The following is a 115343-nucleotide window of genomic DNA, read 5'->3' as shown; positions in this document are numbered from 1 at the left end:
ACATCGCCGTCATCCTGTACCGGCGCCGTGCACGGCCAGCAGCCGATCGATGCATATCCCATATCGCTCAAGGGATGGCGCGGCAAATCGAAGCGCTGGAAATAGGCGTTCACTTTTTCCGCATCCCAGCTGGCCAGCGGATTGACCCGGATGCGTCCATTGATCCGTTCCACCACCGGCAGGGCGAGCCGTTCGCCGCCATGAAAGCGCTTGCGGCCGGTGATCAGTGCGTCGTACTCGCCGATCACCTTGTCCAGCGGACGCACCTTGCGCAGGGCGCAGCAGGCATCGGGGTCACGCTGCCAGAGCCGGTCATCGCCATCCTCGGCGGCGGCCTCGCCGGCATCCGGGCGCAGCATGCGGATATTGGTCAGGCCGAGCGTTTCGGTCAGGGCCCTTTGATATTGTTCGGTCTGGGCAAATAGGCGGCCGGTATCCAGGAAGATGACCGGCGTATCCGGTGCGATGCGGGCGATCATGTGCAGCCCAACAGCGGCTTCCGCACCGAAGGAGGACAGGACGGCAATCCGGCCGGCCCATTCATTGCGGATCGCATCGCGCAGGATGTCGGCCGCATCGGCGCCGCGATACCGTGCATTGAGCGCGGCGAGATCGTCGCCCGGCCGGGCCTGCCGATGCCGGAAGATCGGCGTCACCTTGTCCTGGGCGGGCTGGTAGGCATGCGAGAACCGGGCACGGGCCTTGGCCCAGTCCGCCGCCAGGTCGGTCCGTTCCGGGGCGACGTCGTCGAAACCCACCCGATGCAGATACCGGGCCTGGTCCGGGATCAGATCGCCGACGGCGCGCAGCCGGCCGGTGAAGCCGGCGCGTTCGCGCAATTGCGTTGCCAGCGTGAAACCGCGCCCGTCCTTGAAACTGGAAAAGCGGATATCGACCTGAACGGCATCGCGAACCTGTTCGGCTGCGTCGCGCCAGTCGGACTCGCCGGGGATTTCGACGACATGTCCGCCGCCGGCCTCGATCTGGTTCTGCGCGGTCTCGCGGGCCAGGGGTTTTCGTTCAAGCTGCAACATAGATCGACTCCTTGAACGCCTCGTCCCCCACACGCCGCAGCGTGTCGATGAAACGCTCGTTCTCGTCCCTGATTTCCAGGTAGGTTCTGAGCAGCCGCACAATGGCCGCGGGCACGTCGTCGCCCGCCAGACCCTTGCCGACGATATTGCCGATGGCCGCATCCGTGCCGAAGGCTCCGCCCAGCGTGATCTGGTAGAATTCCTCGCCGCGCTTGTCGACGCCCAGGACACCGATATGGGCGACGTGGTGATGGCCGCAGGCATTGATGCAACCATCTATCTTGATGGTCACATCGCCGACATCGCCAGCCAGGCCCTCCGCCTCGATCAGGCTCGAGATCGCCTGGGCGATCGGGATCGAACGGGCGTTGGCCAGGCTGCAATAGTCCAGCCCCGGACACGCAACGATATCGGTTGCCAGGCCTGCATTCGCGGTGGCCAGGCCGGCCGCGGCCAGGGCGTCGAACACCGCTTCCAGATCGGCGTTGCGCACGTGTGGCAGGACCAGATTCTGGTCCGGCGTGGCGCGGACTTCGTCGAACCCGTAGCGCTCGGCGATGCCGGCCACGGCATCGAGCTGGTCGGCGGTGATATCGCCCGGCGCACCGCCGACAGGTTTCAGCGAGATCACCACGGAGGACAGGCCAGCCACCTTGTGGTCGCGCCGGTTGCGGCGCAGCCATTGGGCGAAATCGGCCCGGCCCGTGGCCGGAATGGCCGTGGCCTCGGCAATCGGCGGGGCATCGAAGAAGGCGCGGATACGGGCGATCTCGGCGGCGGGCAGTTTCAGTTCGCCCTCGCGGATATGTGCCCACTCCTCTTCGGTCTGGCGGCCGAATTCTCCGGCCCCCAGTGCCTCGACCAGGATCTTGATCCGGGCCTTGTAGAGATTGTCGCGCCGGCCGTGCTGATTGTAGACGCGCAGGATCGCGGTCAGATAGGAGAGGAGGTCTTCCGGCGCCAGAAAGTCGCGGATCTTCCGCCCCAGGCGCGGCGTGCGGCCCTGGCCGCCCCCGACCCAGACCTCGAAGCCGGTCTCGCCCGCCGCGTTCCTGACGATCTGCAGGCCGATATCATGCACGCGGATGCCCGCACGGTCTTCCCCGGCACCGTTGACGGCGATCTTGAACTTGCGCGGCAGGAAGGTGAACTCCGGGTGGAAGGTCGACCATTGCCGGATGATTTCCGCCCAGGGGCGCCCGTCCTCGATCTCGTCGGCCGCGGCACCGGCGAAGGGGTCGGCCGTGACATTGCGGATGCAATTCCCCGAGGTCTGTATGGCATGCATCTCGACCTTGGCGAGATCTTCGAGAATATCGGGAATGTCGACCAGTTTCGGCCAGTTGTACTGAATGTTCGTACGCGTCGTGAAATGGCCGTAGCCCTTGTCATAGGTCCGCGCGATATGGCCAAGCGTACGGACCTGGGGACCGTTCAGCGTGCCATAGGGAATGGCCACACGCAGCATGTAGGCGTGCAGCTGCAGATAGACGCCATTCATCAGGCGCAGCGGCTTGAACTGGTCTTCCGTCAGGCGCCCGTCGAGCCGGCGCTCCACCTGGTCGCGAAACTCGTCGATCCGTTCACGGACAAGGCTGTGATCGTATGTGTCGTACTTGTACATTACGCAGCCCGATGGGTGGAACCGGTCGTCGGACCGGTCAGACGAATGGTCTCGCGGCGCCATTTCTGGCCGCCGGGGCGGTCGTCCTCGACCTCGATCAGATAGGGGCCGACCGCAACGCCGAATTCGCCCTCCGCTTCGGCCAGGCGGGCATCGGCCTCCTCGCTGTCCAGGCGTTCGGCCTCGGCCAGGTCGGTGGACCACTGGCCTTCGACGGTGCGGTAGATCACACGGCCGTCGGTCAGGCGGTTGGCGGTGATCGCTTTCATGCGAATTGCTCCAGTGTTTTCGGGGCCGCCTGCGAGGCGGCGGCCGCGGCGGTTTCGCCCACGATCATGATGGTGGGACCGGCAATGCCTTCGCGCTCGACGAGGGCGGCAAGCCCGCCCAGCGTGCCGAAAACGCGGCGTTCGGTATCCAGTGTGCCGTTCTCGATCAGCGCTACAGGCGTCGACGGTGACCGGCCGGCCTCGGTCATCTTGCGCTGGATCTCCGGTGCGGCACCCACGCCCATGTAGAAGACGGTGGTCGAATTGGGTGCGGACAGGGCGCGATAATCGGCATCGGGCCCGCCCTGTTTCACAACGCCGGACGCAAAGGTGACCGACTGGGCATGGTCGCGATGGGTCAACGGAATGCCGGCAGACGCCGCGCAGGCCACCGCAGCGGTGATGCCGGGCGTGACCTCGACGGCAAGGCCGGCAGCGCGCACCACATCCATCTCCTCGCCGCCCCGGCCGAAAACAAAGGGATCTCCGCCCTTGATGCGAACAACGCGCTGGCCCTTGCGGGCTTCGCGGACGAGAATCTCGCCGATGGTATCCTGGGGCACCGGATGATGGCCCTTTGTCTTGCCGACATCGATCCGCAACGCATCGCGGCGGGACAGATTCAGCACACCCTCGGAAACCAGGCGGTCATGGACGATGACATCGGCCTCGCGCAGAAGGCGCGCCGCCTTGAGGGTCAGAAGGTCGGGGTCGCCGGGGCCGGCCCCGACGAGATGGACGATACCGGCCGCTTCGCCACGCTCGCCATTGAGTTCGCGCAACATTTCGCGGCGGGCGCCGGACTTGTCGCCGGCGAGGGCGAGATCGCGGGCCTTGCCCCGCAGGGCGCGTTCCCAGAAGGCGCGGCGGTCGCCGAACCGTCCCAGCACCGCTTTGACAGTGCCGCGCAGCTCGCGCGCCAGATCGGCGAGAAGGCCGATGCGCGCAGGAAGAAGCTGTTCGATGGCCGCCCGGATATCGACAGAGAGGACCGGCGCCGCACCGCCGGAGGCAATCGACACGACAATGCCGTCACGATCGACGATCGCCGGGGTCTGGAAATCCGAAGACGCCGGGCTGTCGACGATATTGACCGGTATGCCCAGGCGGCGCGCCATGCGCGCCAGGGCTTCCGCCGGAACACCGTCCGAGCCGGCTATGAAAAGCAGGGCCGCGCCACGAAGGTCCCGCCGTGTCGGCATACGGCGTTCAATCTTCGCATACTGGGCAATATCCGAAGGGACAGGACCGTCTGTCTTGCCGGTGAACCACAGCAACCGGGCTGGGGAAGTCGCAAAGAGGCGCGCCTTCGGCTCGGCCATCGGGCCTGACCCGACAACGATCACCGTACGTCCATCTAGGGGAATGGAGGCGGGAAAGACACGCATCATTACTCATCCGATCCTGCGCCCTCGTGGCGCGACACGTGCAATATTTCTATTCGATACAGCGAGTTCAAACGACGATTATTGGCTTTTGAAATTAGAAAAACTAAACTCACGCCATGGCCCGTTCCTCCCGCCTTCCCCCGCTCAACGCCCTGCGCGCCTTCGAGGCTGCCGCGCGGCTGGAAAGCTTCGCACGCGCCGCCGACGAGCTTGCAGTGACGCCGGGGGCGATTTCCCAGCAGATCCGCTCCCTGGAAGACCATGTCGGCACGCCGCTTTTCGTACGCGAGGGGCGCGGGCTGACCCTGACCGGAGCGGGGCGCGCGGCCGCGAATGTCACCTCGGAGGCCTTCGAGACGCTGGAGCGGGCGGTGTCGCTGATGCGTCAGCCGGTGCAGCGCCGGGCGCTCACAGTATCGGTGGCCCCGTCCTTCGCCGGTAAATGGCTGGCGCCGCGCCTGCACCGGTTTCAGGACGACCATCCCGGCGTGGAAGTCTGGATCGCAGCCACGTCGGAACGTGTCGATCTGGGCGCCGGCGCCGCCGATCTGGCGATCCGCTATGGCCCCGGCGGCGACATGACGCTGAACGAGGAACGCCTCCTGCCGGAGGAGGTCCTGCCGGTCTGTTCCCCCGACCTTCTGCGCGATGGCGTACCGTTGACCACACCGCGGGATCTGGCCGGACACACACTGCTGCACGACGCTTCGCCGGAAAGCGAAGTCGACGGGGCTGATTGGTCGGCCTGGCTGAAGGCGCGCAATATCCGCGGCGTGGCCGTGGCCGGCGGGGTGAGGTTCAACCAGTCCGCCCTGGTGATCGATGCCGCCGTGGCCGGGCGCGGCGTAGCCCTGGCCAAGCGGGCACTGGCCCAGAACGACCTGGCCTCCGGCCGCCTGGTCGCGCTGTTCGCCGATGGCACCTCGCCGGTGCGCTCGGCCTATCACATCGTGACAGCGCGCAACCGGCCACTCTCGCCGGATGCGGAAGGGTTCATCGCCTGGCTTCGCGCCGAAGCCCGGATGCACGAGCATTCGGTGGACGAACTTTAGAAACCGGTCCCCTTCTGGCCACCCGGCCGGGACGCGCATCCGCAAACCCGCCCGATTTCTGTGGCTTGCCGCAACAAGCTTGCGCTAGACTGGCGTTGCTGCCGGGGAGGGCCGCATGCGCCGATTGATCCTGACGGGTGTTCTGGGCGTCCTGCTGATTGCCGGCGTTGTATTCTGGCCGCGGGCCGATGACTGGCTGGCCATGAACACCTATGACGGCGAGACCTATCGCGTCCTGTTCGTGCGCCCCGGACGGGGCGAGGCGCCGGAGACGCGCGGTTGCGACGCCGTCTGGGCCTATGGCGCCCAGGGACACCGCGTCTACGCCGTCGTGCTCGGCGAAGACGGGGCTTACCGGCCCACGATCTGCGATCCCGTTGCCGAGGAACAGTCGGCCCCGATGAACGTGGCGGTCTATGATTCCTACGCCGGTTTTCACGCCGACGGGCGCATCGTCACCGCATCGCGGTTCGGCGACACGATCGACCTTGTGATCCTCGATCCCGACGGTTCGCCGGACCGCCTGACCGACGACACGTTCCGCAACAGCGATCCCGACTGGTCGCCGGACGGCCGCACCATCCTGTTCCGGTCGAACCGGAGCGGATCGTCGGACCTGTGGACGCTGGACCTGGAGACCGGCGGAATGACCCGGCTCACCGACGATCCGGACAATGACAGTCATCGCGGCTATGGCGGCGAAGGCCCGGGCCGGTTTTCGCCCAACGGGCGCATGATCGTCTGGAACTGCACGGGCGGCGAGGACCGGTCGAACGTGTGCGTCATGAATGCGAACGGCTCCAATCCGCGCCGGCTCACCCCCGGCACCCGCAGAGATGAGGGCCTTTATCCCGCCTGGCACCCGTCGGGCACGCGGATCGTTTTCGGAATGAGCGACGGCGAGACCTATACGCTCTACGAAATCGGCGTGGACGGGTCGGCGCCGGTGCGAATCCCCGACCAAGGCGAAACGAGCAATCTCGGCGGCGTCTGGGTCCGTGGATAGCCCACGCCATGCGACTCACTCTCAACCGCAAACATTCTCGTTCACATCCGGTCGCTTAAGGGGGAATTCGCTTGACCCGCGCTCGGTTCAGCATGCGAGAATAATACCAATAAGAGTGCGGCCCGCAGATGGCCGAACGCGCAACAAGGTACGGGCCGGAAGGCCCGGGGTGAGGAGCATGAAGCCGACCGATACGCGCGATCCCGACTATTTTCACAAGGTCGTGGATTGCCAATGGGCGTGTCCGGCACACACGCCGGTGCCTGAGTATATCCGTCTGATAGCCCAGGGAAAATTCACCGAAGCCTATCTCGTCAACCGGCGGTCCAACGTGTTTCCCGGCATTCTCGGCCGGGTCTGCGACCGCCCGTGCGAGCCGGCCTGCCGGCGCGGCCGCGTCGAGGAGGAGCCGTTGGCGATCTGCCGGCTGAAACGCGTCGCCGCGGATCACCGCGACGAGGTGAAACATCTCCTGCCGCAAAAGCCCGAGCGCACGAATGGCAAGAAGGTCGCCCTGATCGGGGCAGGTCCGGCTTCGCTGACCGTGGCGAACGATCTCGCGCCACTGGGCTATGAATGTACCATTTTCGAGGCGCACCACCGGCCCGGCGGGCTGATGATCTCGAACATCCCCGCCTTCCGCCTGCCGGAAGAAGTGCTGGACGAGGAGATCGACTACATTCTCGACATGGGCGTCGAGCTGAAGCTGAACCATCGCGTGGAAAGCCTGCGCGCCCTGATGGATCACGGCTATGACGCGGTCTTCGTGGGCTCCGGTGCGCCCAAGGGCAAGGACCTGCACATCGAGGGCCGCGAGGAGGCAGCGGACAATATCCATATCGGCATCGACTGGCTGGAAAGCGTCGCCTTCGAACACACCGACAAGATCGGCAAGCGTGTGCTGATCATCGGCGTGGGCAATACGGCGATGGATTGCTGCCGCACCTCGCTGCGCCTGGGCGCCGGGGACGTGAAGGTGATGGCGCGCAAGCCGCGGCAATTCTTCAAGGCCTCCCCGTGGGAGCTGGAGGATGCCGAGGACGAGAATGTCGAGATTGTCGTCAATCATTCCCCCAAACGCTTCGTTGTCGAGAACGGCAGGCTGACGGGCATGGAATTCGAGCTTATGGAATACGATCTCGACGACCGGGGCCGGATCACGGAAACACGGACCGTCGGGACGAAGATCATCCCCTGTGACGACGTCATCCTGGCCATCGGCCAGGAAAACGCCTTTCCCTGGATCGAGCGCGATATCGGCATCGAGTTCGACAAATGGGGCGTTCCGGTGGTCGACGAGACCACGCACGCCTCGACCCTGCCCGGCGTGTTTTTCGGCGGCGACAGCGCTTTCGGTCCGAAGAACATCATCTGGGCGGTCGAACACGGCCACCAGGCGGCAATCTCTATCCACAAACACTGCCAGGGCGAGACTATCGAGGAACGCATGCCGCGCGGGCTGAATCTACAATCGGCCAAGATGGGCGTGAATGAGTGGATGTATTCCCACGCGTATGAAGGGGCACACCGCCGCGACATGCCGCTGGTGGAGCTCAAGGAACGCCTGTCCAATCGCAAGATGGAAGTGGAGCTGGGCTTCGATGCCGAACGCATCGCCACCGAGGTGCAGCGCTGTCTCAATTGCGATGTCCAGACCGTGTTCGATGCTCCCCTGTGCAAGGAATGCGATGCCTGTCTGGACATCTGTCCCGTCGACTGCCTGGCCATCGTGCCCGACGGCGACGAGGACGCGTTGCGCCAGAGCCTCCGGGTTCCCGCGAACAATACCGAACAGGCGCTTTACGTCTCCGCGCCGCTCAAGGATACCGGCCGCGTGATGGTCAAGGACGAGAATCTCTGCCTGCATTGCGGGCTGTGCGCCGAACGCTGCCCCACCGCCGCGTGGGACATGCAGGATGCGGACATCTTCATTCCGCATGTCGAGAATGAAGCCGGAAAGGTGGCGGCGGAATGAAGGATATCGTCGACGCGACGAGCGAAGTCCGTGTGAACGACTTCGTTATCAAGATCGCCAATGTGAACGGCACCGGCTCGGCCTCGGCCAACGGCCTCCTGATGAAAGCGATCTTCCGCATGGGCGTGCCCGTGGTGGGCAAGAACCTGTTCCCGTCCAACATCCAGGGTCTGCCGACCTGGTACGAGATCCGCATCACCAAGGACAGCTATTTCGCCCGCTCCGGCACGGCGGAACTCGTCGTGGCGATGAATGCGGAAACCTACAAGCAGGACCTCGCCGAGGTCTCGCCGGGCGGTTTCCTGCTGTACGACAGCACCTGGCCGCGCCCCGACCTGCACGGCCGTACCGATATCACCGCCATCGGCGTACCTCTGGCGCGGATGTGCAACGAGCATTTCGACAATGCCCGCACCCGGGTGCTGATGAAGAACATGGCCTATGTCGGCGCGGTGGCCGGACTGACCGGGATCGATGTCGAAGTCATCCGCGCCATGGTCACCGAGATGTTCGGCACCAAGGCGCACCTGATCGACGCCAACATGAAGGCGATCGAGCTGGGCCTGCACTATGTCCGCGAAAACTATCCCGACCCGCTGCCGCTCAAGGTCGAGGCCATGGACGCCACGGCCGGCCATATCATGATCGACGGCAATACGGCGGCGGCGCTGGGCTGTCTCTACGCCGGGGCCACTTTCGGCGCCTGGTATCCGATCACGCCCTCGACCTCGCTGATGGACGCATTCAAGTCGTTCTGCGAGAAATACCGGGTCGACAAGGATACGGGCGAAAAGCGCTTCTGCATCGTCCAGGGTGAGGACGAGCTGGCCTCGATCGGCATGGCCATCGGCGCCGGCTGGAACGGGGCGCGGGCCTTCACGCCGACATCGGGGCCGGGCATTTCCCTGATGAGTGAATTCATCGGCTTTGCCTATTATGGCGAAGTGCCGGTAGTGATTTTCGACGTACAGCGCGCAGGCCCGTCTACCGGGCTGCCCACGCGCACCCAGCAGTGCGACCTCACCCTGGCGGCCTATGCCAGTCATGGCGACACCAAGCATATCCTCGTCTTTCCCGCCAATCCGAAGGAATGCTTCGAGATGGCCGTGCAGAGTTTCGATCTGGCCGAACGTTTCCAGACGCCGGTCTTCTTCATGACCGATCTGGATATCGGCATGAATGACTGGATGGTGCCCGAATTTGGCTGGGACGACAGTTATGCGCCGGATCGCGGCAAAGTCCTGTCGAAGGACGATCTCGAGAAGATCGGGAAATTCTACCGCTACGAGGACCGCGACGGCGATGCGATCCCCTATCGCACCCTGCCGGGCGTGCATCCCAAGGGCGCCTATTTCACCCGCGGTTCCGGTCACAACTGGAAGGGCGGCTATACCGAGGACTCGGCCGAGTACAAGGAAGTGCTCGACCGGCTGACCCGCAAGTGGAAAAGCGCCGCCAAAGCCCTACCGGCACCGGTTGTCATGCGTTGCGATCAGCCCGCGCGGCGGGCCATTGTCTCGGTGGGCGGCTGCGACGGCGCGGTGCGCGAGGCGATGGACCGGCTCGCCGAGGATGGCATCCATCTCAACTATATGCGGGTGCGCGGCTTCCCGTTCAGCGAAGAGGTCGACGCCTTCATCGCCGAACATGACGAAGTTTTCGTCGTCGAACAGAATCGCGACGCCCAATTGCGCACACTGCTGGTCAACGAGACTTCGGCCGACAAGACCAGGCTGATCCCCGTGCTCGATTACGCCGGCATGTCCGCCAATCCGAAATTCGTGATCGAGGGCGTCAAGGCGCGTCTCGAAGCCCTGGGAGACGCCGCATGACCTCCATGCCGAAACCCTTCATCGACAAGCACCTGCCCAGAAACAAGCTGGGCCTGTCGGTACGCAACTACGAAGGCGTGATGTCGACCCTGTGCGCGGGCTGCGGCCACGACTCGGTCACGGCGGCGCTGGTGCAGGCCTTCTGGGAGCTGGATCTGGCGCCGGAGAGTGCGGCCAAGGTGTCGGGCATCGGCTGTTCGTCCAAGACCACGGCCTATTTCATGGGCCAGTCGCACGGCATCAATTGCGTGCACGGCCGCATGCCCTCGGTCGCCACCGGCGCCAATGCCGTCAACGGCCAGCTCCACTATATCGGGATTTCCGGCGACGGCGACTCGCTGTCCATCGGCTTCGGCCAGTTTGCCCACGCCATCCGCCGCAATCTCAACATGCTCTACATCATCGAGAATAACGGCGTTTACGGCCTGACGAAGGGTCAGTTCTCGGCCTCGGCGGATTATGGATCGAAGTCGAAAAAGGGCGTGCCCAACGAACAGACGCCGATCGACCCCTGCATCCAGGCGCTCACCCTGGGCGCGGGTTTCGTGGCGCGCGCCTTCTCCGGCGACAAGTCGCAACTCGTACCGCTGATCAAGGCCGGGCTGATGCACAAGGGCTTTGCCCTGATCGACGTGATCTCGCCCTGCGTGACCTTCAACGACCATGCCGGCTCTACCAAGAGCTATGCCCATACCTACAAGTATTATCACCCGCTGGTGCACACGGATTTCGTCGCCCATGCCGATGAGATCACCGGCGAATATGCCGAGGATGGCGAAATGCGCGTCACGCTGCACGATGGCGGCGAGCTGCGCCTGCGCAAGACGGATGACAATTATGATCCGCGCGACAGGGCCCAGGCGATCGAAACGTTGATGACGGGCGAGAGCAATGGCGAGATCCGTACGGGCCTGCTGTATCTCAACGAGGACCTGCCGGACATGCATGCGGCCAACAAATTGCCCGAAACTCCGCTCAACGCCCTGCCCTTCGATGCGCTCTGTCCCGGCACTGGCGCACTTGCCAGCCTGCAGAAACGCTATCGATAGGCCGGTACGCTAGCGCGCCATCGCCGCGATCAGCCGGTCCAGGAAAACGCAGCACCGGTCCAGCTGGCCGATGGCGACGAATTCGTCGGGCTGGTGGGCCTGGTTGATCGAACCGGGGCCGCACACAACGACCGACAGTCCCGCCTGCTGGAACTGGCCGGCCTCCGTGCCATAGCTGACCACGCGGGTGGAATTGTCGCCCGTCAATTGCCGCGCCAGGCGCTCGGCGGCACCATCCTCTTCCGGAGCGAAGGCAGGAACGTCGGAGCGGACCTCGATCTCGATCGAGGCCTCCGGCGCACTTTCGCGCATCTTCGCCTCGATGACGGCAGCCCGTTCGCGCAAGCCCGCCTCGATCGCCCGGACATCGTCCCAGGGGCAGGGCCGCATCAGCGAGGCGAATTCCGCCTCCAGCGCGAGAATGTTCAGTGCGGTTCCGCCCTGCATCTGGCCGATGGTCAGCGTGCCATGAGGCGGGTTGAACGGGCTGTCGGCGGGGGCCGCAGCCACCATCGTGGCCGCTTCGTCGACGAGATACTGCATCAGTGGCACGGCATGGGTCACGGCGCAGGCGCCATCCCTGACCAGCGAGGAATGCGCTTCCCGGCCACGCAGTTTCACGGTCAGGGAGAACAGGCCCTTGTGGGCGGTGACGACGGTCATGCCGGTCGGCTCGCCGACGATCACAATGGCCGGTTTCACCGGACCCGCCATGATCGTGTCGATCATCGCGGGCGCGCCCAGACAGCCCACTTCCTCGTCATAGGAAAGCGCAATATGGACCGGCTTTTTCAGTTCGGTGGCGGCGATCTGCGGAGCCAGCGCCAGGATACAGGCGGAAAAGCCTTTCATGTCGCAAGTGCCGCGTCCGTAAAGACGGCCATCCTTCTCGGTCAGCGACCAGGGATCGGTGGACCAGGGCTGGCCGTCGACGGGCACCACATCGGTATGCCCCGACAGCACCACACCCCCGTCCACGGCCGGTCCGAAACGCGCATGCAGATTGGCTTTCGTGCCGTCGGCATTGGGGATGCGTTCGCATACCGCGCCAAGTTCCATCAGCCGGTGCTCGACGAAGTCGATCAGCGGCAGGTTGGAGTTTCGCGACGTGGTGTCGAAGGCGACGAGATCGCGCAGGGCATCGATGGCGGCGCCGAGCCGGGGAGACGTCGAGGACATGATTCAATTCCGATTTATATTGTGTCCAAGGTGTTAGCCGGTTTCTTACGGCAAACACAATCATGAGTCCGCGCGCCCGCGGGGTTGCGGCAGATTGCTCCGGTTCCAACGGGGCAAACGGGCTCATGATCCAGCGTTTTCTGCGATACCTCCCAGCGTTCGGCCGGGCCCGGAACGGCAATGTGGCGATGATCTTCGCCCTCTTGCTGGTGCCGGTCACCGTATTGTCCGGCGGCGCCGTCGACCTGAACCAGGCGATGAATGCCCGCACCCGCCTGTCGCGCGCGCTCGACGCGGCGGCCCTGGCTGTGGGCGTGCATACATCGATCGGTCAGGAAGACGCCGAAGAGATGGCGCTGGACTTTGTCATGGCCAATTATCCCCGGCGCGAGATCGGCACAATCCAGAACCTCACGGTCGATCTCGATGACGTCAACGACCGCGTCACGGTGCGCGCGGAAGCCCGTATCGAGACCAGGTTTCTCGGTTTGATCGGCATCGACAACCTGACCGTTCACTGGGAAAGCGAGGTTCAGCGGGCACGGCGCGGCCTGGAACTGGCCATGGTGCTGGACAATACCGGCTCGATGTCGGGGTCGAAGATATCCAGCCTGCGCTCGGCCGGACTTCTGCTGACCGATATCCTGTTCGAGGGTGCCGATCCGGACCGGCTGCGGATCGGCCTGGTGCCCTTCTCCTCGACAGTCAATGTGGGCGACCGGTACGAACGGGCCTGGTGGCTCGACCCGGATGGCCTGTCACCCGTGCACAGCGAGAATTTCGATCCCCCGGCCAATCGCTGGGACATTTACGGCACGATCCGCAATCGCGACTGGCTGGGCTGTGTCGAGGCTCGCCCCATCCCGCACGATATCGAGGATACGCTGCCCGATCCGAACCATCCCGAAACGCTCTTCGTGCCCTATTTCGCGCCGGATGAATCCGATCGCGGCTATTATGCCAACGACTATCTCGACGACGGGATGGGCGGCTATGACGAACGTGCGCGCATGCGCAATACGCCGAAATACACCAATGCATGGATATCCGGGGCCGGTCCGGGCTGGGGCTGCAGCGCCCGGCCGATCACGCCGCTGACCAACAACCGCGCTACGATCGACGAGGCGATCGGGGACATGATCGCGAGCGGCACGACCAATATTCCGATCGGTATCGGCTGGGGCGTGCGTGTGCTCTCCCCGCAGGAGCCTTTCGCCGGCGGCACGGCCTTCGGGGACGAGGAGACCATCAAGGCGATGGTGGTGCTTACCGACGGCGAGAATGTGATGCGGGGCCGCGGCAACGAGAATTATTCCGACTATTCCGGATATGCCTATTCACGGGACGGCCGCCTGGGTGTGGTCTCGTCCAGCTCGCACACCCTGGCCAACGAACTCGACGCACGCACCGCCGCCGCCTGCGAATACGCGAAAGGCCTGGGCATCCGCGTCTACACCATCACCTTCCAGGTTTCCTCGACCTCGACGCGCGACATGATGCGCGACTGCGCCAGCAATCCCTATCTCTACTTCGACTCCCCCTCCGAAGAGGCCTTGCGCAGCGCCTTCGAGATGATTGCGGGCGATCTCACCAATCTGCGCCTCTCGCGCTAGCGCCGGCGGATGCCCGGCAACGAATTCAGCTTCGCCTGTAACCTTTCCGCCCCTCTCACCGAACTGGTCCGGTAGGGCTGCCGCCGCAAAGAACGGCCGCGCCAGGAAACCGGCGGTGGAGCATGCAGGGCACGAAGATCGTTGGTGAAGACCGGCAAGGCGGCCGTGATGCATGGAACCGCTATTGGAAAACGGGGGCGGCCGAGGCGCCCGATCAGGCCCTCCGGAACCGGTCCATCATTGGACAGCTGGAACGTCACTGGGACGGTATCCTGGCACACCATTCCGCATCCGGCATGCCAGGCCCGATGCTCGAACTTGCTTGCGGGACCGGTTCTGTCATCCGCCTTGCCCGTCGCCGGCTGGCCGCCGGCACGGACAGCGGACCAGACGTGTTCGGGGTCGACTTTTCGGATGCGGCCGCCCGGCATACCGGCTGCGGACTTGTCGGAGATGTGGCAAGACTCCCGTTCGCGTCCGGCCGTTTCGCCCTGGTGGTGAGTCAATTCGGATTGGAGTATGCGGGCCGCTCAGCGTTTTGCGAAGCGGCCCGGGTCCTTGCCGGCAGCGGCAGCTTTCACGCCGTGATACATCGCCGCAACAGCGGAATCTGGCAGGAGAACCGGTCCAGCCTCGACCTGCTTGACACCGTGGCGGACACCCAGCTTCTGCAAAAGTGCGAACGCGTGCTGGAAACCGGATACCAGCTGGACCGGGGGGCTGCGGCGCAAGCCGGTTTCGACACGCACTATATGACATTTCGGGCAGCGGCGGACGTAGCCGACCAGGCACGCAGGCGCGCCCCGCCCTCCCCGGCAAAGGCCTATCTGGACATGCTTGTGCCGGACCTTTCGGACTTTGTGCAGCGGCGGCAGCGCTTCGATCCCCGCCAGCTTCGCGACTGGCTTGCAGCGCAGGCCCGGACCCTCGACGTCTACGCCTTTCGGATGCGCTCGATGCTCGACGCTGCGATGGCGGAGGACGACATCAAACTGGCGGTCGGCGATCTTGCCGCGGGACGTCATGCAGTGTGCGAGATTGGATCCTTGTCCCTGTCCGGTCAGGACCGGCAGGATGCCTGGACCGTACTTGTCCGTCCTGCCTGAACACGGATCCCGGCCCCGCCACCCTGAAGCATGGCATTAACCGTTTGAATACCTTGCACCATAACGCCGCCTTAATTCCGAACCGCTAGCATTTTAGGGATTTTGACGGGATCCCGCTCATGGCCATGTCACGGCTGTTTCAAACCCTGGCCCGCTTCCTCGGCAACCGCCGGGGCAATGTGGCCATGATTTTCGCCCTGTCCCTGCTTCCGGTCACGCTGTTGTCCGGCGGGGCTGTGGATCTGAGCCAGGCGATGAATGCACGCTCGCGCCTGGCCCAGGCACTTGATGCAGCCGCGCTGGCTGTCGGCGTGAACACCAGCCTGTCGAACGACGACGCCCTGGACATCGCCAATGATTTCATTGCCGCCAATTATCCCGGCCGGGAGCTGGGGACGGTCACCAATGTCACGGTCTCGATCGACGACGAGAGCGACACGGTCACGGTGCGCGGCGAGGCGCGCGTGCGCACGACCATGCTGGGCCTCGCCGGCATCGACTACATCACCGTACACTGGGAAAGCGAAGTGCAGCGCGCGCGTCAGCGGCTGGAACTCGTCATGGTGCTCGACAATACCGGATCCATGGGCGGATCGAAGATTCGCTCGCTGCGCAGCAGCGCCGAACTTCTCACCGAAATCCTGTTCGAGGCCGCCGACGAGACCGGCGATGTCCGGATCGGCCTCGTCCCCTTTGCGGCCACGGTGAATGTCGGCACGCAGCACGAGCGCGTCTGGTGGCTCGATCCCGACGCACTGTCCCCGCAGCACGCCGAGTGGGCGGGCGGAACCGTCGAGGTCGAGACCTGCACGGGCCGGGGCCGCGGCCGCGGCCGGGGTGGCCGCCGCTGCGAGACCGAGGAAATCCGGGTCAATCACTGGGACTTGTTCGACCAGGTCCGCAATGCGGCCTGGCAGGGCTGCGTGGAAGCACGCCTTCCGCCTTACGATATCGACGACACCCCGCCGTCGGTCGGCAATCCGGCCACGCTGTTCGTACCCTATTTCTCGCCCGACGAACCCGATATCGGCGGATATTCAAACGACTACCTGTCCGACGGTATCGGCGGCGGCGTGACCGAGCGGCTGCGCAACCTTCTCAAGTATGACGGCGCCTGGACCTCCGAATACCGGACCAACCGGTCCTGCACGACCACGCCCGTCACCCCGCTCACCACGAACCGGCGCCAGATCGAGAACGCCATCTCCGACATGGACGCCAGCGGTACGACGAATATTCCCAACGGGATCGGCTGGGGCGTGCGCGTGATCTCCCCGGGCGAACCCTTCACCGAGGGCGTGTCCTATGCCGATGACGAGGTGATCAAGGCCATGGTCATCCTCACCGACGGCGACAATGTCATGTCCGGGCGGAACACCGACCTGATGTCCGACTACGAGGCGTATGGCTATGCCGTGGACGGCCGGCTGGGCGTGCGCTCGTCCAGCAGGCGCGTCCTGTCCCGGGCCCTCGACGACCGCACCGAAGCGGCCTGCGACTATGCCAAGTCTCTGGGCATCCGGGTCTACACGATCACCTTCCAGGTCTCCTCGTCCTCGACGCGCGACCTGATGCGAAACTGCGCCTCGCACTCCAGCCTCTATTTCGACTCCCCCTCGGACGAGGCCCTGGAAGACGCGTTCGAAATGATCGCCGGCGACCTGACCGGTCTGCGCCTGTCACGCTAGGGTCCGCCATCCCCGTCTCCCCGGAAGAGACGGGGATTGGCCGCCGGAGAATGCGCGTTACCCGTCGCCGTCGCTGTCTTCGTCCTCATGGCCGGGCAGGTCGATCAGCTCCAGCTGGAAGACCAGGGCCTGGTTGGGGCCGATCGGGCCGGTGCCGCGTTCGCCATATCCCAGGGCCGGCGGGATGTACAGCTCCCAGGTTTCGCCCACGCGCATCAGCGGCAATGCCTCGACCCAGCCGCGGATAAGGCGGTCGGACGGGAAGGTCGCCGGTTCGCCGCGGGCATAGGACGAATCGAACTCGTCGCCGTGCGGGAACAGGCCGCGATAATGCACCGTGACCAGATCGCCGCGCTCGGGCGAGGGACCGTCCTCGACGGCATCGCGAATGCGGAAAACGAGACCGTTTTCCAGTTCGAACACGCAGCGTCCGGTGCGCACGGTTTCCAGATAGGCTTCGGCCGCAGCGGCATTCGCCTCGGCATCGCCCGCCTCTTCCGGCGCATCGGCGAGCGGGATTTCGGCACTCTCGGGCGTGTCGCAGGCCCGCGCCCGCGCCAGGGCCTCCTCGTCATTCGCCGGCGGCGGCGCCGAACAGGCGGACAGTGCCAGCACGCTTGCCGCGGTGGCCAGGATCGAACGTTGCATGAAACTCTCCTTGGACATCATTCGCCGCTCTGCGGCAGGATCGTGACGCGCCAGCTGCGCCCGGGCTGGAGATAGGTTTCCGCCAGGGCGACAAGCTCGTCGCGGGTGATGCTCTCATAATCCTCGCTCAAGGCGCGGATCCGGTCGAGACGCTCGGGATGGGTAACGGACTGGGACAGCCAGCCGAGCCAGGCACCGTTGTTCTCGAAGGCATTCTCGATCTGCTCGAGAAGCGGACGCCGGGCCCGCAACAGCTCGTCTTCCGAGATCGCGCCGGCGGCCAGGTCCGCCGCGAGCTCGTCGATCGCGGCATAGGTGGCATCGACATCGTCCACGCGCACATCGGCCCCGACATAGAGATAGCCATAACCCGGATAGACGTCCGACGCCGTATCGTTGTTGAAGGCGGAATAGGTGAACCCCTCTGCTTCGCGCAGGCGTTCGGTGAGCTTCAGATCGAACACGGCGCGCAGCAATGCCAGGGCCCGCGTGCGGCGCCGGTCGCTGTCGTCGAAAGTCGGCCAGTAGACATTCGCCATCGCCTGGTCGTCCGGACCGTTGTGGCGCAGCACGACAGGCTCGTCCACCGGGTCGGGAAAGCGCACGGTGCGGGCCTCGTCATAGTCCGGCCAGTCGGCCGCGCGCTCCGGCAGCGCCCCCAGCGTGGGCGCCAGCGCGGCGACAAGTTCGTCCTCGGTGACATCCCCGACCACGGTCACCTCGACCGGCGCACGCTCCAGCGCCGGCGTCAGGAAGGTGCGGATCGCATCCATGTCGACGGCCGCCACATGTTCCGGGGCGGGCAGACCGTAGCGCGGATCGCCCGAGCGGATCATCCGCGACACCTCGGCCTGCAACACGCCGGAAGGCGAGGCATGAAGATTGCGGCGGATTTCCGGGATCACCGCGCGGAATTGTTCCAGCCCTTCCTGGCGCCAGCCGGGGTCGGTGAGATAGGCGGCGAGAAGATCGAACTGGGTGCGCAGGTCCGACGGGGTCGTGGAGGCCTGGAAGGAGAAGCTGTCATCGCCCACACTGAAGCCGTAACCTACGTTGCGTCCGGCCAGAACGCGGTTCATTTCGTCCTCGCTGTGCGCGCCGAGCCCCGCAGAGGTGAAGACCGAACCCGCCACGATATCGACCCCGTCCAGGGCCCGCGGCTCGAGTTCCCCGCGGCCGAAATCGACGCGGACACGAATCGAACGGTCCTCGAAATCGGTCCGCTTGAAGGTTACATCGACGCCGTTTGCAAAGTGCAGGCGCACCAGGCCGAGATCGCCGATTTCCTCGCGTGCGGAGACGGCGCCGGCCGGACCGAAATCGCCGTAGGCGAAGTCGGTTGCACCACCGGCAGCAGGCGGCTCGACCGGCTGGGACGCGCTGGTCTCCCAGACGTCGCGGATGGTCGATTCCGCATCTTCCAGCGGGATCGGCGAGGCCAGGAAGAGCAAGGGCTCCACCCCCTCCCATTGGGCCCGGAAGGCCGCGTTCACGCCCTCGACCGTGACGTCGCCGACCGTTTCCTCGAACCGCTGCAGCATCGAGGCGGGTGAGGTCAGCACCTGGTCCTGGCGCCAGTTCTGCCAGATCTGGTCGGCCAGGCTGGAACTGCTGCGCGTGCCGGCCTGGTCTGCCGCATCGCGCAGGCCAGTGCGCATATTGGCAATCTGTTCGGCGAGCTCGGCCTCGGTAAATCCGTGTTCCAGGGCCCGCCGCAATTCCTGTTCGACCGCGCCGATCGCGTCCTGCCACCGGTCGGGCCGGGCCACGGCGAGCACGGTGGCCCGGTCGGCAACGCCGAAATCGGAGGTATGATTGGCCGACGCCTGGATCAGCGGCGAGGTGCCCGAACTGGTCAGGGTCGCAAAGCGGCGCGACAGGATGCGGTCGCCCAGACTGGCGAGATTGTTCTCGAAACGGGTCTGCGCCGTATCCAGCACGTCCCGGTGCGGACGTACGGCGTCGACCGTGAAGATGGTGTAGATTTCCGGGTCATGGAAATAGCCGACCGAGAGCGGCCGGTCGGGACTCACCGTGCCGACCTCCGGATCGCCGCGCGGGTCCTCTATCCCGGTCCAGCCGGAAAACCGGTCGCGGATCTTTGCCTCGATCACGTCCGGATCGATATCGCCCGCCACCACGATCAGGCCGCGGTCGGGCACATAGTAGTTCTCGTAGTAATCCACGAAGCGCTCGCGCCCTGCCGTCTCGATCACCTCGACGGTACCGATGGCATCCCGGTCGGCGACATTGGTGTGCGGCAGGCGGAATCGCCAGAGCGCATCGTTCCAGCGCCGGATCGGCGTATTGCGGAAACGTTCCTCGGACAGGATGACGCCGCGTTCGCGATCGATCGCCTCGTCATCCATCAGAAGTTCACTGGCCGTCTGCCGCATCAGGAAAAGCGCGGTATCCACCGTCTCCTCGTCAACCTCGGGGATATCCAGCTGATAGCCGACGGTTTCATAGCCCGTGAAGGCGTTGGTATCGGGGCCGAATTGCAGGCCGTGCCGCTCCAGTAGCGGCACCATTTCGCCCTCGGGAACCTCGGTCGATCCGTTGAACGCCATGTGTTCGATAAAATGAGCCAGACCGCGCTGATCGTCCGCCTCGGCCAGCGATCCGGCGTTGAATACCATGCGCACCGACGCAACGTTGGGCGGCGTCTGGTTGACCCGGATGGCATAGCGCAGACCGTTGTCCAGTTCGCCGTAGCGAATGTCCGGATCAGCTGGCAGATCGGACACTTCATGCACAAATGCGTAGTCGGCCGGAGCCGGCGCTTCCGGCGCCGGCTGGCAGGCGACAAGACCTGCCAGGCAGACCCCGGTCAGAACCCGTTTGAACATGTCGGTTACGCGCACTGAGGGCATCGGCCTCTCCCCTTCGGTCTCCCGGCCGAACCTAGCGGGGCACAGCCGCAAGTCGAGTGAAATAGCGCAAGGACCTGCAGATCACTGCGCGGCTTCGTCAACGGGATCGTGTTCGGCCACCCAATGGCCCGGCGCCACCTCGATCAGTTGCGGGCGGTACTGTTCGGCGTCGGGATCGTCGATCAGTTTCGACTTCATGAAGCGCAGCTGGGCACGCGTATCCATCGGAGAGGGCAGTTCCCCATCCAGCTTGATGCGGACCTTGGCCTTCTCCACCGCCGGATCGGGCACGGGCACCGCCGAAATCAGCGCCCGGGTATAGGGATGGCGCGCATCCTCATAGATCTGGTCGCGGTCGGCCATCTCCACAACACGGCCGAGATAGAGGACCATCACCCGGTGCGAGATCTCGCGCACGACCGAGAGATCGTGCGAGATGAAGATCATCGAGAGGTCGAGTTCCTGCTGGAGCTTGATCAGAAGCTCCACGATCTGGGCCTGGATGGACACGTCAAGGGCCGAGACGGCTTCGTCGCAGATCACCAGTTTGGGATTGAGGATCATCGCGCGGGCAATGCCGACACGCTGGTTCTGCCCGCCGGACAATTCGTGCGGATAGCGGTTGATCATGTTCGGATCGAGCCCGACCCGTTTCATCATCTCGCGAACCGCCTCGGTCCGCGCCTTCTTCTTCATCGACTTGCGGAAAGTCAGCATCGGCTCCTCGATCGAGGCGCCGATCGTCATGCGCGGATTGAGCGAGGCCAGCGGATCCTGGAAGACGATCTGCAGGTCCTCGCGCGCCTTGCGCAGATCATTCGCCTTGAGACCCAGAAGGTCCCGGCCAATCCAGGACACTGTGCCGTCCGTCGCCGGCACCAGACGCAGGACCGCGCGCGCCAGGGTCGACTTGCCGCAGCCGGATTCACCCACCACGCCCAGCGTTTCGCCCGGGCGCAGGTCGAAGCTGACCCCGTCCACGGCACGCAGGGTCTTGTATTGCGGCTGAAAACCACCGGAGACGCGGATCGGGAACTGGACTTTCACATCCTCCACGGCCAACAGCGGTTCGGCCGTTTCGGCGTCGGGGACCGGTTTCAGTGGCGTATGGCCAGGCCGGTCAGGGCGATCGAGACGCGGCATGGCATCCAGCAGCATGCGGGTATACTTGTCCCTGGGCGCCGAGAAGATCTCCTCGATCGGCCCGCCCTCGACATAGACACCATCCTTCATCACCTGGGCGCGATCGGCCATCCGGGCGACAACGCCCATGTCATGGGTGATCAGCGCCAGCGCCGCACCGGTTTCCCTTTTCAGCTCGTCCATGATGTCCAGCACTTCGGCCTGGACGGTCACGTCGAGCGCGGTCGTCGGCTCGTCGCAGATCAGGAGATCGGGCTCGCACAGCATGGACATTGCGATCATCACGCGCTGGCGCATGCCGCCGGAAAGCTCGTGGGGATACTGTTTCAGACGCCGCGCCGCCTCCGGGATGCGGACCCGGTCCAGCCATTCCACGGCACGCCGTTCGGCAGCCTGCCCCTTGAGTCCCATATGGATTTCCAGGACTTCCTGCATCTGCCCGCCGATGCGCATGTGCGGCGTCAGCGAGGTCAGCGGATCCTGGAATATCATCGTCATCTTGCGGCCGCGCACGCTGTTGAGCTTTTTCGGCGGCAGGCCGAGAATTTCCTGGCCGCGATAGCGGATCGAACCGTCGGCGCGGCCGTTCGATGCCAGAAGGCCCATGGCTGCGAGAAAGGTCTGACTCTTGCCGGACCCCGATTCGCCGACGACGGCCAGGCATTCGCCGGCCCGGATTTCCAGGGATACGCCCTTGACCGCATTGACGGTTCCGTCAGGTGTACCGAAACTCACCGTCAGGTCCGAGACCTGCAATATCGGTGCGGAATCATCCTGAACGCCAGCGGTCTTCTTCAAATCACTACTCCTCCAGCAAGAGCGGGGATGGCGAGCATATCGACGGATTTCGCCTTGACCAGCCTCGACATCATTCACGGTCGAGACAATCCCTCGAAGACCCTTGCGCCGGATGCCCGGGCGTGCGCGCCTGCCTGCGGAAACCGGCGGGATGTAATGGACAGGCGAGAAAACTTTCCCTTTCGGCTGCGCTTGTTGCAAGATGACGCCAGTACGGATTGGGACCGCACACGCATGGAATTGCATACCCGCCGGACAGTTTTCCGGGTCACCGCATGACGGGGCGTTCGAAAGAAGTCCTGCGTGCGCTCTACCAGAGCGCACCAATGGCGGTCATCGTGCTCGATCCCGAGCTTCGCGTCCGCTCGTTCAACCCGGCGGCAACCCGTCTCTTTGGGCAGAACGCCGCCGGGCTCGCCGGCCGGAGCGGACAGAGCCTGTTCGCCAATGCGCGCGATTTCGACGCGTTGTCCGGCTCCCGCTTCGGCCTTCGCCCCGATCGCCCGGAAACACAGTTCGTCGGCCGCTACCGCACCCTGGGCGGCCGCATCTTCGACGGCGAGACCGTTGCGGTTTTTGTGGATGACCCGACCGGCGCCGCCGCGGACATCATGCTGGTCGTCCGCGACGTATCCGGCGAATTGTCGCTGAAAGCCAAGCTGGAAGCGAGCGACATCCAGCTGCGCGCAGCCCTCGCCTCGGCCAATGAGGGGGCGTTCTCGCTCAACCTGGTCACCGGACTCGGTTCGACCCGCGGCTTCATCAACGACTTTCTCGGCATCGCCTCGACCGATGCCACGATCAGCCTCGAGCGCTGGCTCGACACGGTCGATCCGAACATGCGCGACAAGGTTGCCGCGGCCATTGACGCCCTGCGGGACCGGCCGACCGCCTCGCTCGACGTGACCTACAGGGCGCGCCGGGCCGACGGCGAATGGCGCTGGCTTCACATGCGTGGCCGCGTCACCGAGTTCACGCGCGAAGGGCCGCCTCTCCGCATCTCGGGCGTCGTCGCCGACATCTCGGAACGTCAGGCGCTGGAGGACAAGCTCGCAGACCGCGAACGCCAGCTGGCCAATGCCATCGAGGCGGGTTCGTGCGGTGTCTGGGAATTGCGGCCCGACACAATGCGCGTCACGCCGATCGGGCCGATTCGCGCCATGCTGGGCCTGCCCGACGAGCCTGAGGAGATCGACGGCCAGGTCTTGCTCGACCGGACCCATCCCGACCAGCGCGACGAGGTCGCCCGGCAGATCGAGGCGGTTGCCGCCGGCCAGACCGACACGATGGACACCGAGTACCGGCTTCTGGATGCACGCACCGACAGCTGGATCTGGCTGCGATCCCGCGGCCGGCTGATGCCGTCGGAGGATGGCCGGATGATCGCCGCAGGCATCATCACCGACATCTCCGAGCGCAAGCAGCTGGAGCAGCAGGTCGCCATCAGCCAGGACCTTCTGCAGGAAGCGTATGAATCCGCAAACACGGGCGCCTGGAGTTTCGACCTGGTGCGCAACCGCGTACGCCTCTCCGGTTTCGTGGTCCGGCTTCTGGGCCTTGGCGGGAACGAGGCCGATCTGTCCTTCGATGCCTGGCTGGACCGCGCGCCGCCCGGTGATACCGACCGCGTCCACCAGGTTCTAGATGCCGTCAAGTCGGCTACCCGGGACACCGACCCTGCAGTGATCAACGGCCTGTTCGGCGATTTCCCGATGATCGCGAAGGACGGCAGCGAGGTCTGGCTTCGAACCCAGGGCCGCGTTGTGGACTGGACCCCCGACGGGCATCCCGCACGCCTGACGGGCATGATCAGCGACATCACCGAAGAACACCGCCTGGAGACGGCCTTGCGCCGTAGCGAATCCCGCCTTCGCGATGCCCTGAAGGCAGCGAACGAGGGTGCGTGGCGGCTGGACCTGCACAGCCAGGTCGCCGAAATCACAGCGGTCATCGCGGAAATGATGGGCTTGCCCTCACGCGATGCGCGGATCAGCTATAATGACTGGCTCGAACGGGTTCATCCGGACGATCTTCACATCTGCACCGCTTGCTATGAGACGCTGGTTTCCGGCGAGAGCGACCATGTCGACTATGTCGTGCGGTACAGGTCGGAATTGCAGGACTGGATTCACATCCACAACCGGGGCCGGATCAGCCAGCGGGACGATCAGGGCCGGCCGGTCATCGCGACCGGCTTCATCACCGACATCTCCGAGCGCGTACGCACGGAGGCGGCACTGCAGGCGCGCGACCAGCAGCTCTCGGAAGCCGTCGAAGCGGCCTCGATCGGAACATGGCGGCGCAGCTACAAGGACGACACGGTCACCTTCCGGGGTTCCCTGGTGCCGGAACTCTTCGCTGCCGGCACCGAGATCACCCTGCCGATGAGCGACTGGTACGCGCGTGTCCATCCCGACGACCGGGACAATCTGAAAGGCATCGCGTCGCGCGCCATTGCCGGCGAACTAAAGACGGCGGACTACGAGTACCGGCTGAAGAACCACAAGGGCGAATGGGTCTGGTACCGCAATATCGGATCGGTCGTCGAATGTGACCGGGACGGCCGGCCGGTCGTGTCCAGCGGTGTGATCTGGAACATCGATTCCGCACGCCGTGCCGACCGGGAACATGACGAGAAGCGGGAACGTTTCGAACGCATCTACCGCGCCACGCCCGCCATGATGCATACCATCGATCCGGACGGCTACATTGTCGAAGTCTCGGACTACTGGCTAACCTATCTCGGCTATGAGCGGGACGAGGTCGTGGGCCGGAAATCGATCGATTTCCTCGATGCTGAATCCCGCAGGCGCGCCGTCGAGATATCCCTGCCCTACCTGTTCAAATACGGCACCAATACCAATGTGCCCTACCGGTTCCTGCGCAAGGACGGGAGCGGGATCGATGTTCTCCTGTCCTCCTTTCTGGAGCGCGACAGGGACGGCCGGCCCCTGCGCAGCTATGCCGTGATGACCGATGTGACCCAGTTGCGCGAGGCGAACGAGATGCTCGAACGCTCCAACCGGGAGCTCGATCGCTTCGCCACCGTCGCTTCGCACGACCTGCAGGAGCCGCTGCGCAAGATCGCGGCCTTCGCCGGCCTTTTGCAACGGCGCTATACCGACACCTTCGACGAGGACGGGACCCGGCATCTGGAATTCCTGGTCGACGCGGCGCATCGCATGCAGAGGCTGATCGACGATCTCCTGGCCTATTCCCGGCTCGCCAGCCAGCCCATCGACCGCAAGCCGGTCGATGTGTCCGAGGCCCTGGGACAGGCCGTCGAACAACTGGAAACCGCCATCGCAGAAAGCGGCGCGATCATACGCCCGGGAACACTCCCGACCGTCGAGGCCGACAGGACGCTCCTGATCCAGATTCTGCAGAACCTGGTCAGCAACGCCGTCAAATACCGCGCCGAAGACAAGGCTCCGGAGATCGGCATCGCCGCCGAACGCCGCGACGGCCTGTGGGTCTTCGCGGTCAGCGACAACGGGATCGGACTGGACGAGAAATTCTCCGAAAAGATTTTCGCACCTTTCCAGCGGCTTCATTCACGCGAAGCCTACAGGGGAACCGGGATCGGACTGGCGATCGTGCGGCAGGCCGTCGAACGTCATGGCGGGGCCGTCTGGGTGGAAAGCCAGCCGGGCGAGGGCGCGACCTTCTTCTTTTCGCTGCCTGCCGCCGGCCGCGAGACGGAAATTCCGCCGGACGTGAGCGAACACGCCGCCAAATAGCCGGGCTATTCGAACCGCAGCGCCTCGATCGGATCCAGGCGGGAGGCACGGTGGGCCGGATAGAGGCCGAAGAATATCCCGACCAGGCCCGACGCCCCGATGGCGATGGCAACGATCACCGGATCGATAACGATTTCCAGCTGGCCGACCTCGGCATAGACAAGCGTTCCCGCCACGCCGGCCACCAGGCCGGCCAGACCGCCGACCAGGCACAGAACGATGCTTTCGATCAGGAACTGGTTGCGGATGTCGCGCCGGCGCGCACCGACGGCCAGGCGCAGGCCGATCTCGCGCGTACGCTCGGTCACCGAGACCAGCATGATGTTCATGATGCCGATTCCGCCAACCAGCAGGACAATGCCGGCCCCCACGGCCAGCAGCAGGCCCAGCTGGCTTTCGGTCTCGTTGCGGGCGCGTATGAATTCGGCCAGCGAACCGACGACGAAATCATCCTCGGCGCCGGGCGGAATATCGCGGCGGATGCGCAGCAAATTCTCGATGTCCGCGATGACGCGGCCGGTGGATTCGCCCGGTGCGATATCGGCATAGACGGTCTGCACCGCGTCGCGCTGGGTGACGCTGATACCGGCCCCGAAACGCTGCCGGATCGTATTCAGCGGTGCGAAGATCACATCATCCTGGTCCTGGCCCCAGGACGTCTCGCCCTTGCGTTCCAGCGTGCCGATCACTTCGAACGGATGTCCGGCAATGCGGATTGCCTGCCCCAGCGGATCGGCGCCATCGAACAATTCCTCGACAATCGACTGGCCCACCAGGGCATAGCGCCGGCCGGACTGTTCCTCGGCTCCGGAAAACGCACGCCCGTCTGCAACCGTCCAGCCGCGCGCGGCGAAATAGTCCGGATTGACACCCTGGATGCGGGTCGACCAGTTGACGCCGCCGAACACCACGGTCGACATCGTGGACACCTCGCCCGACACGCCGGCCAGGCCCGCGATCTCGTTGCGGATAGCCCCGACATCGCCGTCGGTCAGCGGATCGGCCGTGCCCGCCCCGCCGCGGCGGCCGCCGAACATGGACGAACCCGGACGGATGATCAGCAGGTTGGCCCCGAAACTGGCGATCTGTTCCTCGACGGCCTGCTTGGTGCCCTCGCTGATCGACACCAGGACGATGACCGAGGCAACGCCGATGATCACGCCCAGCATGGCCAGCGCGCTGCGCAGGGCGTTGACGCGCAGGGCCACCAGGGCCACGCGCAGCGAGGCGAGACTGTTCATGGCCTGTCCTCCACGATCCGGCCGTCCCGGAAGACCAGCTGACGCCGCGCATGATCGGCGACCTCCTGCTCGTGCGTGACCAGGATGATCGTGATCCCTTCCCGGTTGAGCCGGTCGAAGATCGCCATGATGTCTTCGGAGGTCTGGCTGTCCAGTGCCCCGGTCGGCTCGTCGGCGAGCAGGATTTTCGGATCGTTGACCAGGGCGCGGGCGATGGCGACGCGCTGCTGCTGGCCGCCGGACAGCTGGGACGGGTGATGACCGGTGCGGTCGGCCAGGCCGACCTGTTCCAGCCGCGCCAGCGCCCGCCGACGGCGTTCGGCAGGGACGATACCGGAATAGAGCAGCGGCAGGGCCGCATTCTCCACCGCCGGGGTGCGGGCCAGGAGGTTGAACTGCTGGAAGACGAAACCGATGGTGCGGTTGCGGAACTCGGCCAGCCGGTCGGGGTCGAGGGCGGACAGGTTCTCGCCCGCCACGCGCAGCGAGCCTTCGCTCGGCCGGTCGAGCGCACCGAGAAGATTCATGAAAGTCGACTTGCCGGACCCCGACGCGCCGGTCACGGCGATGTACTCGCCTGCCCCGATATCCGCACTGACCCCGTCCAGCGCGCGCACGACCTGGTCGCCCATCACATAGGTCCTCACCAGATCGCGGCATTCGATCATGACGCTCATTCGCGCACCTCGCGCGCACGGGTCACGACAGCGTCACCGGCCGCCAGATCGCCGCCCGCGACTTCGGTCGTCTGGCTGTCTGAAATGCCCAGGCGCACGCGGCGCTCGGCCAGCCGGCCATCGGTCTCCTCGACCCAGATGGTCGCCATGCGGGTCTCGCGCATTTCGCGCTGCAGCTCACGGTAGCGCACCCGTTGTTCGGCATCGAGCACGGTTTCCATTTCGCGCGCGATCTCGGCCTGCAGTGCGGCCCGGTCGATATCGCCGCCGGACTGGCTGGCGGCTCGCGCGCGGCCCATGACCGACATAAAGATGCCGCGCACCTGTTCCTGCTGGCGCTCGGTCAGGTCCAGTTCCGCGGCCATGCGGGCCATGGGACCGCCCGCCCCGCCGCCCTGGCCACCACCCGGACCGCGCCGCGCACCGTCATCGGCCGCATCGAGAGGGCGTGTGCGCCCGTCGAGCGCCGGCGACGGGCGAAAACGAAGGGCACCATTAGGCACGGTGAGCACACCGGTGCGCTCGCCGGTGACGATATCCATGTTGGCTGTCATGCCCGGCAGCAGGCGCTGACCCGGATTGGCGGCCGAAACCACCACGGTATAGGTCACCACATTATTCAGGGTTTCCGGTGCGAGGCGGATCTGCTCCACGACGCCGGTGAGTTCCGTGTCGGGATGGGCATCGACTGTGAAACGCACGGTCTGGCCGCGCGCGATCTGGCCGATATCGGCCTCGTCGACCTGGGCGTCGATCTGCACCTGGCCGAGGTCCTGGGCAATGGTGAACAGGACCGGTGCCGACAGGCTGGCGGCCACGGTCTGGCCGACATCCACCGCGCGGTCGACCACGACGCCGCTGATCGGCGCGCGGATCGTGGTGCGCTCCAGATCGATGCGCGCGCCCTCCAGCGTCGCCTCGCGCTGGGCCAGAACGGCCTGCGCATTGGTGATCTGGGCCCGCGCCACGGCGACATCGGCCTCGGCGGCCTCGAGCGCCGTCTGGGCCGTGTCCAGGGCGGACTGGGCCACCGTGCCGCGTTCGCGCAGCGCCGCCATGCGTTCGTGTTCGCGCCGGGCCTCGCGCAATGCCGCCTGGGCGCGAACCAGCGAGGCGCGCTGGAGTTCGAGGCTGGCGGCCGCCGTCGCCCGCGACGCCTCGGCCTCGCGCACCCGTGTTTCATAGGTCTGGGGGTCGAGGCGTGCGATCACCTGGCCGGCCTCGACGATATCATTGTAGTCGGCGAGCAATTCGGCGATCTGGCCGGACAGCTGGGAGCCGACCTCCACGGTCACCAATGCCCGTACCGCGCCGGACGCCGCGACGATGCGGCGCACATCGCCGATCGCCGCGGCATCGGTCTCGATAACGACCTCGCCGGCGGCAGCGTTGCCGCGGCCCAGGAGCCACCATCCCGCTGCGCCCACAGCCACAACCGCGAGCACAACGACCCACCAACGCTTCAGTTCATGCATGCCAAACCCCTTCAGCGGACCCTTCGCGATCCCTGGTTTCAGGGAATTCAACGTTCGGGCGCACCGTTTCCGTCGCGTCTGCGATGTAGCGCGCTGACCGGGGAAAGGCTATGACGGTCCGCGTTCTGGAACATGAGGTGTGGCGCGTGGACGAGATCGAAGCCCTTCTGGCCGTACCCGGCATGGGACTGGCTTTCAAGGCGGCTCCGGTCCTTGGCGTTGCGATCTGGCTCTTCGTCACGGTCAGCCTGTTCCGCGGCGGCTTCCGCGACCTGACGGAACGCATGACCCGTCCGCAATGGGCAGGACCTGAACGCGCCCGCGCCGCCGCCATGATACCCCTGCGGGCATTGATGCTGGCCGCCGTGGCCGGATTTGCTGCCGTGGTCAGCGTGTTGGGCCTGATGTTCAACGCCGCCGTGATCCTGAACGTCGTTGCGGCCGTGCGCGGCCTCTGACGGTCTCCGGAATGTACATTACAGGGAATTTACTTAACCCGTTGCCACCGGGCATTGCACCCTGCAACCCTGTTATGAAACCGGGAGGGAGGACGGGCTCATGCCTCGTATGCTCGCGGCCGCCACGCTGGCGCTGCTTACCTGGGGAAGTCTTGCACAGGCGCAGGTCCCCGATATCGATATCGCCTACGAGCGCTTTCAGCTCGACAATGGACTGACGGTTGTCGTCCACGAAGACCGCAAGGCACCCATTGTCGCGGTCTCCATCTGGTACGGGGTCGGTTCGGCCAGCGAGCCGGAGGGCCGTACCGGTTTTGCCCACCTGTTCGAACACCTGATGTTCAACGGGTCGGAAAACTACAACGACGACTATTTCGGCCCGTTCGAACAGGTCGGCGCAACCGGCATGAACGGCACCACCTGGTTCGACCGCACGAATTATTTCCAGACCGTGCCGACCCCGGCCCTGGAAATGGCGCTGTGGATGGAATCCGACCGCATGACCCACCTTCTGGGCGCGGTCGACCAGGAACGCCTCGACGAACAGCGCGGCGTGGTCCAGAACGAAAAGCGCCAGGGCGACAACCGGCCCTACGGTCTGGTGGAGTATTCGCAGCTGCGGGCACTCTTCCCGGAAGGCCATCCCTACGCCCACTCCACGATCGGCTCGATGGAAGACCTGGACGCTGCCTCGCTGGAGGACGTGCGCGAATGGTTCAGCCAGTATTACGGCGCCTCCAATGCGGTCCTCGTCCTGGCCGGCGATATCGATGCCGAGGAGGCGCGGCCGCTTGTCGAGCGCTATTTCGGCGATGCCCCGGTCGGTCCGCCCATTTCCCGCATGGATCAGTGGATCCCCGAACGCGAGCGCGACACCACCGAAACCATGTATGACGACGTGCCCCAGGCGCGCATCTACCGCACCTGGGTCGTGCCCGGCCGCATCACCGAGGAACGGGCCCGGCTGGATCTCTTCGCCACCGTCCTGGGCGGCGGCCGCACGTCGCGCCTTTATCGCGACTTCGTCTTCGAGCGCCAGGTGGCAACCCGCGCCGTGGCCTATGTCGAGGAGCATCAGCTGGCCAGCCAGTTCCATATCGAGGTTACGCTGAATCCGGGCGAAGACCCGGCTGAAGCCTCCGCCCGCATCGACGAAATCGTTGCGGAACTGCTCGAAGAGGGCCCGACCGAAGAGGAGCTGGAGGCTGCCCGCACACGGACGAACGCCGCCATGGTGCGCGGTCTGGAGCAGATCGGCGGGTTCGGCGGCAAGGCCGTCACCCTGGCCGAGGGCGAGCTCTATGCCGGCGATCCGGGCTTCTGGCGCACCTATCTGGAACGCATCAACTACGCCGAGGCAGACGAAATCCGGGCCACGGCCAATGAGTGGCTGACCACGGGTTCGCACGAGATCACGGTTCTGCCCTTCGGCGACTACCGGTCGGTGGAAACCGATGCCGACCGCTCCGCCCTGCCCGTCGTCGATACGACGCCGGAGCTGGAATGGCCGGCCGTGGAAACCGCAGAACTCTCCAACGGCGTCGACATCGTCTTCGTGCGCCGCGATGCGGTTCCGGTGGTCGAGATGCAGATGGTGTTCGATGCGGGCTACGCCGCCGACGCCGCGCAAGGCGGGCAGGTCGGCCTCAACTCCTTCACCATGAACATGCTGGATGAAGGTGCGGGCCGCATGGACGCCCTGGAAATTGCCGCCGAGGCCGAAAGCCTGGGCGCCAATCTTTCCGCCGGTGCCAATCTGGACCTGTCCACGGTGACGCTCTCGGCCCTGAGCGGCAATCTTCAGGACTCGCTGAACCTGATGGCCACCGTCATCACCGATCCGACCTTTACGGACGAAGATATCGAGCGCGTGCGCGAGCAGACGCTCAACGGCATCCAGCAGGAAATGGCCAATCCGATCGCCATTGCCCTGCGCCTTCTGCCACCGGAAATGTATGGCGAGGGCCATGCCTATTCGGTGCCCTTTACAGGGTCGGGCACGCCGGACAATGTCGCCGGCTTTACCCGCGAGGATCTGGTGGCCCATCACCGCACCTGGCTGCGGCCGGACAATGCCACCCTGTTCATCGTCGGCGACACGACGCTGGACGAGATCACCCCGATGCTGGAACGCGCCTTCCGCGGCTGGCGTGCTCCGCGCGACCCCTTGCCGGAGAAGAATATGGGCGAGGCGGAAAATTCCGGCAGCGCTCGGGTGATCATCGTGGATCGTCCGAACTCGCCGCAATCGCTCATCCTGGCCGGCCTGATCGGTCCGGAAGGCACGGTCGACAATCCGGAAGTCTATTCTGCGATGAATGACGCCATCGGCGGATCCTTTACCGCCCGGGTGAACATGAATCTGCGGGAGGACAAGGGCTGGTCCTACGGCGCCCAGACGCTGCTCTGGGGTGCCCGTGGCCAGCGGCCCTGGATCGTCTATGCGCCGGTGCAGACCGACCGCACAGCGGATTCGTTGTCGGAACTGCTGCGTGAATTCAACGAATTCACCTCCACCAATCCGGCCACCGAGGCCGAGCTGGAGCGCTCGATCAACAACTCGACCCGCTCCCTGCCCGGCCAGTTCGAAACCGCTTCGGCCGTGCGCGGCTCGCTGGTTTCGAGCTTCAACTACGGCCGCGACTGGAACTATCCGGCCACGCTCACCGAGCGCTACCGCAACCTCGAACTCGGCCCTATCCGTGCCGCCGCCGAGGAAGTGGTGAATCCGGAAAACCTGGTCTGGCTCATCGTCGGCGATGCCGCGGAAATCGAGGAGTCCGTCCGCGCACTCGACATGGGCGAGATCGAGATCCGCCGCATGGGGCAGTAAGCCCCCGCAGCGATCCGAACGCCGGAAAGGCCGGGCGCCGGAGAAACCTCCGGCGCCCGTTTTTTTGGTGCCATGCGTGCCGTCGGCGCGGCAGGGCGGCGGCCCCGGCAGAGGCCCTAGAAGCCGCTGCGGGTGTGCGAGACCCCGCCATCGACGGTCAGTGTCGAGCCCGCAACATAATCCCCGGCCTTCGATGCCAGGAAGATGGCGGCACCCGCCATGTCCGAGGGTTCGCCAATGCGCTGGGCGGGAATGCCCGGGGCGATGGCGTCGCCATGGTCGCGGGCTACCTTGTTCATTTTCGAGGCGAAAGCCCCCGGCGCGATGGCGGACACCATGATGTGTTCCTTGGCCAGCTCGACGCCCATGCGCCTGGTCAGATGGATCAGGCCCGACTTGGAGGCGGCGTAGGAATAGGTCTCCATCATGTTGACCGACAGGCCGTCGATCGACGCGATATTGATGATCTTGGCGGGCCGTTCGGCCGAGGCGGCCGCCTTGAGGGCGCCATGCAGGGCCTGGGCCAGGAAGAAGGGCGTCTTGACATTGAGGTCCATGACCTTGTCCCAGCCGCTTTCGGGAAACTCGTCGAAGGGCGCTCCCCAGGCAGCGCCGGCATTGTTGACCAGGATGTCCAGCGTGTCCTCGTGCTCGAGATACTTCGCGGCCAGCGCCCTGGCCCCGTCCGCGCCCGACGCGTCGCCGGGCAGGGCGATACACGGGCCCAGCTTAGACAATCGCTCCGCCGTTGCCAGGCAGTCCGGCGCCTTGCGCGCGGTGATGTAGACCTTCGCACCGGCACGCACATACCCTTCGGCGATCATCTCGCCGATCCCGCGCGACCCGCCGGTGACCAGGGCCGTGCGGCCTTCAAGGGAAAACAGAGTATCGAGCATGGGGACCTCCCGCCTTGGATTATTGTGTTGCGGGAAGGGTTAGCCGGGTCAGCGCGCAGTGTCGAGGGGGCGGTATGGAATGTTCTGCGCCTCGGCCTACCGCGTGGCATCAGCCCGCCGCGCGCGAGGCCTTCTTGCGCTCGTGTTCCTTCAGCCAGACCTTGCGGATGCGGATCGACTGGGGGGTCACCTCGACGAGTTCGTCGTCATTGATGAATTCCAGGGCGTATTCCAGGGTCAGCTTGACCGGCGGGGTGAGCACGATGTTCTCGTCCGTGCCCGAGGCGCGCATATTGGTCAGCTTCTTGCCCTTGGTGGGGTTGGCGATCATGTCCTCCTCGCGGGCATTCACGCCGATGATCATGCCCTCATAGACATCCACGCCGTGGCCGATGAAGAGCTTGCCGCGTTCCTGCAGGTTGAACAGGGCGAAGCCCAGCGCCTTGCCGTCGATCATCGAGACGATGGCGCCATTGTGCCGCTGGCCCAGCTCGCCTTCCGAACGCGGGGCATAGTGGTCGAAGGTGTGGAACATCAGGCCCGAACCGGAGGTCAGGGTGAGGAATTCAGAGCGGAAGCCGATCAGCCCGCGCGTCGGGATGACATAGTCCAGACGCACCCGGCCATGCCCGTCGGGCACCATGTTCTTCATATCGGCCTTGCGCTGGCCGAGCTTCTCCATCACCCCGCCCTGGTGTTCCTCTTCCACGTCTACCGTCAGGGTTTCGTAGGGTTCGCACACCACGCCGTCGATTTCCCGGGTGACCACGCGCGGACGGCCCACGGCCAGTTCGAAGCCTTCCCGGCGCATGGTCTCGATCAGGATGGACAGGTGCAGCTCGCCACGGCCAGACACGGTGAACTTGTCGGCATCGTCCTGCTGGACGACCTTGAGCGCGACATTGTGGATCAGCTCGCGGTCGAGCCGGTCCTTGATATTGCGCGAGGTCACGAACTTGCCCTCGCGGCCGGCGAACGGGCTGTCATTGACCTGGAAGGTCATCGACAGGGTCGGCTCGTCGACGCTGAGCAGCGGCAGCGCCTCGACATGCTCCGGATCGCACACCGTGTCGGAGATTTTCAGATCCTCGATCCCGCTGAAAGTCACGATGTCGCCGGCCTGGGCGGCATCGCGCTCGACCTTGTCGAGACCATGGAACCCGAAGATCTGCAGCACCTTGCCCTTCGGCTTGCGCCCGTCGGCCTTGGCAACGACGACCGGCTGGTTGCGCCGGAGCCGGCCGCGGGCGATGCGGCCGATGCCGATCACGCCGGTGAAGGAGGAATAGTCCAGCGCCGAGACCTGCAGCTGCAGCGGGCCGTCCGGATCCACCTCCGGCTTCGGCGTATGCCGGGTGATCATCTCGAACAGCGGCGTCATGTCGGTGCCGGGCTCGCCGGCCTCGTTGGAGGCCCAGCCCTGCAGGGCAGAGGCATAGACCACCGGAAAGTCGAGCTGGTCCTCATCGGCGCCGAGCCGGTCGAACAGGTCGAAGGTCTGATCCACCACCCAGTCGGGACGGGCGGAGGGGCGGTCGGCCTTGTTGACCACCACGATCGGCTTGAGGCCGCGTGCCAGGGCCTTCTTGGTCACGAAGGAGGTCTGCGGCATGGGCCCGTCCACCGCATCGACCAGCAACAGGACACCGTCGACCATGGAGAGCACACGCTCCACTTCGCCGCCGAAATCGGCGTGGCCGGGCGTGTCGACGATATTGATCGACCAGTCGCCCCACGTGACCGCCGTGTTCTTGGCCAGGATCGTGATACCGCGCTCTTTTTCGAGATCGTTCGAGTCCATCATGCGTTCGGACACATTGGCCCGTTCGCCCAGCGTGCCGGACTGCTGGAGAAGCTGGTCGACCAGCGTGGTCTTGCCGTGATCGACGTGCGCCACGATGGCGATGTTGCGCAGCTTGTCGAGGGACGCGCTCATGGATATCCAATTCCTGTGGTGAAAGGGCGCGCCCTCATACGCTGCCTGCGGCAGCATGACCAGCGCTTATTCCGTCCGTGCCATCCTAGTCGGAGAATGGCGAACCGGTGGCGAAACGGATCGTCCTGTGGCGATCCGGTCCCCTTGACGGAGATCGGCGAATACGGATCAGCCGGCGCACCGGACGCCAGCGCCGGATCAGGCCGCGCAGGCCGGCAAACAGCATCGAACACACGAAGACGATCGCGAACAGGACGGCGGCCCAGTGCTGGGACGCCGCCTCGATATCGTCCAGGGGTATCACCGACACGAAATACCAGTCCGGCCCGTCGATCCGGCTGAAGGCGATCAGATGCCCGGCATCGGGACCGCGCACGATGCCGCGCGGGCGCGGATCGTCGCGCAGCAGCGCCATGATATCCATCGGGTCGATGGCCAGCCGGTCGGCGACGAGGCCGGTCTGTCCGCGCGCGATCACGCTGCCTTCGCGATCGAACATCATGTTCACACCACCCGCCGGCGGCGCTTCCAGCGCCCGGACCAGATGCTCGGTCATCATGATCGAGGTGCCGAAGGCGCCCAGCAATTCGTCGCCCTCCCACATGGGCATGCGGCACGCCGTGGCCGAGCGCTCTCCGCCATCGCTGTAGACGAAGCGGGACAGCCGGGTGCATTGCATTTCGCCCAGCGGATTGGTTTGCCGCGAAAACAGGCGCGGATCCTCGTCGGCTTCGAGATCGAAGTCGGCGGGTGCCTCGAAACGATAGAACTCCAGCCGGTCCTCGCGCCCGGGCGCGAACAGCAGGGCGCGTCGGTCCGGGGTGAAATAGTACAGGCTGGAGAAGGTGCCCAGATGGGCCTCGCCGACCGACCGCACCGCATGGAACGCCGCCAGGTAGCGACGTTTCTCTTCCTGCGTCATGCGTTCGCCTTCGGCAAGAAAGGCGCCGATGCCGAAGACATAGTCACCGCCGGGCAGCTCGAGCCCGTCGAACAGGTCCGGCGCGCTGCGCCGCGTGCCATCGCCGAAGGGCGGAAAGAGATCGTCGAACCGGGCGTTCACATCGTCTTCGCCGATGTGGGCCAGCCGCCGGCGGAAGGCCTGTTCGGCCGCTTCGACGAACACACGGGCCTCGTCGAACAGGAATTGTTCGCGTTCCGCCCGCACCCGGATATAGGACTGCAGCGTCTCGGCCCGCGCCGTGCCCAGGGCAGTGTTCAGAATATGATAGGCCGCTATCGCGCTGACGCCGGCCAAAGCCGCCGTCACCACGATATGCAACGCAATGACAATCCAGTTTCGCGTCGTCACCCGGCGCCCTCCTGGCGGTATCTATACACAATGGAGCGGCCGGAACCGGTGATAATTGATGAGCCGCCGCTAGTCCGCCCGGTCCCCCTCAGGCATGGCTCTGGCAAGGCGTTTCACCAGGGCACAAAACTCCGCCTGCTGATCAGGATCGAGGATCGCATTCGCCGATCTCGGCACCGCTTCGACAGCCCCCCGCAAGGACCGGTACAATGCTTCGCCCTTCCCGGTCAGGAAGAGGTGGCTGACACGCCCGTCGGCCTGGGACGCGCGCCGCACCAGGAAACCGCCGGTCAGCAGCGCCTTGGTCGCCCGCGAAACGATGCCCTTGTCCATCGGCGTCATCGCGACCACATCTGCAGCCGTGCGGCCAGGCCGCTCCGCGATCGCGGCCAGAACACGCCATTGCGACAGGTTGAGCCCGGCCTCGCGCTTGACGATCGTCGCGGTTCGACGGGCGATGAGGTCGGCCAGCACCGTGACCTGATAGGGCCAGTACTCGTCCAGCCTGATCGCATCCGGAGATGCGGGTGTGGGGGTCGGATCGGGTTCGTTCATGACGCCAGTTTAGTTGCAATCACAACTTGACGCAATAGCAACCAAACTGATAGGGAAGAGATCAAAATCGGCGCCGTGCGCGCAGCCCCTGCGGGACGCGCGGCGCCTCCACAATCCAGGAGACGTGACATGGCAGACCTGTTCGAAAACCCGATCGGCCTTTGCGGCTTTGAGTTCGTCGAATTCACGGCGCCCGAGCGCGGCATTATCGAGCCCGTGTTCAAGACGATGGGCTTCACCCACATCGCCAATCACCGCTCCAAGGATATCGAGCTGTGGCGCCAGGGCGATATCAACTTCCTGATCAATTACGAACCGGGCACGCCGGCCGCTTTCTTCGCCGCCGAACACGGCCCGTCGGCTTCGGGCATGGGTTTCCGGGTCAGGAACGCCAAGCGCGCCTACGCGCTGGCCCTGGAAAAGGGGGCCCAGCCGGTGGAGACGGAGACGCGCGTTTCCGAGCTGCGCCTGCCGGCCATCAAGGGTATCGGCGGCGCGACCGTCTATCTCATCGACCGGTTCGGGGACGGCCAATCGATCTACGACATCGATTTCGAGTATATCGAGGGTGTCGAACGACACCCCGAGGGCTGCGGTTTCAACGTGATCGATCACCTCACCCACAATGTCTACAAGGGCCGGATGGACTATTGGGCCAAGTATTACGAGGACCTCTTCAACTTCCGCGAGATCCGCTATTTCGACATCAAGGGCGAATATACCGGCCTGCTCTCGCGCGCCATGACAGCCCCGGACGGCCTGATCCGCATCCCGCTGAACGAGGAAAAATCGGACGGTGTCGGCCAGATCGAAGAGTATCTGCGCGAGTACAAGGGCGAAGGCATCCAGCACATCGCGTTTTCCTGCGACAACCTCATCGAATGCTGGGACCGGCTGAAAGAATGCGGCGTCAAGTTCATGACCCCGCCGCCGGAGACCTATTACGAGATGCTGGACGAGCGCCTGCCGGGCCATGGCGAACCGGCCGAGGAGCTGAAGAAGCGCGGCATCCTGCTCGACGGGACGACCGAAGGCGGCCAGCCGCGGCTGCTGCTGCAGATCTTCGGGGAAAAGGCCATCGGCCCGATCTTCTTCGAATTCATCCAGCGCAAGGAAGACGAGGGTTTCGGCGAGGGCAATTTCAAGGCCCTGTTCGAGAGTATCGAGCGCGACCAGATCAATCGCGGCGTGCTGAAAACCAAGGAATCGGAAAACGCGTAGGGCTTAGCGGCGCCAACCACCCCACATCCTCCCCCTTCAGGGGGGAGGGGGACCGCACGGAACGTGCGGTGGAGGGGGTGGGGGCGAGGTGTCTCCCGGACAAGCACCGGGCAACACCCTTTCCGACCCGAAGCTTCGCTTCGGCCCACCTTCTCCATCAAGGGGAAGGATGACAGTTCCCGGGACACGTACCCAAGGTACATGTCCCTCATGAGGAGGCAGACATGACCGTCAATCTCAAGCGCATCCACCACGTCGCCTATCGCTGCAGGGACGCGAAGGAGACCGTGGAGTTCTACCAGCGCGTCATGAATATGGATTTCAAACTGGCCATCGCCGAAAACGAAGTCCCCTCGACCAAGGCGCCGGACCCCTACCTGCACGTCTTCCTGGATGCGGGCATGGGCAATGTCCTGGCCTTTTTCGAACTGCCCAACTCGCCGGAAATGGGGCGCGACGGCAATACGCCGGAATGGGTCCAGCACATTGCCTTCGAGGTCGAGGACATGGATGCACTGCTGGCGGCCAAGGCGCATATCGAGGGCGAGGGCATCGAGGTGCTCGGCCCCGTGAACCACGGCATCTTCAAGTCGATCTATTTCTTCGACCCGAACGGCCACCGCCTCGAACTGGCGGCCAATACCGGCACCGAGGAACAGATGGCCGAACTCAAGCGTGTCGCCCGTCCGATGATCGAGGAATGGAGCCGGACCAAGCGCGCGCCCAAGCACGCGGCCTGGCTGCACGAACAGGACTGACCCTCCCCGGCCGGCGTTCTCATCAGCCCGGTCTCGGCCGCCATCCTGCGCAATCCGGGCATCCTGCCGAAGCGCGCCTGAAGGCCACGGACGGCGCCGGGACAGTCCGGCGCCGGTCCAGGCGCTACCCCGCAGTCTCGGCCGCGAGATCTTCCAGCACGCCGTCCAGCCGGTCGTAGCTGGCGCCGGCGCCCTCCCGCATCGGGCTTGCGGCGACGATGTTGCGGGCCTCTTCGCTTTCATAGGTGATGGTCGCCTCGAATGTGGTGACGCCATCGGCCTCGCTCAGCCGTGTCGTGACTACGGCCGTGCCGGGATACCAGCTCTGGTCGAAGATCTCCGAATGCACGATCCGGTCGGGCCGGTCGATATCGAGATAGGTTCCCCCCATCCCCATTTCGTCGCCGCGCCCGGCATGTTGCCAGACATAGCGATAGGCGCCGCCCACCCTGAGATCGATCTCGCACGTCTTCAGCACCCAGCCCTCGGGACCGAGCAGCCAGCGCTTGACCAGATGCGGCTCGGTCAGGGCGCGGAAAACCAGTTCCTTGCCGGCATTGAAGCGTCTTGTCATGACGAGATCGCGCTTGCCGCGCGTCTCGATGCCGAGTGTGTGGTGATACATGTCCTGTCTCCCTGCGAAACGATCGCCGGCCCGGTCGCGCGGCCGGCGTGGCGGCTCAGTGATCGTATGGACCGGGCTCATGGCCGGCCTTCATGTCCTCGAGCAAATTGTCCAGCGCGGCGAAACGCGCATCCCAGAGCTTGCGGAAATCTTCCAGCCAATGCGTGGCACCGGCCAGTGCCTGCGGCTCGATCCGGCACGGCCGGCTGGTGCCGATACGGGACCGGGAGATGAGGCCGGCCCGTTCGAGTACCTTGAGATGCCGCGATACGGCCGGCTGGCTCATGGCAAAGGGCCTGGCGAGCTCCATCACGGTCGCCTCGCCCTGTGCGAGGCGTGCCAGTATGGCGCGGCGGGTCGGATCGGCCAGTGCGGTGAAAGTCATATCGAGACGGTCGAGGTCAGCCATCTATCACCATTTCGTTATATAATTTATACGTTATATATCGAAACAGCGAGCATCCGTCAACGCGACAGGTCTGCGATCTATCGAAGGCAGTGCCAGCGCACGTCCGGCCGGCTGATCCCGGCGCGCTGTTTGCAACAGGCGTCCCAAGGGACCCTTGCTGTTGCATTTCGGGTCTGTCGGTAGAAGTCTGCGGGGATGACGGAAATGTCGGCACACGAACAGCTGACCGAAGACGAAGACCGCACCATGCGCATCCTGTGGGACCGGGGCGGCGCTTCGGTCGGCGAACTGGCGGTCGCCACCCGGCGCGCACCGGGCGAGACCCTGGCCATGCTGCGCCGCCTGCGCCGCAAGGGCGCCGTCGACCGGTACCAGAGCGGGCGCGATATCGTCTACCGCCCGCGCCTCAACCGCGAGACCGCCCGCACCCATGCGCTGGGCCGGCTCCTGGCAGACGAGACCGCGGCTGCCGAATCCGGTCTTGGCGTGGTTGTCCTGCGCGAAAGCGATGTCGACCCCGAGGACTGGGCCGACCTGCAGGCGGAAATCGCCTCGCGCTCGAACCGCTAGTTCGCCTCGAGAAATTCCCGCACATCGCCGATCGTTCGCCGGGGCGCTTCCTCGTGGGGAATGTGGCCGAGATCGTCATGCACGATCAGCGTGGACTCCGGAATGTCCGCATCGAAGCGGCGGCCGTGTTCCGGCGGGATCATGCGGTCGCGCCCGCCCCAGAGGATGAGGGTGGGCGCCTGGACACGGGCCAGGTCGGCCTCGGGATCGGGCAGGGTGAACACTTCCAGTCTCTGCACCATGGCTTCGCCGACACCGTCGCGCCGCATCATCGTGTGCACACGCCCGGGCAGGCCCGGATCCATGCGCGAGGGATCGCCGAAGAGGGCCGACGTGGCGGCCCCGATCATGGCCTGGGGCGCCTGGGTGAGATAGAAGTTCACCGCCATCGGCACGGCCACCGGATCCTCGGTGACGCCATTGATCGAGTATCCGCCGGGCGCCACGAGCACGAGCGCCCTGACGCGGTCCGGATGGCCGGCCGCATAGCGCCACGCGACCAGGCCGCCCAGGGAATTGCCGACAAGGCTGGCCCGGCGGATGTCCAGGGCATCCAGCACGCCGCCCAGGAAAGTCACGGTTTCATCGACGGAATAGCGCCGTTGCGGATCGGGACCGGTCAACCCGTGTCCGGGCAGATCCAGGCGCACGACACGGTAGCCGGACGACAGGTCGGCCGCCCAGTCATCCCAGCTTTCCAGCGAGTGGGAAAAGCCGTGGATCATGACGACGGCCGGCGCATTGCGCGGACCTTCCATGCGGACGCGCGCATTCACGCCATCGACCTCGACGATGCGGTCGCTGTCCGCCCAGTAGGGCGAATCCACCGCCGCAGCAGGGACGTCCTGAACACCGCGTCCGAGCAGGAACCAGGCGGCAAGGGCTATGACGACAAGCGCGATCGCGGTCAGAAGCAGTATGCGGGTCATGTCCATTCCATCCATCCGGTCAAAGGAAGGGCCGGCACCGTGAGCAGTGCCGGCCCAGTCTATACAGCCAAGCGCGAACCGGGGAGGTGCCGGTTCGCCCCGAGCCCGGCCTCAGTAGCGGAAAGCCGCCGTCGCGGTGACCGTGCGCGGATTGCCGTAGAAGGCCGTGAGCGTGCCCTCCAGACCCAGTTCCGGCGCGAAGGTCGTGTTGTTCACGAAGTCATAGCCGGCGACGATATACTCCTCGTCGGTCAGGTTGCGGCCATGCACGCCGAACTGCCAGCGCCCGTCGGAACTGTCCCAGACGACGGAGGCGTTCCACAGGGTATAGGCCTCCTGGTCGAGCGCCGGGAACGGGTTCTCGAACTGGGTCGAGTCGCCGCGATGGCTGATCGTGTTGAGGATGGTCAGATCGCCGCTCGCCACCGGTGCGATATAGGCCAGCGTGGCGCTGGCGGTGGTGTCCGGCGTGTTCTGGATCTCCACCTGGTCGGAAATGTCGACACCGAAGGCGTTGATGAACTCGTCATAGCCGCCGTCGAGCAGGCCCAGGGTCCAGCCCAGATTCAGGACATCGCCCTGGGCGAAAATGTCGCCGCCCAGATCGGCATGGCCTTCATATTCCAGACCGCGGATCGTCGCGGCACCGGCATTGGTCGTCACGCCTGTGAAGGTGTCGTTGACGCCGTCTCCATCCGTATCGACGCCCACCGAGCCCGGGACCTGGATATCCGAGTAGTCCATGTGGAACAGGGCAAGGCTGTGACGATAGCGGCCGGTCTCGTACTTCCAGCCAATCTCGAAGCTGTCGACCTCTTCCGGATCGAAGGCCATGAAGTCGAAGATCTCGTCGGACTCGACCGTGCCGTTTCCGTCGAAGTCCGGCGCGGCCGTGGTCTGGGCCCGCGGATCGAAGGACCCGCCTTTGAAACCCTGGCTGTAGGTGAAATAGAAATTGTTGGCCGCATTGGGCTGCCAGGCCAGCGACAGGGTCGGGCTGAAATCATCCCAGGAATTCGTGCCCAGGAAATCCGATGTCGTCGCGATGGCAACACCCGAACCGCCGAAGAACTCCGAGAAGCCGCCGATATAGGTGCGGCGCAGGACGCGCGACGTCCGCTCGTCCTCGGTATAGCGGCCGCCGAGCGTCAGGCTGAGAACGTCGTTGAGCTCGTAGGTGAAGTTGGCAAAGACCGACCACGTCTCGGTGTCGACATTGCCGAAGGTCTGGGCGTTGAGCCCCGGCAGGCTGATTGCGGCACCCAGATTCTCCAGCAACACGTCGAAGACGGTATGGGCGGTGGCGTCGAGATAGTAGGCGCCCATGATGCCGCTCAGGCGGTCGCCTTCATAGAGCAGCTGGAATTCCTCGGAGAATTGTTCGTTCTCGTAGATCGCCGGCACGTCGAGATCGCCGCTGGGCAGGCTGTCGAAATCGATCGGCGTGGTCGACTCGTCCTCGCGCTGGGCCAGGATGTTGCGGGCCGTCCAGTTTTCGTTGATCTGCCATTCGGCGGTCAGCGACATGCCCTCGGCTTCCACACTCTGTTCGACCACGTCCAGACCGGCGCGCGTATCGAACACATTGTCCAGAACCGGTGCGCCGGACAGGGCGCCCGGGATCAGCCGGTGGCCCTGGCGCGGATTGGAATCGTCTTCCGTGCGGTCGTAGCTGAAGCGGAAGAACCAGTCGGCATTCGGCTCCCACTCGGCGGAGAAGCGGCCGGCCAGGACATCCTTGTTGTAGTTGTCCATGCCCGCCAGCAGGTTCTCGCCGAACCCGTCACGGGTCAGATTGGCGATCGCCCCGCCGATGCGGAACGTATCGGTCAGCGGCACGCTGCCCGAAACGATCTGGTCGAACTGATTATAGCTGCCGACATTGATCCGGGCGTTCAGCGTGGGCTGGTCGGCGTCCAGACGCCGGGTCACGTATTTGACCGCGCCACCGATCGTGTTGCGCCCGTAAAGCGTTCCCTGCGGGCCGCGGAGGACTTCGATCCGTTCGACATCGAAAATGTCGACCACCGCGGACTGCGGGCGGTTCAGGTAGACGTCGTCGACATAGATGCCGACGCCGGCTTCGAACCCGGCAACCGGATCCTGCTGGCCGACACCCCGGATGAAGGCGGTCAGCGTGGAATTGGTGCCGCGCGAGACTTCCAGGGTCACGTTCGGGGTGGTTTCCGCAACCGCCGTGATATCCACCGCACCGGCACGCAGAAGATCTTCGCCGGACAGGGCCGTCACCGACAACGGCACGTCCTGCAGCGTTTCCTCGCGGCGGCGGGCCGTGACGGTGATCACGTCCCGGGTTTCACCGGCGCTTTCCTCGTCCTGGGCCGTCGCCGGCGCCGATATCAGCGCCGTTGCGGCCACCGTGCTCAGCAACAGCGCGGTCTTGGTCATTGTCCTGGTCATGATGAGATACTCCCCTCGATGTTTTGTTGGTGGATTGCGCCTGCCTGGACACGGCGGGCGAATGTCTGGACCGCATGGGCGAACTCTTCGGGCTGCTCCAGATGCGGGGCATGCCCTGAACGGGCGAAGGTTTCGATGTCTGCCTGCGGCAAGGTGTCTGCGAGGTACCGGCTTGTCTCCGGCCCGTAGGCCTCGCTGCGCGCACCATGGGCGACGAGGACCGGCAGGGTGATGCCGGACAGGGCTGCGCGCATGTCCTGGGCGGCCATGGACCCCCAGATCTCCGCCATCGCATCCCCGTTGCGCCGGCTGAGTTCGGCGGTGGCTTCGGCCACCATGTCGGCGGCGTCGCGGCGCCGGTCCCGCGCAAACATGCGTGGCGCAAACGTGGCTGCGTATCCGGACCAGTCAGCGCGCATCAGGTCTATCGCCCGCGCGCTGTCCTTCGCCTTCATTCCGCTGGACATGCCCAGCGACCAGTCGGCGTCGTTGAGAATGCGCGGCGTCATGTCCTCGACGACCAGGCCGGCGATGCGGTCCGGGCCGTGCCGGTCGATCATCGACCAGGCGACCATGGCTCCCATGGACCAGCCCACAAGCACGATCCTTGACAGATCGAGCGTTTCGATCAGGTCGGCCAGATCGTCGGCCAGTGTCTCGATGGAGAGAGGCAGCTGCCCGGCCGGCGTCGTTCCATGGGCGCGCAAATCCGGCGCCATGAAACGGAACCCGTCGCTGAGACGTCCGCTCAGACCGTCGAAGAAGATGCGGCTGGCCGCCCAGCCGTGCACGGCCAGGACCACCGGTCCGGTACCGGCATCGCCGTAGGACATGGGCGTACCGTCGCGCAGGATGACCTGCCCTTCGCGTTCCGGCCGACCGGCTGCCCGATCCGAATGGATGTCCAGCACCGCTTCACTCCCCGACAATGCCGAACTCCGGCATGTTCTGTGTCATATTGATTTGTAGCCAATTATGTGAAAACTGAATCATATGTCAATTTTGGAAACGACAACGGCGTCCAAGAAGCCGAAAACCGCACGCGGGGAACGCACTCGAAACAAGTTGCTGGATGCGGCGGAGGGAGCGTTCGGGGAGAACGGCTTTCATGCCACCTCGATCGGCGATATCACCCGCCGGGCCTCGGTCGCCCTGGGAACCTTCTACGTCTATTTCGACTCGAAAGACGAGATTTTCCGGGCCCTTGTCGCCCATATGGGCGAAATGACACGTGGCTGGATCACGAAACGAGTGAAGGGGGCAACCGACCGGCTTCATGCCGAGCATCTCGGCCTGGTCGCCTATATCGAATTCGCCCGTGCCCACCCCAATCTCTACCGCATCATCGAGGAGTCGCAATTCGTGGCGCCTGATGCATATAAGGCACACTATGACAGTTTCGCCGCGCGCTATGAGCGCAATCTCGAAGAGGCGGCGCAACGCGGCGAGATCGATCCGGGAGACGAAGCCGTTCGCGCCTGGGCGCTGATCGGGATGAGCGTGTTTCTCGGCCTGCGCTACGGCATCTGGGACAGCGCGCTCAGTGCCGAAGACGTCGCCCGCACCGCGGGCGACCTGATCCGGCGGGGGTTGCAGCCATGACAGGGAGCGCCACGAAGGCGGAGATCGAGACGGTGCGTTCGGACGGCATCGTCCGGATTACGCTCGATCGTCCGCATCGTGGCAATGCTCTGACACCGGACCTGCTCGATGCGCTCATCGGCCGTCTCGACGGTGCGCGCGACGCCCGGGCCGTCGTCCTGACCGGCGCCGGCCGGGCCTTTTCCAGTGGCGGCGATGTCGGCGAATTTCATATCCGCGCGGACCGGCGCGACGCGCTCCTGGCCTATGCCGACCGCCTCGTCTCGACCCTCAACCGGGTCATCCTGCACATACGGGCGATGCCCTGCCCGGTCATCGCAGCCGTCAACGGCCCGGTCACCGGCGGCTCTTTCGGCCTGGTGCTCGCCGCCGATATCGCGGTGATGGCTGAAAGCGCCTTCATCCAGCCCTACTACGCACAAATGGGCTTTGCCCCGGATGGCGGCTGGACGGCGCTCCTGCCCGAACGCATCGGCCGGGCCCGCACCGCACGCTGGCTGGCGCTGGACGAACGTATCGGCGCCCGGCAGGCCCTCGAGATGGGTCTGGCCGATGTTGCCGTTCCGGACGCGGCGCTGGACGATACCGTCGCCAGGCTGCTGGACCGGATGGAACCGCTGGACAACAGCGTCGCGGCAACGACACGGCAATTGCTCGACACCCAGATCGCCGGTCCCGATCTGGCGGCACGGCTGGAGAATGAAAAACGGGCCTTTCTGGACCGGATTGCCCGCGAGGAGACAAGGGGGCGCATGAACGCCTTCCTCGCAACGGCCGGATAATCATGCCCCAAAAAAGGGGAGGACAGGCATGGACATACTGACCGACATCACGGCACGCCGCGCCGCACTGGCGCCGGCTGCACCGGCCTTCCACACCGTCGAGACCGGCGAGACGCTGAGCTATGCCGACCTCGACCGCCGCAGTGCCTGCGCTGCCGGCCTGCTGGCCGCGGACGGGGTCGGCCATGGCGACCGGGTGGCGATCCTGTGCCGCAACCGGGTGGAGTTCTTCGAGCTCCTTTTCGCGTGCGCCAAGCTGGGCGCCATCCTGGTCCCACTCAACTGGCGCATGCCGGCCAGCGAACTGGGCAGTCTGATCGCCGACTGCGAACCGAAGCTCATCGCCGCCGGGCGCGAGGACCACGAGACGGCCTATGCCGCCGTGGCCGGATACCGGATTCCCGTCCTCGACCTGGAAGCCGACTATCCCCGCCGCCGCGACGCCGCAGACCCCCATGCCGGACGCCAGGCCTGGCCCGGCGAAGAGCCGTGGTATCTGATCTACACGTCCGGCACGACCGGCCGGCCCAAAGGGGTGATCCAGACTTTCCGCATGGCCCTGGTCAATGCGATCAATATCGGCCAGGCGATCGGACTGCGCGGGACCGATGCCACGCTGAACTTCCTGCCGCTCTTCCATACCGCCGGCATCAATCTGCACACATTGCCGGTGCTGATCGCCGGCGGGCTGGTCAACATCCTGCCCGGTTTCGATGCCGGCCGCACCCTGACCCTGATCGATCAAGGCCGGCTGGACGTCATGCTCGGCGTGCCTGCGGTCTATCGCGAACTGACCCTGCACCCCGATTTCGAGACCACCGATCTTACCAGGCTGCGCCACTGGTCTTGCGGCGGGGCGCCGCTGCCGGACGTTCTGGTGGAAACCTTCGCCCGCCGCGGCGTCATCGTGTGCAACGGGTTCGGCATGACGGAAACCGGTCCAACTGCCTTTCTGGTCGACGAAGCGAACGCCCTGCGCAAGATCGGTTCGGTGGGCAAGGCCCAGCTCCTGGTCGAAGCGCGCATCGCCGGTCCCGGCGACATACCCCTGCCGCCTGGCGAAACCGGCGAAATCCAGTTCTTCGGCCCCGGCCTCACACCCGGCTACTGGCAACGCCCAGCCGAAACCGGGGCGTTGTTCACGGCCGATGGCTGGCTCAGAAGCGGCGATCTGGGCCGGTTCGACGAAGAGGGATATTGCTTCGTCGCCGGCCGGATCAAGGAGATGTATATCTCCGGCGGCGAAAACGTCTATCCGGCCGAAGTCGAGAATGTACTGGCCCAGCACCCCGCGATCCAGGACGCCGCGGTGGCCGGCGTGCCCGACGAGAAATGGGGCGAGGTCGGCTGTGCCCACATCATCCTTCGCGACGGCCAGGAGGCCTCTGCGGAAACGCTGGCCGACTGGTGCCGCGAACGTCTCGCCGGCTACAAGGTGCCGCGCCATTTCCGCTTTGCCCAGGACTTCCCGCGCACCGCTGCGGGCAAGGTACAAAAACATCTTCTGCCGGTCCCGGAGACGCAAACATGAGCCGCCGGGTCGCCCGTGAGCGCACCTTTTCCCAGGCCGATTTCGACGCCTTTGCCGCCCTCTCCGGCGACAACAATCCGATCCATGTCGATCCGGACTTCTCCGCCCATACCCGTTTCGGCCGTACGGTGGCGCACGGGGCACTCCTGTGCTCGGTGTTACGCGGCCTGGTAGAGGAACTGGTCCCCGGCGGCCGTCAGGTCCGGCAATCGACCATGTATCCCGCGCCCTCCCCCGCCGGCGAGCCCCTGCTGTTCGAGGCGGAGACGATCGGGGAAACGCCGGAGCGCGTGCAGATCCGGCTTCTGGTGACGCGCCAAGGCGATGGCGAGGTGACCTGCCGGGGCGAAACGGAGGTCGTGCCATGCCGCTGAGCGAAGGACAGTTCGTGGAGGCCCACCGCCGCTTCAGCCGCGAGGACGTCGCCGCCCTGCAGACGCTGTCCGGCGCGCCCGACAGCGGCGAGGCGGTACCCGAGGCGCTGATCAACGGGATGTTTTCCTGCCTTTTGGGGGTCGACCTGCCCGGACGCGGCACCAACTATCTCAAGCAGGAGACCGAATTTCTCGCTCCGGCCCCGCTCGGCGACATGCTGACGGCACGGGTCGAGATCACGCGGCTGAGGCCGGAGAAACACCTGGTCGACCTGGCCACGACCTGCAGCGCCGCCGACGGCCGTATCGTCGCCCGGGGGCGGGCTCTGGTCCTGGCCAGGGATGTCGCCGGGGCCTTTGGCTGAGGCCACAACTTCCGCTCGACATTGCGCTTTTTTAATCCGCGTGGAAACTCTCGTGGAATGACAACCCCTGTCCGGCCCGCGCCAAGCAAGGCCGCCGATACCGATATCGTCATCGTAGGCGGCGGCCATAACGGCCTGGTCTGCGCCGCCTATCTGGCAAAGGCCGGCCTCGGCGTCACCGTGCTGGAACGGCGCGGCGTGCTGGGCGGGGCTGCGGTGACCGAGGAATTTCATCCCGGTTTCCGCAATTCCGTGGCCGCCTACACGGTCTCCCTGCTCAATCCGAAAGTCATCGACGATCTGGACCTGCACCGCCACGGGCTGAAGATCGTCGAACGCCGCATCGGCAATTTCCTGCCGCTTGAGGACGGTTACCTCCTCGCGGGTCCGGATCTTACCCGGGCCGAAGTGGCAAAATTCTCCCGGCGCGATGCCGAGCGCCTGGGCGAGTATGAAACCCGGCTGGAAACCATCGCCGATACGCTGCGCAGGCTTGTACTGGAAACCCCGCCCAATCTGCGTGAGGGCAGCTGGGCGGGCGCCCTGCCCGAACTGATCAAGACGGCCAGCCTGGGCGGTCGGCTGGGCAATCTCTCCATGACCGCCAAGCGCGACCTGCTGGACCTGTTCTCCAAATCCGCCGGCGACTGGCTGGACGGCTGGTTCGAGAGCGACCCGGTCAAGGCGCTGTTCGGTTTCGACAGCATCGTCGGCAATTTCGCCAGCCCCTACACGCCGGGCAGCGCCTATGTCCTGCTGCACCACCTGTTTGGCGAGGTGAATGGCAAGAAGGGCGTCTGGGGTCACGCCGTCGGCGGGATGGGAGCGATCACCCAGGCCATGGCCGCCGCGTGCCGCGAACGCGGTGTGGATTTGCGCACCCATGCGCCCGTGCGCGAAGTGATCGCGGAGCGGGGGCGGGCCTGCGGTGTGGTCCTGGAAAGCGGCGAGACAGTCCGGGCACGCGCCGTGGTCTCCAATCTCAACCCCAGGCTCCTGTTCGAACACATGGTCGATCCCGGCCTGCTGCCCGCCGACTTCCGCGAGCGTATCGCGCATTATCGGTGCGCATCGGGAACGTTCCGGATGAATCTGGCGCTGGCCGAATTGCCGCGCTTCACCTGCCTGCCCGAACCCGGCGATCATCTTACCGCCGGTATCGTGATGGCGCCCAGCCTTGCCTATATGGACCGTGCCTATCTGGACGCCCGCCGGGACGGCTGGTCGCGCGAACCCATTATCGAAATGCTGATCCCGTCGACGCTGGACGACACCCTCGCCCCGCCGGGCCGGCATGTCGCCAGCCTGTTCTGCCAGCATGTCGCGCCAGTGCTGCCGGACGGCCGGGACTGGGACGACTACCGCGACACGGTTGCCGACCTGATGATCGGGGCGGTCGACAGGTGGGCGCCGGGGTTCAAGGCCTCGGTGATGGGCCGGCAGGCTCTCTCACCGAAGGACCTGGAGCGCACATTCGGCCTTGTCGGCGGCGACATCTTCCACGGCGCGCTGAGCCTGGATCAGCTCTTCTCGGCCCGCCCGGTGCTGGGCCATGCCGATCACCGCAGCCCGCTGCAGCGGCTTTATCAATGTGGCGCCGGCACCCATCCCGGCGGTGGCGTAACCGGCGCGCCGGGGCACAATGCCGCCCGGGAAATTCTCAGGGATTTCGGCCGGCGTATGGCCCGCTGATCTAGTCCGGCAGATTGTCCAGGAAGAAGCGGATCGTGTTCTCGCCCATCACCTGGCGAACCTCCGCCTCACCCATCCCCGCCGCCAGCAGGCGGTCGGTCAGAACCGCGTATTCCGAGGCATCGAATGTTGTGGTGATCGTGCCGTCATAGTCCGACCCCAGGGCGACGTGGTCGATACCGACCAGATCGACCGCGGCCAGGATTGCTTCCGCCACGCCGGAGGGGCTGTCGTCGCAGGTGACATCCTCCCAGAACCCGATCCCGATCAGCCCGCCCCCGGCGGCGATCGCCTGCATCAGCTCGTCGGAGATGTTCCGGGTGACCGGGCAGTGACCGTGTATGCCGGTATGCGAGACCACCAGCGGACGGTCCGTCATGGCGAGGACGTCGCGCACGACCTGCGGCGAGGAATGCGCCACATCGAGGATCATGCCGCGCGCCAGCATCGCCTCGACCGCCTCGCGCCCGAACGGCGTCAGCCCGTCGCCGGAGAGACCGTGCAGGGAACCGCCGAGCGCATTGTCGAAAAAGTGCTGCAGCCCGATCAGCCGGTAGCCGGCCTCCCACAGTGCCTCGATATTGGCCAGCTCGCCCTCGAGCGGATGCGCCCCTTCGGTGGCCAGAAGCCCGGCCAGTACGGAAGGGTCGCGCTCGCGGGCAGCCAGGGCCGCTTCCAGATCGGCCCGGCTTCGCACCACACGGAAGGCATCGTCCCGCCCGGCCAGCCGGTTCAGGCGCTCGGCATGATAAAGCGCGCGATTGCGGATCGAGCCCCAGGTGCCGACCGGCCAGCGCTGGGCAATCGCGAGCGGCGTAATGTTGTCGCTATTGGCCGCGTTGGCCTCGTAATTCATCGAACTTGGCGTCTTGGTCACACTCGCGAAGACCTGCAGGGCGACCCCGCCCTCGCGCAGACGCGGCAGGTCGGTATGCCCGCGATCGTTCCAACGTGCGGGATCGCGCATCCACAAGAGCATGTCGGAATGCAGGTCCGCGACACGCAGATCGGCATGCAGGCTTGCCGCTTCCGGCGCTATCTCGTAGGCCGCATGCTCGCGCACCACATTGCGGCCGGCGTCGACCCGGACCGGAATGACGTAGAAAAAGGCGATAGCGGCAACTGCCAGAATGACGGCCAGAATGCCCAGAATGATACGCATGACGACACGCCCCGCTTGGATCCCCGTTCAGCCATAGCCCGAACCGGCCACACGACAAAGGGCTGCCCGCGCATGGCCGGCAGCCCTCCTCTACGTCCGGTCCGGTCAGTCGCTGTAGAGTTCGGAAATCGACAGCGAGGCCTGGGCATTCTCGCCCTGGCTGTAGGACCCGATCCAGATATCGTAAGTCCCGCCGGCAGGATTGTGGAAGGTCAGGGCCGGATTGAGCCCGGAATTCCCGCCATCGTCATTGCAGTGCCAGTTCCCGTTCGGGTCGTTGACCAGGATCGTGGTATCCGAGCGCGACGACGCCGACAGGATCAGCGGCAGAGATCCCGGCGTGAAGTGAAGCTCGAAGTCCGGCGCGGACGATACCCAGCCGGCACAGCCGTTGCGGGCCTCGGACGCCCGGTGCGTGCCGCCGGACACGACATCGACCCGATACGGATCCGGCGTAAACCCGCCGCTAAGGCTGACACTGCCGAAATTGGCGGGTAGCGACCAATCGATGCCGCCATAGGATGAGCCGCTGCCCGAGGACGAGCCTCCGGCCAGTCCGAGCTCCGAGATCGACAGGGTCGCGTCGGCATACTCACCTTCCGAGTAGGAGCCGACCCAGATGTCATAGCGGCCCGAAGCGGGGTTGTTGAAGGTGAGGGACGGGTTCAGCCCGTCGCCGCTGTCATCGTCGCAATACCAGTTGCCATAGGGGTCGTTGACCACCAGCGTGGTGTCCGAGTTGGACACGGCGCCGATAGTCAGATCGAATGTGCTTCCGGCCTGGTAGTGCACGGAGTAGTCGGGTGAATTCGCGATCCAGCCGCGACATGAACTCGACACATTGCGCGCGGAACGCGCTCCGCCTGAGGTCAGGCGGACATTGTAGGGATCCGGCGTGAAGCCGGAGCTCAGATTGACGCTGCCATAGGTCGGTGACGCGGAATAATCCTGCGATATGGCGGCCGGGACGGCCACGAGTGCAACTGACGCGACTGCTACAAGAAAGGTTCTCATTTCGGGTCCCCTCCGGAGCCTACCTGTTCGGACCGGGACACCCCCTGCGTTCCGTCGCATCCGGACAAGTGCAGGCAGGATAGACCACAACCGCACTGAACCCCAGTTGAACGCAAAATATTTCTATTCTTCGCCGGGGTCGGCACTATACCGCTTTCATCCCGGCCAAACGCACCCGGCATGAGATGAAAGACGGTATTCTGCTCCAGCCTGACTTCTGCCGAAGGCCTAGCCAACGGCATCGCACAGTGCCAACGGAGGTTTCACGTCACAACGGCGTTGCGCGCCTCCGGGCCGATCAGAATGATGGCCTCGACCATGTTTCCTGCGCCGAGATACGTGACAGACGAAAAGGAAAGGGTGCGGGCCAGCGTTATTCCGCGGCCGCGATAGCCCCGTGCCGGCGGCCCTTCCGCTTCAAGCGCCTTGTAGTCGAACCCGGCACCATCGTCCTGGATGGTCAGGGCAATCATGCGCTCGCCCCGACGGAAGGACACGATGACCCGGCGGTCAGTGTATTGCGGGTCCGCGAGGCGGCGCTCCACCTCTTCGCGCCACATTCCCCGCAAAAGCAGATCCTGCTTCAGTGCGGCGTCGATCTCCAGATTTCCGTGTTCGACCGCATTGATCAGCAATTCCTGCAGTCCGACCGCCACCATGTCGGAATTGGGACAGGCCAGAGCGAGCATCGTCGAAAGATTGCGGGCCTCGTCCAGGGTGCGCAGCACGAATTGCCCGTTGATGATGGTGCCAACCGCCGATTGCCGGCCGGCTACATCGCTGCGCAGGGCCGCAATCTGGTCACGGAACTCCTGCGCAGCATCCACAACGGATTTCAACGTGTGAAAATCGGCGTCCGCCGGCAGCACGAAATCTGCCGTCACGCCCGCATCGGGGCTTTCCGTCAGGAAAATCGACTGGAACGAGTCGGCCTCGCGCAGGCGCGCCGCCTTCAGCGCACCGCGATGCGCATCGTCGGCGACAACAATCCCTATCGAAACGCCGTCCGGCAGGCCGGGCCCCGTCAGCAAGCGGTCACCGGCCTCGCGGCCCAGATACTCCTCCAGGGCACGTGCCTGCGGCATGTCGGTAATCATGATCCAGATGCAGTCCCGCGCAATCGTCATGGCGCATTCACTTCGACCAGCATCCAGGTAAGGTCATCGCGAAGCTGGCAGTCACTGGTCCCGAAAAGCGCATTGAGCAAGGCGTCCGAAAAAGGCAGCGCCCGGTCGGTTACCGCAAGCTCGACCCTTTCGGCCAGTTCCGCAGTATCGAAGGTACGGTCAGGATCGTCGAAATTCTCATAGAGCGCATCGCTGTAGACGAATAGGCGATCTCCAGATCCTATTTCCGCACGGCGCACGGGGTATCTGGCGCTCTGGGAACACCCGAGAATGAGTCCGCCACCATCCAGTGCCTCCCAGCCGCCGCCATCGCGCAGCAGGATCGGCGGCGGAGACCCCGCTGCTGCATAGTCAAGCCGGCCCTGCCGCGGTTCGACCACGCCGTAAAACGCCGTCGCAAAATGCTCGACAGGCAGAATCTGAAAAAGGCTGAGATTGAGCGCTTCGAGCCAGCCAGCGGGATCGGCCCGCAAGGTCATCATCCCCCCGGCAAGCATATGCACGCGAAAGGCATTGATCGCCGCCGAGACACCGTGTCCGGAAAGGTCGATCATGAATATCCCGAACCGGTGTTCGTCCACCGGAAAAACCTGCCAGAGATCGCCGCCCAGCACATTCGAAGTTTTGTGATAGGTCTGCATTGTCGCGCCGCGGGGAATGACGATCGCGCCAACGTCGTCATCGGCCATCAGCAGGGATTGCTGCATCGCCCGGGCAGCAAGCAGCTCTTCCTCCATGCGCCGCCGATAGCGCTGCAGACTGTCCATCAGGCGGCGCCGTTCTAGGTGCAGACGCACGCGCGAAACCAGTTCTCCGGCATTGACCGGTTTGGAGACGATGTCGGAAGCCCCCGCGTCGAAGGCCATTACCCTGTATTCCGCCTCCTGCACGCCTGTCTGGATAAGGATCGGAATATCCAGACGAAGTTCCTCGCGCACCTTGCGGCAAACCTCAAACCCGTCCATTCGCGGCATGACGATATCGAGGATCACCATGTCCGGTGGATCGGCGTACAAACGGTCGATTGCCTCGATTCCGTCGGCCGCATAGTCCAGTCGCAAAAAGCCTGCGGCCGACAGCACGGATCCGATCAGCGTGCGTGAAGACTGCAGATCGTCGACAATAAGAATGCGGGACCGTTCATCGGCACCGGCGGTTTTCGTTTCCGCCCCGGAACAAGGTATTCCGTGACCGCTCATTCTGCCCTCAGTCGATCGGGATCAGCTGTTCAAGCTTGGACATCTCCACCACTTTGGCGACATGACCGCTCATCCCGCGCAGACGCAGATTCTTGCCCTGCTTGCCAGCACGGTCATTGGCAAGAAGCAGCATGCCGATCCCCGCGCTGTCGATCATGGTCAGGGCAGCCAGGTCAACCACCACCGTGTCCACATCACTGTCGGCAATAACAGTGACCACACTTCGGAACTTTTCATGGTCGTCAAAGGTCAGAATACCGGACAGGGTCACAATCAGCCGGCCGGTATCGATCTCGGTCCCGTATTCCATTTCCCGTCCTTTCGCGGTCTGCCACAGCTAGGCGGCATTCAGACACCGGATCGCGGTCTCCAATTCCGTCTCCAGAGCGTGCGATGACTCCGTATCGCCCTGTTCGACCTGTGCGGCCAATGCGCTCAGCCGAACCAGACCGATATTGGAGGCCGCCCCCTTCAATGCGTGCGCCGCGGCTTTGGCCGTTACCATGTCGCCCTTCCCCAGCGCGTCTTCACAAGCATTCGCCAAGCCGGTCAGATCGGACACGAACTGGACTTTCATGTCATCGAATACGGCCTGACCGACCGCATTCACGAGTGTTGCAATGACCTGCATATCAAGTTCGGGCTTGTCCCGCCAATCGGGCATCCGGATGCTCTCCAACAGTCCTTCACAACGCCCCGGCCGCGGGGGCATTTCATTGAATTCACAGAACATTGCGGCCAAGCATCGGCCGCGTTCGCCGCGACACTAGTCGGAGGCGACCAGCCCCGGCAAGCCGCCTGGACGGCGGTCAGGCAGGTGCGGCCGAAGAATCACGAATGACGATTTCGGAGTGAATTTCGCGGCGTTCATTGACATGCCCGGCCTCGCCGGAACGTTCCAGATCTAGGCATTCGGCCAGAAGCTCGACCGCTTCGGATGCCATGGCGGAAATCGGTTGCCGGACCGTCGTGAGTTGGGGCCAGATTGCAGTCGCGGTTTGGGTATCGTCGAACCCGACCACTGTAAGGTCGTCAGGAATGTTCAGGCTGTAACGGTGGGCCAGGGCAATGACCGCAACGGCCATGTCATCATTGGATGCAAAAACTGCCGTCGGACGCTGTTTCAGCGTCAACAGCCGTTCTGCGGCGTCCAGCCCCGACCGGTAGGTGAAGGCCCCCGGCACGACCAGTTCGGAATCGATCTTCTGCCCGGCAGCAGCCATCGCCTCGCTGAAACCCTCGAACCGCTCCCGGCTGGCGCCATGCCCCTCCGGCCCCTGAATGAAACCGATACGGCGATGACCAAGTCCGAGCAAATAGTCGGCCATTCGCCGCGACGCCTCCCGATCATCGGTCACCACGCGCGGCGATCGGTCGAGCTGGGTATCCGGGGAGATGCGCACATGCGGCAGTTTTGCTGCTTCGACCGCGTCGAGCACGGCGGTATTGTCGCACACCGGCGGTGGAATGATCACACCATCGAAATTCGACGTCCGCAGCATGTCTGCAATCGAGCTTTCCCAGTCCTGATCGGCCGAGCCGCAGCTCTCCACAATGAGGTGGTAACCCGCCTTGCGGCACCGGTTCAGCGCACCGATCAAGAGCTCGGAAATATATCCTGCGCTGGGATTGTCGTAGAGCAGGCCAATGAAATAGGTGTTCGCGCGCGCCAGGTTCCGGGCCGAGAGGTTGGGCCGGTAGTTTAGGTCTCGAATTGCCGCCTGTACCCGTTCGCGCGTTTCAGGCCGGACATTGGGTTCGGCATTGAGAACGCGGGACACGGTCATCGCCGATACTCCGGCGTGCTGCGCAACATCCTTGATGGTTGCGCCGGATTGCTTGTTGGCCCTCGTTTTCACGCTCATCGTTTACGGCTATCCGACTGTTGGCGATCTTGTTCACGCGATGGTAGCGCAAACGCAGCATAGACGCATGCCGGTTCGGCACAATGTTGCCGTCAGTTGCCGGATACCGGACTAGAGTCCCGTAAAAATCTGGAATGCCCGAAGCAGGGGATTCTCGAAACGCAACTTGCCTTCGGTCAGCGCCAGGCAGATGCACTCGCCCCCGTCATCGATGCGGATATCGTGTTCCACACCGGGGTGTGCCTCTTCCAGGTCCCCGGGCCCGTATTGCTGGTCGCCGTCCCAGAAACTGCCCTTCAGGACAAGGGTCAGTTCGCGGCCGCGGTGGCCGTGATGGGGAATCGACATGCCCGGCCGGGCCCGCAACAGCCACAAACGCTCGCCCTTCGGACCGCGCCATAGAATGGCCTTGCTCATGCCCGGACCGAGAAAACTCCACTTCACGCGGGTACCGGTCCGGCCCAGCCAGTCCTGCAGCGCTTGTGGCAGGGGCAAGTCGGGGCTGACGTCATTCGCGGGAGCGGGCACGGACCCGGCCATCTCCTGCGCGTCTTGCCGGAAGATCTCGTCGGCATCGAACGCCAGTGGGGCCGGGTTGCTTTCGCCAAGCAAGGCGCCGCCTACGCGTTCGAGAACGGACACGCGATCGCGAGCCTCGTCGGACAGTTCCACATGGGAGGCCAGGATGACGCCATGCGCATCGCTTTCGAGCGCCCCGGCCGCATAATCCAGGTACCAGCTATCGTCGAGTGCGTGACCGCGTTCGGTCATTTCAGTTCTCCAAGCGTCTGTCTCAGCTTGTTCATCGCCAGCCGGACGCGGGATTTTACGGTGCCGAGCGGCAGATCGAGCCGCGCGGCGATTTCACTGTGCGAAAGCCCTTCCACAAAGGCCAGGTCCAGCACGATGCGCTGATCCTCGGGCAATTCGGCGAGGGCGTATGTGACTGTCCCCGCATCCTGCGACCGGGACACGAGTTCGTCGGCGATCGGTGCTGCATCCGGCTGCATGACCGGATCGGCCCCGTCGAGCTTTTGCGCCCTCACAGTCTTGCGATAATGGTCGATGTGCAGGTTCCGGGCGATGGTGTAGATCCACGTCGCGGCGGAGGCCTTGGACCTGTCGTAGCTGGACGCCCTCCGCCAAACCGTCAGCATCACATCCTGAGTCAGATCATCCGCCTGGGCCGGCGTGACCCGGCGATTGACCAGAAAGGACCGCACGCGCGGTGCAAAATGGTCGAACAGGGCGCGGAACGCATCGCGGTCCCGGCCCCGGCCGACACGATCCAGGAGCAGCGCAAGGCGAGCCGTTTCCGACGGCGGTCGTAGGCGGTCGCTTTGCTGCGTCATGCGCACCTTTCCTGTCGCCGTCGCATCGCGACGGCCTCGTGCGGGCTGGATGTGAGCGGCAGCGTACATGTTCCCTCGTACGAATGAAGGGAAAAGGTGGATCACGCCCCGCTGCAGTGATCTGCCGTCCCGTTCGCCGCGTAACTCCCTCACACGATCAAGCCGTCCGATCGGCCAAAGCGAAGAGATTGCGATGCCTCTCATTCCCGTACAGAAGATTGCCGTGATTGGCTCCGGCATTGCCGGTCTGACAGCCGCCTGGCGATTGTCCGCGATTCACGACGTTACACTATATGAGGCCGATCGCCGGCTCGGCGGCCATGCCCACACTGTGCGGGCCAAGGTTGGTGAAACACCGTTTGATGTCGATACGGGATTCATCGTCTTCAATCCCGAAAACTATCCCAATTTCAACTCTATGCTAGCGTTGCTCGGCGTTGAAACCGCCCTCAGCGACATGTCGTTTGCTGCCTCTCTGGATGGCGGTCGTTTCGAATATGCGTCCAATCCGGACGGACTGTTTGCGCAAAAGAGGAACCTGCTTCGTCCACGCATGTGGCGCATGCTGCGTGATATCCTCCGCCTCTGCGACCATGCCCGCCGCCGCGACCACAGGGCCGAGACCCGGTCCCTGGACGATTTCCTGCGCTCAGAGGGCTATTCCTCCGCCTTCCGCGAGGACCATATCCTGCCGATGTGCGCAGCGATCTGGTCTTCGCCTGTCGACCAGATGCGGCACTATCCCGTGCAGGCCTTTTTCGAATTCTTCTCCAACCACGGGCTCCTGAAACTGGCGGGCCGGCCGGAATGGCGCACGATCGCCGGCGGCAGCCGGCACTATGTCGACCGGCTAGCGTCCGCAATCCGCGGGGATATCCGCCTCGGCGCGCCGGTCCGTTCGATCGTCCGGACGGATCGGGGCGTCACGCTCGCGACCGACAGCGACCGCCGCCCGTTCGACCATGTCGTAATGGCCTGCCACAGCGATCAAGCCCTGGCCTTGCTGGACGATCCCGACCCCCTGGAATCCAGGCTTCTCGGCTCAATCCGGTATCGTGAAAATACCGCCGTCCTGCACACCGACACCCGGCTGATGCCCCGCAGGCGCAGTGCGTGGGCCAGCTGGAACTATCTGGAGAGCGCACGGCAGCCGGACTCGACGTCGAGGGTCAGCCTGACCTACTGGATGAACGCGCTCCAGCCGCTGCCGGCGAGACAGCCGGTCCTCGTTACGCTCAACCCGGAAATCGAGCCCGACCCCAGCCAGATTCTGCATACCGATCGCTATTCGCATCCGGTCTTCGACACTGCGGCCGTTGGCGCACAGGCCGGTTTCGGCGCGCTTCAGGGCCACCGGCGGACCTGGTACTGCGGTGCCTGGCTGGGCTCGGGCTTTCACGAAGACGGCGTGCAGTCGGGCCTGGCTGTCGCCGAAGCGCTCGGTGCGCCCGTGCGTCCCTGGGGCCTGAACGGTGCCACCGGGCGCATTCCCTGGCACGCCGGATCGGCCCCGTCATCACTCACGGTGGCTGCCGAATGAAACCCTTGCCGCCCTCCCTCTATATCGGCGACGTCGGACACATGCGGCACCGGCCAAGACGGCATAGCCTGCGCTATCGCATGATCACCGTGCTTGCAGACATCGACGGTCCGCATCGCCGTGCTGGGGGCACCTGGCCATTTGTCTTCGACCGCTTCGGCCTCATCGGTCAGCGTGCGGCCGACCATGGCGACCGGTCCGGATCACTGCGGAGCTGGGTTGAGACCGTGCTGGAACGCCACGGCATCGCCTTGCGGCCCGGGCGCATACAGCTGCTCGCCGCCCCCCGCGTGCTCGGCTTTGTCTTCAACCCCGTCTCGGTCTATTTCTGTCATGATGGCGAGGACCGCCTTGGCGCAGTGATGTTCGAAGTCTCGAACTTCCATGGCGGCCGTCATACCTACGCCTTCCCGGTTTCCCCCAACGCCGGGACACCGCTGCGCTTTTCCTGTCCCAAGGCCTTCTTCGTCTCGCCTTTCAACCCGGTCGAGGGCGAATACACGTTCCGGCTGGACCGGGGCGCTGACAATCTTCGCCTGGGCATTCGCCTGCACAGACAGGGTGACTGTGTGATGGGCGCCGTCCACACGGCAAAGCGCAGGGATTTGACCGGGGCCAACGTTCTGCACGCGCAAATCACCCAACCGTTCAACACAGTCACGATTGTTGGTGGTATTCTCTTGGAAGCGCTTCGTTTGCGTTCAAAAGGCCTGCGCGTGTTTGCGCCGCGCAAGGGGACAATCGACACGCTGCCGGGGAGGCTTTGATGGACTATTCGACGGGTTCGGCAATACCGATGGGGGGCCGGGCAAACAGGCTTCAGCGCTTTGCAGTTCGACGGTTGCACGCCGCTCTGTCCGACCTGACGAAGAGCCGCTTGCGGATCGAACTACCTGGCGGATACCGCTTCGAATGCGGGCCCCGCGACGCCGAATTCGTGGCCGACTGGACCATCCGAAAATGGAATGCGCTCGTGCGCATTGCCAGTTCCGGCGTTCTGGGCTTTGCCGAAGGCTTCATCAATGCCGAATGGGATACGTCGGACTTGCGCGGCCTGCTGCGCGCGCTGGCCACAGAACTCGACGACCTGAACGCCGCCCGGGCGCGAAGGGGTCCCAGCCGGCTACTGGCACGCCTGCAACACTGGATGAACGCCAACACCAGGCGCGGCAGCCGGCGCAATATCGCGTTCCACTACGATCTGGGTAACGCGTTCTACGAAACGTGGCTGGATTCCTCGATGACCTATTCGTCGGCCCTCTTCGAAAAGGTCGGGGAGGCGCTGGCCGAGGCCCAGGACCGCAAGTATCGACGCATCTGTGACACGTTGAACCTGAAGCCGGGAGACCGGGTGCTGGAGATCGGCTGCGGCTGGGGTGGCTTTGCCGAAGTGGCGGCCCGGGACTATGGCTGCCATGTCACCGGTTTGACCCTGTCCCGGGAACAGCATGACTATGCCCGGACACGGCTCGAACGCGCTGGCCTTGCAGGCAAGGCCGAAATCCGGATGCAGGACTATCGCGACGTCAGTGAAACATTCGATGCCATCGCCTCGATCGAGATGTTCGAAGCTGTGGGTGAGGCTAACTGGCCAACCTATTTCGACAGGGTCTCAGGCTGCCTGAACCCAGGAGGCCGGGCCGCCCTTCAGATTATCACCATTCGCGAGGACCAGTTCGAACACTATCGGCGCTCGGTCGATTTTATTCAGAAATACGTCTTCCCCGGCGGTGTGCTGCCGCCACCCTCGCGGATACAGAGCGAAGCCGTGAGCGCTGGCCTGCAGCCTGCGGGCACCTACATGTTCGGACCTAGCTACGCCCGCACCCTGGCCTGCTGGCACGAGGCCTATCGTCAAGCTTGGCCACGGATCAGGGACCTGGGATTCGACGAACGGTTCGACCGCATTTGGCGGTACTACCTGTCCTATTGCGAGGCGGGATTTGCCGAGGGGCGCATCGATGTTGGCCAGTTCGTCTTTCAGAAGCCGGCTTGAAGTGCGCATGCATTGATAAAATAATACCGGCCAACTGCGAATTTCACGACATTTTCGCGACAAACGGCAACCTTGCTGACGCGGCCTTTACCAAACCCGCCCAGCATCATGACCCATGTGAAGCCTGCGAACCGGTGGCGCAATGGGTCGAACGCTCGACAGACAATTGGGACGCTATATCAACGTGGCAGCGCTGGTCAGCCTGATCGCGTCCGTCCTGATGATCTACTTCTTCGTAGGTGCACTCAACCGCAATGCCGCCCGGACGGACCGGCAATTGCTGCAGGCGGGTATAGAGACCGCCATTCACCACAACGAGACCTGGGTTGCCGACTATGGCTGGTGGTCCTATGCGCTCGAGATGCTTCAGACCGGTGAGGTCGACCTGCTGAGCGAAAGCATGGCGTCGTCCTTCTCCGACCACCTCGGCTTTGATTTCGTGGTGATGTCGCGCGCCGGCGACAGCCGGGCGTATTCTTGGCATCGCGATACAGGTCAGACACCGGTCCCCGCCTTGCTCACGCCCGGACAGGTCACCGCCATGCGCGAAGATCTGGCCGACGCCTATGCATCCGGCGCGTTCATTGGCAGCCATATGCTGACCGTAAACGGCCACCCTTATATCGCCTCGATGACCGTTGTCGGCGAATACGAGGACCGCAGCGCCACAGACCCGATGACGGGACCCGTTCTGATCATCGGTACTCGCGTCGACGAGGCCTTCATCCGTGAGCTGGAAACGCGCTTCCTGGTCGACAATATAGCGCTGGTGCCCGCCGGAAGCCCGTCGGACCGGACAATGCCCATTTCCGATCAAAGCGGGCACAACACAGTTGCACTCACCTGGACGCCTTCGCGTCCAGGCATCGAGACCCTGCGTTTCGCGCTTATTCCCCTTATCGCCTACATTCTCGCCTTCTTTGTCGCGGCCCAGATAATTGTCTACAAGGCCCGAGCACTCGCGCGCCGGGCCGAGCGAAATGAGCAACGCGCCATCAAGGCGGCAGCCACGGACAGTCTCAGCGGCCTGCCCAACCGGCTTGGCTTCACGCGCTTCATCGAAAGCGAGGCCGCGGCCGACGCCGCCGCAAAGGGTGCTGCCGCCGTCATCTACATCGATCTCAACGGCTTCAAGGCCGTCAATGACAAGGCCGGCCACCGGGCCGGCGATCGCATCATCCGGACCGTGGCGCAGAAATTCCAGGCCGCGCTGCCCGATGGTGTGCATGTCGCGCGTGTCGGTGGCGACGAATTTGCCTGTGCCCTGACGGGCCCCGCCCATGCCAGCCAGGCACTGCCGATCGCCCGTGCCCTGTCCAGAAGTCTCGACGGCACCTTCGAAATCGACGACCGGCAGTTCGAAATCGGCGCCGCCATCGGTGTCGCCTGGTCACGGCCGGATGCCGTAAAAAGTTTCGCCCAGCTCGTACACGATGCCGATCTGGCGATGTACCGCGCCAAGTCGGACCAACTCGATCAACCTCTCTGCTTCGACGCCAGCCTCGGGCTTGAGCACGCGGAACGGCGCGCGCTGGAGGCCGACATCGAAGCCGGGCTCGACCGGCGCGAATTCCGCGTTGTCTATCAGCCGATCGCCCGCGCCCGCGACGGCGCCATCGCATCAGTCGAGGCCCTCCTGCGCTGGGAACATCCCACTCGCGGATCCGTCCCACCCGACGTTTTCATCGCCGTGGCCGAGCGTTCGAAGCTGATCCGCCGGCTCGGCGACTTCGTGGTCGATTGCGTGTGCAACGATATCGGCCCGCAAGCGGCGCACACCGTTTCCATCAACCTGTCTCCGACCCAGCTGAACGACCCCGATTTGTGCGCGCGCTACCTGCACAAGTTCGGCGAGGCGGGCATGACCTCCGAACAGGTGGAGCTGGAACTCACCGAAGCAGTGCTGGTCGACGATTTCGAGCGCGCCAAACAGCGGCTGCTCGAATTCCACGCGGCCGGCTTCAAGGTGAATCTGGACGATTTTGGCACCGGGTTCGCCTCGATGGGCTATCTTCACATGCTGCCCTTTTCCAAGATCAAGGTAGACCGGAGTTTCGTCGCCTCGATCGGCAAGGGCGACGGACCCAACAAGATGCTGCAGGCTCTCGCCCTGCTCGGCGACGCGCTCAGCCTCGACATGGTGGCGGAAGGTGTCGAAACGGAGAGCCAGGCAGCCATGCTGCGCCTGCTTGGCTTCGACTACCTGCAGGGATGGCATTTCGGCGCGCCGATGACGGCCAGGGCTTTGCAGGAACGCATGGCTGCATGACGCAGGCGTGAAGTGCGCCGGTGTGTCGAGACTTGAACAGAAAGCCCGGCTGCGGGCAGTCTGACCACCATGAAAGGCATCGCGACAGTCATCTGCGCATGGGCTCTGGCCGTAGCGGCCTTGGCCCCAGCCGCACAGGCCGAGGAAGCGCTGGTCGCGGTGGCGTCCAATTTCGCCGAACCGGCCAACGCCCTGTCGGAGGCCTTCACTCATACAACCGGACACAGCGTGCTGATTTCCTCCGGGTCGACGGGCCGCCTCTACGCCCAGGTCGTTCAGGGAGCGCCGTTCGATGTGTTCATGGCTGCCGACGCAGTGCGGCCAGCGCGGCTCGAGGCCGAAGGCCTCGCCATACCCGGCAGCACCCGCACCTACGCGACCGGCCGACTTGCTCTCTGGGTGCATGCGGCTGGGGTGGAACCACCCTTGCGGCGTCTCACCACAGGGCATTACCGGCGTCTGGCCCTGGCTAATCCCGATCTTGCCCCCTACGGCGCCGCCGCCGTGCAGGTCTTGAACCGGCTCGACCTTGCCGACGAGGCAGCGGATCGGCAGGTGTTCGGTGAGAACATCGCCCAGACCTTCAGTTTTGTTGCAACAGGCAATGCCGATCTCGGTTTCGTGGCCCTCGCCCAGGTCAACAGGCCAGGCCGGGCTACCGCGGGCCAGTACGACGTCATCCCGGCACACTGGCACGCCCCCATCCGCCAGGATGCTGTCCTGCTGCTGCATGGCGCCGACAATCCGGCGGCGCTGGCCTGGCTCGAATTTCTCACGAGTCCAGCCGCCCACGACATCCTGGCCGCTTATGGCTACGAGCCCGGCGCATGACGGAAACGCTTCCGGCGATCGGCCTGACTGTCCGCCTGGCCTTTGTCACCACGATCATGCTGTTCGCACTGGGCACACCTTTAGCCTGGTGGCTGGCTACGACCCGCAACCGGGTAAAGCCCTTCATCGAGGCGGTTACGGCCCTTCCATTGGTGCTGCCGCCTACAGTGATCGGATTCTACCTTCTGGTTCTGCTCAATCCGCAATCACCCGTCGGCGCCTTTTGGGTGCAGATAACGGGCGACACGCTGGCCTTTTCGTTTTCCGGGCTTGTGGTGGCCTCGCTGATCTATTCCCTGCCGTTCATGGTCCAACCCCTCCAGACCGCTTTCGAACGGGTGGGCCGCGACCATATGGAGGCCGCGGCGAGCCTTGGGGCCGGCCGGCTGGACATGTTTGTCAGCATCGTCCTGCCCTTGTCGGTTCGCGGCTTCGTCACAGCGGGCGTTCTCACCTTTATCCATACCGTGGGCGAATTCGGCGTCGTGCTGATGGTGGGCGGCAATATTCCCGGGCGAACCCGCACGCTCTCGATCGCGCTTTTCGACCATGTCGAGACCTTGCACTATGACGAAGCCCATGTTCTGGCGGCCGGTCTGGTCGGCGTTTCCTTCGCGGTGCTTGCCGTGGTCTTCCTGATTAATCGCCGGTATCCCGTCCATGCCGGATAAGACACTGGATATCGATCTGCGCGTCTGTCGTGGCGGATTCTGTTTGACGGGCCTTGCCATCATCCCGCTGTCGGGCATTACGGGCGTATTCGGGCCCAGCGGTGCCGGCAAGACGACCTTGATCCGGGTCCTTGCAGGCCTTGAGACAGGGACGCTCGCCTCCATTCGTTTCGATACCGAAACATGGCAGAACGAACATCGACAAACTCCTGCCCACAAACGCAGAATCGGCGTTTCCTTCCAGGACTCGCGCCTGTTCCCCCATCTCAGCGTTGCCGGCAATCTAGACTATGCCCAACGCCGCGCGGCCGCGGGCATCGCCGGGCCGCCGCGTGAAGTCATCATCGGCTTGCTGGAGCTCGCGCCGCTGCTGGAGCGGGACACACGCGGACTGTCAGGCGGCGAGCGGCAGCGCGTGGCCCTCGGCCGCGCACTGCTGTCGAACCCCCGCCTCCTCCTGCTTGACGAACCCCTCTCCGCTGTCGACGCGCGCCGGCGCGCGGCACTACTTCCCGCATTGCGCGCTCTTCTGGCGTCGTACGCCGTGCCGGCACTACATGTCAGTCACTCTGTGGACGAGATTGTTTGCTTCGCCGATCGCGTTCTCGGCATAGACGCCGGCCGCATCGGCTCTCTGCAGCCCGTACGCGACTGGGTCACAACACTCTCCGGAACGGGCGTCGAACCCGGCGCCGTACTCAGCGGCACGATCGCAGCACGGGATGATCGCCTGCAACTCACCCGGATAGCGCTGGCAGGCCATACCATCGCCCTGCCGGGACTGGACAGCGCGGCGATCGGCACCGTGATCCGCCTGCACGTCCTTGCCCGGGATGTATCGCTCGCAACAGATACGACGGACGGCCTGTCAATCCGCAATCGGCTGCCGGCGATGCTCGTGGACATCCGCGATCAAAGCGGGACGCCCTATTGCGATATTGCCCTGGACATCGACGGGCAGCGCCTTGTCGCCCGCATCACACGCGAGGCTGCGGAAGAACTGGCGCTGGCGCCCGGCCAGCGCGTCTTCGCCCTTATCAAGAGCGCGTCACTTGATCGGGATCCCGAATAGCCTGCCCACCATCGGATATCCGCTGCACCGTCAAGGCGAGGGCAATTCCGCCTGATCCCGTCCCGCCGCAGCCAGTCGGGCATTGCGCCGATCAAGGCTGGCGTGAAGCCGCGCGTGCCGGATCGGGGTGAGCGGGTACGACCATATCAGCGGCGCAGCCAGGCCATAGAGCGCAATCGGCCCCAGACAGTAGACCAGGCGCAGCGACAGTACGCCCGCTTCGGTGGATCCTTCGATGCCCGCCGACGCATGGTAGCCCAGAAGACCGACAATATTGAGCGCCAAGCCGGTGAAGATCGCCACGGCCAGTTTCTCCGCCAGACCCAGCACGGCGAAGTAGGTGCCCGCACGCCGCCCGCCTGAACGGGCGCTGTCGATATCGACGACATCCGCCAACATCGCCAACGGCAGGAATTGCAGGCCGCCGAAGGCAAAGCCCTTGAGCAGAAACAGGCAGAAGAAGGCGAGATAGTCGCCCCGGCCCAGGAGAAGGTTGCAGGCGCTGACCAGGCTGACGAAGCCCAGCGTCACCATGAAGGCGCGATGCTTGCCCATGCGCCGGCCCAGCCACAGCCAGAACGGGATCGCGGCGATGCCGGAGATAAAATAGAGGAAATAGGCTGCGCCGATCGTTGGAATCCCGATGATGTCACGGATGAAAAAGAGTGAGACGGCGTTGCGCAGGCTCTCGCCGGCAATGACCATGAAGGCAATGATCAGGATCCGGCGCATCGGACCGTTGCGCCAAAGATGTCTGAACCCCTCGATCATCGGTACGCGTTCGCGAAGGGCGGGCGGCGGCTCGGCCACCGTCGTCAGGATAATCCCCGTCAGAAGCGGCACGAGAACGACAATGGTGATGGCCAGGCCCATCATGACCGGACCGGTCAGCGCAGCGCGATTGGACGGCACGCGATCCATGATCCCGCCGGTAAAGGCGCCGGTGATGTCACGCCACATCGACGAGAAGATCTGTCCCACCGCGCCGCCATCGGCAAGAATTTCAACGATCATCGGCACCGCTGCCGCGAGCAACAGGCCGCCGAGATAATAGAATTCCCGCGCCGCCGTGACCTGGGACCTGGTGTGATAGTCCGCCGACAGTTCCGCACCCCAGGCCCGGAAGGGGATCTGGATCATGGTGGCACTGGCAAAAAAGAGCGTCAGCCAGACCAGGAAATACACCAGGCCAGCGCTCTCCGGCGGCACAAAGAGAAACCAGGTCGACAACATCAGCAACGGTGCGCCGAGGAGGATGTAGGGTTTGCGCCGGCCGATTGACGTGCGCCCGCGATCGGAAATCTCACCCATCAGCGGGTCGGTGATCACATCGGTGAAGCGCGCGATCATGATGATCAGGCCGATCACCGAAAGTGACAGGCCCAGATGACCGGCATAATGAGCCGGCAGCCAGATCGCCAGGGGATAGCCGTAAACCGCGAGCGGGAGGGCCAAGGACCCGTGCAGGAAGATGGTCGAGCGTTTCAGGCGCGGCGCCCCGGGGGCCGCGTTCGCGTTGGTGTCCAAGTCTGTCCTCCCAGATCGCCTAGCGCCGGTTCAGTCTTGTTTTGGGCGCCTTTCCAAATTTGAGTATGGAGAGAACGGGCTGTCAAATTAAACAGGCACGTGCCTTGTCGCGTGATAGGCGGGCGCGCCGACCCATGGACAGCAATTTAAGAGCTTCAGGTACGCATGGCGGCGGCGGCACGGGCATTCGCCTCGACGGTCTCCCATTGGCCGCCCTCGATCATCGCCTGGCTGGCGATCCAGGAGCCCCCCACGCAGACGACATTCGGCAGGGCAAGATAGTCCGGCGCTCGTTCGCGGGAGATCGAGCCTGTCGGGCAGAAGCGGATATCCGGCAACGGCCCCTGCAGGGATTTGAGGTAGGGCAGACCGCCCGCCTGTTCTGCCGGGAAGAATTTCAGCACTTCGAACCCGGCTTCCGCGGCCGTCATGGCTTCACCGGCGGTAGCCACGCCGGGCAGGACCGGAACCCCGGACGCCAGAAGCGCGGGAAGGAGTTTCGGCGTCAGGCCGGGAGACACCAGAAAGTCAGCACCGGCCGCAATGCTGGCCTCTGCCTGGTCCGGAGTACGGATCGTGCCCATGCCGACGATCATGCCCGGCTCGGCCGCCTTCATCGCCTTCATGACGTCCAGTGCCGCCTCGGTACGCCAGGTCATCTCGATGACCGACAATCCTCCCGCCTTGAGCGCACGGGCGAGCGGGGCCGCCTGGCCGATATCGCCGACCGTGAGCACGGGGATCACGCCAGCGGCGTCGAGGAGAGCTGTCATGGAAACACCCATGTTACTGATATCCCTGTTCTGCCAGAGCTGCCGCACCGCGCAGGGCGGCGCTGTCGCAGCGGATGAGGCGCACTGGCGTGTCGGCGGCATACTGGTTCATTGGCACGCGGTTGACGAAATGCCCCATGAAGCCGCTTGCCTCCAACAGCTCGCGAATGTGCGGCAGAATCCCGCCGCCCAGATAAATACCCCCGCGCGCGCCCGTCAGCACGGCGACATCGCCGGCATATCCGCCCAGCGCTGTGCAGAAGAATTCGACGACGCGCGCACTGAGCGAGTCCGGATCAGTCTTGGCTTCCTCGGTGATGGCTTCCGGGCGGTGTCCGGGCCAGGCCTCACCCTCGATCTGGCACAAGGCGCGATGGATATTGACCAGGCCCCGGCCCGACAGCACGCGTTCCCAAGACACGAAGTCGTATTCTCGCGACAATATGCCCGCGACTTCCATTTCCAGCTCGGTGCGCGGCGCGAAGGCGGCATGCCCGCCTTCGGTAGCAACCACCCGCAGGCTCTCGCCATCAGGAATCAGGAGGCCGAGGCCCAACCCGGTCCCCGGCCCCAGCACCGCGCGCGGAGCGTTGAGGATCGGCCGCCCTTCATTGATCTCGACAATCTCTGCGTCCGGCGTCAGCGGTGCGCCGCGCGCCTGCGCCGCAAAATCATTGACCGCAATCAGGCCCGCAATCCCCAGATCCCGGCCCAGCTCGGCCGGATCGAAGCGCCAGGTCGCATTGGTAAGCTGGACCTCGCCCGGGCGGATGGGAGAGGCTACCGCGAAACAGGCGCGCGTCGGATGCTCGCCGCGACAGGTCTCCAGATAAGCCATCACGGCATCACGCAGATGCTCGAAGTCCTCATTCTTGAGCCGGCGGATGTGGTCGAGATCGAATCCGGTTTGCACCGTACCGCGCGCGATGGCGAAGCGCGCATTGGTGCCGCCGATATCAGCGACCAGATAGCTGGGCTCGTTGGTCATACTTCCCCTGCCCCGGATCTTCAGGTCCAGTTGTCCGCCCGCCATCGGGGAGCCGACAGCGCCTTATAGGACGAATGTTACCCCTAACATACCCCGGAAATCCAGTGCTTCACCGCAGCCCGTCCGAGCAAGGCTGTTACCGGCCCGGCGCCGGACCGGTGGAATCGCGATAGATGACCGAATAGTCTAGAAACTCGCCGGGCGCAGGTTCTGGTGCCGGCGCTTTGCGGGTGGCAGCGTCGATAATCTGGCGCGCCGCGCTGCTACCCAATTCCAGCAAGGGCTGGCGAACCGTGGTCAGCGCCGGCCACATTTTCTCGGCGATCTCGGAATCGTCAAATCCGACAATCGACACGTCGCGCGGAATTTCCAGCCCCATCCGGTGGGCCGCCATCAGCACGCCGGCCGCCATGTCGTCATTGGCTGCGAAGATGGCGGTCGGCCGATCCTCGCGTCCAAGCAGCGCATGCCCGGCCGCAAGTCCGGCTTCGAAATTGAAATCCCCGGGCAGGACGAGACTGTCATCAAGGGCGATGCCTGCCGCAGAAAGCGCGTCGCAATAGCCGGCGAAGCGCTCGTGCGTCGCGTTCTGGTCTTCCTTGCCGCGCACGAAGGCGACGTGCTTGTGGCCCAGCGATATGAGATGTTCGGTCAGTTCGCGGGCTGCCTTGCGCTCGTCGATCTTCACGATGATCTGGGCGGCGGGGATGTTATTCGGCCCGACCCGGGCCACCGGGACCTCGAACTCGTTTAAAAGGTCGAACAGACGTTCGTCATTCGACAATGGCGGCACCAGGACCAGTCCGTCCGGCTTGGTCGTGGCGATCAAATGGCTGAAACGTTCGCGCAGGTCTCCAAGCGGCAGGTCGCGCAGATCGTCCATCAGCGACATGACAAGCTGATAGCCCTCCTCCTGGCAGGTTTGCATGGCGCCGAACTGGATAGCGTTGACATAGTTCGAGCGGTGCGAGTGCGAAACCATATGAATGGTATAGCTACGCCGCGAGCGCAGGCGGCGGGCCGGGGTTGAGGGCACATAGCCGACCTCCCGTGCAGCCGCCCGAACCTGTTCGCGCAGGGCAGGCTTGACGTGCGGTTCGTTGTTGAGAACACGCGACACCGTCTTGATCGAAACTCCGGCCCTATTGGCCACATCGATCATCTTTGCCATGCATTCGCTCCTTTCGCCGCACGTTTTCCGCGCCCGGCGCCGTATCAGTCGTCCCCGATCCGGCCAACGATTTCGGCGTGAACCCGCCGATTCAACGGCAATCTTAGAATGACCAGGCTCGACAGCGCCAGCAGCACTGTTGGTCCCAGAAAGATGTGCAGGCGCAGACTGTCGATGGTCGATTGCGCCTGGATGTCCTGGGTGACGTCATAGCCGACGAGCGACAGCATCGTTCCGACGAACAGTCCCATCAGCCCGCTGGAGAGTTTCTGGGTCAAGAGCACCGAACCGAACACCGCGCTTTCGTTGCGATCGCCCGTCTGCCACTGGCCGTACTCCACCGTATCCGGTACCAGCGCCCAGACCAGCACGCCGAAGGCGCCGAAGGCCGAACCATAGACCACCACCTGAAGCGGAATACCCGACACCACCCGCGCGCCCCAGATCGCCAGATCCAGTCCCGCCAGGCCTGCGATGATGCAGGCCGCGATCCAGCCCGTCTTCTTCCCGAAACGCCGGATCACCATTGTCCACAGCGGAATCGAGACCAGCGTCGCCACTGCATAGGCCGTCATGACGGCTTCCTTGGCGGCAAATACCGGCGCGTGGACTTCGACAAAAAAGGTCAGAGGAATCAGAAAGCTCGCGACCGCACTCGACTGCAGGAAAATGAGGGCCAGCAGCAGGCCCAGCGCCCCGTTGGCGCGCACCGCACGCCAGAAATCCGCCATCCCATGGCCCTTGCCGGCACCCAGCCGGCCCAACGGGGGGTTTTCGCGCGTACCCAGGAAACACAGCAGAAGGGCCAGCGTCGCAGTCACAGCACCGATCGCGGCGGCAGCCTGAAAGCCGGGGCCGGAGATGTCCTCGCCGTCACCGAAGCTTCGCACCAGAGGGAACCAGAGCACGGACACGATGAGCAGACCGGTAAAGGCAAAGAACATCCGAACACCGGAATAGGTGGTCCGTTCAACGCTGGAATAGGTCAATCGCGCAGCGAGCGCAGAATAGGGCACTGCCACGATCGTGTAGACGGTACGAAACAGAATGTGCGTCGCCGTCAATGCCGCGACCAGGGCAATACCCTCGAACGGGGGGATCCAGAACAGGAGAACAAAGGACACGCCCAGCGCCGGACCGGCGAACAGGATATGCGGCCGGTAGGTACCGAAGCGGGAGCGTGTGCGTTCGGCCAGACTGGCCACAATCACATCGGAGACGGCGTCCCAGGCCATGCCGACGAAATAGATCGCCCCGGCCACCTGCGGTGTCAGGCCAACAACTTCGGCATACCAGAACAGCAGCACAAGCGAGAGCGCATTCCAGTAGATGTTGAGGCCGAAATCGCCGACTCCATAGCCGAGATAGGCGGCAACCGTCTTGAGCCTGACCATGTCCCATCCCGTGTTGGGCGTCCGGGCCATGACGTCAGACAAGAAGGCTCAGGACCAGACTTCCGGCAAAGCCTGCCAGGCTGACAATCGTGGCCGCAACGCTCCAGGTGCGCAGCGTGTCCCCCTCGGACAGGCCGAAAATGCGATTGACCAACCAGAAGCCCGAGTCGTTGACATGTGACAAGCCGGTCGCCCCGGCGGCTACTGCGATCACGACGAGAGCAAGGTCTGCTGCACCGAGGCCAGCCGCCCCGGCCAGCGGCGCCGTCAGCCCGGCCGCTGTGATCATCGCCACGGTGGCACTGCCTTGCGCGACGCGTACCAGCAGCGCAATGACGTATCCCGCGACAAGCGGCGTCATGCCCAATCCCAACGCGGCGTCGGCCAACTGTGCTCCGGCTCCCGTATCGACCAGAACCTGTTTGAAGGCCCCGCCCGCGCCCGTGACCAGAATCACAGCCCCGGCCGGCTCCAACGCTCGGCCCAGTGCATCGCCGAGGCGCGACTTTTGCTCCGGACTCTGCGCCGGCAACAGCCACAGCGTTGCCCCGCAGGCAATAAGCAAGGCGGCGAAGGGATGCCCGACGAGTTCGAAACCGGCCCTCACCGGCCCTGCCGCCAGCACGGAACGGGCCATGGTACCGGCCAGTATCAGCACAAGCGGCAACAGTATCAGACCCGCCGTCAGCCCCGCTCCTGCACGCACCTCGCCTGCTGCCGGCCTGTCGTCTGCCGGCAACGGGTCGGCAGGGACACCCACAGGCAAGGCGCCTCGCTTGTCGAGCCACGCCGTGTAGACCGGTCCGGCCAGGGCCACGGCAAATACGCCCACAGCCATCCCGCAACCGATCACCCATCCCAGATCGGCTCCCAGAATTTCCGCCACGGCGATCGGCCCCGGCGTGGGCGGAATGAAGGCATGGGCCGTAGCGAGCCCCGCCAGCAATGGCAGTCCGAAAGCCAGGGCCGGACGTTTCGCCCGCTCGGCCATTGCAAACACCAGCGGCGCCAGGATGATCAGGGCGACATCGAAGAAGACCGGGATCGAGGCGAGAAGTCCCAGCGCACTCATAGTCCAGCGTCCGCGTCCGATGCCCACACCCGGTAACAGTTGGGCCGCAAGGCTCTGCACGCCGCCCGATGCCTCGATAATGGCACCGAACAAGGCTCCCAGCCCGATCACCACGGCGATAAAACCCAGCGTTCCGCCTATGCCGGCAATGACGGTGTCGAAAGCCTCACCCGGCGCCATTCCCGCCGCCAGTGCTGCCAAGGTCGCAACCAGGATGAGTGCCGCAAACGCATTCATCCGAAAGCGCAGGATCAGAACAAGAAGCCCCGCCACTGCGGCGATCGTGGCGATGACAGCGCGATACTCTCCGATCAGTTCCATTGCACGCCCCGTACACGCGTCGGCAAGCGCAGCAGACGGTCATGGGCAGTGATGAAGAGATCGGATCCGTCGCCGCCGAAGGCACAGTTCGCTGTGGCGCGACCGGTGAGAATCCGTCCCAGACACTGGCCCTCCGGTGAGAGCACCAGAACTCCGCCCGGCCCCGTAGCAAAGACATGGCCGTCGGCCGATACCGCCATCCCGTCGGGCAGGCCCGGCTGCCCCTCCCCCGCAAACCGGCTGGCATCGAACCAGACCCCGGCATCGCGAACCCCGCCCGCTCCGTCGAGCTCAAAGCGCCGGATCTGCTGCGCGGCGGAGTCGGACTGTGCGACGTAGAGACTGTGTTCGTCCGGAGATAATGCGATCCCGTTTGGGAAGGTCATGTCCGCTGCGAGGCGCATCACGCCGCCATCAGGCGCGATCCGGTAGACCCCGTTCGCGTCCTGGCGTTTTAATGGCGATGCATCGAGGCCTTCCAGCCCGTAGGGCGGATCGGTGAAATAGATGGTTCCATCCCGTGCCTGAACGAGATCGTTGGGCGAGTTGAAGGGCTCACCGGCAAAGCGGTCCGCCACGACGGTTCGCCGGCCGGACGCCACGTCCAGCCGCTCAATGGCGCGGCGGCCGTGATTACACACCAGGAGATGTCCGTTTCCCGCGTACCAGAGCCCGTTCGCACCCGGTTCGCGAAACCCGCCCGCCTGCTCCCTTGGAATCCCGGACGGATCGAGGAAGACGCCAACCCCGTCATCCGGCGCCCAGCGATAGGCAGTGTTGCCCGGCACGTCCGTGAAGTAGAGACACATGCGGTCACGGTCCCAGGCCGGCCCTTCCGACCAGCCATACCCCTCTCCCAGCACCTCGGCCTGCACGGCCGGATCGATCAGCGCGTCGAGCGCCGGGTCCAGGCGCTCCACGACGCCCGGCCCTCTGGTTGCTGGCTGGTTGCATCCTGCCGTGGCGACGGCCGCGCCGCATGCCAGCAGGAAGTCGCGCCGCCGCATCATTCGCTGCTCCCCGGCGTCGCGATAGCCGCCGCCGGCACGGATGTCTGCGCCGTACCGCCGATCTCGAGCGAGGCTGAGGCCCGCAGATCGTCGGAGGCCGCACCGGCATGGAAGTCCAGTCGGCCGGCTTCGACATCCCATATCCCCGGGGCGCGGAAGATTGCGGCCTGGGCGGGGCGGAATTCGAACCTGACGGTGCGGGTTTCGCCCGGCTCGAGCGTGATCCGCTCGAAGCCGCGCAATTCCAGGCGCGGCCGCGCGATGGATGCCACCGGATCGCGCATATAGAGCTGCACCACCTCATCGGCCGCACGGCCCGACGTGTTGGTAACCGGAACCGACAGGATCACGGTTTCATCGGGACCGGCGCTCGCAGCGGACACGCTCAGTTCGCCATATTCGAAGCGCGCATAGCTTAGCCCATGCCCGAAAGCGTACAGCGGCGTGATGGGCTGGTCGATATACCGGTTGGTATCGCGATCAAGATCGGGATGCGCCGGGCGTCCGGCCGGATTTTCAGAATAGGTGAAGGGCACGGCACCGGTCGTACGCGGGAAGGACACCGGCAGACGGCCGGCTGGAGAAACCGCGCCGAAAACCACGTCTGCTACGGCATTGCCCGCTTCGACCCCCAGCATCCAGGTATTCAGGATCGCATCCGCCCGGTCGGCAAGATCGGGGATCGCCAGCGGGCGTCCGGTGACCAGCAATACTGTGACCGGCGTGCCGGTTTCCAGCACGGCCCGGGCCAGGGCCCGCTGGCTTTGCGGCAGGCGCAAGTCAGACCGGCTGCGCGCCTCACCCGAAAGAGAGTAGGGCTCGCCGATAACCAGCAGGACATGATCGCTGCGCGCAGCAAGCTCGACAGCGTCCGCAATCCCGGAGCGATCCTCGTTGCCAGGCGCGGCCCCGGCCGAGTACTCGACCTGAACGCCCGCCGGGGCATTCTCGCGCAACCCGTCCAGGATGGTAACAACATCCTCGGCCTGCCCCCGTGCACGCCAGGAGCCCAGCTGGGTCATCGCATCCTCGGCAAGGGCACCGATCACGGCGATGCGTCCGGCCCCTTCGTTTAACGGCAGGGCTTCGTTCTCGTTGCGCAGGAGCACCATGGACCGGGCTGCAATGCGGCGCGCCTCAGCCCGGCTATCCGGTGTCAGAAGGGCGGAAGCCTCTCGTCCGGCATCGTGATAGGCATAAGGGGCGTCGAACAGGCCCAGCCGCTCCTTGGCGGTCAGAATACGCGCAACGGCAAGATCGAGATCGGCCAACAGCGAAGGATCGGAGGCAATCGCCTCGGCCAATTCGCGCCCGAACACCCCGCTGGTCATGTCCATGTCGACACCGGCACGCAGCGCCAGCGCACCAGCTTCCGCGCGGGTGCTCGCAATGCCGTGATTGATCAGTTCCGCGATCGCGTTCCAGTCGCTCAGCATCAGGCCGTCAAATTCCCAGACCCCGCGCAGAACCCCGTCGATAAGGTGCTCGTTCGCTGTGGACGGGACGCCGGCGATATCGTTGAAGGCGGTCATCATCGAGCCAGCTCCTGCCCGGGTCGCGGCGTGGAAGGGCGGCAGATAGATTTCATGCAGACTGCGCTCGGAAATGTCGGCCGTGCCGTAATCGCGCCCGCCCAGGGGAACGCCATAGGCGCCGAAATGCTTCGCCGTCGCCAGTAACGTGTTGCGGGCGGCGAGATTCTCGCCCTGATAGCCGCGCACCTGCGCCTCGGCCATACGGGCACCGAGATAGGGATCGGCCCCGGCGCCCTCCACAATCCGGCCCCACCGCGGATCGCGGGCAATGTCGATCATCGGAGCGAAGGTCCAGTGCAGGCCCGACGCCGTTGCCTCTTCTGCGGAAATGCGCGCCGCTACGGTCCAGTCATTCGGATCCCAAGATGCCGCCATGCCGATCGGCACGGGGAAAAGCGTGCGATAGCCATGGACCACATCCATCGCAAAGAGGAGCGGTATTCCCAGACGGCTCTCCTCGACAGCGACGCGTTGCAGTTCTTCCAGGGGTTCCGCGCCGGCCACATGCAGGTAGGACCCCACTTCGCCGCGCCGGACGCGATCGAGCTCGTCCGGTGTGAGCCGGGAATTAAGCGACATCGACCGACCGCCCGCTGCCTGCGTCAGCTGCCCCAGCTTCTCCTCCAGTGTCATCTGAGACACCAGACCACGCACTCGCTGGGAATGCGCCTCCAACCCCTCCTGGGCCGAAGCCACGGCCGTCATCCCGGCGCACAGCATCGCGGCCAGAATCTTCTTGATCGATCTCTTCACGCGGCACCTCTCCCGTTATCCCGCCCCTCGACAATGAAAGAACGCAGCCAGTCGACCCGGTGGCCCTGGCTGCGCATCAGTTCTCCCAAGCCGCCAGGAGGGACAGGCGGCCTTGTTCCATCAAACCATCGGCACCCATTTTGAAGCGATCGCCGAAGGCCTGATCTGACACACCGAAGACAGGCATAAATACAAAGAGATAGCCGCTATGCGAGCCGTGTGCTCGCGGACCAGTAATCCCCTTCCGCCCTCCCCAGGCGGTTGCTTCCTGTCATTGTTGACAGCGTTGTCAGTACCTGACACCTTCGTCGGCATACAAGGGGTCTGTCAAGACGGCAGGGACGGTTCATCCGACACATTGCGTCGTGACACCGGGTCAAAAGCCGGCAAGATCCAAATCATAGCGATCCGGGAGGAAGTGTGTCGCTCGTCTGTTCCATCCACTGCCGCGCCGGTACCGCGGCGCTGCTCACTGCACTTGCCACAACCGGTATCTCGGCCGAGACCTGTGAGCCTGCCGCTGCGACCGTTGACGGCGCCCCGGCCATCCGCATGAGCCATCTCGGCTTTGAACCGGATGCGTCCAAAACGGCGATCCTGCGTACCGGACACAGCGAACCTGTCATGTGGTCCGTAGTCGCGCCGGACGGAAGCACCGTCCTGCACGGAGAGAGCCTGGTCTTCGGAGCTGACGACAGCTCGGGAGACCATGTCCACCGAATCGATTTCGGTGCGCTGGACACCGCCGGGCAGGGCTATGTGCTGGAGGCCTGCGGCACGACGGGCCGGCCCTTCGAGGTCGTGGACAATCCCTACGCACAGCTCAGCGTCGATACACTGACCTATTTCTATCTCAACCGGCTGGGTACGCCGATCGAAGCAGAGCATGCGCCCGGCCCGCAATGGGCGCGGGCCGCCGGGTTCGAGAATTCCGAGCTGACCTGTTTTCACGGCGAGGACCGGCTTGGCAATCACTGGCCGGGCTGCGGTTATACGCGGGACGTTACAGGCGGCTGGGCGGATGCGGGCGATTATGGCCAGTATGTCGTCAATGGCGGGATTTCGGTGTGGACACTGCAGAATTTCGTCGAACGCCTGGATCGTCTCGGCGGTCCGGATGCCCTGGGCTGGGGCGATGGCCGCGCTCCGCTGCCGGAGAACGGCAACGGCATTACCGACATTCTCGACGAGGCGCGCTGGCACCTGGAATGGATGCTGGCCATGCAAGTGCCTGAAGGCGCCGAAGTGGCTGTTGCGAAAGGCCGCCAGAGCGACGAGGCGGCATTGGACATCACGGTGATCGACGGATCTGGATTGGCGCATCACAAGATGCACGAACGCGCGTGGCTGCCGCTTCCCATCCTGCCCTCGGACGCCGACGAACAGCGCTTCCTGCAGCCGCCTTCCACCGCTGCGACGTTGAACCTGACCGCCGCGGCTGCACAGTGCGCGCGGGTCTGGCGCAGCCGGGACGACGACTTTGCCGCACGCTGCCTGGACGCAGCCGAACGAGCCTATGACGCCGCTCACCGCCATCCCGACATCTTCGCCTACAATAATTTCGACGGTGGCGGGAGTTATGGTGATAACGACCTTGCTGACGAGTTCGACTGGGCAGCGGCCGAGCTTTTCCTGACCACGGGCGAGGAGCGCTATCTGGACGATCTGGCCCGTGATGCCGATCAACCGGAAGAGGCTCCCGCATTCACCGCCGAACACGCCGACATCGCCTGGCCCTCCGTGGGACTTTTGCCGGCGCTGAGTATTGCGACACTCGGTCCCGATACCGTCCCGTCCGGGCTCGGGATAGCAGCCCGGAACACGGTCCTGGCAGCAGCCGACAAGTATCTCTCCGACCGCGAGCGCGAGGGCTATGCCTTTCCCTTTGAGAGATCGCAATACGTCTGGGGCTCGAACGGCAATCTGGCCAATCGCGGCATCGTCCTTGCGACTGCCTACGATCTGACCGGCGATGCACGCTACCGCAACGCCGTTGTCGACGCGATGGACTACCTGCTCGGCCGCAATGCGCTGGATCAGTCCTATATTGCCGGCTATGGCGAGCGGTCCATGCGCTATCCGCACCATCGTTTCTGGGGCGCCGGCGCCGATCCGGAGTATCCGGAAGCTCCGCCGGGGGCCGTTTCCGGAGGTGCCAATGCCTCCAACATGGCTGATCCCGTCGCCCGGGAAATGCGCGGCACATGCGAACCGCAAGCCTGCTGGGCCGACGATTACCGCGCCTACGCACTCAACGAAGTCGCCATCAACTGGAACGCGCCCGTGTTTTGGATCGCTGCATTTCTCGACACCACCGCAACCGGTCAGGCATCGGCCAGCGATTGAGCCAGGAGCCAGGCCCTTTCATGACTGCACGACACCAATGCAAGAAAGACGAAAAGACAACGTCGTCTTTATTCGGCGACACTGCGAATTCTAAGGGGAAATCCATGCCGCGCACACTGAAATCCATACTCTCGTCTGCTGCAGCACCAGCCTGCGTATTGAGCCTCATGGCCGCCTGCAGCGAGCCGCCTGCGACGGCCCGGGACGATACGACCGCCAACAGCACATCGCCCACGGACACTCCGGTCATCGATCCGGCCAATTGGCCACGCTTCGATCCACTGCCGCTCGACCCCGAGGTCGAAGCCCGGGTCGAGACAATCCTGGCGACCATGACCCTGGAGCAGAAGGTAGGCCAGGTGATCCAGGCCGATAGCGGCTCGGTCACGCCGGAAGACGTGCGCGACTATCATCTCGGCTCGGTCCTGTCGGGCGGCAATTCAGCGCCGGGCCCTCTTCCCTATGCCGATACACAAACCTGGCTCGAGGCCGCCGATGCCTACTACCAGGCCTCCCTGGAACAGGAGGGGGTGGAGGTCTCGATCCCGATTATATGGGGCATCGATGCCGTGCACGGCCATGCCAATCTGATCGGCGCCACAGTCTTCCCACACAATATCGGCTTGGGCGCGACGCATAATCCCGACCTGATCGAAGACATAGCCCGCGTCACCGCCCGGGAATTGTCCGTTTCGGGACACGACTGGACCTTCGCACCCACTCTTGCCGTGCCACGCGATGACCGGTGGGGCCGAACCTATGAAGGCTTCTCAGAACATCCTGAAATCGCAGCTGAATATGCTCCCCGCATCGTCGCGGGCCTGCAGGGCCAATACGGGTCCGCCGACTTCATGGGCGTGGGTTCGGTAATCTCTTCGGCCAAGCACTATCTCGGCGATGGCGGCACGCTGGACGGGCGCGATCAGGGCGATGCGCAGATATCCGAAGCCGAGCTGCGCGACATTCACGGCGCGGGCTATTTCACCGCCGTCCCGGCGGGCGTCCAAACCGTCATGGCCTCCTTTTCCTCGTGGTGGGGACAAGGCATGCACGGTCACGGCCCGCTGCTGACCGGCGTCCTTAAGGAACAAATGGGCTTTACCGGTTTCGTTGTCGGCGATTGGAACGGTCACGGCACGCTGCCGGGCTGCTCGGCGACCGACTGCCCGCAGGCCCTCAATGCCGGGCTGGACATGTATATGGCCCCGGACAGCTGGCGGGGTCTGTATGAGAGTACGCTTCGCCACGTCCGCGAGGGCACGATCCCGATGGAGCGGCTGGACGACGCCGTACGCCGCATCCTGAGGGTGAAGATTGCTGCCCGCATTTTCGAACGCGGTTTGCCCTCGACCCGTCCGCTGGCGGGCGACACCACGATCCTGGGCTCGGACGAACATCGCGCCATTGCTCGCCAGGCCGTGCGCGAGTCTCTGGTGCTGCTGAAGAACGAGGATCGACTATTGCCGCTCGACGCCGAGCTGAGTGTGCTTGTGATCGGCGACGGCGCAGACAGTATTTCCAAGGCTTCCGGCGGCTGGACCCTGTCCTGGCAAGGCGGTGGCATCGAGAATTCCGACTTTCCCAACGGCCAGACCATCCTCGACGGTATCCGCGAAACTGTGGAAGCGGCCGGCGGCACGGTGATTTTCGACCGCAATGGTGACAACGAAACGGTCGAGGCGGATGTCGTGATCGCGGTCTATGGCGAGGACCCCTACGCCGAATTCCAGGGCGACCGGGACCATGTCGACTTCGAGCCCACGGGTTTCGACCCGGTCGTGCTCGACCGGTTTGGCGAGATGGACATCCCCGTCGTCTCGGTCTTCCTGTCCGGCCGGCCATTGTGGACCAATCCGGAGATCAACGCCTCGAATGCATTTGTCGCCGCCTGGCTTCCAGGCAGCGAAGGCGGCGGTGTTGCCGATCTGCTGTTCGATGCCGGGGATGGCTATGACTTCACCGGACGCCTGTCCTATTCCTGGCCGCGCACAGCCCTTCAGGCGACACTCAATGCCGGCGATGCGGATTACGATCCGCTCTTCGCCTACGGCTACGGGCTGAGCTACGCCAGTGACGGCAATCTTGCGGCCCTGCCTGAAGAGTCGGGCCTGTCGGCGGAAGACCGGTCGTCCAGCAACACCTTCTTTGCCCAGGGCCAGGCCATGGCGCCCTGGCAGGTCCGGTTGGCCGGGGCCGACGGAACGCTGATCGACGTCGACAGCCTGCCGGCCAGTGCGGGTGCGCTGACAGTGTCGGCCACCGATCGCGTCAGCCAGGAAGATTCGCTGCGTCTCGTCTGGACAGCGCCGGGCGATGCCCTGCGCATCGAGGCCGACGAGCCGGCCGATCTCAACCGTCAGTCCAATGGAGCCATGGAGTTATCCTTCCGCGCCCGCAACGTGCCGTCCGACCCGGTTACGGTTGAAATCGGGATGGGCTGCAACAGCAACGCAGACTGCAACCGCTTCCTGCCCGTCACCCTGCCAACCGGTCCATGGCAGGAATACCGCCTCAGCCTGGCCTGCTTCGCTGACGCCGGCGTGGACATGAGCGCCATCGATACTGTCTTCATTCTGCGCACGACGGGTTCGGGCGGAGAAATCGGCATCGGTGATATCCAGCTTGACTCAGACACGGATGCAGCGCGCGATTGCGGTGACGCCGGATAGGCGCAGCAAGATGGGCAGGCTGGGGGCTGGAAACGTGGTGACAAGACTGGGGGACCGGATACCGGCCACACCCCGCATTCTATCCCTCCTCATCGGGACCGGCGCCGGAGCGTTGGGCTTGGGCTATCTGGCAGTCTGGCTTCTGGGCCGGCCTGACACGGCCATGCTGCCGGATCTCTGGCCGGTTTCGCTGATCGGCGTTTTCGGAGCCAGCATCGCGAATTCGACGGGCGTCGGTGGAGGCGTGGTTTTCGTGCCGGTCTTCAATCTCCTGCGCGAAGGAGGCCTTTCTGCACTCGACCCGCAAACCGTGGTCGGTGTGAGCTTTGCGATCCAGTGTTTCGGCATGTCGGCCGGTAGCCTGACCTGGATTGCACGGCTCTGGCGCCCGGCACCGATGCCGGGCGAGCGCGCGGCTCGCGAACATTTACCACTTGTCGTCGCCTTGACCATGACCGGCGCGCTGCCATCGCTGCTGCTGACCCAACGTTTCAGTCTTGTGGATGGCCAGACGGCGCTGTTTCTGTTCAAGGGCTTTTCCATAGGTCTGGGCCTGCTGCTTCTCGCCCAGCTGGCAAGAAGGGACGCCCCGGACGAAAGCTCTGCCGGCCTGACGCGTATGGACCGCATCTGCGTCCTGGGCATTGGCGTGTTGGGTGGAGCTGCAACAGCACTGTTCTCGGTCGGCGTCGGGGAGATGCTGGCGCTTTATCTGTTCCTGCGCCGCTACCCGCTGGAGCTTTGTGTGGCACCCGCCGTCATATGCTCGGCGCTGAGCGTGCTGGCTGGGGTGGGCCATCACATCGCGGCCGGCCAGGTGGTTACGGAGATACTGGTTTTTGCCGCGCCGGCTGTTGTCCTGGGCGGATATGTCGGACGGTGGATTGCCCAGACGCTCGGCGCCTTCCGGCTGAAGCTCTTCACGGGAGTGTGGATCGTGGGTTCCAGCCTCGCGCTCGTCGCGATGACGTGAATGGGAAGTGAGGGCGACGCCAACCACCGCCCTCACAAGTCCGGGGCCGGCCTATTGGGCAGCTTCGGCGGACGGTGTCCATACAAACTTGGCAAAGGGAGCGTCGACGGGCGTGTCGGCCAAGTGATTGACATAGTTCGACATCACCTTTTGTGCCACGCCCAGCACAATTTCGAGTATGTGACGGCGGGTGAATCCGGCAGCGAGAAAGAGGTTTACATCGCTCTCACTGACGCGGCCGCGCTCGCGCACCAGTTTCAACGTGAATTGGCGCAGCGCCTCGAGCCGCGGGTCGGTGAGCGCCCGGCCCTCGCGCAGCGCGTCGATCAGTCCGTCGCTGACGCCCTGGGACTTGGCGATACCGGTATGCGCGGGCACGCAATAGTGGCAGCCGTGTTCTACATTGATGGACAGCCAGACCACGTTGCGCTCGACAACGCCCAGGGAGGTTTCCTGAAACAGGGCATGCAAGTTTTGATAGGCCTCGAGATGTTGCGGCGACTCGGCCATGACGGCATGCAGGTTGGGCAGCATCCCGAAGGCGGACCGGGACTTCTCGATCAGGGGCCGGGCGTCTTCCGGTGCGGTCTCCGCCGTGTGAAGAGTGAAGCTGGACATGAATATCTTTCCTTGAAGCTTGGAGCGCCCCATCGGCGCCGCTCAGGCAAATGGTGCGCGAATCCGCCCCGCAAAACCGGGCCTGGCATCAAAGGAAAGTGAAGCGACCGTCAAACCAGCGTGAAGTCGTCGGCTATTCCGCCGGGCTTGTTGGCGAAGGCAGACGTATCTCTTCCACCATGTCCTGCACCTCCTGCGGCGGTGCCCTCCGGGCCAACGCCACAACGATCGACACAGCCAAGGAGAGCAGCATGCCGACGCTGCCGAAGCCTTCGGGTGATATCCCCAGGAACCAGTCCTCGTCCGAGCCCGTCGGGAGGTCCGGCAGTATACCGGTCAGTCCAAGCGCAGAGATCAGGGTCAGCGCGATAGCGATATAGAGCGGAACCGTCGTCGCATCGCCCTGTTTGCGGGTGCCGTAGTAGAGAATGCCCGAAGCGGCCGCGAGCACGAGCGCGACGACGCCGATCACAACCGCGGAAAAACCGATCTTGAAGTGGACGATATAGGCACCGGTCACGAGGAGGCCGGTCAGCATGCCTGCGATGGCCCCCTCCTTGTTCATCCGCTTCCAGAAAATGCCGAGAAAAATCGCCGGAAAGAAGCTGGCGGCTGCCAGACCGAAAGCGAAAGCCACCACGGCCGCCACAAAGCCGGGCGGATAGATGCCGGCGAATATCGCGACGATCACGGCACCCACGGCAGCGGAGCGTGCGATCAGGAGCTCGCGCATCTCGCTCATCCCGGGCATGAGCACTTTCTTGCACAGATCGTGGGAAACGGCCGAGGAGATCACCATGAGAAGGCCCGCCGCGGTCGACAGCGCAGCGGCAAGTCCGCCAGCGACGACCAAACCGATCACCCACGCCGGCAGATTGCCAATCTCCGGATTGGCGAGCACGAAGATGTCACGATCCAGCGTGGTCACCTCATTGGTCTCCGGATCGGCGCGGTACTGGATACGGCCGTCGCCATTGTGGTCGGTAAATCCCAGCAGACCGGTCTCTTCCCAATTGTAGAACCAGGCCGGCGTGGCGTCCGCCGGCCGGTCCTCCGCCGGCATATCCGCCGCATAGGTGCTCTCATTGACCGTGTCGATGAAGTTGGACCGGGCAAATACTGCCACGGCCGGCGCCGTAGTGTAGAGAATGGCGATGAAGACCAGCGCCCAGCCGGCCGAACGGCGGGCATCTGACGCACGCGGCACGGTGAAGAAGCGGATGATGACGTGCGGCAGGCCGGCCGTGCCAACCATCAGCGCCAGGGTGATGGCGAAAACGTCCAGTTTAGATTTGACGCCCTCGGTGTAAGGCTGGAAGCCGAGGTCGGTCAGGGTCCGGTCGAGCGACATCAGGAGCGGCGTGCCATCCTGGGCGTTGCCAATGAAGCCCAACTGCGGGATCGGTGTACCGGTAATCTGCAGCGACAGGAAAATGGCCGGCACCATGAAGGCGAAGATCAGGACGCAATACTGCGCCACTTGCGTGTAGGTGATGCCGCGCATCCCGCCCAGCGCAGCATAGAACAGGACGATGATCGCCCCGACGATAACGCCTATCTCGACCGGCACATGCAGGAAATTGGCAAACGCAATGCCCACGCCACGCATCTGGCCGGCGATATAGGTGAAGGAGACAAAGAGCGCGCAGATCACCGCCACGATCCGGGCGGCCTGGCTGTAATAGCGGTCGCCCACGAAATCCGGAACGGTGAACTTGCCGAACTTGCGCAGATAGGGCGCGAGCAACAGGGCCAGCAACACGTAACCGCCCGTCCAGCCCATCAGATAGACCGAACCGTCATAGCCGGCAAAGGCGACAATGCCGGCCATGGACAGGAAGGAGGCGGCGCTCATCCAGTCAGCGGCGGTAGCCATGCCGTTGAAGACCGGAGGGACATGATGCCCTGCGACATAGAATTCGTCGGTCGATGCAGCTCGCGCCCAGATCGCGATCCCGATATAGAGCCCGAAAGACGAGATGACGAAAACGGCGGTCCAGATCAGGGTCGCGTCCATCGGCCTACTCCCCGTCGAACCGGTATTTGCGTTCGATCCGGGTCATGCGCGCCGCATAAACGAAGATCAGCACTACAAAGACATAAATTGCGCCCTGCTGGGCAAACCAGAAACCCAGCGGTGCTCCACCGATCGAGAACCGGTCCAGCCAGTCGCGCAACAGGATGCCAAAGCCGAAGGAGACGGTGAACCAGATCGCCAGGAGAATGCCCATGAGGGTGAGGTTCTCGCGCCAATAGGCCCGGCGCGCCGCCTCGCGATCCTTATCGCTGTCTTTGCTCATTCGATCCTCCCCATCGCGCCCCTCTGCCGGGGACCTGTCTCACGATGGCAGGGTTTGTGGACTGACGGAAGATTATCGCGGCGCAGCAGCCTGGAATGCGGCCGCGATCGCGTCGTACAGCGGTTTGGGCCGGTAATCCGCATCGAACGGTGTGGGCCGCTTGGCCTCGCCATCGGAACGCGGCCAGAGATTCTGCAACCAGGAATAGCGGTCGCACAATCCCCAACACAACACGTCCTTGGTCTGCGGATAGGAGAACATCAGATCGAGGTATCGCCGTGCCAGATCGGCCACTGCCGTATCGCGGCTCTCGATGTCGTAGGGCAAATTCTTGTCGTGCACGTCGAATTCGGTGATCAGCAGGTCGAGGTCGAGCCCGGTAACACCGTCCAGAAAGCCGCGCCAATGCTCGTCGCGTGCGGTGTCGAAACCGGTGGATTCGTCGAAATTCCCGGACCCGATATGGCTTTGCACGCCCAGCGCATCGATCGGGACGCCGCGCTCGCGCATGCCTTCGAGGAGGCGCAGTACGCCCTCCTGGTGCATCTCGTGGCCGGCCTCCCAGCTCATATAGTCGTTGTAGACCAGCTCTCCGCCGGGATCGGCTTCACGCGTGGCATCAAAAGCGATGTCGACGATATTCTCGCCCAGATGCCGGGTCAGCGAGGTCTCGCGCAAACGGCCGGTCCGGGGATCGATGGTTTCGTTGATCACATCCCAGGACGTGATGCGTCCGCGATAATGCGCGACAACGGTCGCGATATGTTCGCGCACCAGGCGTTCGGCTTCGCTGGCAGGCCGGCTGCCGAAATCGTAATTGTTCACCCAGGCCGGGGAGAACTCCTCGCGGTTCCACAACAAGGTGTGTCCGCGCACCGCCAACCCGTTTTCGGTGGCGAAGTCGACAAGCGTATCGGCGGGGGTGAAGAAATACGTCTCCTCGTCCGGGCGCAGGACGTACCATTTCAGCGCATTCTCGTGAACGAGAATGCCACATTCACGCTGGACGATGGCGCGGTAGGCCGGATCGCTGAAGGCGCCCGTCAGTGTCCCGGGGCGCCCCATGCCGACCGCCGTGCCAAAGCGCATGCCCTTGGTCCGGGCCAGTTCGTGAAGCGATGGGCCTTCCTGGGCCAGAAGGCCCGGAGCGGCACAGACAGCGAGCCCCCCCGCGGTGAGCGCCAGAGCCTGGCGGCGGTTCAACCCTGTCGTCATCTCGTCCTCCTCCAAGTCCATGAAAAAGGGCGCGGAACCGGACCGGTCCCGCGCCCCCTTGTTTCGGCGACGCTAGTAAGTCGCCCGCAGGATGAAGGAAACCCGGCGGTCGTTCATGAACCATGACCGCGGCGCCGTGAGCAGATCGTCATTGAGGACCTGGCTCGTCCGGGTCACCTGGTTGAGCAGGTTCACACCCTGCACACCGATGCGGATATTGTCGTTGATCGAGTAGAAGGCGGAGCCGTCGAGCTGACCGCCGCTTTCCTGGATGATCGGCGCAAACGGCACGATCACGTCGCGGACGGTGACCACGAAGTCCGAACGCCAGGCATAGGCCAGGCGCAATGACAGCCGGTCGGTCTCGTAGAAGCCGGACACGTTGACCGTATGCTCCGAGAGACCCTGCAGCGGCAGGAGGCTGGTATCGATGTTGGCCACACGGCCGGCCGCCACATCCGGGTCGGTTGCCGAGAGGGTGGACTGAACCACGCCTTCACTGTCGACATAGGTGTAGCTGGCATTCATGCCAAGGCCCGACCACCATCCCGGCAGGAAGTCGTAGGTCTGCTGGTAGGCGACTTCGAAACCCTTGACCGTGCCCTGTTCCGGCGAGTTCGACGGCGTCGTCACGATACCGGAGAAGGTCGCACCGTTATTGGTGAAGGTCAGGCGCTCGGTACCGTTGGTGATGACATTGTCGAGCTGCTTGTAGAACAACGCGAAGGTCAGCGAGCCCACATCCGCGAAATACCATTCGGCCGACGCGTCGAAGTTCATCGACTCGATCGGATCGAGGAAGGGATTACCCACCGTCGAGTTGATCGTCGGATCCAGGACCCGCACGCCGTTATTGTCGAAGACGGGGGCCTGAAGGGTGATATTGTAGAAATTGCGTGTCAGACCGACATCGGGATAGGTAATCGTCTTGGACGCCCCGAAGCGGAACTGCCAACCATTCTCAAGCCGCGCCACGACGTTGAAGCTCGGCAAATAGTACTCCATGTCGTGCGACGTGGTGTTCGGCGTGATGGACCCGTCCGCGAAGGCCCGGGCCGCTTCGCGTTCTTCAAACGAAAGCAGGCAGAAATCCGGCGGAAGCTGCCCCGCCGGCACGGTGGAGCAATCGGCCTCGGTGGCAAAGCTGACATCCGTGAAGGAATGATAGCCCTGCGTCTCGCGCGTCAGGTTGATGTAGCGCAGACCGAAGTTGCCCGACACGCTGACGCCGTTGTCCAGATCGTTGGAGAACCGGAGCATCGCATAAATCGCATCCGAGGTTTCCTGGATCGGGTTCACTTCCTGCAAGAGGAAGGGCGTGCCGTCGACTAACTCGCCGCAGCGGGCCGCCAGCGGTTCCCAGTTTTCGCAGCTCGTAGTGGGGCGCCATTGATCGCTGACCCCAACACCGAAATTCGTGACCTCCGCAAAGTTCTCGATGATGTTCGAGCCCCAGAACAGGCGCGGCTGATCGCCCGTCGGCACCGGCACCTGGCCCCGCATGAAGTTGTCGAAGCTGAATGTCGTGAAATGGTCACCCAGTGTACCGACGCCGGGCACACTCTGGTCGAGCCAGACCGGGCCGCCACCGCCCCACTGTTCCGAGATCACGCCCCAGTTATAGGTCGAGAAGCGCGTGGTCTGGTCGCGATTGGCGCGCCGGTAACCGAAGCGGATGGATTCCGCCCACCGGTCGGGATTGTTGAAATGGTATTCCCCGTCTGCCCGGAAGGCGTCGAGCGTGCCTTCCGATTGCTCGATGTGGTCCATCGCTGCGCGCGGGAAGGAGTTGAACGGGTCCGAGAAACTGTCGTGCGGCGGACGGAAATAGCCCGGGCAGTTCTGCGTCCCGGGGTCGCCGGCACACGGCGTACCGTCCAGGCCCGGAGGACCGAAGGTGACCCAGGGGATACTGTCGCCGGAAATGCCGATCGCGGCATTCTGGTACGTCGATGCCCAAACACCGATATCGACCACATCGACCGTGGATTCGACGTGCTGATAGTCGAAATTGAACGACCAGCTGTCGTTCGGCGTCCACTTGAAATTGAAGCCGATATCCTCGGTGACGTAGTCCTGGACCACATCGCGGCGGATATTGTTCGACTGCAGGCCTTCCGCCGGCGTGCGATTGTCGCCGTTGAACTGGTCGGAACGCCAGCCGGTATTGTCACTGGTCAGCACACCGCTGGTGAACAGGCCCGAGGGGCCGAAGTCCAGCTGGGTACCCAGCACCGCCTGGGAGTCGCCGTTGTTGGCGACGTTGTCCGTGGCGATTTCCATCGCATGCTCGGTCCAGGCCTGCTGCGAGTCGGAGCGCAGATACTGAAGCGTGGCCTCCATGGTGCGGTCTTCGGAACGCCACTGGGCGGCCGCACCGATGCCTTCGCGCGTGCGGTCGAAAATCTGCGAGCGGAACGCCGCGCCGCGCGGGAACCAGACCGTGCCCACTTCGGACGCGCCGGGCGTCGCCACGACATTGCCGTTGTCGTAGAGCGTGCGCTCGCCGTAATTCGAGATCTGCTGACCGTCGGAGCGGGCCGTCAGTTCCGAGTTCACATAGTTGAACAGGAGGCCCCATTCGCCGCTTGTACCGGTGTCCCAGCGATTGGACGCCATGACGGAATACGTCGGCTTCCATTCTTCGGCGAAGTCGCCATAGCTGGACTCGATCGACGCCGCGATCGTTGGCGCTCCGTCGAAGGGCCGGCGCGTGCGAAGATTGATGGTCCCGGAGATGCCGCCCTCGATCATATCGGCGGACGGGCTTTTGAACACATCCACGCCGCCCATCAGCTCCGACGGCACGTCGGAGAAGGACAGGATGCGGCCGTTATTGGCCGAGAAGGTGTCGCGGCCGTTCAGCTCGGAACGCACCCAGGTCAGACCGCGAACGACGACGCCCGAGCCTTCGATCGAGAAGTGGTCCGGGTCGACGCCGGCGCGGAAGCGGTCGATGGAGACACCGGGTACACGCTGCAGCGCCTCGGTGACCGAGCGGTCGGGCAACGCGCCGATATCTTCCGCCGTGATCGAGTCCACCACGACCTCGGCATCACGTTTGATGGTCTGCGAGGTCTGCAGGCTGGAGCGATAACCCGTCACCTGGATGATTTCGGAAACCTCCTCGTCGCCGTTATCCTCGGCATCGTCGGCATCATCGTCCTGCGCATAGACGGGCACACCCGCCAGAAGCGCTGTCAGAGCCAATGCGGACACGCTCTCCTTCCAACCCGGCAAGACCGGGCGCCGGGACGGGCGCGCAGGCACGTTTGGTGTTGATTCCATCAGACTTCCTCCCCTTTGAATGCGTTTTGTTAGCGCTAATAATTTTGCATAGCGCAAATGTCTGATTAATTGTCTGAGTAACTCAAGAATTGCCGCCCCGCAACCTTATCCCTATCCCCGGCAGGGGCGATCTCTCCCAAGTGTCGCACCAATGTCACGGTCCGCCTTTTGTCTCACGATGTCAATGTCGCGATTCGCGGCGTGGATTGAAGAGATTCGGGCAGCGCCGCGCATTGACCTCTTCAAAACGCGTCGCATAAGCTGGCCTCCTCAGCGGTGGGGAGGCCGCAGGCGCATGTCAGACAATAGGGTGAGGCGCGTGCTTATCATCGGCGGCGGGACGGCCGGCTGGATGACCGCTGCCGCCCTGTCCAATGGGCTGCAGGGGCTCGAACTTGATATCCAGCTTGTCGAATCCGAGACGATCGGAACTGTAGGGGTCGGCGAATCGACCATTCCCCATATCCGTTACTTCAATGCCAGTCTGGGCATCGACGAATCCGACTTCGTGCGACGCACGCGCGCCACCTACAAGCTGGCAATCGAATTTCGCGACTGGAACCGGATCGGCGACCGCTACATGCATCCCTTCGGGGCCTTCGGCACTCCCGGGAGCGAGATCGGCTTTCATCATCATTGGACACGCGTAGGGGGAGCGCACCGAGCCGGCCCGCTGGACGCGTTCTCCCTGCCGATCGCCATGGCCCGGCGAAATCGTTTTGCCCCGCCGGCAACCGATCCGTCTTCGCCGCTGTCAACCTATTCCTATGCCTACCAGTTCGACGCCGGGCTCTATGCCCGCTACCTGCGGGAGTACGCCGAGACACGCGGCGTCACCCGTACCGAGGGCCGCATTCGCGAGATCGAACTTCAACAAGAATCCGGCTTCGCAGAGGCCGTCATTCTGGACGATGGGCGCCGGATCGCCGCGGACTTCTTCATCGATTGCTCCGGCTTCCGGGGACTTGTCATCGAACAGGCCATGCAAGCCGGCTATGACGACTGGTCGCACTGGCTCCCCTGCGACCGTGCCATCGCCCTGCCCAGCGCATCCACGGACGAATTTCCTCCCTATACGCGCGCCACGGCGCTGGAGGCGGGCTGGGCCTGGCGCATTCCGCTACAGCACCGCGTGGGCAATGGCCACGTGTATGCCAGCGCCTTCATGGACGACTCCCGCGCTGAGGCACTGCTGCGCGAACAGTTGGAAGGCGAACCGCTCGCCCAGCCCAATCGCTTGCGCTTTCTCGCGGGAAAGCGCCGGCAGCAATGGGTCAGGAACTGCGTTTCCATCGGTCTGTCGTCCGGATTTCTGGAACCTCTGGAGTCGACCTCCATCCATCTCATCCAGGCCGCCATAGGCAATCTGCTCGACCTTTTCCCGACCGGGGCCTGGGATCCCGCCGACACAGCCGAGTTCAATCGTATCATGGACGTGGAGTACACGCGGGTCCGTGATTTCCTGATCCTTCACTACAAGGCGACATCGCGCACGGACACAGAATTCTGGGTCTATTGCCGGAACATGGACATTCCCGACAGCCTGGCCAGCAAGATCGAGCTGTTCCGCGAGCGCGGCATTGTCGCTGCCTACGAACACGGAGTGTTCCTCGAACCGAGCTGGGTGGCAGTCATGATCGGTCAGGGCATACTGCCCGAACGGACCGATCCACGCTGTCTGGCCTATCCGGACGATCGGGCCCTGGCCGCGATGGCAGGCCTTCGGTCCGATCTGGCCGCACGGGCAGAAAGCATGCCTCGCCATACTGCCGTACTGGATCTCGACGCGGCAGCGGCCGCAGCGGCCGTCTAGCCATGACCGCGCCGCGCCCGCTCTCCTCGCTCCTCATCGCCGGCGGCGGCCCGGCCGGATGGGGCTTCGCCGCGCTCCTGTCGCAACGGCTCCAGGGCGCCGCTCCGGAGATTTCGGTCATGGAGACCGGTGCGCCGACAATACCCGATATCGTGTCCACCCTGCCGTCGATCCGCACCTTTCACGCTGCCCTGGGGCTTGCGGACGCCGACGCGATTCGCCGATGCAGCGGCAGTTTCAAACTCGGCGAGCGTTTCGAGGACTTTTCCGGCGCAGGATCAAGCGCCTTCCTGCCCTACGGCGAGATCGGTGCCGGTATCGGCCCGGTTCGTTTTCATCAGCAACTGGCCCGGCTTTCGGACGGGGTATCCAGTCCGGCCTATGCCGAATATGCCCTGGCTACCCGCGCCGCGGCCGATAATCGTTTCGCACCGCCTGCCAAGGATCCGCGCTCCTTCCTGTCGACGCTGGACTACGGGTTTCACCTTGACGCCGACGCCTATACCACCCTGTTGCGCGAAATCGCTGTGCGCAACGGTGTGAAAGTCCTGCACGATGAGGCCGGCGCAATCGACTACGGCAATGACGGGCGCATCGCCTCGATACGCCTGACTGCCGGCGAACCGGTGGCTGCCGACTTCTTCGTGGACGCCACACCGGATGGCCGGATCGTCCGCAAACTGTGCAGCGGGGGCTGGCGGGCCGATCCGCCCCTGCCCTTTGATCGCGTCGCCTGCATGCGCCGCCCCCAGGACGGCACGGTGCCGCCATTCACCACCAACAGGGCCATGCCCGCCGGCTGGCTGCGCCAAATTCCTCTGGCGGGATCCCTCCACAACAAACTCACCTTCGCCAGCGACTATTTGGACGATGGCCAGGCGTCTGCGATGCTGGGCAGTGACAGTATCGATTTCGCAGATCATGCATGCGGCTTCCGTCCGGCACCGTGGCAAGCAAACTGCCTGGCCATCGGCCCCGCGGCCTGGCGACTAGACCCGTTGGCCGCCGCTGACATGCACCTTGTCGCAAGCGCCGGCGAGCGCTTCATGCGACTTCTGCCCCATGCCGGGTCCAGTGCCGCAGAAGCCAGTGAATACAATCGGCTCTTCTGCGAGGAGATCGCGACCGCCCGCGACTTTGCCCGGCTGTTCCAGCGCTGCCAGTCGCGTGGCGAGCCGGTCTGGAAGGCCGCTCGCAAAACGCCGGTGTCGAACGAGCTGGCTCACGCACTCGCCCTGTTCGAGAGCCGGGGGCGGATCGCACGGCGCGAGAACCTGGTGCATGACGAGACACGCTGGATCGCAGCGTTCTTGGCGATGGGCGTTCGCCCGCGTAATCACGATCCGCAGGCGGGTGCCCTGGGCCGCCGGGCCCTCACCGAACGTACGGCGCGCATCGCCGAGATGGCACGCCAGTCCGCCGAATCCATGCCAGGACATGACCGGATGCTCGCTCGTATCGCCGCAGGAGGCTCAACCCCGTGATCGATCCGAAAACCCTGCGAAATGTCGTGATCGTCGGCGGCGGTTCGGCCGGCTGGATGACGGCTGCAGCCCTCTCGCGCCTCATCGGCAATGGGGTAACGACAATCACCCTGGTCGAGTCCGAACAAATCGGCATTGTCGGTGTCGGCGAGGCTACGATTCCGCCCATCCGGCATTTCAACGAACTGTTGGGACTGGACGAACGCGACTTCATCCGCACCACCCAGGGCACGTTCAAGGCGGCGATTGAATTCGTCGGCTGGACCCGTCCGGGCCATCGATACATGCACCCGTTCGGCAGCTTCGGCGCCGACATGAATGGCGTGAAATTTCACCAGTACTGGCTGAAGTTCCGCGGCGTCGGAAAGGCCGCTCCGTTCGGCGAATACAATATCTGCGAGACCGCGGCGAACGAGAACCGGTTTGGCCCCGTCCCGCGCGACAAGCAGACCCCTGTCTCCGGCGTGCACTGGGCCTATCATTTCGACGCGGCTCTCTATGCCCGCTATTTGCGCGGATATGCCGAAGCCCGGGGTGTCACGCGTCGGGAGGGCAGGGTGGTGAACGTCCACCAGCGCAGCGAGGACGGATTCATCGAAGCCGTCGAGATGGAGGACGGCCGCCGTATCGAGGGCGAGCTTTTCATCGATTGCTCCGGCTTCCGCGGTCTTTTGATCGAGGACACGCTGAAGACAGGTTATGAGGACTGGACGCATTGGCTGCCCTGCAACCGGGCGATCGCTGTCTCTTCGGAAAGTGCCGGCGAGCTGACGCCCTTCACCCGCGCCACGGCGCACGACGCGGGCTGGCAATGGCGCATCCCGCTGCAGCACCGCATCGGGTCGGGCTTTGTCTACTCAGCGGATTACCTCTCGGAAGACGAAGCCACCCAATTCCTCCTTGACAATCTTGACGGCAGACCGCTCGGCGATCCCAAACCGCTGCGCTTCACCACCGGCCGGCGCAACAAGGCCTGGGTGAAGAATTGCGTCGCCATCGGGCTGTCTTCGGGCTTTCTGGAACCCTTGGAATCGACCTCGATCCACATCGCCCAGACCGGAATTTCACGCCTCATGGCGCTGTTTCCCGATCGCGACTTCGACCCGGCCGGGATCGAAGAATACAACCGCCAGACCGAACTCCTCTTCCGGCACATCCGCGATTTTATCGTGCTGCATTATCACGCCAATGAGCGTCACGGCGTTCCGCTTTGGGACCGGTGCCGCAACATGGACATCCCTGACACACTCCGGCGCAAGCTGGATCTGTTCCGGCTGAAGGGACGGCTGTTCCGATATGAGGACGAACTGTTCGCGGAGCCCAGCTGGCATGCCGTGCTTCTTGGTCAGAACGTGATGCCCCAAGGCTATGATCCGCTGGTCGATGCTGCACCGGAAGACCGGATCGAAGACGCGCTCGGTCAGATGCATGCCGCGGTGAAGGCCGCTGCGAGCGCCATGCCGAAGCATGGCGATTTTATCAGACAACACTGTCCGGCCACCCCGGCACCCCAACCTGTGTGAGGACGAGATGAGCGATCCGCGTGTCAGGAAGATCGTCATTGTGGGCGGCGGCACCGCTGGCTGGATGACCGCCGCGGCGCTGGGCAAGATTCTCGGCCCCGATTATGGCGAGATTACCCTGGTGGAATCCGATGCCATCGGCATTGTCGGCGTCGGAGAGGCAACCATTCCGCAGATCAAGCTTTTCAACACCATGCTCGGGCTCGACGAGAACGAGTTCATGCGCATGACGAAGGGTTCGTTCAAACTGGGGATCGAATTCGTCGACTGGGCACGCAAGGGCGACGCGTATTTCCACCCGTTCGGCCCCTTCGGCGTAGACATGGAGGGCGTTTCCTTCCACGCATTCTGGCTGCGTGGACAGGCGCTGGGCGAGCCATTCCCGATCACCGATTACTCTCTGCAATCGGTTGCGGGAAAGGCGAACAAGTTCATGCGCCCGATCGATGCGGGCAAATCCCCGCTCTCGAACATCGCCTACGCCTTTCATTTCGACGCCTTCCTCTATTCGAAATTCCTGCGCCAGTTCGCGGAGAGACGCGGCGTCAAGCGCCAGGAAGGCAAGATCGTCAAGGTGCACCAGAACGGCGAGACCGGCTTCATCGAAAGCGTCGAACTGGAAAGCGGACAGCGGCTCGACGGCGAGCTTTTCATCGACTGTTCGGGCTTTCGCGGTCTCCTGATCGAACAGACGCTGCAGTCGGGATATGACGACTGGACCCACTGGCTGCCCTGCGACCGGGCCCTGGCCGTGCCGTGCGAAAGTGTCGAACCGCTCACCCCCTATACCCGCGCCACCGCGCGCGATGCCGGCTGGCAATGGCGCATTCCGCTGCAGCACCGGATCGGCAATGGCTATGTCTATTCCTCCAGCCACATCACCGACGACGAGGCCGCCGAAACCCTGCTGGCCAATCTCGATGGCGAACCGCTCGCCGATCCGCGGCCGATCCGCTTCGTCACCGGCCGGCGCAAGACGCCCTGGATCAAGAACTGCGTAGCCATTGGCCTGTCTTCCGGCTTCCTGGAGCCGCTGGAATCGACCTCGATCCACCTGATCCAATCCGGCATCGCAAAATTGTTGCAGATGTTTCCGCGCAAGAGTTTTGAACAGGCCGACATCGACCGTTTCAACGCCCGCACGAAGACCGAGTTCGAGCAGGTGCGCGACTTCATCATCCTTCACTACAACGCGACCCAACGGGACGACACCGCGTTCTGGAATCACTGCCGCACCATGGACGTGCCAGAAGGCCTGAAGGAGAAGTATCGCATCTTCGAAGGCTATGGCCGCGTGTTCCGGGAGAACGAGGAATTGTTCAACGACACGTCCTGGTTTGCCGTGATGATCGGCCAGCGCCTGCAGCCGCGCTCCTACGACCCTGTCGCCGAGGTGCTGTGCCCGGAGGAGACCAAGCGCCGGCTCGATCAGATCCGCCAGGCGATGCACGCCTCTGCGGACTACATGCCCTCCCACGCCGAATTCATCGCAAAGAACTGCGCCGCCGAAATGGAGACGTCCTGATGCTTTCCCGCCTTCTTGCCACAGCCAGCGCGGCCGCCCTCCTCGCCGGATGCCAGGGCGCCGGGCAGAACGAACGCGATGCCCGTTTTGCCTGGTTCGAATATTCCGGTTCCGACCCGGTTCACGAGATCGAGGCAGGTCCCGGCGAGTTCCGCAATCCGGTGCTGTCGGGCTTCTATCCTGATCCTTCGAACACACGCGCCGGTGAGGACTACTACCTCGTCACCTCGACATTCGCCTACTATCCCGGCCTGCCGGTCTTCCACAGCCGGGACCTGGTCAACTGGACCCAGATCGGCAATGCGATCGACCGGCCGGACATGGTCGATTTCGGCAATCTGGGCCTGTCACGCGGCCTGTTCGCGCCCGCGATCGAGTACCATGATGGCGTCTTCTACATCCTCAACACCTGTGTCGATTGCGGCGGCAATTTCCTTGTCACGGCCGAGGATCCCGCCGGTCCCTGGTCTGACCCCGTCTGGCTGCCCGACCTGGAAGGCGGGATCGATCCTTCGCTCTTCGTGGACGATGACGGCCGCGCCTATATTCTCAACAACGGTCCGCCCGACCGGACGCCGGAATATGAGGGTCACCGGGCCATCTGGATCCAGGAGTTCGATCTGGAAAACCTGGAAACCTTCGGTCCGCGTACCGTACTGGTCGATGGCGGTATCGACTTTTCCCAGCAGCCGGTCTGGATAGAAGGTCCGCACATCTACAAGGTGGATGGACGGTATCTCCTCTCGGCAGCCGAGGGCGGAACGGCCATCAATCATTCCCAGGTCGTCCTGGAGAGCGACGCGCCCATGGGCCCGTACGAGGCCTGGGAAAACAATCCCATTCTGACCCAGCGCGACCTGCCGCCGGACCGGGCGCACCCGGTCACCTCGGCCGGCCATGCCGACCTCGTCCAGACGCCGGACGGAGACTGGTGGGCCACTTTCCTGGCAGTGCGCCCCTATCAGGGCGACATGTACAATACCGGTCGCGAAACCTTCCTGATGCCGGTGCGCTGGGAGAATGGCTGGCCGCGCATCACCGCGCCGGACGAGGAAATCCCTCCGGTCATGGCCCGCCCCGGACTCCCGGACAGGTCCTCTCCCGCCGTGCCGATGTCGGGTGCCTTTACCGTGCGCGAGGAATTCGACGGGGATGCGCTGCCGCTACACTGGTTGACGGTGCGCAACCCCCAGGACGACTGGATGCGTGTCGAGAATGGCGATCTCGTGCTCGAACCGCGTTCCGACGGTCTCGGGGATTTCGCCAATCCATCCTATGCCGGCCGCCGCCAGCAGCATATTTTCGCCCAGGCGTCGACCGAGGTGCGTTTCGCGCCAAGCCGCGATGGCGATCGTGCCGGTCTCGCCGTCTTCCAGAACGACGAATACTGGTACCTCGCCTCCGTCTCACGGCTTGACGGAGAAACTGCCATCCGCGTCGAGCGGCGGGCCGGGCCCGGCGATCCGGCCGATGGCGAGACGCTGGTAGCCGTGCCCTTCAGCGCCGAAAGCCCGGTCCAGCTCATGGCTCGGGCGCGCGGCGCCGAGTACGACTTCTTCTATCGTTTCGACGAAGGCGACTGGGTGCCGCTGCTGGAGAACGCTGACGGCACAATCCTTTCAACGCAAGTGGCTGGCGGCTTCGTCGGTGTGACGATGGGGCCCTATGCACATGCCGGAGAGTGAGCGCGCTATTCCGCGCGCACACTTTCCGGCGGGCCCAGATAGGTCTGCGGCAGCGCACCGGTCCGAACGCTGACGCGCTGGAACACCACGCCGGTGTCCACCCGCCAGAGCTTCACCGTGTGCGGTCCGGCCTCCACATGGTCGAAGCGTGCTACCTGCCGTTCGACGCTATCGGCAACATTCTCCTGCCAGGCTTCGTGATCGTCGCGATCATCCATGGTCACGATGACCGGTTCGGCATCGTCGATGGAAACGGCAAAGCGCAGACCGCCACGGCCGCGAAAGTCCAGGGTCGGGGAGACCACGGTCTCGATCTCGAGAGGGCCGGAACGGAAGAGGTGGATATCGTATTCCAGGCGCTCCGTGTCGCCGCCTGGTTCGACGGATGCTGCGGTCACCGGATAGGCCGCAACCCCCGAGAGGGTGCGTCCCAGATTCGGGATGACGCGCCAGTCCGTCTCGCCATCGAGAGCACGGGCAAAGTGTTCGGCCTCGACAGTCACATGGCCGTCGGCCTCGACATAACGGCCCGGCTCGATCCGGTCGTCGGCATTGACGGCCACCACACCTACAGTCTGGTCAAACCCTCCAGATCCAGTCACGCGGACCGCCGCCTCGGTGCGGCCGGCCGGCAAGGCAGACCAGTTCACCGAGACGGCGATACGCGCCGCCCCATCCACATCGCCGCGTGACTGCGACAGCTCGATCCAGCCGGCCTCGGAGGAGATTTCGAAGCTTGCCGGCTGGGCGCCGCGGTCGAAGAGGTCGATATGACGGGACGTCTGTCCGTAGCGGTGAAAAGCCGGCAGGACCGGCTGGCCTTCGGCCTGCGGCCACGCCCGGACATCGCCTTCGACAGCCAGCCCCAGTGCCGCACCGCGAACCGGCTCGACAGCCGCAAGCTCGGGCAGCACGTCTTCTTCGGGCTGTTGCCAATAGGTGTAGGAGATATGGGTCTGGGACATGAAATGGTTCCATTTCCCGTCCGCCACATCCTCGTGATAGATGCGCTCCAATTCGATGTCGCGCTCGAAAGCATCCCGCACACGCTCGGCGGCCTCGTTGGCTTCGACGCGCCCCTGCTGCGCCCACAACCGGTTGCGGCCCGTTTCGACGTGCAGCCGGGTCAGATTGGCGCTCGCCTGGATCGGGAACCAGACCAGCTGGACGAAAGCGTCGTCAAAGGCGTCCGGCAAGGCACTGCGAACACGGTCGGAGGCCGCCTCCAGCTCGGCCCAGTCCGTGAGGACTCGTTGGGCTTCGTTAAATCCGGTTAGCGAGAAAGTCTCCGGCCCGATCAGCTCGTGCTTCCGGCGCGAATTGTACCGGGTATAGCGCGCCAGGAGTTCCGCGATTTCAGCAGCATGCTCCGCACCGAACTGTTCGGCGGCCCACGCCCGGGTATAGCCGGACATTGCGTCCAGCGTCATCGCCTCGGGATTCCAGGCCTGGTCGAGGAAAAAGCTGATCGGGAATTCCATCGGCTTCAGATCGCCGACATTGACGATCCACAGTTCGCGCGCACCGAATTCCCAGGACAGATTCATCTGCTCCCAGGTGCGCTCGATCTGGTTGGTATTGAGCCATTTGTAGTTCCGTGGATCGCCGACATAGTCAAAGTGATAATAGACACCATAGCCGCCCTCGCGCGCCTCGGCGCCCTGCACTGGCAAACGGCGAACATTGCCCCAATTGTCGTCCGCAAACAGCAGGGTGACGTCGGCAGGCACCTCCATGCCCTGGTCGTAATAGTCCTGGACTTCCTTGTAGAGCGCCCAGACCTGGGGCGTCTCCTCGGCCGGACGACCGGTCACGCGTTCGATAATGTCGCGCTGATTGGCGACAATGTCTTCGAGCAGCTCGATTGCGGTCCCTTCGGTCATGGCTTCGTCGCCATCGCCACGCATGCCGATCGTGACCAGAGCGTCATTGTCACCGATCCGGTCCATGCCGCCGCGCCAGAATTCGCGCAGCGTTCCGGCATTGCGCGAGAAATCCCAGGGCCCCTCGCCATAACGTTCCCATTCCACATGAGCCCGGCCCAGCGGTTCGTGATGCGAGGTGCCTATAACAATGCCATAGCTGTCAGCCATAACCGCGTTGAGCGGATCGTCATCGTAGAAGGCCTTGCCCCACATCGCCGGCCAGAGATAGTTGCCACGCAGGCGCAGGATGAGTTCAAAGACATCCTCGTAGAAGGCGTGGTTGAACCCGCCATAGGTCTCGTGGACAAAACCGTAGAGCGCCGGGTTCTCGTCATTGAGAAAAATACCGCGATAGCGCACGGACGGCTGATCGCTGCGCGCGCCCGGCGCGACAAACAGCGTGTCGTGCCGGTCGGCGGGAACGTCGGCCCACCAATACCAGGGCGACACGCCGATGGCGCGGGAGAGTTCGTAAACGCCATAGATCGCGCCGCGCAAGTCTGATCCGGCGATCACCAGGGCCCGTTCGATACCCGGCGCCGGACGGTCGACGACCTGGTGCAGATAGGCTTCCCATTCACCTTCAATCGCCGACGTGTCCAGTCGCCCTTCCCCGGCAAGCCGGTCGATCAGCGGGCTGTGGCCCAGCGTGCCGACAATGATGGCCCGGCCTTCGGCATGACCCGCGCGATGGGGCGGCAACTGGCCGGAAACGCGTTCGAAGTCCTGGCGCAGATCGTCGACGGCCCGGCGAAGCCCGGCGTGATCGCCGGCATCGACGGCAACGGCCGCCGGGCGGCCGTCGCGGATCAACGCCAGACCGCCCTCGGGTGCCTCGGAACCGCCGCACACTGTCGCCGCGACCGTATCTTCGCAAGACCCCGGAGCCGGCTGGGCTGCCGCCCGTCCGGCTGTCCCGAGGGTGGCCGCCACGACGGCCAGGGATGTCAAGAAGCTCGCAAGCACGTGCATGGCGGTTCTCCGGAGACAGACTGAACGGGGCTCACTCGGTAACGGTCAGGGTCGCCGACCGGAGATCGGCAGAGCTGTGGCCGGCCGAGATCGTGAACGTGCCCGGCTCGACCTCGCGTTCCATGTCGAGATTCCAAAGCGCCATGGCGCGCGGCGTGATCTCGAAGGTCACTGTCCGGCTTTCACCGGGCGCCAGCGTGACCCGTTCGAAACCGGCCAGTTCCAGAACCGGACGCGTAACCATGGCGTTGTCGTCGCGCAGGTAGAGCTGAACCACATCGTCACCCGCCACATCGCCGGTATTGGTGATATCGACCTCGGCGATCGCCGTTTCGCCTGCGGCAATTGTGTCGTTGACCAGGCGCGGCGCGGACATCTCGAACGTGGTGTAGGACAGCCCGTAACCGAACGGATAGAGCGGTTCGGTGCTGTCGAAGAGGTAGCCACGACGGGCCGACGGCTTGTGATTGTAGAAGACCGGCAGCTGGCCCACTTCGCGCGGGATCGAGACTGGCAGATGCCCGCCCGGGCTGACATGACCCAGCACCACATCGGCGACGGCATTGCCCGTCTCCTGGCCCAGATACCAGCCTTCGATCAGCGCATCGGCGTTCTCGGCCAGATAATTCACCGCCAGCGGACGGCCATTGAGCAGGAGCACGATGGTGGGCTTGCCCAGCGCGAAGATTTCCCGGGCGAGATCGAGCTGCTGGCCGACCAGTTGCAGATCAGCCCGGTCACCCAGGTGATTGTCCGCCCACGCTTCGCGTGAGAGCTGTTCGTTCTCGCCGAGCACCATGATGATCACGTCGGCATCCTGCGCGGTGGCAACGGCCTCTTCGATCAGGCGCGCATTGACCGCCGGATCGACGAGATTGACTTCGTCCTGCGCCCAGACACGGCTTTCCGTCAGACGAACGCCCTCGGAATAGACCACCTCGAAATCGTCGCTGGCAGCGTTCTGGAATCCTTCAAGGACCGACACGACATGGCGCGGCTGGTCTGAATATCCGCCGATCGGCGTGTCGACGGCATGCGTGCCGATGACGGCGAGCGTGCCAATATCCCGCGCGTCGAGCGGCAGGGTGCCGTCGCGGTTTTCCAGCAGGATCATCGCCCGCTGCGCAGCAGTGCGGGCCAGGGCAATCGCCTCGTCGGTCGCGGTTTCGGCAACAGCCTCTTCGGCGTCGGCATAAGGGTCTTCCCAGACGCCGGACAAGAATTTCAGACGCAGGATACGGCGCACGGCCTCGTCGATCTGCCCTTCGGAAATGCGGCCCTCCTCCACCAATTCAGGCAGGCGCAGAAAGGCATCGCCATGCGGCAGTTCCACATCGATGCCGGCCTGAAGCGCACGCACGGCGGCATCGTCGATATTGTCGAACATGCGATGCCGCGTGATCGTCTCACGAATGGCGAAATAGTCGGACACCACAAGACCGTCATAACCCCATTCCTCCCGCAGCACATCGCGCAGGAGCCAGTCATTCACATGGCTCGGCAGACCGTCGATTTCGTTATACGAGGCCATGATCTGCATCACCGGCAACTCCTCGACCAGCCGCTCGAAGGGCGGGAAGAATATGGTGCGCAACTCTCGTTCCGAGACCTGGGCCGGACCGATATTGATACCGTTCTCCGGCTGGCCGTGCCCGGTCATGTGCTTGAGCGTGACAAAGACATTGTCGTCGCCCAGCGGCAGCGTCTCGCCCTGATAACCGCGTACGGCGGAAAGCCCCATCTCGCTGACCAGATACGGATCCTCGCCATAGGTCTCCTCAATCCGACCCCAGCGCGGATCGCGGGCCACGTCGACGACGGGCGCCAGCGTCGTATGTACGCCGCGCAGGCGCATCTCGTAGGCGGCGACGCCGAAAATATCCTCGATCAGGTCGCGGTCCCAGGTCGAGGCCAGGGCGATGGACTGGGGGAAGCTGGTCGCATTGGGTGCGACATAGCCGTGCAGGGATTCCTCGTGGAAGACGAGCGGGATACCCAGGCGTGTCTCCTCGATAGCCCAGCGCTGGGCCGCATTGATGTAGTCCACCGTCTCGCGCCCGTCGCGATTGCGCGCGCCGGCATTGGCACCGGCAGCCGTGGTGCCGGCCTCGACACCCTGACGGTCATAGGGGCGGGAGATCTGGCCCAGACCATGGGGATAATTTTCCGAGGCCGCGTCGGCGGAGAAATTGCCTTCGTCATCCTGGATTTCCGCCTTGTTCTGCCAGATGCCGATCATCTGGGCGACCTTCTCTTCGAGCGTCATGCGCGAGAGCAGATCTTCGACACGGGCATCGACCGGTTGCGACGGATCGCGATAAATCGCCTCGGCAGGCGGTTCATCCTGAACGGCGCAGGCCGGTGCCATCAACACACCAGCCATCAGTACTCCGGCGGTCGCCCGCCCCATCATGCGGCCAAACGGGCCGGGCCGTTCCAAAACGGTCATCGCAATCCTCCCCTTGTATCGTCGCGCAACCCGGCCTCTCGGCTCCCGGACCGGGTCCTTGGCCTTTAGTTAGAAGGCTTGCGCAGCAAAGGTCAATGCAATTGTCTGATGATTAAGTGGCATGTAGACACAGCCCTGCCACGGAAGTATGACCGATTGCATGAGGATACGTTCCGCACACGGCCGAATCCGTCGCGGTTCGTGTCGGTCAGGAGAAAAGAAGTCATGGCGAAGACCAGCGGATCCGACACGCAATCCAGACGGCGCAGCGGCAATCCCGCCCGCATTCACGGAACCATCGCCCACGATCTCGGCGTCGCCATTGTCTCCGGCCAATACCTGCCCGGCGAGATTCTGCCCAACGAGATCGATTTTTCCGAACGGCTTAAAGTCTCACGCAGCGCCTATCGCGAAGCGGTGCGCATCCTGTCGGCCAAGGGGCTGGTAGAAAGCCGGCCCAAGACCGGCACCCGCGTGACCGACGAGCGCAACTGGAATCTTCTCGATCCCGATGTTCTGGCCTGGTATTTCGCGGGCGAGCCCGATCCCAAGCTGGCGCATGGCCTGTTCGAGTTGCGTCTGATTGTCGAACCGGCCGCCGCGGCACTGGCAGCGGAGCGCCGCAAACCTTCCCACCTCACTATCATGCGCGAAGCGCTGATGGAGATGGAGCGCTGCGGGCTGGACAATGAGGATGGGCGCAATGCCGATCGGGCCTTCCACGACGCCGTGCTAGAGGCGACCGGCAATATGCCGCTGATGAGCCTCGCATCGACAATCGGCGCCGGCGTACGCCTGACCACAGTCTACAAGGCGCGCAAGGACGAGCTTCCGCGCGACCCCATGCCCGATCACTGGAAAGTCTTTGACGCTATAGCCGCCGGCGGGCCGGAGGAAGCACGAGCAGCGATGACGGAACTGGTCAGTGCAGCCCTTCGCGATACAGCCCGGGCCCTTGAGCGCGGCGAAAAGACAGCGACTGTCTGACGCCGGCCACCGCCATGCGGATATTTTTACACACCCGAAGGGACAACAGTCCTCTTGCGCCCAGCAAAATCCACAGGTAATTGTCTGACTAATTTGGCCGTTTGCGCGCGTTATGGTGGCGCGGGAACGGCAGATTGAACGACATCCCGCGTTTCGGGACCCGTATCTCTGTCAGGAGACAGCTGGAATGGCCAAACGTCTGCGTTCCCGCCTCTGGTTTGACGACCCGAACCATCCGGATCTGACCGCCCTGTCGCTCGAACGCTACATGAATTACGGCCTGACCCCGGACGAACTGCGCTCAGGCAAACCGATCATCGGCATTGCACAGACCGGATCGGACCTTGCCCCCTGCAACCGCCATCACCTCACCCTGGCCCAGCGGGTACGTGAAGGCATCCGCGACGCTGGCGGAATCGCGCTGGAATTTCCGGTGCATCCGATCCACGAGAACGGGAAACGCCCGACCGCCGGGCTCGACCGGAATCTGGCCTATCTCGGCCTGGTCGAACTGCTGCACGGTTATCCCATAGACGCCGTCGTGTTGACCATCGGCTGCGACAAGACAACACCAGCCTGCCTGATGGCGGCCATCACGACCGATATTCCGGCCATCGCCCTGTCAGTCGGACCTATGCTCAATGGCTGGCACAAGGGCAAGCGGGTCGGCTCCGGATCGATCATTTGGCAAGCGCGTCAGATGCTGGCTGCCGGCGAGATCGACTATGACGGCTTCCTTGAGCTCGCCGCCACTTCGGCGCCGTCCGTGGGTTATTGCAACACGATGGGCACGGCATCGACGATGAACTGTCTGACCGAAGCCCTCGGCATGAGCCTGCCGGGCTCGGCGACCACGCCAGCGCCCTATCGCGAACGGCCGCAGATTGCGTATGAAACCGGGCGCCGGATCGTCGAGATGGCGCATGAGGATCTCAAACCCTCGAACATACTGACCCGCAAAAGCTTCGAGAACGCTATCGCGGTCAATTCCGCCATTGGCGGCTCGACCAATGCCACAGTTCACATCACCGCCATGGCCCGGCATGCAGACATCGACCTTCCCCTGAAGGAATGGCAGACGCTGGGGCATAAACTACCGCTTCTGGTTAATCTGCAGCCGGCCGGCTTCTACCTGTCCGAGGACTTCCATCAGGCTGGCGGCGTTCCCGCCGTTGTCTCAGAACTTATGAAGCACGACCTGATCCACACTGACGCCAGGACGGTCAACGGCCGGACTATCGGGGAGAATTGTCATAGTGCCGAAATTCTCCTGCCCGACGTGATCCGCCCGGTCGACGATCCGCTGGTGGAAGAGGCCGGTTTCATCGTTCTCTCCGGCAACCTCTTCGACACGGCAATCATGAAGACATCCGTGATCGCGCAGTCCTTCCGGGATCGCTACCTGTCCGATCCGGACGACCCCAACGCGTTCGAGGGCACAGTGTGGGTCTATGACGGACCGGAGGACTATCATGCCCGGATCGACGACCCGGCAGACGGCGTCACCGAGGACGCCATCCTGGTGATGCGCGGTGCCGGCGTCCTGGGCCATCCCGGTGCCGCCGAGGTCGTCAATATGCGCCCGCCCAAATATTTGATAGATAAGGGCATTACTGCGCTCCCCTGTATCGGCGACGGACGGCAGTCCGGCACATCGGGCTCACCTTCCATCCTGCACGTCTCTCCTGAGGCCGCCGCCGGGGGCCGGATCGCGCTTCTGAAAACCGGCGACAAGCTCCGCATCGATCTCAACACGGCGACCGTTACGTGGCACATAGACGACGCCGAGATCGAGCGGCGGCAAGACGAACTTGAAGCTGCGGGCGGGTATAAATACCCGGCTTCGCAAACACCCTGGCAGGAAATCCAGCGCTCCATGGTGAGCCAGCTCGACACCGGCGCGGTACTTGAGCCAGCGGTGAAGTATTACCGCATCATCGACACGCTGGGTAATCCGCGCGGCAATCACTAGGGGAGGTCGGCATGTACAGGATTGCCGCCCTGCGCTGTTCGGCCTTCAGCGGCCGAGACAGTATTGCTACATTCGACCGGCTGTGACCGTCATCCAGATTTCGGCCGTTTCGCCGGGGCCGAGCACAGGCATGTCTCCGGGTGCACCATTGACCGCATCCGGGCGATGCGTGACCGGTTCCAGACAAACATAGTCCTGGCCGCTCGGCGTGAAGACATGCAGTCCCGCACACACCGGCGAGGCCGCAATCTGGACGACGCCGTCCGCATCCTCGATGCGCGCCTCTCCGGTCCAGCCGTCATAGCAGTGATCCACCAGCCCACGCACCGGCCCCACGGCCGGCGCCTCCGACCAGTCGACGAGCGCCTCCGGTTCAGCGGCCCGCACCGGAATTTCGCGTGCATCGGTGAGCCAGACAGACCGGGCGATGAAATGGATACGGGCATCCGGTCCGGCAGGAAAATAGGGGTGAAACCCCAACCCGGCAGGCATTGACGTGCCGCTCTCATTGGTCAGGGCAAGCTCGATGCGCAATCCCGAGCCTGACAGGCTGAAGCGCTGCCGGGCGCTCCAGATCCAGGGCCATGCCCCGGCCTCGTGGCGACAAACAAGGCAGGCTGTGTCGGCACTCCGGCTCTCGACCAGCCAAGGCATAAGCCAGGCCTCGCCATGCAGGGCATGGGGCGAAAAATCGGGCAGGGCCGGCAAGGCGACATCTCGCCCATCAAGGCTGAAACGCCCACCATCGATACGATTGGCGAAGGGAAGAAGCGGAAAACACCCGGTCTGCAGCGGATTGCGCACCGAAGGCGGGGCCGGACGCAGAACATCCCTGCCACCCTTCCGCAGCGCGCCGATCGAACCGCCCGTATCGGGACACAGCTCCAGCATCCAGCCGTGGCCTTCCAGAATGAGTGTCACAGCTTGATCAGGTTTTGCGGCAGGCCGGGCGTGTCGACCTGCACCTTGAAAAGGCCGCCGGCCGCAGGCGTTTGGCGCAACTGGTCCTCGCTCTGATGCAGACGCGCCGTCGTGCAGTACAGCGTTCTGAGATCGTCCCCGCCAAACGCCGCCTTGGTAATGGCGGGTACGGGGAAATCGATCTTGCCGAGCGCCCTTCCGTCCGGCGCATAGCGGGCCACGCCCCAACCTCCGAACAGGCCGATATGGACAACGCCCTCGCTATCGACGGACGGCCCGTCGCAGAACCCTTCATCCATCACAGCAAAGACCCGCTTGTTGGCGATCCGGCCGGCACCGTGATCGAAGGCGTAGACCGTCTTTTCCAGCGTGTCGTGATGATAGAGCGTGCGTGCGTCCGGACTCATCGCCGGACCGTTGGTGACTCCGTAACCATCGTCCATGCGGGTCAGTTCGCCCTCGGCCCAGCGATAGAGCGCGCCGGTCTTGTCCCGTTCGCTGTCATCCATTGAGCCGAACCAGAGCGAGCCGTCCGGCGCGACAAACCCGTCATTCAACCGGTTTTGCGGCCGATCCTTTTCAACGGGCAGTATGAGGTCGAAAACGCCGCTCTCCGGATCGAAGCGATGCAGGCCGCCGCGCACACCGCAGATCAGCGAGCCATCTTCGGCCGGCAGGGCGAAACCGGTCTGGTCCGGCGTGTCGAAACTGTCCGTCGCGCCGTCATCCACACCATAGCGGTGCAGCTTCCTGCACTTGATATCCACGAACCAGACACAGCGTTCGCGCGCCGACCAGACCGGGCCCTCGCCCAGTTCCGTTTTCAGATCCCAGATCAGTTCCGGCGTACTCATGACAGTCTCGTGTTGTCGGGCAGGCACGGGCGGACCGGACGGCCCGCCCGCAGGGGCATCGAAGGCTGGAGCTAGCCTTCCATGTCCTCGAGTTCCTTGCCTAGTGTCTCGCGCACCATCTTGACCACGAACAGGACCGAGATGAAGGCGAATACGGTGTAGATGCCGTAGGCGCCCGCCAGTCCGATCGAGCCCAGGAGCAGCGGGAACGTCATGGTGATGCCGAAATTCGACCCCCACTGGAACAGGCCGGACACGGCCAGTCCGGATCCCCGGATCTGGTTCGGGAACATTTCACCCAGCATCACCCACATCACGGGACCCCAGGAGAAGTTGAAGAACATCACGTAGACATTGGCGGCAACCAGGGCCAGAAGCCCCATATCGTCGGACAGGTTGAGCCGGCCGTCGACCAGCTGGCCGGTGGAGAAGGCATAGGCGCACAGCCCCAGTGTGATCGCCATGCCGACCGAACCAATGATCAGCATCGGCTTGCGACCGATCCTGTCGATCACGAGCAGGGCAATGATCACCGAGCCGATCGACAGCGCGCCGGACAGGACGTTCGTCAGCAGCGCGTCATTTTCGGTAAAGCCCGCCGCCTGCCAGAGCACGGCGCCGTAATAGAAGATCACATTGATGCCGACCAGCTGCTGGAAGGTAGCCAGACCGATCCCGACCCAGACGATGGGCCGGATGCGCTTGGACACCGGGTCGATCAGGTCGCGCAAGCGCGGCTGGTGGTCCTTGGCGAGCGAGTCCCGGATCTCCGAAACCTTGCGGTCCGCAGCACCGGCATTGAACAGGCTGGTGAGTACCGTCCTGGCCTGTTCGTTCTTCTGCTTGAAGACCAGATAGCGGGGGCTTTCCGGAATCCTGAACAGGGCGACTAGGAAGATCGCCGCCGGGATCAGTTCCATCCAGAACATCCATCGCCAGGCCGGAAAACCGAACCAGAACTCGCTGGTCGAACCGCCGGCTGCATTTGCCAGGAAATAATTCGACAGGAAGGAGCAGAAAAGGCCGGCGATGATCGCGATCTGCTGGATCGTCGCCAGGCGGCCCCGCAGGCGCGCCGGGGCGATTTCGGAGATATAGGCCGGCGCCATGACCGAAGCTGCGCCCACAGCCAGACCACCAAGCAGGCGGTAGATCACGAATTCGAACGACCCGTTGGCAACACCCGACCCCCAGGCCGAGATGATGAAGAAGACCGCAGCCACCACCAGCAGGGTCCGGCGGCCGAACATGTCCGCCATGCGCCCGGCCAGAAGCGCGCCAACGGCGCAGCCCAGAAGCATGGAGGCGACGTTGAAACCGGTACCGACTTCCTGGGAGTTGAACGCGGCGCGCAGCCCGTCGACCGTGCCGTTGATGACGCCACTGTCATAGCCGAACAGGAATCCGCCGATCGTCGCGACCAGCGCGATCGACAGGATATAGCCCATATTGTGGCTGTCGGCAGGCGGTGCGCCCTCGGCAGCCGGATTGGCCGTATCAGTCATTTGAATTTACCTCCCCTTGGGGCGCGTTTCCCGGCCCCCTGATTTGATACGGGCCTACCTCCAACCCGCATCGACAAAATAATTGTGGCCCGTACAGGCGCGCGCGTCATCGGACGCGAGAAACAGCGCCATGGCCAGGATATCCTTCGGTTCGATCCGCAGTTCCAGGCATTGCGCAGCCACGATCTCGGCCTCGCCTTCCGGCGTGTACCATTTCTCCTGGCGCGGTGTTTTGACATTCCCGGGCACGATGCAATTAACCCGGATCCCGTCCGGGCCAAGCTCGCGAGCCAGCGCCCGCGTCATCCCCTCGATCGCCGCCTTCGCGGTCTCGTAGAGGGAAAGGTCGGCCAGCGCGAGATGCCAGGAAATCGAACCCAGATTGATCACGCTGCCCCGGCCGCGTGAACGCATATCCGGCACCACGGCCTGGGCGGCGAAGAACTGGTGGCGAAGGTTCACCGCCATGCGGTCGTCCCAATAGGCGGGCGTGACCTCGTCGATCGTGTGCCGGTCGTCATTGGCCGCATTGTTGATCAGCACATCGACCGGGCCGACCTCGCTGCGGATCCGTTCAAAACAGGACTTCAGCGCGTCGAGATCGGTGAGATCGCAATTGTAGTAGACGGGCGCAGGATCCAGACCTGACAAGTTTTCGGCGAGGGCACGAGCCAGCGCATCGGAAATGTCCAGAAAGACCACACGTGCACCCTGACGGGCAAAACCTTCGGTCAGCCCGGCGCCAATACCGGATCCACCGCCGGTGACGACAACGACCCGATCCTTGAGAGAGGGGTAGGCCGCGCCGCTCATGCCGTCCCCCCCAACAGGCCGCGCTGGGCCAGATTGCGCATAAGTGCACCGATCCCCAGCGTCCAGGGAGGCGCCTTGTCACAGGTGGTGACGATATTTTCCAGCATGCCCAGGCGCTCCGACGAGACACGCACGATATCCCCGGGCTTGTGCGTGAAGCCGAGACCGGGCGCATCCCGGTCCTCGACCGGCGCGAACATCGTGCCCAGCATCAGGGCGAACCCATCGGGATACTGATGGTTCTTGCCAATGGTCTGGCGCACCAGGTCCAGAGGATCGCGGCTGATCAGGCTCATCGAGCTCTCACCGGTGAGCCGGTAGCCGTCCTCGCCCTCGACCTCCAGCGAGACCTTGGCGCGGCGTACGTCCTCGATGGTGAAATTCCCGTCGAACAGGCGGATGAAGGGGCCTAAAGAGCAAGAGGCGTTGTTGTCCTTGGCCTTGCCCAGAAGCAGGGCGGAGCGGCCCTCGAAATCGCGCAGATTGACATCATTGCCCAACGTCGCGCCCACGGCCTGCCCCGTGGCATCGCAGACCAGGGCGATTTCCGGTTCGGGATTGTTCCAGCGCGAATCGCCGCGAACGCCGACATAATCACCCCAGCCGACCGCGGCAAGCGGTGCCGCCTTGGTGAAGATTTCGGCGTCGGGACCGATGGCAACCTCCAGGTATTGCGACCACAGACCTTCCGCTGACAGGGCGGATTTGAGATTGGCAGCTGCTTCGGAACCCGGCTTCACAGTTGAAAGATCGGCACCGACCTTGTCCTTCAGCGCGTCACGAATGTCCCGGGCGCGATTGGCATGCCCTTGCGCACGCTCTTCGATAACCCGCTCAACGGCGGAAACTGCGAAGGTCACGCCGGACGCCTTCACACATTGCAAATCGACTGGCGCAAGCAGTCTCAGCGCGTCGTGCGCGGGCTCGTCCCAGGCCGTCGCGAATTCCAACGCGTCGAGCGCGCCAAGGTCGCGACCGCCGGTTGCCGGCAGCACATCCGCCCGCGCGAGCGCGTCAGCCACGGTCGGGGCAAATCCGGAAATGTCGTACAGACGGCCCCCCTTCACCAGAACGGGCGTGGGACCGTCGGGCAGGGCAACTCGTCCGATCAGAATCGCGTCCTGCCAGTCAGCAGCCAGGCTGCGGGTAAGCTGGGTCATTCCTCCCCCAAATGGTCTTGTGTCCGATGCCGTCTGCGCGACATTTTTAATAGCGCTAACATCTCGACCGCACGCCCATGTGTCAAGCGCTTCAAAGCAAATGTCTGACCAGAAATTAGTTGCGGACCGGAACCTGTCCCGAAGAGGTGCGCACGATCAGCTCATGCGGCAGCATACGATCGACCGGCTTACCGTCACGGGCACGGTCGCGGCCGGACCGGGACTCGTCCAGCACGATGCGTAGCGCCGCTTCCGCCATCCGCGCCACCGGTTGACGAACCGTGGTCAGCTCGGGCCAGACCGCAGTAGCAATATGGGTGTCATCGAAACCCGCCACGGACAGATCGCCCGGCACGTCGAGTCCGCGCCGGTGCGCCGCCGCCACCACTCCCGCCGCCATATCGTCGTTCGACGCGAATATGGCGGTCGGCGGCTGCGGATCGGAAAGCAGGCGCTCGGCCGCCTCGAAACCCGAACGGTATGTGAAATTGCCCGGTTCAATCAGGGCGGTGGCCGCCGGCTCGGTATTGCGGATCTCGTGTTCGAAGCCCAGCAGGCGCTCCATGGATACCGTCTGGTTCTCCGCCCCCTTCACAAAGCCGATGCGGCGATGGCCCAGTTCGAGCAAATGCCGTGTCATATCGGCTGCCGCAGCAAAATCGTCCATGCGCACGACGTTCGCGTCCGAACGCGAACGCCCTGTGCCAACAGCCACAGCGATAACTCCGTGATCCTGCAACTCGGCGATGGCGGGCTGACTGTCAGCGTGCGGCGCCGGCAGGATTACCCCGGCCACACCACCGGAAACCAGCCGGCCGATGGCCGCCTTTTCGCTTTCCAGGGACAGATCGCACTTCTCGATCACCAGAAGCGCTCCCGAACGCTGGGCTTCGTCAAGCGCCCCGACCAGGATTTCCGAGAGATAGCCGGCAGACGGGTTGGAATACAAAAGACCGACCCGGCCCGACCCGTGCCGGGCCAGCGAACGGGCCGCAGCATTGGGTGAATATCCCAGTTCCTTGACAGCCCGCATCACCACTTCGCGCGTGGTCTTCTTTACGCCGGGGACATTGTTCATGACACGCGACACGGTCATCACCGAAACGCCGGCATGTTGCGCCACCTGATCCATGGTGACGGCAGTTTTCCGCTTTGCTTTCGTGCTCACCTTCTTGCCTTCCTCCCCCGCCGGTCGGCGGCGGCTACATGATTGGCCGTTCCCCCGGCGCGTCAATGGCTAGCTTTTTCGCTTGGGGCAATCGCCATCAGCGCGCCAGTCTGCGCACGACCGTTGCCGCCCCCTCCGTCGTCAATCCGCCCAATCGGCTCGCCAGTCTGCCGACAAGCCCGGCGTCCTGCTGCAGGTCATGGCCAAAAACGCTGCCGACCGAAAGAAGCGCCCGGGCGATCGCCCGGGCATCGCCCGCCCCGGCCTGCACCGCAGCCGCCGTGTCGGCCGCCAGAGGGTCATCAACCGTGAAAGTCCGGCCGCGTTCGTCTTCACCGAACTGCCAGCGCATCCAGGCCGCGATTGCCGTTTCCACGGCCGGAACCTCCCGTCCCGCCTTGCGCGCATCCCGCAGGGTGGCGAGCAGGCGCTGCGGCAGTTTTTGCGATCCGTCCATGGCGATCTGTACCAGGGAATGATTGAGTGCAGCGTTGGAAAAGCGGCGCTTCAGCGCATTCCGATACGCCCGAGAGTCAAACCCGGCGGGTGTATCCAGCGAGGCCTCCGCCTCATCCCATAAACGTTCGACGAAGGCTTCAAATCCCGGCGCCGCCATCGTTTCGTGGACACGGCCATGCCCCGCCAGCGCGCCCAGATAGGCCAGCGCGGAGTGCGCCCCGTTGAGCAGGCGCAGCTTGGTACGCTCCCAGCCGGCGACATCCTCGGTCATTTGCACACCTACCCGCTCCAGCGGCGGACGGCGATGGCAGAACTTGTCCTCGACCACCCATTGGGAAAAGGGCTCGGTTTTGACCATGGCTTCGTCGCGATAACCGGTTTCCGCCTCCAGCCAATCGATATCTTCCGGTGCGGTGGCCGGCACGATCCGGTCGACCATGGAGGCCGGGAATGCGCCCTCGCTCTCGATCCAGCCGGCCAGGGCGGGATCGACACGCCGGGCGAACCCCAAAACCGCATCACGCGTGCGCGGCCCGTTCTCCGGCAGATTATCGCAGGAGAGAACCGTGAAGGGCCGCAGACCCGATGCCCGGCGGGCCGCAAGGCCGGCGGTCAATATGCCTGGCACGGTGACCGGCCGATCGGGCCGTTCCAGATCGGCTGCAATAACGGGATCGTCCATGCGCAGGCGTCCGGTGCCCGGGTCGAGATGATAGCCCTTTTCGGTCACTGTGAGTGTCACAAGAACGGTGTCGGGCTGTGCCAGCACCGCGACCACGGATCCCGGATCGTGCGGGGCCACGAGAACGTCGCGGATCGACCCGACAATCCGCAGGCGCGTGTCGTCTCCGGAGCGTTGGGCCAGCGTGTAAAGCCCGCCCTGGGGATTGAGCTGCCGGGCTACCCGCGAAGAGCGCAGCGATGCGCCGCGGATCGCCCAGCCGGTCTCGCCCTGCGCCATGAGATCGTCGAAATAGACCGCCTGATGCGCCCGGTGAAACGCACCAAGACCCAGATGCACGATACCGGCCGGGCCGCTGCGATCATGCCCGGGCCGGGAAATCTCCGCGGGCAGCGTCGTCAGTTCCGCCGCTGTCAGCCGCCTCGCGCTCATTCCATCAGTCCCGGCAGCCACAGCGACAGGGCCGGCACAAAGGCAATCACCAGCATCGCACCGACTAGCGCCAGGTAGAAGGGCCAGATTGTACGGATCGCCTGTTCCGGCTTCACGCCGCCGATGGCGCAACCCAGAAAGAGTACGGATCCCACAGGCGGCGTAACCAGTCCGATCCCCAGATTGAGCAGCATCAAGATCCCGAAATGAACCGGATCGATCCCTGCCGCCATTACCACCGGCAGGAAGATCGGCGTGGTGATAATGATCAGCGGTGCCATGTC

Annotated in this window: 89 protein-coding genes (1 of these 89 running past the window's edge); 37 read left to right on the top strand and 52 right to left on the bottom strand. The window is 64.2% G+C overall.

Annotated features, from left to right (window positions below; all coding sequences use genetic code 11):
• The 4 genes in view from Q1U94_RS12225 to cysG are tightly spaced (each overlapping or abutting the next) and all read right to left on the bottom strand, a layout consistent with a single transcriptional unit that may run on beyond the window.
• Window positions 1-1034, bottom strand: partial view of a phosphoadenylyl-sulfate reductase gene (locus tag Q1U94_RS12225; protein ID WP_300545064.1) — the 5' portion only. Its footprint begins 76 nt before the window's first position; the window shows 1034 of its 1110 coding nt (coding positions 1-1034); its start codon is at window positions 1032-1034; the stop codon falls past the left edge of the window.
• On the bottom strand, window positions 1021-2658 hold the full coding sequence (locus tag Q1U94_RS12220; RefSeq protein ID WP_300545062.1) for a nitrite/sulfite reductase: 1638 nt from the start codon (window positions 2656-2658) through the stop codon (window positions 1021-1023). The genes Q1U94_RS12225 and Q1U94_RS12220 overlap by 14 nt, the downstream gene beginning before the upstream one ends.
• Entirely contained in the window at window positions 2658-2927 is a 270-nt protein-coding gene (locus tag Q1U94_RS12215) for a DUF2849 domain-containing protein (RefSeq protein ID WP_300545060.1), read from the bottom strand. The genes Q1U94_RS12220 and Q1U94_RS12215 overlap by 1 nt, the downstream gene beginning before the upstream one ends.
• Window positions 2924-4315: a siroheme synthase CysG gene (gene cysG, locus Q1U94_RS12210; RefSeq protein ID WP_300545115.1), complete on the bottom strand. Its 1392-nt coding sequence runs from the start codon at window positions 4313-4315 to the stop codon at window positions 2924-2926. Before cysG ends, Q1U94_RS12215 begins: the two co-directional genes overlap by 4 nt.
• 116 nt (window positions 4316-4431) lie before the next feature.
• On the opposite strand from cysG, the gene gcvA reads away from it, so the two are divergent.
• From gcvA to Q1U94_RS12185, 5 genes are all read left to right on the top strand, one after another.
• Entirely contained in the window at window positions 4432-5367 is a 936-nt protein-coding gene (gene gcvA, locus Q1U94_RS12205; protein ID WP_300545057.1) for a transcriptional regulator GcvA, read from the top strand.
• A 115-nt stretch (window positions 5368-5482) separates the two neighbouring features.
• On the top strand, window positions 5483-6373 hold the full coding sequence (locus Q1U94_RS12200; RefSeq protein WP_300545055.1) for a hypothetical protein: 891 nt from the start codon (window positions 5483-5485) through the stop codon (window positions 6371-6373).
• A 178-nt stretch (window positions 6374-6551) separates the two neighbouring features.
• Window positions 6552-8348, top strand: a complete 1797-nt coding sequence (locus tag Q1U94_RS12195) for an FAD-dependent oxidoreductase (protein WP_300545053.1) — start codon at window positions 6552-6554, stop codon at window positions 8346-8348.
• On the top strand, window positions 8345-10180 hold the full coding sequence (locus Q1U94_RS12190) for a 2-oxoacid:acceptor oxidoreductase subunit alpha (protein WP_300545050.1): 1836 nt from the start codon (window positions 8345-8347) through the stop codon (window positions 10178-10180). Before Q1U94_RS12195 ends, Q1U94_RS12190 begins: the two co-directional genes overlap by 4 nt.
• Window positions 10177-11229 (top strand): 2-oxoacid:ferredoxin oxidoreductase subunit beta, encoded by a 1053-nt coding sequence (locus Q1U94_RS12185; RefSeq protein WP_300545048.1) that lies wholly within the window; start codon window positions 10177-10179, stop codon window positions 11227-11229. Before Q1U94_RS12190 ends, Q1U94_RS12185 begins: the two co-directional genes overlap by 4 nt.
• 9 nt (window positions 11230-11238) lie before the next feature.
• Here Q1U94_RS12185 and argE read toward each other — a convergent pair whose 3' ends face one another.
• Window positions 11239-12408, bottom strand: coding sequence for an acetylornithine deacetylase (gene argE / locus Q1U94_RS12180; RefSeq protein ID WP_300545046.1), 1170 nt, complete (start codon window positions 12406-12408; stop codon window positions 11239-11241).
• 125 nt (window positions 12409-12533) lie between these two features.
• Here argE and Q1U94_RS12175 point away from each other — a divergent pair, with 125 nt between their 5' ends.
• The 3 genes from Q1U94_RS12175 to Q1U94_RS12165 all read left to right on the top strand — a co-directional run bounded on the left by Q1U94_RS12175 (window position 12534) and on the right by Q1U94_RS12165 (window position 16815).
• Window positions 12534-14021 carry a TadE/TadG family type IV pilus assembly protein gene (locus Q1U94_RS12175; RefSeq protein WP_300545044.1) on the top strand — a complete coding sequence of 496 codons (1488 nt, stop codon included), beginning with the start codon at window positions 12534-12536 and terminating at the stop codon, window positions 14019-14021.
• 122 nt (window positions 14022-14143) lie between these two features.
• Entirely contained in the window at window positions 14144-15127 is a 984-nt protein-coding gene (locus Q1U94_RS12170) for a class I SAM-dependent methyltransferase (RefSeq protein ID WP_300545041.1), read from the top strand.
• Between the two features lie 119 nt (window positions 15128-15246).
• Window positions 15247-16815, top strand: coding sequence for a TadE/TadG family type IV pilus assembly protein (locus Q1U94_RS12165; RefSeq protein WP_300545039.1), 1569 nt, complete (start codon window positions 15247-15249; stop codon window positions 16813-16815).
• Window positions 16816-16872: 57 nt separating this feature from the next.
• Here the strand turns inward: Q1U94_RS12165 and Q1U94_RS12160 are convergent, their stop codons facing one another.
• The 3 genes from Q1U94_RS12160 to Q1U94_RS12150 all read right to left on the bottom strand — a co-directional run bounded on the left by Q1U94_RS12160 (window position 16873) and on the right by Q1U94_RS12150 (window position 22277).
• Window positions 16873-17463, bottom strand: coding sequence for an FKBP-type peptidyl-prolyl cis-trans isomerase (locus tag Q1U94_RS12160; protein ID WP_300545036.1), 591 nt, complete (start codon window positions 17461-17463; stop codon window positions 16873-16875).
• Window positions 17464-17480: 17 nt separating this feature from the next.
• Window positions 17481-20336, bottom strand: coding sequence for a M16 family metallopeptidase (locus Q1U94_RS12155; RefSeq protein WP_300545034.1), 2856 nt, complete (start codon window positions 20334-20336; stop codon window positions 17481-17483).
• Between the two features lie 81 nt (window positions 20337-20417).
• Complete coding sequence (locus tag Q1U94_RS12150) at window positions 20418-22277, bottom strand: ABC transporter ATP-binding protein (protein WP_300545031.1); 1860 nt, start codon at window positions 22275-22277, stop codon at window positions 20418-20420.
• 275 nt (window positions 22278-22552) lie between these two features.
• On the opposite strand from Q1U94_RS12150, the gene Q1U94_RS12145 reads away from it, so the two are divergent.
• Window positions 22553-26017, top strand: a complete 3465-nt coding sequence (locus tag Q1U94_RS12145; RefSeq protein WP_300545029.1) for a PAS domain-containing protein — start codon at window positions 22553-22555, stop codon at window positions 26015-26017.
• Between the two features lie 5 nt (window positions 26018-26022).
• Here the strand turns inward: Q1U94_RS12145 and Q1U94_RS12140 are convergent, their stop codons facing one another.
• From Q1U94_RS12140 to Q1U94_RS12130, 3 genes are read right to left on the bottom strand one after another with little or no spacing between them, the layout of a single operon-like run.
• Complete coding sequence (locus Q1U94_RS12140) at window positions 26023-27258, bottom strand: ABC transporter permease (RefSeq protein WP_300545027.1); 1236 nt, start codon at window positions 27256-27258, stop codon at window positions 26023-26025.
• On the bottom strand, window positions 27255-27935 hold the full coding sequence (locus Q1U94_RS12135) for an ABC transporter ATP-binding protein (RefSeq protein ID WP_300545024.1): 681 nt from the start codon (window positions 27933-27935) through the stop codon (window positions 27255-27257). Before Q1U94_RS12135 ends, Q1U94_RS12140 begins: the two co-directional genes overlap by 4 nt.
• Window positions 27932-29410, bottom strand: a complete 1479-nt coding sequence (locus Q1U94_RS12130; protein ID WP_300545021.1) for an efflux RND transporter periplasmic adaptor subunit — start codon at window positions 29408-29410, stop codon at window positions 27932-27934. The genes Q1U94_RS12135 and Q1U94_RS12130 overlap by 4 nt, the downstream gene beginning before the upstream one ends.
• A gap of 110 nt (window positions 29411-29520) precedes the next feature.
• On the opposite strand from Q1U94_RS12130, the gene Q1U94_RS12125 reads away from it, so the two are divergent.
• Together Q1U94_RS12125 and Q1U94_RS12120 are read left to right on the top strand one after the other, a co-directional pair.
• On the top strand, window positions 29521-29868 hold the full coding sequence (locus Q1U94_RS12125; protein ID WP_300545018.1) for a hypothetical protein: 348 nt from the start codon (window positions 29521-29523) through the stop codon (window positions 29866-29868).
• A 100-nt stretch (window positions 29869-29968) separates the two neighbouring features.
• Window positions 29969-32701: a pitrilysin family protein gene (locus Q1U94_RS12120; RefSeq protein WP_300545016.1), complete on the top strand. Its 2733-nt coding sequence runs from the start codon at window positions 29969-29971 to the stop codon at window positions 32699-32701.
• 116 nt (window positions 32702-32817) lie between these two features.
• On the opposite strand, the gene Q1U94_RS12115 is transcribed toward Q1U94_RS12120, so the two are convergent.
• From Q1U94_RS12115 to Q1U94_RS12100, 4 genes are all read right to left on the bottom strand, one after another.
• Window positions 32818-33597 carry an SDR family oxidoreductase gene (locus Q1U94_RS12115; protein WP_300545013.1) on the bottom strand — a complete coding sequence of 260 codons (780 nt, stop codon included), beginning with the start codon at window positions 33595-33597 and terminating at the stop codon, window positions 32818-32820.
• A 109-nt stretch (window positions 33598-33706) separates the two neighbouring features.
• Entirely contained in the window at window positions 33707-35533 is a 1827-nt protein-coding gene (gene typA, locus Q1U94_RS12110; protein WP_300545010.1) for a translational GTPase TypA, read from the bottom strand.
• 85 nt (window positions 35534-35618) lie between these two features.
• Entirely contained in the window at window positions 35619-36845 is a 1227-nt protein-coding gene (locus tag Q1U94_RS12105) for a hypothetical protein (protein ID WP_300545008.1), read from the bottom strand.
• A 69-nt stretch (window positions 36846-36914) separates the two neighbouring features.
• Window positions 36915-37400, bottom strand: coding sequence for a MarR family winged helix-turn-helix transcriptional regulator (locus Q1U94_RS12100; RefSeq protein ID WP_300545006.1), 486 nt, complete (start codon window positions 37398-37400; stop codon window positions 36915-36917).
• Window positions 37401-37529: 129 nt separating this feature from the next.
• Here Q1U94_RS12100 and hppD point away from each other — a divergent pair, with 129 nt between their 5' ends.
• Window positions 37530-38621 (top strand): 4-hydroxyphenylpyruvate dioxygenase, encoded by a 1092-nt coding sequence (gene hppD / locus Q1U94_RS12095; protein WP_300545004.1) that lies wholly within the window; start codon window positions 37530-37532, stop codon window positions 38619-38621.
• 224 nt (window positions 38622-38845) lie between these two features.
• A complete protein-coding gene (locus Q1U94_RS12090) occupies window positions 38846-39379 on the top strand; it encodes a VOC family protein (protein ID WP_300545002.1) in 534 nt (177 codons plus the stop codon).
• 124 nt (window positions 39380-39503) lie between these two features.
• Here Q1U94_RS12090 and Q1U94_RS12085 read toward each other — a convergent pair whose 3' ends face one another.
• Both Q1U94_RS12085 and Q1U94_RS12080 read right to left on the bottom strand, forming a co-directional pair.
• Window positions 39504-40004 carry an SRPBCC family protein gene (locus tag Q1U94_RS12085; protein ID WP_300544999.1) on the bottom strand — a complete coding sequence of 167 codons (501 nt, stop codon included), beginning with the start codon at window positions 40002-40004 and terminating at the stop codon, window positions 39504-39506.
• Window positions 40005-40059: 55 nt separating this feature from the next.
• A complete protein-coding gene (locus Q1U94_RS12080) occupies window positions 40060-40413 on the bottom strand; it encodes a metalloregulator ArsR/SmtB family transcription factor (RefSeq protein WP_300544997.1) in 354 nt (117 codons plus the stop codon).
• Window positions 40414-40617: 204 nt separating this feature from the next.
• Between Q1U94_RS12080 and Q1U94_RS12075 the strand changes: the two genes are divergently transcribed.
• Window positions 40618-40983 (top strand): BlaI/MecI/CopY family transcriptional regulator, encoded by a 366-nt coding sequence (locus Q1U94_RS12075; protein ID WP_300544994.1) that lies wholly within the window; start codon window positions 40618-40620, stop codon window positions 40981-40983.
• On the opposite strand, the gene Q1U94_RS12070 is transcribed toward Q1U94_RS12075, so the two are convergent.
• The 3 genes from Q1U94_RS12070 to Q1U94_RS12060 form a co-directional block, all read right to left on the bottom strand.
• Window positions 40980-41912, bottom strand: coding sequence for an alpha/beta fold hydrolase (locus Q1U94_RS12070; protein WP_300544992.1), 933 nt, complete (start codon window positions 41910-41912; stop codon window positions 40980-40982). The two genes, Q1U94_RS12075 and Q1U94_RS12070, sit on opposite strands and share 4 nt — an antisense overlap.
• Before the next feature lie 111 nt (window positions 41913-42023).
• Window positions 42024-44333, bottom strand: coding sequence for a TonB-dependent receptor (locus tag Q1U94_RS12065; protein ID WP_300544990.1), 2310 nt, complete (start codon window positions 44331-44333; stop codon window positions 42024-42026).
• Window positions 44330-45244, bottom strand: coding sequence for an alpha/beta hydrolase (locus Q1U94_RS12060; RefSeq protein ID WP_300544988.1), 915 nt, complete (start codon window positions 45242-45244; stop codon window positions 44330-44332). Before Q1U94_RS12060 ends, Q1U94_RS12065 begins: the two co-directional genes overlap by 4 nt.
• Window positions 45245-45326: 82 nt before the next feature.
• Here Q1U94_RS12060 and Q1U94_RS12055 point away from each other — a divergent pair, with 82 nt between their 5' ends.
• The 6 genes from Q1U94_RS12055 to Q1U94_RS12030 are packed head-to-tail and all read left to right on the top strand — an operon-like array spanning window position 45327 to window position 50679.
• Window positions 45327-45935 carry a TetR/AcrR family transcriptional regulator gene (locus tag Q1U94_RS12055; protein ID WP_300544986.1) on the top strand — a complete coding sequence of 203 codons (609 nt, stop codon included), beginning with the start codon at window positions 45327-45329 and terminating at the stop codon, window positions 45933-45935.
• Window positions 45932-46717, top strand: coding sequence for an enoyl-CoA hydratase/isomerase family protein (locus Q1U94_RS12050; RefSeq protein WP_300544984.1), 786 nt, complete (start codon window positions 45932-45934; stop codon window positions 46715-46717). Before Q1U94_RS12055 ends, Q1U94_RS12050 begins: the two co-directional genes overlap by 4 nt.
• 28 nt (window positions 46718-46745) lie before the next feature.
• Entirely contained in the window at window positions 46746-48248 is a 1503-nt protein-coding gene (locus Q1U94_RS12045; RefSeq protein WP_300544982.1) for an AMP-binding protein, read from the top strand.
• Window positions 48245-48622, top strand: coding sequence for a MaoC/PaaZ C-terminal domain-containing protein (locus Q1U94_RS12040; protein ID WP_300544980.1), 378 nt, complete (start codon window positions 48245-48247; stop codon window positions 48620-48622). The genes Q1U94_RS12045 and Q1U94_RS12040 overlap by 4 nt, the downstream gene beginning before the upstream one ends.
• Entirely contained in the window at window positions 48613-48987 is a 375-nt protein-coding gene (locus tag Q1U94_RS12035; RefSeq protein WP_300544976.1) for a phosphate acetyltransferase, read from the top strand. The genes Q1U94_RS12040 and Q1U94_RS12035 overlap by 10 nt, the downstream gene beginning before the upstream one ends.
• Window positions 48988-49044: 57 nt before the next feature.
• Window positions 49045-50679 (top strand): NAD(P)/FAD-dependent oxidoreductase, encoded by a 1635-nt coding sequence (locus tag Q1U94_RS12030; RefSeq protein WP_300544974.1) that lies wholly within the window; start codon window positions 49045-49047, stop codon window positions 50677-50679.
• 1 nt (window position 50680) lies between these two features.
• On the opposite strand, the gene Q1U94_RS12025 is transcribed toward Q1U94_RS12030, so the two are convergent.
• From Q1U94_RS12025 to Q1U94_RS11985, 9 genes are all read right to left on the bottom strand, one after another.
• Window positions 50681-51841: a membrane dipeptidase gene (locus Q1U94_RS12025; protein ID WP_300544971.1), complete on the bottom strand. Its 1161-nt coding sequence runs from the start codon at window positions 51839-51841 to the stop codon at window positions 50681-50683.
• 105 nt (window positions 51842-51946) lie between these two features.
• Window positions 51947-52855 carry a hypothetical protein gene (locus Q1U94_RS12020; protein ID WP_300544969.1) on the bottom strand — a complete coding sequence of 303 codons (909 nt, stop codon included), beginning with the start codon at window positions 52853-52855 and terminating at the stop codon, window positions 51947-51949.
• A gap of 263 nt (window positions 52856-53118) precedes the next feature.
• Window positions 53119-53982, bottom strand: coding sequence for an ATP-binding protein (locus Q1U94_RS12015; protein WP_300544967.1), 864 nt, complete (start codon window positions 53980-53982; stop codon window positions 53119-53121).
• The gene (locus tag Q1U94_RS12010; protein WP_300544965.1) at window positions 53979-55181 is read right to left on the bottom strand and encodes a PP2C family protein-serine/threonine phosphatase; all 1203 of its coding nucleotides are present in this window, start codon (window positions 55179-55181) and stop codon (window positions 53979-53981) included. Before Q1U94_RS12010 ends, Q1U94_RS12015 begins: the two co-directional genes overlap by 4 nt.
• Window positions 55182-55188: 7 nt before the next feature.
• Complete coding sequence (locus Q1U94_RS12005; RefSeq protein ID WP_300544963.1) at window positions 55189-55491, bottom strand: STAS domain-containing protein; 303 nt, start codon at window positions 55489-55491, stop codon at window positions 55189-55191.
• 27 nt (window positions 55492-55518) lie between these two features.
• Complete coding sequence (locus tag Q1U94_RS12000; RefSeq protein WP_300544960.1) at window positions 55519-55845, bottom strand: Hpt domain-containing protein; 327 nt, start codon at window positions 55843-55845, stop codon at window positions 55519-55521.
• A gap of 145 nt (window positions 55846-55990) precedes the next feature.
• Window positions 55991-57046 carry a LacI family DNA-binding transcriptional regulator gene (locus Q1U94_RS11995; protein ID WP_300544958.1) on the bottom strand — a complete coding sequence of 352 codons (1056 nt, stop codon included), beginning with the start codon at window positions 57044-57046 and terminating at the stop codon, window positions 55991-55993.
• 111 nt (window positions 57047-57157) lie between these two features.
• Window positions 57158-57817 carry a ChrR family anti-sigma-E factor gene (locus Q1U94_RS11990; RefSeq protein WP_300544956.1) on the bottom strand — a complete coding sequence of 220 codons (660 nt, stop codon included), beginning with the start codon at window positions 57815-57817 and terminating at the stop codon, window positions 57158-57160.
• Window positions 57814-58398, bottom strand: a complete 585-nt coding sequence (locus Q1U94_RS11985; RefSeq protein WP_300544954.1) for a sigma-70 family RNA polymerase sigma factor — start codon at window positions 58396-58398, stop codon at window positions 57814-57816. The genes Q1U94_RS11990 and Q1U94_RS11985 overlap by 4 nt, the downstream gene beginning before the upstream one ends.
• Window positions 58399-58591: 193 nt before the next feature.
• Here Q1U94_RS11985 and Q1U94_RS11980 point away from each other — a divergent pair, with 193 nt between their 5' ends.
• From Q1U94_RS11980 to modC, 7 genes are all read left to right on the top strand, one after another.
• A complete protein-coding gene (locus tag Q1U94_RS11980) occupies window positions 58592-59938 on the top strand; it encodes an FAD-dependent oxidoreductase (RefSeq protein WP_300544951.1) in 1347 nt (448 codons plus the stop codon).
• Window positions 59935-60705, top strand: coding sequence for a DUF1365 family protein (locus tag Q1U94_RS11975; protein ID WP_300544949.1), 771 nt, complete (start codon window positions 59935-59937; stop codon window positions 60703-60705). Before Q1U94_RS11980 ends, Q1U94_RS11975 begins: the two co-directional genes overlap by 4 nt.
• Window positions 60705-61934, top strand: a complete 1230-nt coding sequence (locus Q1U94_RS11970; protein ID WP_300544947.1) for a cyclopropane-fatty-acyl-phospholipid synthase family protein — start codon at window positions 60705-60707, stop codon at window positions 61932-61934. The genes Q1U94_RS11975 and Q1U94_RS11970 overlap by 1 nt, the downstream gene beginning before the upstream one ends.
• A gap of 142 nt (window positions 61935-62076) precedes the next feature.
• Window positions 62077-64203 (top strand): EAL domain-containing protein, encoded by a 2127-nt coding sequence (locus Q1U94_RS11965; protein ID WP_300544944.1) that lies wholly within the window; start codon window positions 62077-62079, stop codon window positions 64201-64203.
• Window positions 64204-64323: 120 nt separating this feature from the next.
• Window positions 64324-65034 (top strand): molybdate ABC transporter substrate-binding protein, encoded by a 711-nt coding sequence (gene modA, locus Q1U94_RS11960; protein ID WP_300544942.1) that lies wholly within the window; start codon window positions 64324-64326, stop codon window positions 65032-65034.
• On the top strand, window positions 65031-65705 hold the full coding sequence (modB, locus tag Q1U94_RS11955) for a molybdate ABC transporter permease subunit (RefSeq protein WP_300544939.1): 675 nt from the start codon (window positions 65031-65033) through the stop codon (window positions 65703-65705). Before modA ends, modB begins: the two co-directional genes overlap by 4 nt.
• Window positions 65695-66777 carry a molybdenum ABC transporter ATP-binding protein gene (gene modC, locus Q1U94_RS11950; RefSeq protein WP_300544936.1) on the top strand — a complete coding sequence of 361 codons (1083 nt, stop codon included), beginning with the start codon at window positions 65695-65697 and terminating at the stop codon, window positions 66775-66777. The genes modB and modC overlap by 11 nt, the downstream gene beginning before the upstream one ends.
• Window positions 66778-66807: 30 nt before the next feature.
• Here the strand turns inward: modC and Q1U94_RS11945 are convergent, their stop codons facing one another.
• The 8 genes from Q1U94_RS11945 to Q1U94_RS11910 form a co-directional block, all read right to left on the bottom strand.
• Window positions 66808-68304 carry an MFS transporter gene (locus tag Q1U94_RS11945; protein WP_300544934.1) on the bottom strand — a complete coding sequence of 499 codons (1497 nt, stop codon included), beginning with the start codon at window positions 68302-68304 and terminating at the stop codon, window positions 66808-66810.
• Window positions 68305-68459: 155 nt separating this feature from the next.
• The gene (gene eda, locus Q1U94_RS11940; protein ID WP_300544932.1) at window positions 68460-69077 is read right to left on the bottom strand and encodes a bifunctional 4-hydroxy-2-oxoglutarate aldolase/2-dehydro-3-deoxy-phosphogluconate aldolase; all 618 of its coding nucleotides are present in this window, start codon (window positions 69075-69077) and stop codon (window positions 68460-68462) included.
• A 13-nt stretch (window positions 69078-69090) separates the two neighbouring features.
• Window positions 69091-70065 carry a glucokinase gene (glk, locus tag Q1U94_RS11935; protein WP_300544930.1) on the bottom strand — a complete coding sequence of 325 codons (975 nt, stop codon included), beginning with the start codon at window positions 70063-70065 and terminating at the stop codon, window positions 69091-69093.
• 136 nt (window positions 70066-70201) lie between these two features.
• A complete protein-coding gene (locus Q1U94_RS11930; RefSeq protein WP_300544928.1) occupies window positions 70202-71236 on the bottom strand; it encodes a LacI family DNA-binding transcriptional regulator in 1035 nt (344 codons plus the stop codon).
• A gap of 44 nt (window positions 71237-71280) precedes the next feature.
• Window positions 71281-72630, bottom strand: a complete 1350-nt coding sequence (locus Q1U94_RS11925; RefSeq protein ID WP_300544926.1) for an MFS transporter — start codon at window positions 72628-72630, stop codon at window positions 71281-71283.
• Window positions 72631-72664: 34 nt separating this feature from the next.
• On the bottom strand, window positions 72665-74023 hold the full coding sequence (locus Q1U94_RS11920; RefSeq protein WP_300544924.1) for a gluconate:H+ symporter: 1359 nt from the start codon (window positions 74021-74023) through the stop codon (window positions 72665-72667).
• Window positions 74014-75033 carry an SMP-30/gluconolactonase/LRE family protein gene (locus tag Q1U94_RS11915; protein WP_300544922.1) on the bottom strand — a complete coding sequence of 340 codons (1020 nt, stop codon included), beginning with the start codon at window positions 75031-75033 and terminating at the stop codon, window positions 74014-74016. The genes Q1U94_RS11920 and Q1U94_RS11915 overlap by 10 nt, the downstream gene beginning before the upstream one ends.
• Window positions 75030-77321: a glycoside hydrolase family 3 N-terminal domain-containing protein gene (locus Q1U94_RS11910; protein WP_300544920.1), complete on the bottom strand. Its 2292-nt coding sequence runs from the start codon at window positions 77319-77321 to the stop codon at window positions 75030-75032. Before Q1U94_RS11910 ends, Q1U94_RS11915 begins: the two co-directional genes overlap by 4 nt.
• Before the next feature lie 420 nt (window positions 77322-77741).
• Here Q1U94_RS11910 and Q1U94_RS11905 point away from each other — a divergent pair, with 420 nt between their 5' ends.
• The 3 genes from Q1U94_RS11905 (at window position 77742) to Q1U94_RS11895 (ending at window position 83309) form a co-directional block, all read left to right on the top strand.
• Window positions 77742-79667, top strand: coding sequence for a glycoside hydrolase family 9 protein (locus tag Q1U94_RS11905; RefSeq protein ID WP_300544918.1), 1926 nt, complete (start codon window positions 77742-77744; stop codon window positions 79665-79667).
• 104 nt (window positions 79668-79771) lie between these two features.
• Complete coding sequence (locus tag Q1U94_RS11900) at window positions 79772-82336, top strand: exo 1,3/1,4-beta-D-glucan glucohydrolase (protein WP_300544916.1); 2565 nt, start codon at window positions 79772-79774, stop codon at window positions 82334-82336.
• Window positions 82337-82499: 163 nt separating this feature from the next.
• A complete protein-coding gene (locus tag Q1U94_RS11895; protein ID WP_300544914.1) occupies window positions 82500-83309 on the top strand; it encodes a sulfite exporter TauE/SafE family protein in 810 nt (269 codons plus the stop codon).
• A gap of 51 nt (window positions 83310-83360) precedes the next feature.
• Here the strand turns inward: Q1U94_RS11895 and Q1U94_RS11890 are convergent, their stop codons facing one another.
• The 5 genes from Q1U94_RS11890 to Q1U94_RS11870 all read right to left on the bottom strand — a co-directional run bounded on the left by Q1U94_RS11890 (window position 83361) and on the right by Q1U94_RS11870 (window position 90661).
• Window positions 83361-83927, bottom strand: coding sequence for a carboxymuconolactone decarboxylase family protein (locus tag Q1U94_RS11890; RefSeq protein WP_300544912.1), 567 nt, complete (start codon window positions 83925-83927; stop codon window positions 83361-83363).
• 133 nt (window positions 83928-84060) lie between these two features.
• The gene (locus tag Q1U94_RS11885) at window positions 84061-85944 is read right to left on the bottom strand and encodes a sodium:solute symporter family protein (protein WP_300544910.1); all 1884 of its coding nucleotides are present in this window, start codon (window positions 85942-85944) and stop codon (window positions 84061-84063) included.
• A gap of 4 nt (window positions 85945-85948) precedes the next feature.
• On the bottom strand, window positions 85949-86227 hold the full coding sequence (locus tag Q1U94_RS11880; protein ID WP_300544908.1) for a DUF4212 domain-containing protein: 279 nt from the start codon (window positions 86225-86227) through the stop codon (window positions 85949-85951).
• Between the two features lie 72 nt (window positions 86228-86299).
• The gene (locus Q1U94_RS11875; protein ID WP_300544906.1) at window positions 86300-87442 is read right to left on the bottom strand and encodes an endo-1,4-beta-xylanase; all 1143 of its coding nucleotides are present in this window, start codon (window positions 87440-87442) and stop codon (window positions 86300-86302) included.
• A 72-nt stretch (window positions 87443-87514) separates the two neighbouring features.
• On the bottom strand, window positions 87515-90661 hold the full coding sequence (locus tag Q1U94_RS11870; RefSeq protein ID WP_300544904.1) for a TonB-dependent receptor: 3147 nt from the start codon (window positions 90659-90661) through the stop codon (window positions 87515-87517).
• Between the two features lie 388 nt (window positions 90662-91049).
• On the opposite strand from Q1U94_RS11870, the gene Q1U94_RS11865 reads away from it, so the two are divergent.
• From Q1U94_RS11865 to Q1U94_RS11845, 5 genes are read left to right on the top strand one after another with little or no spacing between them, the layout of a single operon-like run.
• The gene (locus tag Q1U94_RS11865) at window positions 91050-92543 is read left to right on the top strand and encodes a tryptophan halogenase family protein (protein ID WP_300544902.1); all 1494 of its coding nucleotides are present in this window, start codon (window positions 91050-91052) and stop codon (window positions 92541-92543) included.
• A 2-nt stretch (window positions 92544-92545) separates the two neighbouring features.
• Entirely contained in the window at window positions 92546-94027 is a 1482-nt protein-coding gene (locus Q1U94_RS11860) for a tryptophan 7-halogenase (RefSeq protein ID WP_300544900.1), read from the top strand.
• The gene (locus tag Q1U94_RS11855; RefSeq protein WP_300544898.1) at window positions 94024-95550 is read left to right on the top strand and encodes a tryptophan halogenase family protein; all 1527 of its coding nucleotides are present in this window, start codon (window positions 94024-94026) and stop codon (window positions 95548-95550) included. The genes Q1U94_RS11860 and Q1U94_RS11855 overlap by 4 nt, the downstream gene beginning before the upstream one ends.
• Before the next feature lie 7 nt (window positions 95551-95557).
• Window positions 95558-97075 (top strand): tryptophan halogenase family protein, encoded by a 1518-nt coding sequence (locus Q1U94_RS11850; protein ID WP_300544896.1) that lies wholly within the window; start codon window positions 95558-95560, stop codon window positions 97073-97075.
• The gene (locus Q1U94_RS11845) at window positions 97075-98760 is read left to right on the top strand and encodes a glycoside hydrolase family 43 protein (RefSeq protein WP_300544894.1); all 1686 of its coding nucleotides are present in this window, start codon (window positions 97075-97077) and stop codon (window positions 98758-98760) included. Before Q1U94_RS11850 ends, Q1U94_RS11845 begins: the two co-directional genes overlap by 1 nt.
• 5 nt (window positions 98761-98765) lie before the next feature.
• On the opposite strand, the gene Q1U94_RS11840 is transcribed toward Q1U94_RS11845, so the two are convergent.
• Window positions 98766-101657, bottom strand: a complete 2892-nt coding sequence (locus tag Q1U94_RS11840; protein WP_300544892.1) for a glycosyl hydrolase 115 family protein — start codon at window positions 101655-101657, stop codon at window positions 98766-98768.
• A gap of 31 nt (window positions 101658-101688) precedes the next feature.
• Window positions 101689-104040, bottom strand: a complete 2352-nt coding sequence (locus Q1U94_RS11835; protein ID WP_366917291.1) for a glycoside hydrolase family 3 N-terminal domain-containing protein — start codon at window positions 104038-104040, stop codon at window positions 101689-101691.
• A 291-nt stretch (window positions 104041-104331) separates the two neighbouring features.
• Between Q1U94_RS11835 and Q1U94_RS11830 the strand changes: the two genes are divergently transcribed.
• Together Q1U94_RS11830 and Q1U94_RS11825 are read left to right on the top strand one after the other, a co-directional pair.
• Entirely contained in the window at window positions 104332-105093 is a 762-nt protein-coding gene (locus Q1U94_RS11830) for a FadR/GntR family transcriptional regulator (RefSeq protein WP_300544886.1), read from the top strand.
• A gap of 187 nt (window positions 105094-105280) precedes the next feature.
• Window positions 105281-107065, top strand: coding sequence for an IlvD/Edd family dehydratase (locus Q1U94_RS11825; protein WP_300544884.1), 1785 nt, complete (start codon window positions 105281-105283; stop codon window positions 107063-107065).
• Between the two features lie 66 nt (window positions 107066-107131).
• Here Q1U94_RS11825 and Q1U94_RS11820 read toward each other — a convergent pair whose 3' ends face one another.
• The 8 genes from Q1U94_RS11820 to Q1U94_RS11785 all read right to left on the bottom strand — a co-directional run.
• Window positions 107132-107986 (bottom strand): aldose 1-epimerase, encoded by an 855-nt coding sequence (locus Q1U94_RS11820; RefSeq protein ID WP_300544882.1) that lies wholly within the window; start codon window positions 107984-107986, stop codon window positions 107132-107134.
• On the bottom strand, window positions 107983-108840 hold the full coding sequence (locus Q1U94_RS11815; RefSeq protein WP_300544879.1) for an SMP-30/gluconolactonase/LRE family protein: 858 nt from the start codon (window positions 108838-108840) through the stop codon (window positions 107983-107985). Before Q1U94_RS11815 ends, Q1U94_RS11820 begins: the two co-directional genes overlap by 4 nt.
• Before the next feature lie 71 nt (window positions 108841-108911).
• Window positions 108912-110288: a sugar porter family MFS transporter gene (locus tag Q1U94_RS11810; protein WP_366917290.1), complete on the bottom strand. Its 1377-nt coding sequence runs from the start codon at window positions 110286-110288 to the stop codon at window positions 108912-108914.
• Between the two features lie 111 nt (window positions 110289-110399).
• A complete protein-coding gene (locus tag Q1U94_RS11805) occupies window positions 110400-111158 on the bottom strand; it encodes an SDR family oxidoreductase (RefSeq protein WP_300544875.1) in 759 nt (252 codons plus the stop codon).
• Entirely contained in the window at window positions 111155-112318 is a 1164-nt protein-coding gene (locus tag Q1U94_RS11800) for a fumarylacetoacetate hydrolase family protein (protein ID WP_300544873.1), read from the bottom strand. Before Q1U94_RS11800 ends, Q1U94_RS11805 begins: the two co-directional genes overlap by 4 nt.
• Before the next feature lie 115 nt (window positions 112319-112433).
• Window positions 112434-113486: a LacI family DNA-binding transcriptional regulator gene (locus Q1U94_RS11795; protein WP_300544871.1), complete on the bottom strand. Its 1053-nt coding sequence runs from the start codon at window positions 113484-113486 to the stop codon at window positions 112434-112436.
• A gap of 97 nt (window positions 113487-113583) precedes the next feature.
• Window positions 113584-115059 carry a mannitol dehydrogenase family protein gene (locus Q1U94_RS11790; RefSeq protein ID WP_300544869.1) on the bottom strand — a complete coding sequence of 492 codons (1476 nt, stop codon included), beginning with the start codon at window positions 115057-115059 and terminating at the stop codon, window positions 113584-113586.
• A partial coding sequence (locus Q1U94_RS11785) for a TRAP transporter large permease subunit (RefSeq protein WP_300544867.1) occupies window positions 115056-115343 on the bottom strand: 288 nt, incomplete at its 5' end. The genes Q1U94_RS11790 and Q1U94_RS11785, both read right to left, overlap by 4 nt.

The sequence above is a fragment of the Maricaulis sp. genome, assembly GCF_030149515.1.
GTDB lineage: Bacteria > Pseudomonadota > Alphaproteobacteria > Caulobacterales > Maricaulaceae > Maricaulis.
Note: the sequence above shows the minus strand (reverse complement) of the source record. Positions and strands in the feature narration are given on the sequence as shown.

Coding starts and splice junctions, on each gene's coding strand:
- Q1U94_RS12175 (WP_300545044.1), top strand. CDS start 12,534: ATGATCCAGCGTTTTCTGCGATACCTCCCAGCGTTCGGCCGGGCCCGG.
- cysG (WP_300545115.1), bottom strand. CDS start 4,315: ATGCGTGTCTTTCCCGCCTCCATTCCCCTAGATGGACGTACGGTGATC.
- argE (WP_300545046.1), bottom strand. CDS start 12,408: ATGTCCTCGACGTCTCCCCGGCTCGGCGCCGCCATCGATGCCCTGCGC.
- Q1U94_RS11860 (WP_300544900.1), top strand. CDS start 92,546: ATGACCGCGCCGCGCCCGCTCTCCTCGCTCCTCATCGCCGGCGGCGGC.
- Q1U94_RS11895 (WP_300544914.1), top strand. CDS start 82,500: ATGCTGCCGGATCTCTGGCCGGTTTCGCTGATCGGCGTTTTCGGAGCC.
- Q1U94_RS12015 (WP_300544967.1), bottom strand. CDS start 53,982: ATGACGATTGCGCGGGACTGCATCTGGATCATGATTACCGACATGCCG.
- Q1U94_RS11930 (WP_300544928.1), bottom strand. CDS start 71,236: ATGGCAAAGATGATCGATGTGGCCAATAGGGCCGGAGTTTCGATCAAG.
- Q1U94_RS11890 (WP_300544912.1), bottom strand. CDS start 83,927: ATGTCCAGCTTCACTCTTCACACGGCGGAGACCGCACCGGAAGACGCC.
- Q1U94_RS11845 (WP_300544894.1), top strand. CDS start 97,075: ATGCTTTCCCGCCTTCTTGCCACAGCCAGCGCGGCCGCCCTCCTCGCC.
- Q1U94_RS11810 (WP_366917290.1), bottom strand. CDS start 110,288: ATGGGCTATATCCTGTCGATCGCGCTGGTCGCGACGATCGGCGGATTC.
- Q1U94_RS12055 (WP_300544986.1), top strand. CDS start 45,327: ATGTCAATTTTGGAAACGACAACGGCGTCCAAGAAGCCGAAAACCGCA.
- Q1U94_RS12100 (WP_300545006.1), bottom strand. CDS start 37,400: ATGAACGAACCCGATCCGACCCCCACACCCGCATCTCCGGATGCGATC.
- Q1U94_RS12120 (WP_300545016.1), top strand. CDS start 29,969: ATGCCTCGTATGCTCGCGGCCGCCACGCTGGCGCTGCTTACCTGGGGA.
- Q1U94_RS11830 (WP_300544886.1), top strand. CDS start 104,332: ATGGCGAAGACCAGCGGATCCGACACGCAATCCAGACGGCGCAGCGGC.
- Q1U94_RS12170 (WP_300545041.1), top strand. CDS start 14,144: ATGCAGGGCACGAAGATCGTTGGTGAAGACCGGCAAGGCGGCCGTGAT.
- Q1U94_RS12190 (WP_300545050.1), top strand. CDS start 8,345: ATGAAGGATATCGTCGACGCGACGAGCGAAGTCCGTGTGAACGACTTC.
- Q1U94_RS11805 (WP_300544875.1), bottom strand. CDS start 111,158: ATGAGCGGCGCGGCCTACCCCTCTCTCAAGGATCGGGTCGTTGTCGTC.
- Q1U94_RS11985 (WP_300544954.1), bottom strand. CDS start 58,398: ATGACGCAGCAAAGCGACCGCCTACGACCGCCGTCGGAAACGGCTCGC.
- Q1U94_RS12160 (WP_300545036.1), bottom strand. CDS start 17,463: ATGCAACGTTCGATCCTGGCCACCGCGGCAAGCGTGCTGGCACTGTCC.
- Q1U94_RS11915 (WP_300544922.1), bottom strand. CDS start 75,033: ATGATGCGGCGGCGCGACTTCCTGCTGGCATGCGGCGCGGCCGTCGCC.
- Q1U94_RS12200 (WP_300545055.1), top strand. CDS start 5,483: ATGCGCCGATTGATCCTGACGGGTGTTCTGGGCGTCCTGCTGATTGCC.
- Q1U94_RS12035 (WP_300544976.1), top strand. CDS start 48,613: ATGCCGCTGAGCGAAGGACAGTTCGTGGAGGCCCACCGCCGCTTCAGC.
- glk (WP_300544930.1), bottom strand. CDS start 70,065: ATGACCAACGAGCCCAGCTATCTGGTCGCTGATATCGGCGGCACCAAT.
- Q1U94_RS12000 (WP_300544960.1), bottom strand. CDS start 55,845: ATGCCCGATTGGCGGGACAAGCCCGAACTTGATATGCAGGTCATTGCA.
- Q1U94_RS12130 (WP_300545021.1), bottom strand. CDS start 29,410: ATGCATGAACTGAAGCGTTGGTGGGTCGTTGTGCTCGCGGTTGTGGCT.
- Q1U94_RS12025 (WP_300544971.1), bottom strand. CDS start 51,841: ATGCGTATCATTCTGGGCATTCTGGCCGTCATTCTGGCAGTTGCCGCT.
- Q1U94_RS11850 (WP_300544896.1), top strand. CDS start 95,558: ATGAGCGATCCGCGTGTCAGGAAGATCGTCATTGTGGGCGGCGGCACC.
- Q1U94_RS12020 (WP_300544969.1), bottom strand. CDS start 52,855: ATGAGAACCTTTCTTGTAGCAGTCGCGTCAGTTGCACTCGTGGCCGTC.
- Q1U94_RS12090 (WP_300545002.1), top strand. CDS start 38,846: ATGACCGTCAATCTCAAGCGCATCCACCACGTCGCCTATCGCTGCAGG.
- Q1U94_RS12010 (WP_300544965.1), bottom strand. CDS start 55,181: ATGAGCGGTCACGGAATACCTTGTTCCGGGGCGGAAACGAAAACCGCC.
- Q1U94_RS12080 (WP_300544997.1), bottom strand. CDS start 40,413: ATGGCTGACCTCGACCGTCTCGATATGACTTTCACCGCACTGGCCGAT.
- Q1U94_RS11925 (WP_300544926.1), bottom strand. CDS start 72,630: ATGGTCAGGCTCAAGACGGTTGCCGCCTATCTCGGCTATGGAGTCGGC.
- Q1U94_RS11800 (WP_300544873.1), bottom strand. CDS start 112,318: ATGACCCAGCTTACCCGCAGCCTGGCTGCTGACTGGCAGGACGCGATT.
- Q1U94_RS12115 (WP_300545013.1), bottom strand. CDS start 33,597: ATGCTCGATACTCTGTTTTCCCTTGAAGGCCGCACGGCCCTGGTCACC.
- Q1U94_RS11790 (WP_300544869.1), bottom strand. CDS start 115,059: ATGAGCGCGAGGCGGCTGACAGCGGCGGAACTGACGACGCTGCCCGCG.
- Q1U94_RS11875 (WP_300544906.1), bottom strand. CDS start 87,442: ATGACGACAGGGTTGAACCGCCGCCAGGCTCTGGCGCTCACCGCGGGG.
- Q1U94_RS12140 (WP_300545027.1), bottom strand. CDS start 27,258: ATGAACAGTCTCGCCTCGCTGCGCGTGGCCCTGGTGGCCCTGCGCGTC.
- Q1U94_RS11920 (WP_300544924.1), bottom strand. CDS start 74,023: ATGGAACTGATCGGAGAGTATCGCGCTGTCATCGCCACGATCGCCGCA.
- Q1U94_RS12040 (WP_300544980.1), top strand. CDS start 48,245: ATGAGCCGCCGGGTCGCCCGTGAGCGCACCTTTTCCCAGGCCGATTTC.
- Q1U94_RS12220 (WP_300545062.1), bottom strand. CDS start 2,658: ATGTACAAGTACGACACATACGATCACAGCCTTGTCCGTGAACGGATC.
- Q1U94_RS11970 (WP_300544947.1), top strand. CDS start 60,705: ATGGACTATTCGACGGGTTCGGCAATACCGATGGGGGGCCGGGCAAAC.
- Q1U94_RS12050 (WP_300544984.1), top strand. CDS start 45,932: ATGACAGGGAGCGCCACGAAGGCGGAGATCGAGACGGTGCGTTCGGAC.
- Q1U94_RS12045 (WP_300544982.1), top strand. CDS start 46,746: ATGGACATACTGACCGACATCACGGCACGCCGCGCCGCACTGGCGCCG.
- eda (WP_300544932.1), bottom strand. CDS start 69,077: ATGACAGCTCTCCTCGACGCCGCTGGCGTGATCCCCGTGCTCACGGTC.
- Q1U94_RS11880 (WP_300544908.1), bottom strand. CDS start 86,227: ATGAGCAAAGACAGCGATAAGGATCGCGAGGCGGCGCGCCGGGCCTAT.
- Q1U94_RS11900 (WP_300544916.1), top strand. CDS start 79,772: ATGCCGCGCACACTGAAATCCATACTCTCGTCTGCTGCAGCACCAGCC.
- Q1U94_RS11815 (WP_300544879.1), bottom strand. CDS start 108,840: ATGAGTACGCCGGAACTGATCTGGGATCTGAAAACGGAACTGGGCGAG.
- Q1U94_RS11840 (WP_300544892.1), bottom strand. CDS start 101,657: ATGCACGTGCTTGCGAGCTTCTTGACATCCCTGGCCGTCGTGGCGGCC.
- Q1U94_RS12030 (WP_300544974.1), top strand. CDS start 49,045: ATGACAACCCCTGTCCGGCCCGCGCCAAGCAAGGCCGCCGATACCGAT.
- Q1U94_RS12005 (WP_300544963.1), bottom strand. CDS start 55,491: ATGGAATACGGGACCGAGATCGATACCGGCCGGCTGATTGTGACCCTG.
- Q1U94_RS11990 (WP_300544956.1), bottom strand. CDS start 57,817: ATGACCGAACGCGGTCACGCACTCGACGATAGCTGGTACCTGGATTAT.
- Q1U94_RS12135 (WP_300545024.1), bottom strand. CDS start 27,935: ATGAGCGTCATGATCGAATGCCGCGATCTGGTGAGGACCTATGTGATG.
- Q1U94_RS12085 (WP_300544999.1), bottom strand. CDS start 40,004: ATGTATCACCACACACTCGGCATCGAGACGCGCGGCAAGCGCGATCTC.
- Q1U94_RS11825 (WP_300544884.1), top strand. CDS start 105,281: ATGGCCAAACGTCTGCGTTCCCGCCTCTGGTTTGACGACCCGAACCAT.
- Q1U94_RS12195 (WP_300545053.1), top strand. CDS start 6,552: ATGAAGCCGACCGATACGCGCGATCCCGACTATTTTCACAAGGTCGTG.
- modB (WP_300544939.1), top strand. CDS start 65,031: ATGACGGAAACGCTTCCGGCGATCGGCCTGACTGTCCGCCTGGCCTTT.
- Q1U94_RS12125 (WP_300545018.1), top strand. CDS start 29,521: ATGACGGTCCGCGTTCTGGAACATGAGGTGTGGCGCGTGGACGAGATC.
- Q1U94_RS11995 (WP_300544958.1), bottom strand. CDS start 57,046: ATGAGCGTGAAAACGAGGGCCAACAAGCAATCCGGCGCAACCATCAAG.
- Q1U94_RS11975 (WP_300544949.1), top strand. CDS start 59,935: ATGAAACCCTTGCCGCCCTCCCTCTATATCGGCGACGTCGGACACATG.
- Q1U94_RS11965 (WP_300544944.1), top strand. CDS start 62,077: ATGGGTCGAACGCTCGACAGACAATTGGGACGCTATATCAACGTGGCA.
- Q1U94_RS12145 (WP_300545029.1), top strand. CDS start 22,553: ATGACGGGGCGTTCGAAAGAAGTCCTGCGTGCGCTCTACCAGAGCGCA.
- Q1U94_RS12185 (WP_300545048.1), top strand. CDS start 10,177: ATGACCTCCATGCCGAAACCCTTCATCGACAAGCACCTGCCCAGAAAC.
- Q1U94_RS11835 (WP_366917291.1), bottom strand. CDS start 104,040: ATGGCTGGTGTGTTGATGGCACCGGCCTGCGCCGTTCAGGATGAACCG.
- Q1U94_RS12065 (WP_300544990.1), bottom strand. CDS start 44,333: ATGACCAGGACAATGACCAAGACCGCGCTGTTGCTGAGCACGGTGGCC.
- Q1U94_RS12215 (WP_300545060.1), bottom strand. CDS start 2,927: ATGAAAGCGATCACCGCCAACCGCCTGACCGACGGCCGTGTGATCTAC.
- hppD (WP_300545004.1), top strand. CDS start 37,530: ATGGCAGACCTGTTCGAAAACCCGATCGGCCTTTGCGGCTTTGAGTTC.
- Q1U94_RS12165 (WP_300545039.1), top strand. CDS start 15,247: ATGGCCATGTCACGGCTGTTTCAAACCCTGGCCCGCTTCCTCGGCAAC.
- typA (WP_300545010.1), bottom strand. CDS start 35,533: ATGAGCGCGTCCCTCGACAAGCTGCGCAACATCGCCATCGTGGCGCAC.
- Q1U94_RS12075 (WP_300544994.1), top strand. CDS start 40,618: ATGTCGGCACACGAACAGCTGACCGAAGACGAAGACCGCACCATGCGC.
- Q1U94_RS12070 (WP_300544992.1), bottom strand. CDS start 41,912: ATGACCCGCATACTGCTTCTGACCGCGATCGCGCTTGTCGTCATAGCC.
- modC (WP_300544936.1), top strand. CDS start 65,695: ATGCCGGATAAGACACTGGATATCGATCTGCGCGTCTGTCGTGGCGGA.
- Q1U94_RS12155 (WP_300545034.1), bottom strand. CDS start 20,336: ATGCCCTCAGTGCGCGTAACCGACATGTTCAAACGGGTTCTGACCGGG.
- Q1U94_RS11980 (WP_300544951.1), top strand. CDS start 58,592: ATGCCTCTCATTCCCGTACAGAAGATTGCCGTGATTGGCTCCGGCATT.
- Q1U94_RS11885 (WP_300544910.1), bottom strand. CDS start 85,944: ATGGACGCGACCCTGATCTGGACCGCCGTTTTCGTCATCTCGTCTTTC.
- gcvA (WP_300545057.1), top strand. CDS start 4,432: ATGGCCCGTTCCTCCCGCCTTCCCCCGCTCAACGCCCTGCGCGCCTTC.